Annotated in this window: 83 protein-coding genes, 1 tRNA gene and 1 pseudogene; 58 read left to right on the forward strand and 27 right to left on the reverse strand. The window is 68.6% G+C overall.

The genetic code is table 11. From position 1 onward, the window contains the following. Nucleotides 1–184 precede the first annotated feature (184 nt). From CQ045_RS18690 to CQ045_RS17155, 18 genes are all read left to right on the forward strand, one after another. A complete protein-coding gene (locus tag CQ045_RS18690; protein WP_146115265.1) occupies nt 185–1,183 on the forward strand; it encodes a hypothetical protein in 999 nt (332 codons plus the stop codon). Nucleotides 1,184–1,203: 20 nt separating this feature from the next. Further along, nucleotides 1,204–2,046, forward strand: coding sequence for a hypothetical protein (locus CQ045_RS17080; protein ID WP_258131138.1), 843 nt, complete (start codon nt 1,204–1,206; stop codon nt 2,044–2,046). Beyond that, nucleotides 2,046–3,083, forward strand: coding sequence for an HAD-IIA family hydrolase (locus tag CQ045_RS17085; RefSeq protein WP_105725933.1), 1,038 nt, complete (start codon nt 2,046–2,048; stop codon nt 3,081–3,083). Before CQ045_RS17080 ends, CQ045_RS17085 begins: the two co-directional genes overlap by 1 nt. Before the next feature lie 52 nt (nt 3,084–3,135). Further along, a complete protein-coding gene (locus CQ045_RS18905; RefSeq protein ID WP_181156626.1) occupies nt 3,136–3,312 on the forward strand; it encodes a hypothetical protein in 177 nt (58 codons plus the stop codon). Further along, nucleotides 3,309–4,106, forward strand: a complete 798-nt coding sequence (locus CQ045_RS17090) for a TlyA family RNA methyltransferase (protein WP_105725935.1) — start codon at nt 3,309–3,311, stop codon at nt 4,104–4,106. The genes CQ045_RS18905 and CQ045_RS17090 overlap by 4 nt, the downstream gene beginning before the upstream one ends. Beyond that, the gene (locus CQ045_RS17095; protein WP_105725937.1) at nt 4,103–5,023 is read left to right on the forward strand and encodes an NAD kinase; all 921 of its coding nucleotides are present in this window, start codon (nt 4,103–4,105) and stop codon (nt 5,021–5,023) included. Before CQ045_RS17090 ends, CQ045_RS17095 begins: the two co-directional genes overlap by 4 nt. Then, nucleotides 5,020–6,711 (forward strand): DNA repair protein RecN, encoded by a 1,692-nt coding sequence (gene recN, locus CQ045_RS17100; protein WP_105725939.1) that lies wholly within the window; start codon nt 5,020–5,022, stop codon nt 6,709–6,711. Before CQ045_RS17095 ends, recN begins: the two co-directional genes overlap by 4 nt. A 17-nt stretch (nt 6,712–6,728) precedes the next feature. Continuing rightward, entirely contained in the window at nt 6,729–8,438 is a 1,710-nt protein-coding gene (locus CQ045_RS17105) for a CTP synthase (protein ID WP_105725941.1), read from the forward strand. Continuing rightward, entirely contained in the window at nt 8,431–9,012 is a 582-nt protein-coding gene (locus CQ045_RS17110) for an NUDIX hydrolase (RefSeq protein ID WP_105725943.1), read from the forward strand. Before CQ045_RS17105 ends, CQ045_RS17110 begins: the two co-directional genes overlap by 8 nt. A gap of 3 nt (nt 9,013–9,015) precedes the next feature. Then, nucleotides 9,016–9,918, forward strand: a complete 903-nt coding sequence (xerD, locus tag CQ045_RS17115) for a site-specific tyrosine recombinase XerD (protein ID WP_105725945.1) — start codon at nt 9,016–9,018, stop codon at nt 9,916–9,918. Nucleotides 9,919–10,073: 155 nt separating this feature from the next. After that, complete coding sequence (locus CQ045_RS17120; RefSeq protein ID WP_181156631.1) at nt 10,074–10,907, forward strand: ParA family protein; 834 nt, start codon at nt 10,074–10,076, stop codon at nt 10,905–10,907. Then, nucleotides 10,891–11,748, forward strand: a complete 858-nt coding sequence (locus CQ045_RS17125; protein WP_105725947.1) for a ScpA family protein — start codon at nt 10,891–10,893, stop codon at nt 11,746–11,748. The genes CQ045_RS17120 and CQ045_RS17125 overlap by 17 nt, the downstream gene beginning before the upstream one ends. Further along, entirely contained in the window at nt 11,738–12,337 is a 600-nt protein-coding gene (gene scpB / locus CQ045_RS17130) for an SMC-Scp complex subunit ScpB (protein WP_105725949.1), read from the forward strand. The genes CQ045_RS17125 and scpB overlap by 11 nt, the downstream gene beginning before the upstream one ends. Beyond that, a complete protein-coding gene (locus CQ045_RS17135) occupies nt 12,334–13,140 on the forward strand; it encodes a pseudouridine synthase (protein WP_105725951.1) in 807 nt (268 codons plus the stop codon). Before scpB ends, CQ045_RS17135 begins: the two co-directional genes overlap by 4 nt. Next, nucleotides 13,137–14,273 carry a prephenate dehydrogenase gene (locus tag CQ045_RS17140; protein WP_105725953.1) on the forward strand — a complete coding sequence of 379 codons (1,137 nt, stop codon included), beginning with the start codon at nt 13,137–13,139 and terminating at the stop codon, nt 14,271–14,273. Before CQ045_RS17135 ends, CQ045_RS17140 begins: the two co-directional genes overlap by 4 nt. Further along, nucleotides 14,266–14,988, forward strand: a complete 723-nt coding sequence (gene cmk, locus CQ045_RS17145; protein ID WP_105725955.1) for a (d)CMP kinase — start codon at nt 14,266–14,268, stop codon at nt 14,986–14,988. Before CQ045_RS17140 ends, cmk begins: the two co-directional genes overlap by 8 nt. 40 nt (nt 14,989–15,028) lie before the next feature. Then, nucleotides 15,029–16,501 (forward strand): ribosome biogenesis GTPase Der, encoded by a 1,473-nt coding sequence (gene der / locus CQ045_RS17150; RefSeq protein ID WP_258131146.1) that lies wholly within the window; start codon nt 15,029–15,031, stop codon nt 16,499–16,501. 61 nt (nt 16,502–16,562) lie between these two features. Continuing rightward, complete coding sequence (locus CQ045_RS17155; RefSeq protein WP_105725959.1) at nt 16,563–17,468, forward strand: NUDIX domain-containing protein; 906 nt, start codon at nt 16,563–16,565, stop codon at nt 17,466–17,468. A 38-nt stretch (nt 17,469–17,506) separates the two neighbouring features. On the opposite strand, the gene CQ045_RS17160 is transcribed toward CQ045_RS17155, so the two are convergent. The 5 genes from CQ045_RS17160 to CQ045_RS17180 form a co-directional block, all read right to left on the reverse strand. Further along, complete coding sequence (locus CQ045_RS17160; RefSeq protein WP_105725961.1) at nt 17,507–18,946, reverse strand: HNH endonuclease signature motif containing protein; 1,440 nt, start codon at nt 18,944–18,946, stop codon at nt 17,507–17,509. Between the two features lie 52 nt (nt 18,947–18,998). Continuing rightward, the gene (locus CQ045_RS17165) at nt 18,999–19,370 is read right to left on the reverse strand and encodes an RNA-binding S4 domain-containing protein (protein WP_181156627.1); all 372 of its coding nucleotides are present in this window, start codon (nt 19,368–19,370) and stop codon (nt 18,999–19,001) included. Next, nucleotides 19,370–20,041, reverse strand: coding sequence for a lysoplasmalogenase family protein (locus tag CQ045_RS17170; RefSeq protein ID WP_105725963.1), 672 nt, complete (start codon nt 20,039–20,041; stop codon nt 19,370–19,372). Before CQ045_RS17170 ends, CQ045_RS17165 begins: the two co-directional genes overlap by 1 nt. Nucleotides 20,042–20,103: 62 nt before the next feature. Continuing rightward, nucleotides 20,104–20,559: a hypothetical protein gene (locus CQ045_RS17175; protein WP_105725965.1), complete on the reverse strand. Its 456-nt coding sequence runs from the start codon at nt 20,557–20,559 to the stop codon at nt 20,104–20,106. Nucleotides 20,560–20,593: 34 nt separating this feature from the next. Then, nucleotides 20,594–21,178, reverse strand: coding sequence for a GNAT family N-acetyltransferase (locus CQ045_RS17180; RefSeq protein WP_105725967.1), 585 nt, complete (start codon nt 21,176–21,178; stop codon nt 20,594–20,596). 106 nt (nt 21,179–21,284) lie between these two features. Here CQ045_RS17180 and CQ045_RS17185 point away from each other — a divergent pair. Then, nucleotides 21,285–21,361, forward strand: a tRNA-Pro gene (locus tag CQ045_RS17185). Here CQ045_RS17185 and CQ045_RS17190 read toward each other — a convergent pair. The 7 genes from CQ045_RS17190 to CQ045_RS17220 form a co-directional block, all read right to left on the reverse strand. Further along, nucleotides 21,324–21,656, reverse strand: a complete 333-nt coding sequence (locus tag CQ045_RS17190) for a hypothetical protein (protein WP_146115266.1) — start codon at nt 21,654–21,656, stop codon at nt 21,324–21,326. The genes CQ045_RS17185 and CQ045_RS17190 overlap by 38 nt on opposite strands. Nucleotides 21,657–21,684: 28 nt before the next feature. Next, a complete protein-coding gene (locus CQ045_RS17195; protein ID WP_105725971.1) occupies nt 21,685–22,140 on the reverse strand; it encodes a nuclear transport factor 2 family protein in 456 nt (151 codons plus the stop codon). Nucleotides 22,141–22,234: 94 nt separating this feature from the next. Then, nucleotides 22,235–22,741, reverse strand: a complete 507-nt coding sequence (locus CQ045_RS17200; protein ID WP_105725973.1) for an RNA polymerase sigma factor — start codon at nt 22,739–22,741, stop codon at nt 22,235–22,237. Next, nucleotides 22,738–23,334, reverse strand: a complete 597-nt coding sequence (locus tag CQ045_RS18695; RefSeq protein ID WP_146115267.1) for a hypothetical protein — start codon at nt 23,332–23,334, stop codon at nt 22,738–22,740. Before CQ045_RS18695 ends, CQ045_RS17200 begins: the two co-directional genes overlap by 4 nt. 245 nt (nt 23,335–23,579) lie before the next feature. Next, nucleotides 23,580–24,278, reverse strand: coding sequence for a hypothetical protein (locus CQ045_RS17210; RefSeq protein WP_105725977.1), 699 nt, complete (start codon nt 24,276–24,278; stop codon nt 23,580–23,582). A 68-nt stretch (nt 24,279–24,346) separates the two neighbouring features. Next, entirely contained in the window at nt 24,347–24,742 is a 396-nt protein-coding gene (locus CQ045_RS17215) for a RidA family protein (RefSeq protein ID WP_105725979.1), read from the reverse strand. After that, the gene (locus CQ045_RS17220; RefSeq protein WP_105725980.1) at nt 24,739–26,214 is read right to left on the reverse strand and encodes an FAD-dependent monooxygenase; all 1,476 of its coding nucleotides are present in this window, start codon (nt 26,212–26,214) and stop codon (nt 24,739–24,741) included. Before CQ045_RS17220 ends, CQ045_RS17215 begins: the two co-directional genes overlap by 4 nt. Nucleotides 26,215–26,264: 50 nt before the next feature. Between CQ045_RS17220 and CQ045_RS17225 the strand changes: the two genes are divergently transcribed. Next, nucleotides 26,265–26,885, forward strand: coding sequence for a TetR family transcriptional regulator (locus tag CQ045_RS17225; RefSeq protein ID WP_181156628.1), 621 nt, complete (start codon nt 26,265–26,267; stop codon nt 26,883–26,885). Between the two features lie 670 nt (nt 26,886–27,555). On the opposite strand, the gene CQ045_RS17230 is transcribed toward CQ045_RS17225, so the two are convergent. After that, the gene (locus tag CQ045_RS17230) at nt 27,556–28,149 is read right to left on the reverse strand and encodes a hypothetical protein (RefSeq protein ID WP_258131139.1); all 594 of its coding nucleotides are present in this window, start codon (nt 28,147–28,149) and stop codon (nt 27,556–27,558) included. Nucleotides 28,150–28,409: 260 nt separating this feature from the next. On the opposite strand from CQ045_RS17230, the gene CQ045_RS17235 reads away from it, so the two are divergent. Both CQ045_RS17235 and CQ045_RS17240 read left to right on the forward strand, forming a co-directional pair. Beyond that, nucleotides 28,410–28,853 (forward strand): DUF6389 family protein, encoded by a 444-nt coding sequence (locus CQ045_RS17235; RefSeq protein WP_105725986.1) that lies wholly within the window; start codon nt 28,410–28,412, stop codon nt 28,851–28,853. A gap of 100 nt (nt 28,854–28,953) precedes the next feature. Further along, complete coding sequence (locus tag CQ045_RS17240) at nt 28,954–29,283, forward strand: hypothetical protein (protein ID WP_219844452.1); 330 nt, start codon at nt 28,954–28,956, stop codon at nt 29,281–29,283. Between the two features lie 26 nt (nt 29,284–29,309). On the opposite strand, the gene CQ045_RS17245 is transcribed toward CQ045_RS17240, so the two are convergent. After that, complete coding sequence (locus tag CQ045_RS17245) at nt 29,310–29,843, reverse strand: hypothetical protein (RefSeq protein WP_105725989.1); 534 nt, start codon at nt 29,841–29,843, stop codon at nt 29,310–29,312. A gap of 38 nt (nt 29,844–29,881) precedes the next feature. Beyond that, nucleotides 29,882–30,718: a leucine-rich repeat domain-containing protein gene (locus CQ045_RS17250; protein ID WP_146115268.1), complete on the reverse strand. Its 837-nt coding sequence runs from the start codon at nt 30,716–30,718 to the stop codon at nt 29,882–29,884. A gap of 157 nt (nt 30,719–30,875) precedes the next feature. Here CQ045_RS17250 and CQ045_RS17255 point away from each other — a divergent pair, with 157 nt between their 5' ends. Together CQ045_RS17255 and CQ045_RS17260 are read left to right on the forward strand one after the other, a co-directional pair. Next, on the forward strand, nt 30,876–31,562 hold the full coding sequence (locus tag CQ045_RS17255) for a hypothetical protein (RefSeq protein WP_105725993.1): 687 nt from the start codon (nt 30,876–30,878) through the stop codon (nt 31,560–31,562). A gap of 200 nt (nt 31,563–31,762) precedes the next feature. Further along, on the forward strand, nt 31,763–32,137 hold the full coding sequence (locus tag CQ045_RS17260) for a hypothetical protein (RefSeq protein WP_146115269.1): 375 nt from the start codon (nt 31,763–31,765) through the stop codon (nt 32,135–32,137). Between the two features lie 21 nt (nt 32,138–32,158). Here the strand turns inward: CQ045_RS17260 and CQ045_RS17265 are convergent, their stop codons facing one another. From CQ045_RS17265 to CQ045_RS17275, 3 genes are read right to left on the reverse strand one after another with little or no spacing between them, the layout of a single operon-like run. Then, nucleotides 32,159–32,479 (reverse strand): hypothetical protein, encoded by a 321-nt coding sequence (locus CQ045_RS17265; protein ID WP_219844453.1) that lies wholly within the window; start codon nt 32,477–32,479, stop codon nt 32,159–32,161. A 9-nt stretch (nt 32,480–32,488) separates the two neighbouring features. Continuing rightward, nucleotides 32,489–33,718, reverse strand: a complete 1,230-nt coding sequence (solA, locus tag CQ045_RS17270; RefSeq protein WP_105725997.1) for an N-methyl-L-tryptophan oxidase — start codon at nt 33,716–33,718, stop codon at nt 32,489–32,491. Then, nucleotides 33,715–34,281 carry a TetR/AcrR family transcriptional regulator gene (locus CQ045_RS17275; RefSeq protein ID WP_105725999.1) on the reverse strand — a complete coding sequence of 189 codons (567 nt, stop codon included), beginning with the start codon at nt 34,279–34,281 and terminating at the stop codon, nt 33,715–33,717. Before CQ045_RS17275 ends, solA begins: the two co-directional genes overlap by 4 nt. A gap of 94 nt (nt 34,282–34,375) precedes the next feature. On the opposite strand from CQ045_RS17275, the gene CQ045_RS17280 reads away from it, so the two are divergent. Genes CQ045_RS17280 through CQ045_RS17290 form a run of 3 tightly spaced genes read left to right on the forward strand, consistent with a single transcriptional unit; the run spans nt 34,376 to nt 37,873 of the window. Next, the gene (locus tag CQ045_RS17280) at nt 34,376–35,602 is read left to right on the forward strand and encodes an amidohydrolase family protein (RefSeq protein WP_105726001.1); all 1,227 of its coding nucleotides are present in this window, start codon (nt 34,376–34,378) and stop codon (nt 35,600–35,602) included. Nucleotides 35,603–35,607: 5 nt separating this feature from the next. Then, nucleotides 35,608–36,501: an alpha/beta hydrolase gene (locus tag CQ045_RS17285; RefSeq protein WP_258131147.1), complete on the forward strand. Its 894-nt coding sequence runs from the start codon at nt 35,608–35,610 to the stop codon at nt 36,499–36,501. Further along, nucleotides 36,485–37,873, forward strand: coding sequence for an FAD-binding oxidoreductase (locus CQ045_RS17290; protein WP_105726005.1), 1,389 nt, complete (start codon nt 36,485–36,487; stop codon nt 37,871–37,873). Before CQ045_RS17285 ends, CQ045_RS17290 begins: the two co-directional genes overlap by 17 nt. Before the next feature lie 22 nt (nt 37,874–37,895). On the opposite strand, the gene CQ045_RS17295 is transcribed toward CQ045_RS17290, so the two are convergent. Further along, on the reverse strand, nt 37,896–38,924 hold the full coding sequence (locus CQ045_RS17295; RefSeq protein WP_105726007.1) for a LacI family DNA-binding transcriptional regulator: 1,029 nt from the start codon (nt 38,922–38,924) through the stop codon (nt 37,896–37,898). A 298-nt stretch (nt 38,925–39,222) separates the two neighbouring features. Here CQ045_RS17295 and CQ045_RS17300 point away from each other — a divergent pair, with 298 nt between their 5' ends. The 21 genes from CQ045_RS17300 to CQ045_RS17400 all read left to right on the forward strand — a co-directional run bounded on the left by CQ045_RS17300 (nt 39,223) and on the right by CQ045_RS17400 (nt 66,799). Further along, nucleotides 39,223–40,548, forward strand: coding sequence for an ABC transporter substrate-binding protein (locus tag CQ045_RS17300; protein ID WP_105726009.1), 1,326 nt, complete (start codon nt 39,223–39,225; stop codon nt 40,546–40,548). A gap of 85 nt (nt 40,549–40,633) precedes the next feature. Continuing rightward, nucleotides 40,634–41,563: a carbohydrate ABC transporter permease gene (locus CQ045_RS17305; protein WP_181156629.1), complete on the forward strand. Its 930-nt coding sequence runs from the start codon at nt 40,634–40,636 to the stop codon at nt 41,561–41,563. Further along, nucleotides 41,560–42,393 carry a carbohydrate ABC transporter permease gene (locus CQ045_RS17310; protein WP_105726011.1) on the forward strand — a complete coding sequence of 278 codons (834 nt, stop codon included), beginning with the start codon at nt 41,560–41,562 and terminating at the stop codon, nt 42,391–42,393. Before CQ045_RS17305 ends, CQ045_RS17310 begins: the two co-directional genes overlap by 4 nt. Next, complete coding sequence (locus CQ045_RS17315; RefSeq protein ID WP_258131141.1) at nt 42,390–43,028, forward strand: RpiB/LacA/LacB family sugar-phosphate isomerase; 639 nt, start codon at nt 42,390–42,392, stop codon at nt 43,026–43,028. The genes CQ045_RS17310 and CQ045_RS17315 overlap by 4 nt, the downstream gene beginning before the upstream one ends. A gap of 16 nt (nt 43,029–43,044) precedes the next feature. Then, complete coding sequence (locus tag CQ045_RS17320; RefSeq protein WP_105726012.1) at nt 43,045–44,457, forward strand: rhamnulokinase family protein; 1,413 nt, start codon at nt 43,045–43,047, stop codon at nt 44,455–44,457. Between the two features lie 32 nt (nt 44,458–44,489). After that, a complete protein-coding gene (locus CQ045_RS17325) occupies nt 44,490–45,290 on the forward strand; it encodes a class II aldolase/adducin family protein (RefSeq protein ID WP_105726014.1) in 801 nt (266 codons plus the stop codon). Continuing rightward, nucleotides 45,287–47,890 (forward strand): alpha-L-rhamnosidase, encoded by a 2,604-nt coding sequence (locus CQ045_RS17330; protein ID WP_105726016.1) that lies wholly within the window; start codon nt 45,287–45,289, stop codon nt 47,888–47,890. Before CQ045_RS17325 ends, CQ045_RS17330 begins: the two co-directional genes overlap by 4 nt. After that, nucleotides 47,887–50,529 carry an alpha-L-rhamnosidase gene (locus CQ045_RS17335; RefSeq protein ID WP_105726018.1) on the forward strand — a complete coding sequence of 881 codons (2,643 nt, stop codon included), beginning with the start codon at nt 47,887–47,889 and terminating at the stop codon, nt 50,527–50,529. Before CQ045_RS17330 ends, CQ045_RS17335 begins: the two co-directional genes overlap by 4 nt. After that, on the forward strand, nt 50,516–51,652 hold the full coding sequence (locus tag CQ045_RS17340) for a GDSL-type esterase/lipase family protein (RefSeq protein WP_105726020.1): 1,137 nt from the start codon (nt 50,516–50,518) through the stop codon (nt 51,650–51,652). The genes CQ045_RS17335 and CQ045_RS17340 overlap by 14 nt, the downstream gene beginning before the upstream one ends. A gap of 73 nt (nt 51,653–51,725) precedes the next feature. Continuing rightward, nucleotides 51,726–53,234, forward strand: a complete 1,509-nt coding sequence (locus CQ045_RS17345) for a glycosyl hydrolase family 28-related protein (RefSeq protein ID WP_105726022.1) — start codon at nt 51,726–51,728, stop codon at nt 53,232–53,234. Between the two features lie 5 nt (nt 53,235–53,239). Beyond that, on the forward strand, nt 53,240–55,561 hold the full coding sequence (locus CQ045_RS17350) for a discoidin domain-containing protein (protein ID WP_146115270.1): 2,322 nt from the start codon (nt 53,240–53,242) through the stop codon (nt 55,559–55,561). A gap of 150 nt (nt 55,562–55,711) precedes the next feature. Next, on the forward strand, nt 55,712–56,464 hold the full coding sequence (locus CQ045_RS17355) for a pentapeptide repeat-containing protein (protein WP_105726026.1): 753 nt from the start codon (nt 55,712–55,714) through the stop codon (nt 56,462–56,464). A gap of 175 nt (nt 56,465–56,639) precedes the next feature. Next, nucleotides 56,640–57,026, forward strand: coding sequence for a hypothetical protein (locus CQ045_RS17360; RefSeq protein WP_105726028.1), 387 nt, complete (start codon nt 56,640–56,642; stop codon nt 57,024–57,026). 91 nt (nt 57,027–57,117) lie between these two features. Next, nucleotides 57,118–58,215 (forward strand): ATP-binding protein, encoded by a 1,098-nt coding sequence (locus CQ045_RS17365; protein ID WP_105726079.1) that lies wholly within the window; start codon nt 57,118–57,120, stop codon nt 58,213–58,215. 33 nt (nt 58,216–58,248) lie between these two features. Next, nucleotides 58,249–59,280, forward strand: coding sequence for a LacI family DNA-binding transcriptional regulator (locus CQ045_RS17370; protein ID WP_105726030.1), 1,032 nt, complete (start codon nt 58,249–58,251; stop codon nt 59,278–59,280). A 72-nt stretch (nt 59,281–59,352) separates the two neighbouring features. After that, nucleotides 59,353–61,389, forward strand: a complete 2,037-nt coding sequence (locus CQ045_RS17375) for a hypothetical protein (protein ID WP_105726032.1) — start codon at nt 59,353–59,355, stop codon at nt 61,387–61,389. Further along, nucleotides 61,386–62,681: a polysaccharide pyruvyl transferase family protein gene (locus tag CQ045_RS17380; RefSeq protein WP_105726034.1), complete on the forward strand. Its 1,296-nt coding sequence runs from the start codon at nt 61,386–61,388 to the stop codon at nt 62,679–62,681. Before CQ045_RS17375 ends, CQ045_RS17380 begins: the two co-directional genes overlap by 4 nt. Nucleotides 62,682–62,737: 56 nt before the next feature. Beyond that, entirely contained in the window at nt 62,738–64,129 is a 1,392-nt protein-coding gene (locus tag CQ045_RS17385; protein WP_105726036.1) for an ABC transporter substrate-binding protein, read from the forward strand. A 78-nt stretch (nt 64,130–64,207) separates the two neighbouring features. Beyond that, nucleotides 64,208–65,131: a carbohydrate ABC transporter permease gene (locus tag CQ045_RS17390; protein ID WP_105726038.1), complete on the forward strand. Its 924-nt coding sequence runs from the start codon at nt 64,208–64,210 to the stop codon at nt 65,129–65,131. Beyond that, complete coding sequence (locus CQ045_RS17395) at nt 65,131–66,123, forward strand: carbohydrate ABC transporter permease (RefSeq protein WP_258131143.1); 993 nt, start codon at nt 65,131–65,133, stop codon at nt 66,121–66,123. The genes CQ045_RS17390 and CQ045_RS17395 overlap by 1 nt, the downstream gene beginning before the upstream one ends. A gap of 13 nt (nt 66,124–66,136) precedes the next feature. Beyond that, entirely contained in the window at nt 66,137–66,799 is a 663-nt protein-coding gene (locus CQ045_RS17400) for an SGNH/GDSL hydrolase family protein (RefSeq protein WP_105726040.1), read from the forward strand. 53 nt (nt 66,800–66,852) lie between these two features. Here CQ045_RS17400 and CQ045_RS17405 read toward each other — a convergent pair whose 3' ends face one another. After that, on the reverse strand, nt 66,853–68,586 hold the full coding sequence (locus CQ045_RS17405; RefSeq protein ID WP_374955034.1) for a 2-isopropylmalate synthase: 1,734 nt from the start codon (nt 68,584–68,586) through the stop codon (nt 66,853–66,855). Between the two features lie 265 nt (nt 68,587–68,851). Here CQ045_RS17405 and CQ045_RS17410 point away from each other — a divergent pair, with 265 nt between their 5' ends. Further along, nucleotides 68,852–69,520: a FadR/GntR family transcriptional regulator gene (locus CQ045_RS17410; protein WP_105726044.1), complete on the forward strand. Its 669-nt coding sequence runs from the start codon at nt 68,852–68,854 to the stop codon at nt 69,518–69,520. 90 nt (nt 69,521–69,610) lie between these two features. Here CQ045_RS17410 and CQ045_RS18910 read toward each other — a convergent pair whose 3' ends face one another. Together CQ045_RS18910 and helR are read right to left on the reverse strand one after the other, a co-directional pair. Then, the gene (locus CQ045_RS18910) at nt 69,611–69,778 is read right to left on the reverse strand and encodes a hypothetical protein (RefSeq protein WP_181156630.1); all 168 of its coding nucleotides are present in this window, start codon (nt 69,776–69,778) and stop codon (nt 69,611–69,613) included. A 61-nt stretch (nt 69,779–69,839) separates the two neighbouring features. Beyond that, nucleotides 69,840–71,972 (reverse strand): RNA polymerase recycling motor ATPase HelR, encoded by a 2,133-nt coding sequence (gene helR, locus CQ045_RS17415; protein WP_105726046.1) that lies wholly within the window; start codon nt 71,970–71,972, stop codon nt 69,840–69,842. Between the two features lie 164 nt (nt 71,973–72,136). Here helR and CQ045_RS17420 point away from each other — a divergent pair, with 164 nt between their 5' ends. The 3 genes from CQ045_RS17420 (at nt 72,137) to CQ045_RS17430 (ending at nt 74,022) form a co-directional block, all read left to right on the forward strand. Next, nucleotides 72,137–72,721, forward strand: coding sequence for an NADPH-dependent FMN reductase (locus tag CQ045_RS17420; protein WP_105726083.1), 585 nt, complete (start codon nt 72,137–72,139; stop codon nt 72,719–72,721). Between the two features lie 258 nt (nt 72,722–72,979). Beyond that, on the forward strand, nt 72,980–73,351 hold the full coding sequence (locus CQ045_RS17425) for a DUF2255 family protein (RefSeq protein ID WP_258131144.1): 372 nt from the start codon (nt 72,980–72,982) through the stop codon (nt 73,349–73,351). Nucleotides 73,352–73,638: 287 nt separating this feature from the next. Then, entirely contained in the window at nt 73,639–74,022 is a 384-nt protein-coding gene (locus tag CQ045_RS17430; RefSeq protein WP_105726050.1) for a hypothetical protein, read from the forward strand. A gap of 16 nt (nt 74,023–74,038) precedes the next feature. Here the strand turns inward: CQ045_RS17430 and CQ045_RS17435 are convergent, their stop codons facing one another. Genes CQ045_RS17435 through CQ045_RS17445 form a run of 3 tightly spaced genes read right to left on the reverse strand, consistent with a single transcriptional unit; the run spans nt 74,039 to nt 79,814 of the window. Then, a complete protein-coding gene (locus CQ045_RS17435) occupies nt 74,039–77,500 on the reverse strand; it encodes an error-prone DNA polymerase (protein ID WP_105726052.1) in 3,462 nt (1,153 codons plus the stop codon). Further along, complete coding sequence (locus tag CQ045_RS17440) at nt 77,500–79,038, reverse strand: DNA polymerase Y family protein (protein ID WP_105726054.1); 1,539 nt, start codon at nt 79,036–79,038, stop codon at nt 77,500–77,502. Before CQ045_RS17440 ends, CQ045_RS17435 begins: the two co-directional genes overlap by 1 nt. Further along, complete coding sequence (locus tag CQ045_RS17445) at nt 79,035–79,814, reverse strand: hypothetical protein (RefSeq protein ID WP_105726057.1); 780 nt, start codon at nt 79,812–79,814, stop codon at nt 79,035–79,037. Before CQ045_RS17445 ends, CQ045_RS17440 begins: the two co-directional genes overlap by 4 nt. 144 nt (nt 79,815–79,958) lie before the next feature. Between CQ045_RS17445 and CQ045_RS17450 the strand changes: the two genes are divergently transcribed. From CQ045_RS17450 to CQ045_RS17475, 6 genes are all read left to right on the forward strand, one after another. Then, nucleotides 79,959–80,429 carry an A24 family peptidase gene (locus CQ045_RS17450; protein WP_105726059.1) on the forward strand — a complete coding sequence of 157 codons (471 nt, stop codon included), beginning with the start codon at nt 79,959–79,961 and terminating at the stop codon, nt 80,427–80,429. A 50-nt stretch (nt 80,430–80,479) separates the two neighbouring features. Next, on the forward strand, nt 80,480–80,695 hold the full coding sequence (locus CQ045_RS17455; protein ID WP_105726061.1) for a response regulator: 216 nt from the start codon (nt 80,480–80,482) through the stop codon (nt 80,693–80,695). Then, nucleotides 80,688–81,302 carry a CYTH domain-containing protein gene (locus CQ045_RS17460; protein WP_105726063.1) on the forward strand — a complete coding sequence of 205 codons (615 nt, stop codon included), beginning with the start codon at nt 80,688–80,690 and terminating at the stop codon, nt 81,300–81,302. The genes CQ045_RS17455 and CQ045_RS17460 overlap by 8 nt, the downstream gene beginning before the upstream one ends. Before the next feature lie 63 nt (nt 81,303–81,365). Further along, nucleotides 81,366–82,526, forward strand: coding sequence for a type III polyketide synthase (locus CQ045_RS17465; RefSeq protein ID WP_105726065.1), 1,161 nt, complete (start codon nt 81,366–81,368; stop codon nt 82,524–82,526). Next, nucleotides 82,523–83,248, forward strand: coding sequence for a methyltransferase domain-containing protein (locus CQ045_RS17470; RefSeq protein WP_105726067.1), 726 nt, complete (start codon nt 82,523–82,525; stop codon nt 83,246–83,248). Before CQ045_RS17465 ends, CQ045_RS17470 begins: the two co-directional genes overlap by 4 nt. Further along, nucleotides 83,235–84,353, forward strand: a complete 1,119-nt coding sequence (locus tag CQ045_RS17475) for an NAD(P)/FAD-dependent oxidoreductase (RefSeq protein WP_105726069.1) — start codon at nt 83,235–83,237, stop codon at nt 84,351–84,353. Before CQ045_RS17470 ends, CQ045_RS17475 begins: the two co-directional genes overlap by 14 nt. A gap of 53 nt (nt 84,354–84,406) precedes the next feature. Here the strand turns inward: CQ045_RS17475 and lpdA are convergent, their stop codons facing one another. Both lpdA and CQ045_RS18915 read right to left on the reverse strand, forming a co-directional pair. Then, nucleotides 84,407–85,804, reverse strand: coding sequence for a dihydrolipoyl dehydrogenase (gene lpdA / locus CQ045_RS17480; RefSeq protein WP_105726071.1), 1,398 nt, complete (start codon nt 85,802–85,804; stop codon nt 84,407–84,409). Between the two features lie 9 nt (nt 85,805–85,813). Beyond that, nucleotides 85,814–86,047 (reverse strand): annotated as a pseudogene (locus CQ045_RS18915) (copper resistance protein CopC); the annotation flags it as partial.

Below are 86,047 nucleotides of genomic sequence, written 5' to 3' on the forward strand. Positions count from 1 at the left end.
GAAGCTAAGCCTCACAGCGCCGATGGTACTGCAGGGGGGACCCTGTGGGAGAGTAGGACACCGCCGGACTCCTTTTAGTCAAAATGGCCACCCATCGTTGGGTGGCCATTTTGCGTTTACACGAAGAGAACAGGGAGCATCATGCCGGAAGAGGAACAGCGCCGTCCGCGTCGCAACGACGACAGTGGATCGCGCGGGAACCGTCCTTCCGGCGCGCGCCCTGACCGCAGCAACCGCGATAGTGCTGCCCCGCGCCGCGAAGGCGGTGGCTACAACCGCGATGGTGGTGCTCCGCGTCGTGAGGGCGGTGGGTACAACCGCGACGGTGCTGCTCCGCGTCGTGAGGGCGGTGGCTACAACCGCGACGGTGGTGCCCCGCGTCGTGAGGGCGGTGGGTACAACCGCGACGGTGGTGCCCCGCGTCGTGAGGGCGGTGGCTACAACCGCGACTCCGCCCCGCGCCGTGATGGTGGTGCCCCGCGTCGTGAGGGTGGCGGCTACAACCGCGATGGTGGTGCCCCGCGTCGTGAGGGTGGTGGCTACAACCGCGACTCCGCTCCGCGTCGTGAGGGCGGTGGCTACAACCGTGACTCCGCTCCGCGCCGTGATGGTGGTGCTCCGCGTCGTGAAGGTGGCGGGTACAACCGTGATGGTGGTGCTCCGCGTCGTGAGGGCGGTGGGTACAACCGTGATGGTGGTGCTCCGCGTCGTGAGGGCGGTGGCTACAACCGTGACTCCGCTCCGCGCCGTGAAGGTGGTGCTCCGCGTCGTGAAGGTGGCGGTTACAACCGTGACTCCGCTCCGCGCCGTGAAGGTGGTGCTCCGCGCCGTGAAGGTGGCGGCTACAACCGTGACTCCGCTCCACGCCGTGAAGGTGCAGCTCCGCGCCGTGAGGGTGGCGGTTACAACCGCGACTCCGCCCCGCGCCGCGAAGGCGGTGCCCCGCGCCGCGAAGGCGCTGCCCCGCGTCGTGAGGGCGGTGGCTACAACCGCGACTCCGCTCCGCGCCGCGAGGGTGGGGACCGTGACCGGTCGCGCTCCTTCCCTCAGCGTGGGGGAGCGAACCGTGAGCGCCCCGCTCAGGCTGCGAACGAGCGTCCGCGGTTCGATGAGCCGCAGATTCCCGACGACGTCACCGCACGCGACCTCAACGGGGCGGCGCGCAACGAGCTCAAGACCCTGAGCAAGGAGAACGCGGAGCACGTGGCGCGTCACCTCGCCATGGCCTCGCGGCTCATCGATGAGGACCCCGCGCTCGCACATGAGCACGCGCTGGCGGCATCTCGACGGGCCGGCCGCATCGCGATCGTGCGCGAGACCCTCGGCATCACGGCATACGCCACGGAGGACTTCGCGCTCGCCCTGCGCGAGCTGCGCACCTACCGCCGCATCTCGGGCAAGGACGATCAGATCGCTCTGATGGTCGACAGCGAGCGTGGCATCGGCCGTTCTGACCGCGCCCTCGAGACCGGCCGCGCCGTCGACCGGTCCGCCCTGGAGACCCCCGTGCGTGTCGCTCTCGCGATTGCGATGTCGGGCGCCCGGCTCGACCAGGGCGATCTCGAACTCGCGCTCGGTGAACTGGAGATCCCCGAACTCGATCCTGATCGCGCGTTCGAATGGAGCCCTGCTCTCTTCGCCGCGCGCGCGGCGGTGCTCGAAGACCTCGGACGCGATGACGAGGCCGCGTTCTGGTCCCATCGTGCCGAGGTCGCCGCGCAGGCGTTGGGCGTCGACGAAGCCGGCGATGAGGAGATCTTCATCGAGGACAGCATGATCGAGGGCGAGTTCCTCGACGACGAGATCGCCGAGCCCACCGCCGAGCCCGCTGCCGAAGAAAGCACGGACGACCAGACCGGCGACGACCCGGCTGAGGACGCCGAGAACGCGGCAGACCTCGACGACTCGGAAGACGCTGCAGTGTCGGACGACGTGTCCGAAGACTCGGAGTCGGATGATCCCGCAGCCGTCGAGCCGACGGTCGAGGACGAGGTGCGCGAGCTCCTCGGTGAGGATGAGACCGACGAGTCGGAGCCGGAGGCGTAGTGGCGTTGTTCTCGCGCAAGCGCCCTTCTCGCACGCCCCTCGACGGGGTGGACACCGTTCTCGCTGATCTCGACGGCGTGGTCTACGCCGGCCCCGGTGCCCTGCCGTTCGCCGTGGACAGCCTGAACCGGGCTGCGGAGTCCGCGCGGCTCGGCTACATCACCAACAACGCGGCTCGCACCGATGCATCCGTCGCCGAGCATCTGAGCAGTCTCGGCCTCCGGGTCGAACCGTCCGACGTGGTCACGAGTCCGCAGGCGGCGATGCGGCTGATGGCGCAGATCCTTCCCGCCCCGGCGACGATCCTGGTCGTCGGAGGCGACGGACTCGTCGACGAGGTGCAGAAGGCCGGCTACACGGTCACGCGCAGTGCAGAGGATTCGCCGAGTGCGGTGGTGCAGGGGTTCGCTCCGGAGGTGGCTTGGACGGACCTCGCCGAGGCTGCGTTCGCGCTCAAGCTCCCCGAGGACGAAGGCGGCATCCCGTGGATCGCCACGAACACCGACTGGACGATCCCGCGCGAACGCGGCGTCGCTCCGGGCAACGGGACGCTGGTCTCGGCGGTGCACACGGCCATCGGCAGACTGGCGACCGTCGCCGGGAAGCCGGAGGCGCCCATCTTCGAAGAGGCGCTCGCCCGATTCGGGGCGAAGAAGGCGCTCTTCATCGGCGATCGTCTCGACACCGACATCATGGGCGCGAGCCGGGTCGGCATCGACTCGGTGCTCGTCCTCACGGGGATCGACCGGCCCAAGCACGTGCTGGCAGCGCCGGAAGGCTCGCGTCCGACATACATCCTGGGCGACCTCCGGGAACTGCACCTCCCGTATCCGGAGGTCATGGAACGTGACGGCGTGTTCCAGGTCAACGGCGCCGCCGTGCGGGTCTCGGGTGCGGATGTCGAGATCGTGTCGGAGTCCGATGCGCAGATCGATCTGCTGCGCGCAGGTGCAGCCGCGATCTGGGCGTCAGGGACTCCGGTGTTCGTGCTGCGCGTTCCGGAACGCCTCTACGACGATCCGTTCCACCGGCCCTGAGAGCCGTCGCGTGGCTTCGTCCGACGTCGAAGGGGCCGCGTACAGTAGAAGCGTGAGCGAAGAGACCGCGAGTGCGCCGACCGACGGCCTGTGGAGCCGCCTGCGCCTGATCGAGGGGCAGCCCCTCCCGGCGCGAGCCGACGCCTACTCGGCCCTGCATGACGAGCTCTCCCGGCGCCTCGAGAGCGGCGCGAAGCTCGATCAACGGGAGACCTCGGGATCCCGATGACGCGACTCGACGCTGCCCTCGCCGCTCGAGGACTCGCCCGTTCGCGCAGCCACGCGGCCACACTCATCTCCGAGGGACTCGTGAGCGTCGACGGCCGTCCGGTCGTGAAAGCATCCACCGCTGTGGGCGACGCTGCGGAGATCACGATCGCCGGCGCCGACCACTACGTCGGACGCGGGGCCCACAAGCTCATCGCGGGTCTCGACGGCTTCAGCATCCCCGTACAGGGACGACTCGTGCTCGACATGGGGGCCTCGACGGGCGGTTTCACCCAGGTGCTGCGTGAGCGCGGGGCACGAAAGGTGCTCGCGGTCGACGTCGGACACGGGCAGCTGGCTCCGTCGATCGCCGCCGATCCCGGGGTCGTGGCCGTCGAGGGCTACAACGTGCGGTACATGACGCCTGAGAACCTCGCTGCCGAGACCGGGGAGGCGGGGACCCCCGACCTCGTCGTCGGCGATCTCTCCTTCATCTCGCTCGAGCTCGTGCTGCCGGCCGTCGCCGGAGTCGCCGCCGCGGGCTCCGACATCCTGCTGCTCGTGAAGCCGCAGTTCGAGGTCGGTCGCACCGCCGTGCGAGGGGGACTGGTCACCGACCCCGCCACACGCGCAGACGCGGTGGCACGGACGGTGTGGAGCGCCTGGGACGCGGGGCTCGGAATGCTCGGCATCCTGCCCTCTCCGATTCTCGGAACTCACGGCAATGCGGAGTATCTCGTGCATCTCGCACCGGGGCGAGGCAGCAATCCGACAGAATGGCTGGACAGCATCAACCGACTGGCAGGAGGACGATGAACGAGCGCAGGATCCTGGTCGTCGCCCATGCCGGCCGCGTCGACACCGTCGAGGCCGCCCGCCGGGTCACCGACGCTCTGCGTGGTGCCGGGGCCCGTCCGGTCCTGGCCGCCGATGACCATGCCGCACTCTCTGCCGTCGATGAGTTCTTCGCCGATGTCGACGTGCTCGGGGAGTCCGCCGACCCGGCGTCCCTCGAGCTGGCGATCGTGCTCGGCGGCGACGGGACGATCCTCCGGGCCGCGGAGCTCGTGCGCGACAGCGGTGCGCCCGTGCTCGGGATCAACATGGGCCATGTCGGATTCCTTGCGGAGATCGACCGCGATGACATGGACGACGCGGTGCGGCGCGTGATCGACCGCGACTACGAGGTCGAAGAGCGACTCGCCCTCTCCGTGAGGGTGAAGGACGCGGCGGGCGCGGTCGTCTACGAGACCTGGGCGCTCAACGAGGCCACGGTCGAGAAGGCCAGCCGCGAGCGGATGATCGAGGTCGTCCTCGAGATCGACGGTCGGCCGTTGTCGAGCTTCGGCTGCGACGGCATGGTGGTGTCGACGCCCACCGGCTCGACCGCATACAACTTCTCCGCCGGAGGCCCGGTCATCTGGCCCAGCGTCGAAGCGATCGCCGTGGTGCCGCTGTCGGCGCACGCGCTGTTCGCCAAGCCCCTCGTCGTCAGCCCCGACGCGTCGGTCGCGATCGAGATGCTCGAACGCACCGACGGCTCGGGCATCCTGTGGTGCGACGGGCGCCGATCGCACGATCTGCCGCCCGGCGCGCGTGTCGTCGTGCGCCGGTCCTCCCGCCCGGTGCGACTGGCGCGTCTGCATCCCACGGCCTTCACCGACCGGCTCGTGCGCAAGTTCCAGCTTCCCGTCGAAGGATGGCGCGGCCAGGAACCGGGGAAGCAGCCATGATCGAGGAGATGCGGATGCAGGGCCTCGGCGTCATCGCCGACGCCGTGCTGCCACTCGGGCCGGGGTTCACCGCGATCACCGGCGAGACCGGTGCAGGCAAGACGATGGTGGTCACCGGGCTCGGTCTGCTGCTGGGGCAGCGGGCGGATTCGGGCGCCGTGCGCGCAGGTGCCTCACAGGCATCGGTGGCCGGCGTTTGGGTCGTTCCCGAACGCGGCGACGTCGCTCAGATCGTCGCGGACGCCGGAGGCGAGCTGGAGCCGGCCGGTGGCGGCAGCGCGGAACTCTACGTTTCGCGCACTCTGAGCGCGGAAGGCCGCAGCCGAGCGAGCGTCGGAGGTCGTGCCGCCCCTGCGGGCGTCCTCTCCTCTCTCGCGGAGGAGCTCGTCGTCGTGCACGGGCAGTCCGAGCAGCTGCGTCTGCGCTCGGCCGCCGCTCAGCGCGACGCCCTCGATCGTTTCGGCGGAGCGCCGATCGCGTCGGCCCTCGAGAAGTACGCCGGGGCCTTCGCCCGCTGGCGCACCCTCGACGCCGAGATCTCGGAGATCACCGAGAACCGCGACCGCCGCGCCGAGGAGGCCGCCCGCCTGCGGGAGGCCCTCGCGCTCATCGAGGCGACGGCGCCGGAGCCGGGGGAGGACGACGACCTGGCCGCCCGTGCCGAGCGCCTCGCGAACGCCGAGGAGCTGCGTCTCGCGGCGTCTCTCGCGCACGGAGCGCTCTCGAACGAGGAGGGCGAGCCGGACGCTTCTGCGCTCGTCGCAGAGGCACGTCGGGTGCTCGAGCGCGCCTCCGATGCGAAGCTCACCGAGATCGGCGAGAGCCTTGCGGACATCGGCTATCGGATCGCCGATGTCGCGGGCGTCCTCTCCGCCTATCTCGCCGATCTCGATGAGACCGGTCCGCACGAGCTCGCCGCAGTGGAAGAGCGCCGCGCGGCTCTGGGAACTCTCATCCGCGCCCACGGCTCGCTCGACGAGGCCCTGGCGCTCTGGCAGACCGGATCGGCCCGTCTGGCCGAGCTCGACGACGACGGAGACCGCATCGAGAGGCTGGTCGCCGAACGCGACGCCGCGCGCGCGGAACTCGACGAGCATGCGGCCGCTCTGACGGCGACGCGCACCGACGCCGCCGTACGCCTCGGCGAGGCGGTGACGGCAGAACTCCACGCACTCGCCATGCCCGATGCGCGACTCGAGGTCGCCGTCTCGGAAGGCGCCGAGACCACGCATGGCCGCGATGACGTCGCGATCCTCCTCGCCCCGCATCCCGGAGCCGAACCGCGCTCCGTCTCGAAGGGCGCCTCCGGAGGCGAGCTGTCTCGGGTCATGCTGGCGATCGAGGTCGTCATCGCCGCGACGGACCCGGTCCCCACCTTCGTCTTCGACGAGGTCGATGCCGGTATCGGCGGGGCCGCGGCCATCGAGGTCGGACGGCGACTCGCCCGACTCGCGGAGAAGTCGCAAGTCATCGCGGTGACGCATCTCGCGCAGGTCGCCGCGTTCGCCAACAATCATCTGTCGGTCGTCAAAGCCAATGACGGCGCGGTCACCGCCTCGAGTGTGCGACGTCTGGAAGGCGGGGAGCGCGAGGCGGAGATGGCCCGTCTGCTCTCGGGACTCGCCGATTCCGACGCCGCGCTGACCCACGCCCGCGAACTTCTCAGCCTCCGCGTCCCCACTGCCTGATAGGATCGAAGCCCGTGATGAACTCTTCTTCTGCGGGACCCAAGAACGACACGACCAAGCACATCTTCGTGACTGGTGGTGTCGTTTCGTCTTTGGGCAAGGGACTGACGGCAGCGAGCCTCGGCAACCTCCTCACCGCCCGCGGTCTGCGGGTCGTGATGCAGAAGCTCGACCCTTATCTGAACGTCGATCCCGGCACGATGAACCCGTTCCAGCACGGTGAGGTCTTCGTCACCGACGACGGTGCGGAGACCGACCTCGACATCGGCCACTACGAGCGCTTCCTCGACATCAACCTGTCTGAGGCGGCCAACGTCACCACCGGACAGATCTACTCGCAGGTGATCGCGCGCGAGCGCCGCGGCGAGTACCTCGGCGACACGGTGCAGGTCATCCCGCACATCACCGACGAGATCAAGCGACGCATGCGTCTGCAGGCCTCGGAGGAGCCGCGCCCCGACGTGATCATCACCGAGGTCGGCGGCACGGTCGGCGACATCGAGTCGCAGCCGTTCCTCGAGTCCGCGCGCCAACTGCGCCACGAACTCGGGCGCGACAGCGTCTTCTTCGTGCATGTCTCGCTGGTGCCGTTCATGGGCGCTTCGGGGGAGCAGAAGACCAAGCCGACGCAGCACTCCGTCGCAGCGCTTCGCCAGGTCGGCATCCAGCCCGACGCGCTGGTGCTCCGCAGCGATCGTCCGGTGAGCGCGAGCAACCGCAACAAGATCGCCCTCATGTGCGACGTCGACGTCGAAGGCGTCATCAACACCGTCGACCTTCCGAGCATCTACGACATCCCCTCGACGCTCAACGAGCAGGGTCTCGACTCCTACATCGTGCGCCGACTCGGGCTGGACCAGAAGGCAGCTGTCGACGTCGACTGGACACGCTGGAGCAAGGTGCTGCACGCGGTCCACAACCCCAAGCACGAGGTCACGATCGGGCTCGTCGGCAAGTACATCGACCTGCCTGACGCCTACCTCTCGGTGACCGAGGCTCTCAAGGCCGGTGGATTCGCGCAGGAGACCAAGGTCAATATCCGCTGGATCCCCTCGGACCTGTGCGAGACGCCCGAGGGCGCCCAGGAGCAGCTGGCAGAGCTCGACGGCATCTGCGTGCCCGGCGGCTTCGGCATCCGCGGGATCGAAGGCAAGCTGGGTGCGCTGAAGTTCGCGCGCGAGCAGGGCATCCCGACCCTGGGCCTCTGCCTCGGACTGCAGTGCATGGTCATCGAGTACGCCCGCGACGTGGCCGGTATCGCCGGAGCCTCCTCCAGCGAGTTCGACCCGGCGACGGCCGAGCCCGTCATCGCGACGATGGCGGAGCAGGTCGACATCCTCGACGGGGGCGACCTCGGCGGCACGATGCGGCTGGGGCTGTACCAGGCCGCTCTGGCGGAGGGATCCCTGGCGCGCGAGCTCTACGGCACTCCCGTGGCATCGGAGCGGCACCGTCACCGCTACGAGGTCAACAACGCCTACCGCGACCGTCTGACGGACGCCGGCCTGGTGTTCTCGGGCCTCAACCCCGAGCTCGACCTGGTGGAGTACGTCGAGCTGCCGCGCGACGTGCACCCGTACTACATCGCCACCCAGGCCCACCCGGAGCTGCGGTCTCGTCCGACGGCCCCGCACCCGCTGTTCCGCGGGCTCGTGGGTGCCGCGATCGAGCGTCACCGGGCGAGCGAGCTGTTCGATGTGAGCGATGACGTCACGGCCGATGCCTGAGCCCATCGAACCCCTCCGGGACGAGCCGTTCGAGCCGGAGGTCCTCCAGAGCGACCTCGTCTACGAGGGCAGGGTCTGGGACGTGCGCTCCGACCGCGTCCGGTACGGCGACGGTGAGATCGTCCGTCAGTACGTCGACCACACCGGCGCGGTGGCGATCGTCGCGCTCGACGGCGAGGGGCGGGTGCTTCTGATCCAGCAGTATCGGCATCCGATCCGACACCGCGACTGGGAGCTGCCGGCCGGTCTTCTCGATATCGAAGGCGAGGAGCCGCTCGAGGCCGCTCGCCGCGAGCTCGCCGAAGAGGCGGATCTGGTTGCGACCCACTGGGAGCCCCTGGTCTCGTCGTGGACGACGCCGGGTGGGAACGACGAGATCATCCACGTCTTCCTCGCCACGGGCGTCGAACCGGCGGACGCCACGCACGACCGCGAAGACGAGGAAGCGGACATCCGCGTCGAATGGGTGCCGCTGGCGGATGCCGTCAGCGCCGTGCTCGACGGACGCATGCGCAACGGCATCCTCGCCATCGGTGTCCTCGCGGCGTCGCAGAGGCTCCGCGACCGGGTCTGAGGGATGCTGCTCGAGCGCGCTCTCGACGCCTACCTGCGTCATGTCACGGTCGAGCGCGGCCTGAGTGCCCACACGATCGCGGCATACCGACGCGACCTCGAGGGATACCGGGAGTGGCTCATCGCAGCGGGCATCGCCGACACCGCGGAGGTGACCCCGGCGGTGATCGACCGCTTCATCGCCGAGCGTGCGTCCGCGGAGCCGGCTCCGGCCTCGACGAGTCTCGCCCGCCTGCAGTCCTCCGTCCGGGGGTGGCATCGGTTCCTCGCACGCGAAGGGATCGAAGCCGACGATCCGAGCGCCCGGCTCCGTCCGCCGAAAGCACCGCAGCGGCTTCCCAAGGCGCTGACCATCGATCAGGTCGAGCGACTGCTCGGCGCACCGTCGTCGGAGGAGCCCCTCGGCATCCGCGACCGCGCGCTGCTGGAGCTGCTCTACGCGACCGGCGCGCGCGTATCCGAGGCGATCGGGCTCGATGTGGACGACCTGGCTCACGGCGACGTCCTCCGGCTGCGTGGCAAGGGGTCGAAGGAGCGCATCGTGCCGGTCGGGTCCTACGCGCGTGCCGCCGTCGACGCCTACCTGACCCGCGTCCGTCCCGGACTCGCAGCGAAGGGGCGGGCGTCCGCGCGGCTGTTCCTCGGCGCACGCGGGGCTCCCCTCTCGCGGCAGAGCGCGTGGCTCGTCATCCGTGAAGCCGCCGAGCGCGCGCAGATCACGGTGGCGGTCTCGCCGCACACCCTGCGGCACTCGTTCGCGACGCACCTGCTGCAGGGCGGCGCCGACGTCCGCGTCGTGCAGGAGCTCCTGGGGCACTCCTCGGTCGCGACCACCCAGATCTACACGCACGTCTCGGTCGACGCGCTCCGCGACATCTATGCGACGTCGCATCCGCGTGCCCGCTGACATCCCGGTCTCGGGAGAGTCTCCCTGCCGCGTGCCGAGGCGGCTGAGGAACGGCCCTGCCGGTACAATCGACCAAGCACGAAGGAGCAGGAGAACCGGTGGCTGAGAAAGTGGCGAAGTCCAGGGCGAAGGCGCAGAAGGCCGACGAGACCCCCATGGGACCCACCGGCCGCCCCTATCACGGGTTCCCGATCCCCGAACCGTTGAAGTCCCACGGTCCGGCGCGCATCATCGCGCTGTGCAACCAGAAGGGCGGCGTCGGCAAGACGACGACCTCCATCAACCTGGCCGCAGCTCTCGCGGAGTACGGCCGGAAGGTGCTCGCCGTCGACTTCGACCCGCAGGGCGCTCTGTCCGCGGGGCTCGGCATCCCGACGCACGACGTGCCGACGATCTACGACCTGCTGCTGGACACCAAGCGCGATGCCCACGACGCCATCGTGCACTCGAGCGTCGAGGGCCTCGACGTGATGCCGGCGAACATCGACCTCTCCGCCGCCGAGGTGCACCTGGTCAACGAGGTCGCCCGCGAGACGATCCTCGCCCGGGTCCTGCGCCAGGTGGCGGGGGAGTACGACGTCATCCTCATCGACTGCCAGCCGTCGCTCGGCATCCTCACCGTCAACGCGCTGACCGCGGCGCACGGCGTGATCATCCCGCTCGAGTGCGAGTTCTTCGCCCTGCGCGGCGTGGCTCTGCTGATCGAGACCATCGACAAGGTCCGCGACCGGTTGAACCCGTCGATCACCATGGACGGCCTCCTCGCGACCATGTACGACCCGCGCACGCTGCACTCGCGCGAGGTCCTCGAGCGCGTCGTCGAAGCCTTCGGCGACGATGTGCTGGAGACCGTGATCGGACGCACCGTGAAGTTCCCCGATGCCTCGGTCTCAGGTGTGCCCATCACCGAGTTCGCCCCCGAGCACGCCGCCGCTCAGGCGTACCTGCGGCTGGCGCGGGAGCTGGTCGCCCGTGGCGCCGTCGCCTAGCGAAGGACCTGTCGACGCGTCGCTCGCCGAGAGCGCTGGCGATGCGGCATCCGAGGAGAGCGCCGGTTTCCGGGTCTCGCTGTCGAACTTCGACGGCCCGTTCGACCTGCTGCTGAACCTCATCTCGAAGCACGAGATGGACATCACCGAGGTGTCGCTGAGTGCGGTCACCAACGAGTTCATCGCTTACCTCGGCGAACTCGACGATGATGAAGACCTCGATCAGGCCTCTCAGTTCCTCGTCGTGGCCGCGACCCTGCTCGACATGAAGGTCGCCGGGCTCCTGCCACAGGGTGAGCTGGTGGATGCCGAAGCCGTGGCGCTGCTCGAGGCCCGCGACCTGCTGTTCGCGCGCCTGTTGCAGTACCGCGCGTTCAAGGAGGTGTCGGCCTGGTTCGCCCGCTGCCTGCAGCGCGAGGACCGCCGTCACGTCCGAGCCGTCCGGCTCGAGGAGAAGCACCGGCGCCAGACGCCCGAGCTCGTCTGGTCGCTGAGTGCTGATGACTTCGCGGCCCTCGCCCTGCTGGCGTTCGCGCCGAAGGAGATCCCGCACGTCGGCCTCGATCACCTGCACGCCCCGCTGGTCAGCATCCGCGAGCAGGCCGCGATCGTCGTGACGCTGCTGCGCGGCACCGAGTCGGTGAGCTTCCGCGAGCTCGTCGCGGGAGTGACCGAGCCGGGCATCGTCGTGGCGCGGTTCATCTCGGTGCTGGAGCTCTATCGCCACGCGGCGCTGTCGTTCGAACAACTGGAACCACTCGGCGAGCTGACGCTGCGCTGGGCCGCCGACTCCTGGTCGGATGAGACACTCGCGACCCTGGGGGCCGACTATGACCGATGACGTGACCGAGGCCGTGGACGATGCGGTCACCGAGATCCCGCTCGCGGAGCGGATCGAGGCGATCCTGTTCATCGTGGACGAGCCGATCGGTCTCGTCGCCCTCGCCGCCGCGGTGAGCTCCCCGGTCCCCGCCGTGCGGCAGACGCTGGAGGCCCTCGTCGAGGACTACGACGGCCGTGGCAAGGGGCCTCGTCGTGGCTTCGAGCTGCGGGAGGTCGGCGGCGGGTGGCGTCTGTACGTCCGCGAAGACCTCGACGCCGTGGTGGCGGAGTTCGTCGGCGGGCAGGCGCCCGCGCGGCTATCGCAGGCCGCGCTCGAGACACTGGCCGTGATCGCCTACAAGCAGCCGGTGACCCGCAGCCAGGTGGCCTCGATCCGTGCGGTGAACGTGGACTCGGTCGTCCGCACGCTCCTCGCTCGCGGTCTGATCACCGAGCTGTTCGCCGACTCCGAGACGGGCGCGATCAACTACGGCACGACCGACGCGCTCCTGCAGCACCTGGGCATCAACTCGCTCGACGAGCTGCCTCCGATCTCCCCGCTCCTCGATGACGGGGCAGACGGTTTCGACGAAGGGACCATCCGATGACCGGCTTCGACGCCTCGACAGACTCCGAGGGCGCGCCCGAGGGAGTGCGCCTGCAGAAGGTGCTCGCCGGCGCCGGGGTGGCATCGCGCCGTGTCGTGGAGCAGTACATCACGGAGGGGCGCATCCGCGTCAACGGCGTCGTGGTCTCCGAGCTCGGTCGGCGGATCGATCCGGAGCACGACCTCGTCGACGTCGACGGCACCGCCGTGCAACTCGACGTCTCGAAGCGCTACGTCATGCTCAACAAGCCCACCGGCGTGGTCAGCAGCATGAAGGACGAGAACGGCCGACCCGATCTGCGTCGTTTCACCGAGGAGTTCGAGGAGCGCCTCTACAACGTCGGCCGTCTGGATGCCGAGACGAGCGGACTGCTCATCCTCACCAACGACGGCGCGCTCGCCCACGTGCTGGCGCACCCGTCGTTCGGGGTGACCAAGGTGTACATCGCCAAGGTCGAGGGCACGGTGCTGCCCCAGACGATCTCGAAGCTCACGAAGGGCATCGAGCTCGACGACGGCCCGATCGCGGCCGACAAGGCGCGGCTGCTGGACACCTCGCGCGGGTCGAGCCTCGTCGAGCTGACCCTGCACTCGGGGCGCAACCGCATCGTGCGCCGGATGCTCGCTGCGGTCGGTCACCCGGTCACCGAACTGGTCCGTCGGCAGTTCGGCCCGCTCCACCTGGGAACCCTCCCGGCGGGGAAGACACGGGAACTGAGTAAAATCGAACTCGGCGCGCTTTTGACCCTGTCGCGCCGTGATTCCGGTGTCGCCGAGGCGCCAGGCGAGCAGGAGAACGAATGACCGATACGACGAGTGCGCCCACGGGGCGGAGAGCGGGCCTCGTCGCGCCGCGCCTCTCCGGCACCGTCCGCATCGTCGGCGCCGGGCTCCTCGGTGCGAGCATCGGCCACGCCCTTCGCGCGAAGGGTGTCGACGTCGTCCTGACCGACGCCTCGCCCGCGCAGCTGCGTCTCGCCGTCGACTACGGCGCCGGACGCCTCGCTGCGACCGATGACTCGCCCTCGCTGATCGTCGTCGCCGTCCCGCCCGACGTCACGGCCGACGTCATCCAGACCGAGCTCGAGACCTTCCCGGCAGCGGTCGTCACCGATGTCGCGAGTGTGAAGCTCGAGCCGTACCGCACGCTCCGGGCGCGCGGCGTCGACCTGACCCGCTACATCGGCTCGCACCCGCTCGCCGGTCGGGAGCGCGGTGGCGCGATCTCGGCCCGCGCCGACCTCTTCATCGGCCGACCGTGGGTCGTGTGCCGGGACGAGGAGACCAAGGCTTCCGACCTCGCCCTCGTCGAAGCTCTCGCGCTCGACGTGGGCGCGATGCCGCTCGAGATGACGCCGGAGGAGCACGACCGCTCGGTCGCGCTCACCTCGCACGTGCCCCAGGTGGTCGCGAGTCTGCTGGCCGGACGGCTGGCGGATGCCGAGGAGGGCTCTCTCCGCCTCGCGGGGCAGGGCATCCGCGACACGACCCGCATCGCGGCATCCGCTCCGGAACTCTGGGTCCAGATCCTCGGGGCGAACGCCGGCCCCGTGGTCGAGATCCTCGACGCCCTCGCCTCCGACCTCGGCGAGATCTCCGACGCGCTGCGTGAGCCCGGCGCCCCCGGGGCTCGCCGCATCGTCGCGGAGACGATCCGTCAGGGCAACGACGGCGTCGAACGGCTTCCCGGAAAGCACGGGCAGAACCAGCGCTTCGAATCGCTCGTGGTCATGATCGACGACACCGCCGGGCAGCTCGGACGCCTGTTCGGCGAGCTCGGCGAACTCGGCGTCAACGTCGAAGACCTCCGCCTTGAGCACTCACCCGGCGCCCAGTTCGGCCTGGCCGAGATCAGCGTCGACCCGGCCGCGCTGCACGGCGCGATCACGGGACTCCAGGAACGCGGCTGGCGGATTGCGGGGAACACCAATGACTGACACATCCACCCCCTCGGCCACTCCGGCACCCGCGATCGACGCGAGGAAGTTCATCGCGATCGACGGACCGGCGGGCTCCGGCAAGTCCAGCGTGTCGAAGGCCGTCGCCCGCACGCTCGGCTTCGGATACCTCGACACCGGATCCGCGTACCGCGCGCTCGCCTGGCACGTGCTCGACCGCGGTGCGGACACCGACGATTCCGATGCCGTGCGAGCCGCGGCATCAGACTTCCCGGTTCGGCTGGGGCTCGACCCCGACGACCGCACGGTGCGCGTCGGCGACGTCGAGATCACCGAAGCGATCCGTGAGCCGCGCGTGTCCGGTGCCGTGAGCGGCGTGGCCCGGGTTCCCGAAGTGCGCGCGCAGGTGAACGAGCTGTTCCGCACGCTCGTCGCCGAGTCGTCGTACCCCGCTGTCGTCGTCGAGGGCCGTGACATCACGACCGTCGTCGCTCCGGACGCCCCCGTACGGATCCTGCTCACCGCGGCCCCCGAAGTCCGGGCCGCTCGACGTGCCGGCGAACTCGCCGGTGAGAACGCGGCAGCTGTCGCCGCGGCGCTGCACAAGCGCGACGCCTCAGACAGCGCCGTCGTCGACTTCCTCAACGCCGCAGAAGGCGTCGAGGTCGTCGACTCGACGGAACTCGATTTCCCCCAGACCATCGATGCCGTACTCACGGTGATCGAACAACTCCGAGGAGCACACCGTGGCTGACGAAGAATACGAAGGCGGCCCCGACCAGCTCGCCGAGAAGATGGACCAGATCGACGAGCATCTCGCCGAGCAGCGGGCCGAGGCCCTGCGCGCCGGGCTCGCCGACTACGACCTGGACGATGAGGATGCGGCGCTGCTCGCCGGCATCACGCTCGGCGAAGACGGCATCCTGTTCAGCCCGGCGCTTCCCGTCGTGGCGATCGTCGGCCGACCGAACGTGGGCAAGTCCGCGCTCGTGAACCGCATCCTCGGACGCCGCGAAGCCGTCGTGGAAGACACCCCCGGGGTGACCCGTGACCGCGTGACGTACAAGGCCGAGTGGGCCGACCGTCGCTTCTCGCTCGTCGACACCGGCGGCTGGGAGCCCGACGCCCGCGGCATCGACCGTTCGGTCGCGATGCAGGCCGAGGTTGCCATCGACCTCGCCGACATGGTGCTGTTCGTCGTCGATGCGATGGTCGGTGCGACCTCGACCGACGAGCACGTCGTGAAGCTGCTGCGCAAGAGTGGCAAGCCGGTGTTCCTCGTCGCCAACAAGATCGATGACGCCCGCCAGGAGCCGGAGACCGCCGCGCTGTGGAGCCTCGGACTCGGTGAACCGCACCCGGTCTCCGCCATCCACGGCCGTGGGGTCGCCGACCTGCTGGACGCGGTGCTGAAGAAGCTTCCCGAGGTCTCGGCCGTCGCGAAGCAGGAGATCGGCGGACCGCGCCGCGTCGCCATCCTCGGTCGCCCGAACGTGGGCAAGTCGTCGCTGCTGAACAAGGCGGCCGGCGAGGAGCGCGTGGTCGTGAACGATCTCGCGGGCACGACCCGCGATCCGGTGGACGAGGTCGTCGAGCTCGGTGGCAAGATGTGGCGTCTGGTCGACACCGCCGGCATCCGTCGTCGCGTGCACATGGCGCAGGGGGCCGACTTCTACGCCTCGCTGCGCACGTCTGCCGCGCTGGAGAAGGCCGAAGTGGCCGTCGTCGTCCTCGACGTCTCGGAGACCATCAGCGAGCAGGACGTCCGGATCATCGACCTGGTGCTGGAGTCGGGTCGCGCGCTCGTGCTCGCGTTCAACAAGTGGGACCGTCTGAACGACGACGACCTCGAGAACGCCGACCGCCGCCGCTACCTCGAGCGCGAGATCGAGCAGGACCTGGCGCACGTGGCCTGGGCCCCGCGCGTGAACATCTCGGCGAAGACCGGACGCCACCTCGACAAGCTCGTGCCCGCGCTGGAGACGGCGCTGGAGAACTGGGACCGTCGCATCCCGACGGGCAAGTTCAACGCGTTCCTCGCGGAACTCGTGGCTGAGCACCCGCACCCGCTGCGCGGTGGCAAGCAGCCGCGCATCCTGTTCGGGACCCAGGCTTCGACGCGGCCGCCGACGTTCGTGCTCTTCACGACCGGTTTCCTCGACCCGGGGTACCGTCGCTTCATCCAGCGCCGCCTGCGCGAGCTCTACTCGTTCGAGGGCACGCCGATCGTGATCAACATGCGCGTGCGCGAGAAGCGCCAGCGCTGATCTGTTCCGGCGCGTGTCGCTCCGCCGTGCCGTGACCCGGATGCTGTGAAAGGCTGAGGGCGTGACTGTCGTACCTCCTGCTGCTGGTGAGCCGCGTCGCCCCGAGGGGCCGCGGAACCCGGGCGATGCCTGGGTCGTCGCGGAGTCGGGGGAGAAGTACTGGGGGCGTTTCGGCGCCGCCGGTCTTCTCGCCTATGACCCGGCGCGCGGCATCCTGCTGCAGCATCGGGTCTCATGGAGCCACTTCGGTGGCACGTGGGGACTGCCGGGCGGGGCGCTGCACGAGGGCGAGCGCGCGATCGTCGGCGCGATCCGTGAGGCGCAGGAAGAGGCGGGGGTGCCGGACGGGGCCGTGCGACCGCGGTTCACCAGCGTCCTCGATCTGGGTATCTGGTCGTACACGACCGTGATCGCCGACGTGCAGGTGCCGTTCGACCCGGTGATCAGCGACCCGGAGAGCGTGGCCCTGGAGTGGGTGCCGGTCGACCAGGTCGATGCGCGGCCGCTGCATCCGGGCTTCGGCGCGTCGTGGCCGGCGCTGCGCGCGCTGCTCGCGGTGCGGCCGGCGGTCGTCGTCGACGCGGCGAACGTCGTCGGGTCGGTGCCGGACGGGTGGTGGAAGGATCGCGCGGGAGCCGCCGGACGGCTGCGTTCGCGGCTCGAGGGACTCACTGTGCCCGCCGCCGACCTGGAACTCGAGGGCTCCGTGTGGTTCCCGGACGTGTCGATGGTGGTCGAGGGGCAGGCTCGCGCGATCGACACGCATCCGAGCGGGGTGGCCGTGGTGCGTGCCGAGGCTGCGGGCGATGATGCGATCGTCGCCGAAGTGGAGCGTCTGGTGGCCGCGAAGCACACCGTTGTCGCCGTGACCAGCGACCGGGGACTGCGCGAGCGGATCGAGAACGCCGGCGCCGAACGCGTGCAGTCGGCCGGATGGTTGCGCGATCTGATCGATCACGGAGCCTGACGACCCGCCGCGTTCAGACTCTCATTCGCCGAACGGCGTCAGATGAACATGACCCGTCGGGGCGGGGGATCGGTGTAGACGCTGCCGAGCGGGCTGTGCCAGGTGATGCTGCCGTCTCGTTCCTGCTGCGCCGCCCACCGATGAGGGTCCGGAATGTCGGGGTGCTTCAGAGTGTGGTGTGCACGGCAGAGATGGCCGAGGTTGTCGAGGCGCGTCTTCCCGCCCTTGGCGTGATCGTGCTGGTGATCGATCTCGCAGCGGTGCACGGGCATGCGGCAGCCGGGAAAGCGACAGTGCTGGTCTCGAGCGCGGAGGAACCGTCGCATACCCTCGGTCGGAGTATATGTATCGGTCTCGACCAGCATCCCGGCGGCGTCGAGGAACAGGCGGGTCCATCCGCTGTTCCATCCTGCGAGGGCGCGGGCGGCGTCCGGGTGCAACGGGCCATGCCCGTCGAGCTCGGCCGGCCGGTCGTCGATCCCGGCGAGTGTCGTCGCGGCGACCGTGACCTGGACGCGCCCCTGGATGTGACCGAGACCGTCACCGTGCGCAGGGCTCGGATCGCCGGCGAGGAGAAGGTCGGTGAAGAGGTCTGCCGAGACCTGCGCCCACGTGCGCGTGTCGGCGGGGATGTGCGCGGTCTCAGGGTCTGCCGCGAATGTGTCTCCGTCGACGCCGAAGATTCTCCCGTCGGCGCATGCCTCGGTGGTCGGGTCGGCGTCGAAGGCCGAGCCGTCGAGCGTGAAGCCTTCGGGATGACGAGCGTCGATATCGTCGTTCGGCTGCCAGGGCAGGATCTCGGGGGCATCCTCCTGTCGCGCTCGCACGACCTCCCGCGTCATCCGGCTCAGCCTGTCGGAGATGGCCGTCGCGATCCACTCCGGCAGCACTGCCGTGAGCAGGGCGAGGCCGTCATCGAGCGGCTTCACGGTCACGCAGCGTTCCTCGGATGCTCGCCGATGCCGTGCCACGATGCTCTCGCCGATGAGCGCGCCGGCGACCTGGCGGGCGTGCGCGCGAGTGCGGGCGGCCGTGTCCTGCTCGGCGACGACGAGGACCGCCGTCTCGAAAAGCGCCATGACACAGGCATCGACTGTCTTGTTGCGGATGGCTTCGGCCACGAGTGCGCTCGCGCGGGCGATCTCGCGGACGTGGCCGGCGCTCAGTGAACCGGCGGCGAACGCTGCACGGACGGCGGGGAGGTGGCCATGAAGCGCCTGCGCGTCGGCGAATGCGAAGTCCATCGAACCACGCGACACATGACCTGCGGCGGAGAACTCCGCGATCATGGAGCGGTGGATCGCGTCGCGGTGGAAAGAACTCGCCGACACCTCGGCATCGTGGAGGGCGATCTGCTCGATCAACAGCTCGGCGGCCTCGGCTTCGAGCGCGGCAATCCGCCGTCGCTTCTCGACCCACGCGTCGAGCACGCGGCGCCGTTCCTCGAGTTCGAGGTCGAAGTCGGTCCAGGAAGCCATACCCTCATTTTAGAACAAATCTTCGAATGAATGAGGGAGGGATGCCGGGATATCAATCCTCTGGATCGTGGTTCCGCCCGCGAAGCTTGTCGATGTCGCGGCGCTCGCGCTTGGTCGGGCGTCCCGCCCCACGATCACGGAGACCCAACGCGGCCTGCGGTTCCCGCGCCGGAGTCTTGTCCTCGTAGGCGAGCGCGGCGACCGGTGCCCCGACGCGCTTGACGAGGAGCTGGCGCACGATGAGGATCCGGTCGAATCCCGCGATGCGGATGCGCAGTTCGTCGCCCACTCTCACCTGCTGCGCGGCCTTCACCTTGTCGCCGTTGACGCGCACATGCCCTGCACGGCATGCAGTGGTCGCCGCCGACCGTGTCTTGTAGACCCGGATCGCCCAGAGCCAGCTGTCGACGCGTACGGCATCCATCAGGCGCTCCTCTTCCGGAGCGCGACCAGGGCGCCGGCGATGATGAGTCCCTGGCCGAGTGTGTAGGTGAGCATCACTGCGGGGCTGCTCCAGGCAGGAAGGGAGTCCGGCAGGAACAGGCGGAACGCGAGGATCGTGTCGCTGGCGAGGAAGAACGCTCCGCCGACCGCGACGAGGGGAGGGCAGCGGGCGGAGAAGGCCGCGGTGCCGCCCAGCACGAGTCCGTACAGTGCGACCGCGATGAGGAGTCCGCCGGTGTGCGGACCGAGGAAGGCGATCATCGCGATCCACCACGCGGCGTACGCCAGAGCCCACCACGGCAGCCTCCGTACGGCCAGGTAGCGGGCGAACAGCAGGATGTATGCCACATGCGCGATGCCGAAGAACAACAGCATCAGCGGAAGCTCGGGGGCGGTGGGGAAGAACACCCCGGCGCCGTCACCGAGCCACGAGAAGAGCAGGCCTGCCAGCAGCAGGACCAGAGTTGCGCGCGGGGTCAGCCGCCGAGCGGACAGCAGCACCGGGACGGCCAGCATCGGCATCAGCAGGAGCTTGGTGGGCCCGGCGAGCGGGCTCGCGGTCGCCAGCAGGACGACATGGAGGATCGACGCCACGACGAAGGGGAGGAACGCCCACGCGAACGACGACGAGGACCCGGCGCGACGCTGCATCTCCCCATCGTAGGGTCGCGGCGCGGATGTGCCCGAGGGCGGTATCGGCGCAGGCACGCCGGTCACGATTCGACGGTGACCTGAGCGACGCTGTCGTCGACGTCGAGGTGCACGGCGGGCCAGTAGCCCTCCGGGAAGTGCTCTCCGCAGCTGTCGATCAGGTGCAGGATGATGGTGCCGTCAGCGGCGGCCTCGATCGCCTCGATCGTGAGGTCGGATGCGGCGTCGTCGAGTTCGTGCGGTTCCGGCTCACCCGTGTTGAAGTGGGTGACGACGGCATCCGTCGCGATCCGCCGCAGGGTGTGCAGCCGCTTGACGACGTCGCGGAGCCGGGGGAGGAGCGGGGCGACCTCGTCGGATGTCGTGCCCTCGAGCATGAGCTCGAGCTCGGTGCCCTCGACGGACACCGTTCCGACGAACCAGTCGTGGGTGAGCACGGTGCCGTCCGTGAGTTCTGAGCGGGCTCGTCCGAACGTGCCGAGTTCGGGATCGTCGATGGTCGTGTTCTCGTCGCTCATGCTTTCACGCTAGCGGCTCCCGACCGCCGTGCGATCATGCCGAGAGGTCGAGCGCCACGAGCGTGCGTCCGGGCTTGAGCGCAGTCTTCTCGGTGAAGCCTGCGGCGAGGAACGTGCCGAGCGTGCCGTGGAACAGATCGTTCGTGCGCTGCTTCTCACCTCCGGTGTCGACCGGGTATCCCTCGATCAGGCGTGCGCCGGACTCTCGCGCGTAGTCGACGGCCGCGCGCAGCAGCTCGCGATTGAGTCCGGAACCGCGGTGCTCCCTTCGCACCACGAAGCATGTCACGGCCCAGACCGATGGATCATCGAATGGCTCCGTGCTCGCCGCGGCGATGATGCGGGTGCGGGGAACCCGGGCCTGACGTGTGCGGGGTCCGATACGGATCCAGCCCGCAGCCTCCCCGTCGACGTAGGCGATGATCCCGGGCGGAGGCCCCTGATCGATCTCGGAACGGAACATCTCGGTACGCTCCGGGGTGGTCGTCGCGTTCCAGTCCTTATTGCTCAAGACGGGCCAGATGCACTGACAACTCGCACCGTCGCCGCCCCCGGTGAGTGCGTGCTGGACATCATCCCAACGGGCGGTCGTCGCCGGCTCGGTCGGGATCGTCACCATGCCGCGACGCTACGCCGCGCCCCCGACACTCGCAACGGGCCGGTTCGCGGAGGTGCCCGGGATGCGGCTAAGATAGGGGAGTTGCCTGCGCGAGAGTGCAGAACAACGGGCTGTGGCGCAGCTTGGTAGCGCACTTGACTGGGGGTCAAGGGGTCGCAGGTTCAAATCCTGTCAGCCCGACCAGATAAGCCCCGGAGAACCGCAGAAACACGCGGATCTCCGGGGCTTTTTCTATGCTCGGAATCAGACGGCCGAAGCGGCCAGTCCACACCCCGTCGACATGGCGCGGAAACGCGACATCACGCGGCGCGAGTGAGTGCAGCGCTGAGGGCTCGCGGCGGCGTTCCTCGACGGCCGCGATGACCTCGGTAACGCGGCTCGGCCAGAGGTGCGAATACACGTTGAGGGTCGACGTTCTCGCCGTCGCGGCGCAGAAGAGGGGAAAGGCCGTATGAGCGATGGGCTGACGCCACTCCACGAAGGAGTGGAGCGGCAAGGAGTGTCGCTTAGCCGTTGATCGGGGCTGCAAGGGCTTCCGGCTTTCCGGAATCAGCTACCAGGCGCAACGCTCGCTCGAGGACCTGGAGATCTTCTACCGTTTCCACGGCGGAGACCTTTCCCCACCGAAGCGTCATGAACTGAAAGACCACGTTCTCGTACTGCTCTCCGCCCGGGAGCGGTCCTCTGACACGGTTGCGCACGGCGATCCGTGTTCTCCAAGGGCCGCCATTGACGAGCACCTCGAGTACTTCGAATTTCGCCCCTGGGAGCAAGTTCAGCGTGCGTTCCCACCATCGCACCATGGCTTCCTTCGTGACTCGCCGGCCACCAAGCGCGTGGTTGCCGTGGAAGACGTACTCGAAAGGGGAATCCAGCCCGTCGACCATCGCGTGATAGTTGCCGCTATTGATCTGCTCAAACGTGCTTCGCACCTTGCTTCGGACTATCGCTGCGTAAACCACTTATCTGCCTTCCCGGTTGTCTGTGCCAGAACTGGAAATCCTCTGAGTGACCCGATCTCACTGGCAGCTCCGCCGGATCTACTCGTTCTGATGTCTACTCCGCTATGAGGGACTCGGAAAGGAGCGCCACCCGCAGTTGCTCCCGGGCGCGCTGATATCTGCTTCTCGCTGTCGACGGTCGAATCCCGATGTGATTTGCGGCGTCCGCGATTGTGAAACCATCCCAGTGGACGAGTTGCACGAGTTCTCGAAGGTCCGTCGGGAGCTGCGCCACTGCGTCGAGTACTTCGAAGTGCTGATCGGCGGGGGCGGTGAACGTCTCCGTCACGTGAGTTACTGCGCGAAGACGGTTGGCTAGCCGAGAGCGCCGCCTTTCTGTTCGATTGTGGTCCAAGAGAACGTTTCTGGCGACACCGAACAACCACATCCGAGCTTGCTGCGCCTCCTCGGGAATCACACGAACCCGCCGCCATGCAACGAGCATCACCTCGGCGAGAAGATCCGGTGCGTCGTCGAGCCCGACTCTGCGTTCGAAGTAGTTCAGGATCACGGCGCCGTTCGCCTCGAGCGCCGCACGCAGCCGGGCATCGCGCTCCGTCACTGGTCGTCGCAATCTGCCTGCATATTGAGCTGGTAGGGAGCGAGGTCTCCCGTTTCCTCAAGGTGACTCTTGACGAGCTCGCTCACTGCGAGGTTGAGTGCGCTCTGATACTCGAAGTCCGCGTCGTACATGGCAGATCCCGGTCCCGCGGGTTGCAGGTCTCCGTTCTCGTCGTACATTGTTTGGCCGTCAGCACGCGCTTGCGCGATCGCTCCGTCGACATCCGCCAACGCCACGATGTCGTGGCTCGCGACGAACGCGCTCACGATGTCTGCGGGTGCCCCACTCACGCCACCAACCCGATACTCGCAGATGGCACCGCTGGGCATGGTGACCATGAACGACGCATCCGGGTCTTGCGCCCAGGGATGCCACTGCCACGTCGCGGCTGCTGCAGCAGTTGCTCCTCCTCCGACGACGAGCATCGCCGCGAGCCCAGTCGCGAGCGGGCGACTCAAACGTCGTCGTGGCCGGACCTCCAACTTCGTCTCCGAGGCCATCGTTGAGATCGCTTCAGTCAGTTCTGGAGATTGTGCCGAGACTCGAGGAGCCACTGCGGTCAAGATGTCGTCGAGTGCGTTGCGTTGAGTCATGTCGTCCTCCGGGGCTGTGTCTCGTCCTCTACTTGGTTCATGGCCAGACGAGACGAAAACGTCCTTGAGTTCCCAAGATTTCTCAGCAGTTCCACCAGGCGGGAGGCTCCGACCCGCTCTCAACAAGGGGTCGCAGGTTCAAATCCTGTCAGCCCGACCAGACACAGAAAGCCCTGATGAGATCTTATTCTCATCAGGGCTTTGTCGCGTCCGGCAGCAAGCTTTTCAGCCATCCGCGTGCGGCATCACAGTCCTGCCCGTCCGGTCGCCCAGTAGGGCTTGGTCGTGACGGCTCGGCGGTCGAGGAGTCCGTGGCCCACGAGCATCCGGCGCTGCCGCTGTAGGGAGCCGGCGTGTCCGAGGAGCAGCGCGCCGTGGATTCCGTCGAGGCGGCCGTCCGCGACAGCTTCTTCGAGCCACGCCTGTATCGCGCTTCCCGGCTCCGGGTGGGCGGGGAGGAACTGATACTGGGGCCACCTCTCCCGTAACGCAGCGACGGAACTCGGAGCGGCTTCGAGCGCCACGGTCGATGACGGAACTCCGCGAGCGTAGGCGTCGATGGTGCCGAGTGCTGATCCGTCGCCGAGGATGAGGCGTGGGGCGGGAGGAAGTCGCAGCGGTCGGTGCTTGGCGGCGACCAACGTCACGTCTTCTCCTCTGCCCAGCCGGCGTATCCAGGCAGTTCCTGGTCCGTCGGCGTCGAGAGCGACGAGGATGCAGAGCCGGTCATGCCGGGTGGCGCGGTAGGCGGTGTAGCGGCGTGCCTGGGTTGAGGTCACCATGATCTGGATCTCGTGGCCGGGTCGCCAGCCTCCTGCGGGCGGGCTCGCCCGGAACTCGATGTCGAGGAAGCCCGGCGCGGGCTCCGCGATATCGACAACGTGTGCGGAGTGGCCGCTCAGTGTCTGGGCGAGTGTGCCGACCAGTGCGGGAAATGTGGGCATGGGGTGCTCCGTCAGTCATTCGGCAGGGGTGGATTCGTGTCGGCAGTGGAGGACCGCGCGGCGCGCGGTCACGGCTCCAGGGCGACGACGAGTTCCACTTCCATGAGCGCCTCGGGTGCGAAGAGGGCGGGGACGCCGATCAGTGTGCTTGCGGGTGGTTCGCTGCGCCCGTCACGAAGCGGACCGACGACGTCGAGGAGTAGTGCGGGGGCATAGTCGACGACATAGACGGTCTCTTTCACGATGGCGTCTCGGGAGACGCCGAGTTCATCAAGCGTGACGTCGATGTTTCGTGCGATCTGCTCCGCTTGTTCCCGGTGGTTGCCGATCCCCGCCCACGTGCCATCCACCCGTTGGGAGACCTGCCCGGAGAGGAAGGCGAGCGGCCCGGTGGTCTGGACGATCTGGCTGATGAACCCGGGCGCCCCGTGAAGGGTGGCGGGGTTCGACCGGTGGACGGTCATCGGTGGCTTCCGTCTGCCGTCGGAGCGTCGCTGATTCCAGCGAGCGCGTATCCGTCCGGGCGGACGATGATCGACGCGGCCGGGGGAAGGTCGTCGGCGGGGATCCGCGCCGCCTGGACATCGGCGACCGGCGCCTTGCTGAGAACCGCGGGCATCGAGAGGGGAGGATGACCCGGCACACTCACGCGGACGAAGTGTCCGTCGGACAGTGCGCGGTGCACCGATGACCCGTCGGTCAGCGGCAGGTCGGGAATCCGTCGTCCCACCCAGGGATCCGCCTCCGCATCCGCAGCCAGCGGCTCGGGGTAGGAGACCGAGAAGCCGGACACCTCTCCGGCCATGGCGCGGTTGGCCTCCGGAACCGCGAGCAGGCCGCTGACGACATCGCGGAGGGAGGCGTTCGCGGGGGTGAAGGTGGATACGAGCTGATACTGGGCGACGGTGTTGGCGAACAGTCGTTCTCCGATGGGTCGTCTCTCGCTCTCGTACGTGTCGAGGAGGTCCTCGGGGGCGCGGCCGGTCGCGGTCAGCGCGAGCTTCCAGCCCAGGTTCATCGCATCCTGCACTCCCACGTTCAGTCCTTGACCGCCCATCGGTGCGTGGATGTGCGCGGAGTCTCCGGCCAGGAGGATCCTGCCCGCGCGGTAGGTGGAGGCCAGCCGGGTCTCGTTGGTGAAGCGGGTCAGCCAGGAAGCGTCGCGCGCGCCGAAGTCGCTGCCGGTGGTCCGTCGCAGCGACTCGCTCAGCTCCTCCAGGGTGAGGGGCTCATGCTGCGGTACATGACGGCGCGCGGTGTCCAAGACGATGACCCGCGAATGGACGCCGTCGCCGGACGGGATGATGTTCGCTCCACCGAACTCGTTCTCGCCGCCACCGAGCGGCGCGCCGGCAGGAAGGTCGAGTACGACATCACCCATCGCGATGGAGTCGGTGGCAGGCAGACCCGGGAAGTCGATACCCGCGGTTCGACGCACGAGGCTCCGCGCGCCGTCGGTGCCCACCACCCACCGCGACGAGACCGCCGTGCCGTCCTCCAGGGCAAGATCGACACGATCGCCGCGGTCTTCCACCGCCGTGACGAGCGCGCCGCGCCGTACCTCGACGCCGACCTCGAGCGCGTGCGCCTCGAGGATGGCCTCGGTGCGCGACTGCGGGATGAACAGCGTGAACGGGTACGGCGAATCGAACGGCGAGAAGTCCAGGCGCGTATCCAGGCCCGCGAAGTGCCAGGTCGGCATCGGGCGCCCGACTTCCAGGAAACGCGACGAGAGTCCGCGCAGTCCGAAGGTCTCCAGCGTGCGTCCGTGGATCGTCAATGCGCGCGACTGGGTGACCCGCTCGCGTCGTCGCTCCAGAAGCACGACGCGCGCTCCGCCGAGGCTCGCTTCGGCGGCCAACCACAAACCGACCGGACCGCCTCCCACGATGGCGATGTCGTAGCCTGAAGCCCGTTCCCTTACACCGTTAGTCATACCGGGAGTATTGCTCTAACAGTGTTAGGCTGTCAAGCGGAGGGATGCCGATGGACCGTCAAGAGATCGTCGATGCCGCGCTGGACCTGCTCGACGAAGGGGGTGAGGCGGGCGTCAGCATGCGAGCGGTCGCCACCCGTCTCGACGTCAAGGCGCCCTCTCTGTACTGGCATTTCCGCTCGAAACAGGATCTCCTCGAGGCCATGGCGGATGCGATCGTCGCCGACATGGGAGATGTCGCGGTCGGCGACGGCGATCCTTCCGAGCAGCTCTTCACGCTGTTGGCTCGGTTCCGCACGTCGTTGCTCGCCCGTCGCGACGGCGGCAGGGTCTTCGCCGGGACCTTCGCGCTCGGGCCGCACGTCCTCGACCTCAGCGAAGCGGCAGTGCCTCTGCTCCTGCGCAGCGGCGTCGACGACCCCGGTGATGCGCTGGATTCCTGGTTCAACCTGGTGCGGTTCACGGTGGGGTCCGTCATCGAACAGCAGTCCGCTGTGGATCAACCTCATCAGGTCGACCGGCGCAGCCTGTTCGAGCAGCTCAACGCCGATCGACCGACGATGCTGCGGGTAGCCTCACGCATCTTCGAGCCGGACGAAGACCGACGATACGAGCGAGGAGTGCGCCAGCTCCTGCGCGGCGCTGATTCACCTCGCGCCTCGACGGACTGAGCTCTCTTCTCGCGCGAGCAGCGCCACGCCATCCGTTCTCTGGAACCGCCGCAAGCCTCTCCCGTCAACCCCCGCTTCGCGCAAGTGACTGACTCTTCCCTCATCTCTGCATCGCGAAGGGCGCTTGTCGAGATCCCACACAGAGCGGGAGGAATCGTCGCGGGCGAGTTCGCCGTCCCCGCGGATCGCTTCTGACGGGAAGGTTCGCGAGGTGATGAGCGATGTTCGGGGCATTCGCTCGTTTTCCGGTCGGCCGGCGCGCCAGCGGAGACCCGTCACGGCTCGTCCGATTGTTCTTCACAGACGGAGGTTTCGAGCTGAGGCCGCAGCTTTCTTCGATCAGCCCGCCACCCGTCGTGCGAGACGGCTGCACTTCGCTGCCGGTCGAGGCCACGACACTTGGGACCGGCTCGCGGAGATCGCGGCTCCGACACTCGCCGTTCACGGCGCCGGCGATGCAATCACACCTCCCGCGAACGCGGCGATGATGGCGGCGGGCATTCCCGACTCGCAGGTGGTGTTGCTGCCCGATGAAGCCACGGATACTTCCTCGACCACCCCGTAGCTACGGATGTCGTCGTGAACTTCCTTCGCCGCTATCCGATCACCTCGTCGCGCTGAGGGATAAGCGCGCTCGTGACGGAAATCCGACGGCATCGCCCTGGACCGGTCAGGAGTCTCCGACCGGAGAGACGAGAAAATCACGTCGCAGGAGTGCCTTCCCATTGGGCAAAGCATGATCTGACGAGTGGTTGCACAGGAAGCCGAGGGCAACCATCGCATTCTCCAGCGCATCGACGTCGATGTCGGAGGCGATCGAGGACAACCGGTTGAACGCTGAGGCCTGCTCCGTCGAGCTGACGAAGGATTCGGCCTGGTTTCGCTGAATCACGCACGATACGACACCGATCCCACCGGCATTCGCGGCGAGGAAAGCAAGGAACTCGTCGAGGCCCACGTACTCGATGAAGAGATTCGCGATGAGCAGTCCGACTGGCTCGATCATGCTGTGGCCATCGATACAGGCCTCGGTCAGCACGAGCCGATCACCGAACTTCCTCCCAAACCGAGCGGCGCATGCCACGAGATAGTCGGCGTTGATGTCATACCCGAACACGGCGTCGATCTGTTCAGGATCGATCACGTCGAGCCCATTGCCGCCGGCTATACCAAGGATTCCCAGTCGTCGAGCGGGCGTCGAGGTCAACTGATCACGCGTTATCTCGCTGAGTAGCTGCAGCTGCCCCACCCGCGCATCACTCATGTGTCGCTCGTACACATCGAGGTCGATCTCACGCCACGGGTGTTCCGTAGCCCCTCGATCTGCAGACGGGGGAGAGGCAGAGGGCGTAGACACGTTCCCAGTCCATCACGACCGCCCTCCAGGTCGCCAGTCGCTTCCGGGTTGGTCCTGCGCTTGGCCGTCGACGTCGTCGAGCTATCCATGAGGAGGGTGGACGGTGAAGGGCGAGCTCGAGGACGTCATCGCGGAAGACCAGGAAGCACGATCGATAAACTGCCCCGGTGGGTGCCGTCGAATATCGTGATGCGCTGAGAGCCGTGCTCGACGCGATGTCGCCGTCCGTGGCCGACCGGCTCTCCACGCTCCATCGGGCAGCGACGGCTGGTGCCGACGGCGTGCTGATCGACGTGTTCCTCGATCAGGATGCCGAGGGCCCGTTCGGTGTGTGGGCGCGTTTCGAGGGCGCCGACTCGTTCACCCTCGACCGGCGACTCGGCGATTTACGGGAGCTGTTCAGCGTGATCTGGGGCGAGGAAGGCTGGGAGCCCCCGGTTCCGGCACGACCTGCCGGTTGGTCTCGAGACCAACTCGAAGATGCCATCGTCGAAGTCGTGGCCGAATGGATCGACCCGCTCCTCCCGAGGGGAGCGCCTGATCTGCGTTGGGAGGTCGGGACGCCGGACGGCGGCACAGACCCGATCCAGGTGGGGATTCACGATGACTGATCCCTCCGGAGGCGACAGCATGCCGACCGGGAGGCTCACGTTCCGCACGGTGTGGGGTGGCCCATCGCCGCAGGCGGGCTTCATCGAGGAGGTCACGCGGATGAAGCAGCACCTGCGCACGGTGGAATTCTCGTATCATCTCGACCTCTTCCTGATGGTCGGAGGCGAGATCACGCCGGTGCCCGGGCCGTCCGGGTTGCGGACACCGCGGGTGTTCCTGTCGCGACGCACTGCCACGGGAGAAATCCGCATCAGCAACGACGATGTCAGCGCCGCCGCTGCTCCGATCGCCTTCCTGCGGCAGACGATCCACAGGGCGGTCGCCGATCTCATGAGTCGCGTCGCTGCTCGTGACCCTGCCTTCGACGCGGACGCGGAGCAAGCGAAGTTCGCGTTCCTCATCGACGAAGCGGCCACTCCCGACGCGTAGGCAGCTCCTGATGCGGAGGTCGCGGGCTAGTGGCCCATCGTCGTGTCGGGGATGCTGGAAGCATCGAACAGTAGTCTGTCGACGACGCCGTTCCGTGCCGCCGGCCACGCGATGATGTCCCTCAGCAGATCATCGAACTGCGAGAACACGACGACCGCCTCTTCGAACTCCGGCTCCGTTCCGTGGACGACAGCTCCGTCGTCTCGCACTGCCAGGTACTCGTATCCGTCGCGGACGGACAGCAGGACGGGCACGTGGCGCTTCCAGAAACGTGAGATCGCGACCGCCTCTTCATCCGTTGTCGCAGCCTGGATGCTCAGCTGTTCGCACTCGTTCCACGCGAACGCATCCTCCGCGACGGTCGAGTAGTCATGGCGGGACAAGAACCACACCGTCTCGTCCGAGTTCGACAGCAGCGAGAACGAGGACACCCAGCGGACCACCGTTTCGGGTGCGGTGTGCAGCGCGGAGGGAACGCCGTCTTCCGTGGACAGCGGAGCCTCGCACGTCCAACCGGCTTCCTGCAAGCATCCGGTGGCACTTCGGAAGAGGTCCGTCATGCTCCCCAGGCTACCGAGCAGTCTCTAGAGGCAGACGGTCACGTGGTCGCGCCTGTGTTGGCCCATTCCAGTGTCGACAGCTTCGACTCGATGGTCTTCAGGCCGATGTTCCCGCATCCGACCAGGGTGAGCCGGCGCAGCAGGGGGAGGTCGTTGACGGCGGCGATGCCGGTGATCTTCTTGCAGTACTGGATGTTCAGGATCTCGAGTCGCTGGAGAGCAGCCAGCTCCGAGATGTCACCGAGAGCGGTGAGATTCTTCAGCTGCAACGACTCCAACCGGGGGAGCGCGCTGATCCCGGTGAGGCTCGTCAGCGTGCGTCCGCCGATCAACCCGAGCCGGCGAAGCCCGACCGGTTCGACGAGGCGGAAGATCTCCTCGTCCGCGGGAACGTTCAACAGGTTCAATTCCTCCAGCGGCAGTTCGAGCGCCTGCCGCACATTGTTCAGAGATCTCTGCGGGTAGAGGGAGAGAGCCCGGAGCCTGGGGAAGTGCTCGTTCTTGAAGCGGAAGGGTTCGCCGACGTAGAGGGTCTTCAGGTTCGGCACCACCACATCCGGCCAGACCAGTGTCCGATCGCTGATGTGCACCGAGAGCTCTTCCAGACTCTCGGGGAGATCGCCCTGCCGCAGATCGGTGACGATGGTGGGGAGGACCCTCCCCGGACCGATGCTGAGGACCTTCAAGCTCGTCATCGCCGTGATGATCTCCGGGAGACGGTCGATGGGCCCGTCGAGGGGAGACCACAGGTGCACATCGGTGATGCGCGACAGCTGCTCGGCGTCGTAGGGCTGGTCGTAGAACACGAGGTCCCTGTCCGGCACGTCGAACTGATCCTGGTGCGCACTGTGCAGCACCATGGTCCGCTTGCTCATGATGTCCTCATCCATTCACCGTGAGTCCGCGGGCTGTCGTCCCCGCCGCGCAACTCGGATCAACTGTGCGTGCTGTCGTCGTTCCTGCCGCGCCGGGCCGGTCCCGCAGCGCCTGCGCACGCTTCGCGCGCGTCCCGGTCGTCAGGATAATGGAGAAGTGACGTTGACTCAGGAGGTCGTGACCTACGACGGATTGCCGACCTCGGCGGGAGGTGCGCACTCGCTTCGCACCAAGAATCCACGCACGGCCTACGAGACTGTGCAGGCTTTCCTCGATGCCGCCGGCGTGACCATCGGTGCCCCGGAGATGTCCTTCCAGCTCTGGGCCGGAGGGCCGCCCGACGAAACAGATCGTGTCGAAGCGTTCGCGGCAGCGCACCTCGGTGGACCGCAGAGCCGGCAGCGCACACACACCCAGTGGCGGGTTCGTTCAGATGACGTCGATGCCGCACTCGACGCTCTGAATGGTGCGGGCTCGGGAGCGGTGACCACCCACGGGCACCCGCTGGCCTCGCTGGTCTGGAACGCCCAGGTCGCTCTGGTCGACCCCGCGACAGGATCGCCGTATGAGGGGATCGATGCCGGTGCTTTCGGTGGGTTCGCCGTGGATGGCTACGGTCGCCTCCTGGGCGCGTCCGGAGTGCGTGCCGTGTTCGGCACGACAGCCTCCTCTCTCTCGCTCTGGCTCGGGTTCCCCGCCGACGACCGGTTGCACGATGCTGCCGCTCACGTGCAGAAGCACCTGCCCTTCCGTCTGTCGGCGAAGCACTGGCGCCGGTGGCGTGCCACGAAGGATGGGCAGACCTACCGGGCGACCAAGATCACGCCACCACTGGTGTCATGAGCACGCGGTCGAAGCTTCACAGGCTCTGCGTCTTCATGACGCTCGCGGATGAAGCACAGTTCAGCGACGCAGTGCGAACGAGTCTTCCCGCGGTGAGGTTCGTCGACGCGACTCAACAACCCGAGACAGCCACCCCGACGTTTCGCTCCTCACTGAGCGAGTGCGCAGGCCCTCACGTCACCCTCGTGGACACGAGCATCATGTCCGAGAGCGTCTTCCAGCGTGACTATGTGGTGCGTCACCCGTCCGGTCAGGGGTGGGTGTACGCGATCGTCGGCGCCGGCCTCGCGAGCCTGGTGCGGTCACGTTCCGACGATGACGGTCTGCGCAACGGCGAGTTGCGGGCATCCGTGCCGGAAGGTGACAGCCGCACTGCCGAGTACATCCGCGAACTGATGCGTGTGGTGCGCACCGGCGGGAGGGGCGTGTTCGCGATCGACCCGATGACGAAGAACGTGGCGCCTCGCGCGGAGAGGAATCTCGTCGCGTGGCCGGATGCCGCATCCCATTTCGGGGCGAAGGATGCTCCGCTGCTCACCAATGGCCCGACGGCCTGGTTCACGGTCGAGCGCTGATGAGCTGACCGCGACGGAATCTCAGAAGCCGACGGCCGGCAGCGACCAATCGGCATCGGGCTCGACCATCCACTCGAACTCCTCTTCCTCGCCCTCCCGATACACGGAGTGAAACCGAGCGGTGAGGTTCTCCCCACGCCCCTGAAGGCCGTCGGCGAAGCCGGGAAGAACGGGTGGATAGATCAGCCAGAGGCCGAAGAGCCGTGCCCAGCCGGCATGTCGGATGAAAGCACGATACAACTCGGGAAACCCTGCTCCGTCCGGAAAACGGTACGAATCCAGCAGCTCCAGATCGACGTGTTCGAGAGTCGGGCGACCGTTCACCGACAACTCGTGAGGCATGAGTCGATTCTAAGAGAAGGGTCCTGGTGGTGAGGCGTCGACGGCAATCGGGTCGGGCCCACCCGGTCCCAGCCGGAAGACGGGCACGAAGTCGGGATCGACGATCGCCGGACGTCGCAGGCTGAACGCGGAGATGTCGTGCTCCGTGCGGCCGACGGTCAGCAGATCGGCGAGGATCCGCCCCATCAGGCTCGCGAACTTTCCCGCGTGGCCGGCGCCGTTGAACACTGCGACATGGGGATGGCCGGGGACGGTGTCGAGTACGAAGTCCCGGTCGGCGGGCATGTCGTACACACAGGTCTTGCTCATCAGCAGCGGACCGGCGGCGGCCGGAAGGTGGGTGCGGAGGAAGCCGTGGAGCAGCAGCGGCTCCGTGTCGTCCGGGATGAACGCTCGCTCCGACGACGAGATGAAGCGGCCGCGCATGTCCCGTGCGATCTTGATCGCCGCTTCGCCGTAGACGGGGAACCCGTAGTGCACCTCGTCGGCGTGATGGATCCAGATGGGGAACCTGTCCGGAGTGAAGTCCGCCAGGTTCGATGAGGAGAAGTATCCGACCTGCTCCTGACTCAGGGTGAGATCGAAGGAGAGCCCGAGGTCGGGCATGAGGTCGCCCAGCCACGAGCCGGCGGCGACGACGAGGTGGCCGCCGTCGAACGAGCCCTCCGGAGTCGTGACCGTGACCCCTTCAGAGGTCACCCGAACACCGGTCACGACCACTCCCGATCGGAACTCGACCCCGGCGGCCCGGGCGAGCGACACATGAGCGGACACCGACCGGCGGATGTCGAGAATGCCACCATCCGCCTGATGGATCCCGATCGTGTCGTCCGTCACTTTCCACTGCGGGTACTGGGCGCGGATGTCGTCGATCGTCAGCTCGTCGTAGCGGATGCCTGCGGCATCCATCGCCTGACGGTACCCGTCGATCTCCGCGGCACCGGGGCTCCCCGCGGCCGCGAGGTCGATCCCGCCGGTCTTCGTGTAGACCTGCAGGCCCGAGCGCTCCTCGACGTGGGCCCAGGCGGCGAACATCGCATCCGTGAGCCTGGTGTACTCCTCGCGATGGTAGGCGCGGCGGATGATGCGGGAGTGGTCACCGGAGGAGCCGAAGGCATGGCCGAGTTCGAACTGCTCGAGCACGAGAACGCGCTCGGCGCCAGCCTGTGTCAGCCAGTAGGCGGCCGCGGATCCGATGGCTCCGGCGCCGATGACGATGTGAGAGTATCCCCGGGTCATACTGTCGACTCCTTCGTGAACGATGCGATGAAACGGTCTGCGGCGGCATCCACCTCCGCCGAGGGGCTGAGCAGTCGCTGCAGCAGCAGTCCGCGCATGCCGGCGACCGCGACGAGGCTCGACTGTGCGGCATCCGTCGCCGTGAATCCGTCGCGACGGGCAGCTGCCTCGAGGAGACGCGTCAGATCGTCGAGATCGGCCACGAACTCGTCGTAGGCGCCGCGCTCATACACGGCCAGGCCGATCAGGTGGAAGAAGGCGCGGGTTCGCTCCTCCTGTGCCGTGCTGGAGTAGAAGTCCCAGATCGACCGGAACAGCTCGATGAATCCGAGACCCTCGCTCGTCGCCGCGATCATGAGATTGTCGCGGCGTCGCGCCTCGGAGAGCACGGCACTGAGCAGACCCGGCCGCGAACCGAAGTGATAGGTCAGCAGCGTGTGGTGCACACCGAGTCGCTCGGCCACCTGCCGCATCGACAGGTTCGGGCTGGGGCCGTTCTCGCCGAACTCATCGAACAGCGCCTGAAGGAGCCGCGCCCTTCCTTCGCCCACCGGTGCTCGCATGTTGCCTCCGTTGACTTCTTCACCACTGTTGAGTACGTTAGCGCACAACCAATTCACCACTGTTGAGGACGCAGTCGTTCTCGGAAGAGGCGTCATGACCGAGATCTGGTTCGCAGGCGGCATCATCGCCGATGGATCCGGAACCGAGCCGTCGCCCGCGGACCTCTGTGTGGAGGACGGCACCATCACCCGGATCGGAACGGCTCCGGCGGGAGCTGCGACCGTCGACCTCGACGGCATGCTGGTCACGCCCGGCCTGATCGACGCCCATGTGCACCTCGGACTCTCGAGCCCGATCCGCGCGCAGTTCGGCTTCCAGCTCTCGACCGCGGAGATCGCCGCCGACATCTTCACCACCGCGAGTCGCACGCTCGACGCGGGGTTCACCACGGTGCGCGACACCGGCGGCGTCGACGGGGGAGTGGTCGACGTCATCGCGACGGGCAAGGTGCGGGGCCCGCGGGTGCTGTCGTGCGGACCCGTGCAATGCCAGACCGGCGGACACGGCTACTACGGCGCCGCGTGGGAGCCGACCGAGCTGTGGGAGACGCACCACATCCCCGGCCTCACGGCCCTGTCCCTCATGTCGGGCAACGCCGACGAACTGCGGCGCAACGTCCGGGAGTCTTTCCGCCGCGGCGCGACCTTCCTCAAGCTGTGCGTCACCGGCGGTGTCGTCGGCGGCCACGACCGCCTCGACGACACCCAGTTCACGACGGCCGAGATCGCGGTCGCGGTGGAGGAGGCCGCGGCGCGCGGCACCTATGTGACCGTGCATGCGCACAACAACGCCGGCATCCGCAACGCGGTGCAGGCGGGTGTGCGCTGCGTGGAGCACGGCACGGACATCGACGAGCCGACCGCGCAGCTGATGCGGGAGCACGATGTGGCGCTCGTCCCCACCTTCGCGGTCGTCGAGCAGATCATGGACCCCGGGAGCCTCGACGTGGATCCATCGACGCGTGACCGCCTGGCCGGCGCCCGTCACCGCATGGCGACCGCGCTCGGGATCGCTCGCGAGGCGGGAGTGCGGATCGGGCTCGGATCCGACCTCCTCGGACCGGAGCAGTACCGCCGCGGTGAGGAGTTGCGACTGCGCGCCGAGCTGGAGTCGCCCATGCAGGCACTCGTCTCGGCCACCCGCGTCAACGCTGACATCCTCGGCATCGGTGACGTCGTCGGGATGCTCCGCGTGGGGATGGCCGCCGACATGGTCTCCTGGCAGCGGAACCCGCTCGACGATCCCCGCGTCTTCGCGGATCCGGACATGGCCGCCTTCGTCGTGAAGGCCGGCCGCATCATGAAGGGAGACACCCAGTGAGCGCGATGCTGAACGGCTGCTTGGCCGACACGGAGTACCTCGAGGTCACGGCACGGTCGGGACATCGCTACGGGGTCTGGGTGACGACGCCCCCGGGCTATGCGGAGTCCACCGATTCCCTGCCCCTGATCTATGTGGTGGACGGCAACTGGGCAGTCGGCTTCACCGCCCCGCTCATCGTCACGCAGGCGGACCCCTACCTCACGGTGGCCCCGTACATCCAGGTCAGCGTCGGCTACGCCGGCGAGGAGGCCGCGCAATGGGCACAGCTCCGCAATCGCGATCTCGTGCCGCCGGGGGAACCCGTCGGCGAGGAGATGCGGCGGACGCTCGCGGCCGCCCGCGATTCCGGGGCGATGACCCCCGAGCACATGGACGCGTACCTCGCGCAGCTGACCGACACCCACGCCGACGTCTTCCTCTCGTTCCTGACGGAGGAGCTTCACCCCCTCCTGCAGTCGAAGGTCCGCGTCAGCGAATCCGGTCACGGCCTCTTCGGCTACTCCTACGGTGGCCTCTTCGCGCTGTACGCGTGGCTGCGTGAGACGTCTCCGTTCGCGACTTTCGGCGCCGGCAGCCCGGGTGTCGCGGCCACGGACAGCCAGGTGTTCCCCCTGATCGCCGCGCTGCCGGAGCACGGCTCGGTGTCGTCCGCTCAGCGGCTGCACGTCACGCTGAACGAAGCCGAGCTGTTCGGGGCGATTCCGATCTATCGCGAGATCGGCCGGAACCTCCTCACCGTCCTGGAGGACCTGCATGCCCAGGGACGCTCGGGAGAGGTCTCGAAGGCGATGCTTCACGAGACCCACCTCACCGGGCTGCAGGCCTCGTTCCTGAGCTACCTGAAGACCTGCCACACGCGCTCGGAGTCCGTCCCGGGCGATGACGATCGTGAGTGAGTCCGCCCTCCTCGCCGACCTCGCCGCTGTGCTGCCCGCCGACCGTCTCACGACGGACCCGGACGTGCTCGAGGGCTACGCGCACGATGACGCCGAGTGGGCGCAGTGGTGGCTGCCGGCCTGCCTCGTGCGACCGCGCACTGCCGAAGAGGTGCAGGCCGTGGTCCGCGCATGCCTGCGCCATGACACGGCGGTCGTCGCCCGAGGAGCGGGCACCGGACTCTCCGGCGGCGCCAACGCGCTCCCCGGTTGCGTCGTGATCTCACTGGAGCGGATGGACGCCGTGCTCGAGGTGGACGAGCTCGAGCGACTCGCCGTCGTGCAGCCCGGGGTGGTCAACGACGACCTCCGCGCGCGCGTCGCCGAGAACGGCCTCTGGTATCCGCCCGATCCGGCCAGCTCGCCCTGGTCGACCATCGGCGGCAATGCCGGGACGAACGCCGGCGGGGTCTGCTGTGTGAAGTACGGCGTCACCCGCGACTACGTGCTCGGGATGCAGGTCGTGACCGGCACGGGGGACCTGGTTCGGCTGGGACGCCGCACCGCGAAAGGCGTCGCGGGATTCGACCTCACGAGTCTCCTCGTCGGCTCCGAGGGCACACTCGGCATCATCACCGAGATCACGGTGCGGCTCCGGCCGATGCGTCCGCCCGAGCAGACCATCGCAGGGTTCTTCGATTCGCTCACCGACGCGGGGAGGGCCGTGCGCGAGGTCGCAGCGGCCGGGCTCACGCCGTCGGCGCTCGAGCTGATCGACCGCAACTGCCTGCGGGCCGTCGACGACTGGAAGAACATGGGGCTCTCGGCTGACGCCGCGGTCGTCCTGCTCGGACGCGTGGACACCCCGGGCGCCGCTGGTGAGGAAGAGGCGGCGGCACTGCTGGCCGCCTTCGAGCGCGGCGGCGCCACGTGGGCCGACCGGAGCACGGACGAGGCCGAAGGGGAGGCGCTCTTCGCCGCCCGACGTCTGGCCTACCCGGCCCTCGAGCGGCTCGGGCCCGTGCTGACCGAGGACGTGTGCGTGCCGAAGGGCGCCGTCCCGGAGATGCTCGGCCGCATCGAGACCATCGGGCGTGCGAACGACGTGCTCATCGCCAACATCGCGCATGCGGGCGACGGCAACCTGCATCCGCTCCTCGTCGTCCCCGCCGGTGACGACGAGGCTCGCGTTCGCGCGGAGAAGGCGTTCGCCGAGATCATCGATGCCGCCCTCGCCCTCGGGGGCACGGTCACAGGCGAGCACGGCGTGGGCCTTCTCAAGCGCGAAGGCCTCGTGTCCGAGCTCTCTCCGGCCGTCCTCGACATGCATCGCGCGATCAAGGCCGCCCTCGACCCCGCCGGAATCCTCAACCCCGGCAAGGTCATCGGCTGACGTCGGAAGTCGGTGTGCCCGGTCAGGAGCTCGCTCGCGTGATCAGGGTGGGCGTGTAGAGCACCTGCTCGTGCACGTGCTCCTCGTTCTCCATCTCGTCGATGAGCAGCCGCGTGGCGGCTTTGCCCATCTCATACATGGGCTGACTCACGCTGGTGATGGGAACGTTCGCGTGCGAGGCGAGATCCACGTTGTCGTACCCCACGATCGCGATGTCCTCGGGGACGCGGAGGCCGTGCGCCAGCACCGTCCGTTCCACGCCGAGGGCCAGCTGGTCGTTCGCGCAGACCACGGCTGTCGGGCGGTTGCCGGCTGCGAGGATGCGTTCGGCGGCATGCGCGCCGCCGCCGACCGAGATCTCCTCGCGATACACCGCGATGTCGGCAGGGTCCAAGCCGGCCGCGGATGCCGCCGATCGGATGCCGCTCAGACGCGACTGATGCTGACGGACGTGGCTGGCGCCGCACACGAACGCCACCTGCGTGTGACCGCGAGCGAGGAGGTGCCTCATCGCCTCGGCTGCGCCGTGGTGGTCGTCGACGGCGACGGAGCAGGACTGTGTGCGGGGAGCGCGGCGGTCCAGGAACACGATGTGCGTCCCCTGGTCGCGAAGACGGCTCAGGTTGTCGGACATGCGAGCGACGGGGCTCATCAGCACCCCGCTCACGCGGTGCGCCTCGAGAGCGCCCAGCGCGCGGGTCTCCCGTTCCATCGAGTTGGCCGAGTTGAACAGCATCACGACGTAGCCGGCTTCGCTGGCGGTGTCCTCCACCCCGCGCGCCACCTCGAGGAAGAAGGGGTTCTCCAGGTCGAGCAGCACCAGGCCGATCGACCGCGACCTTCCCACGGCGAGGTCGCGCGCCGCGCCGTTGGGCACGAAGGCGAGCAGGCGCATCGCCTCCTGCACGCGCTCACGGGTATCGACCGCCACCCGATCGGGACGGTTGAGCACATTGCTCACGGTGCCGTGCGACACCCCGGCGAGGCGCGCCACATCGCGAACCGTCACACCCCGACGTTCGCGGGGTGGCCGAGCCTGCTCTGACTGCATCGAGGTCCTGTCCGGCCGGGGCCCGTTGGAGTGGCGTGCGCCGGACCTCGGAGCTGGCGCGGATCTGCGCACATCGTCTGGACCGGTTCAACGTGTTCACCGTCAGAGTACGGCAGCCCCGGGTGGTCGTCAACGTGCCCACGCGGAGAAGCGCAGCGACGGCGAAAGAGTGCGGGGTTGAAACGTATCGTCCTGACTCTTGACACGCCCGCACCCGGCAGGAGATAGTCTCTCCAACGACAAAAATGGACCGGTCAAATTGCGGGCCGATGTCGTCCAAGAGACAAGGACCAGAACAATGACGTTTGGCAACACGGCACGACGGCTCACGGCTGTGACCGTCACTGTGGGGATCTTCGCACTCGCCGGCTGCAGCGCCGCGACCCCGGGTGGCGGCGCGGGCGAGGTCGAGGGCAGCGAGATCACGATCGGCACCTTCTCGCCCCTGCTCGGCCAGTTCGAGCAGTACGCGGAGGCATACACGAAGGAGTTCCCCGACCGGAAGGTGAAGGTGATCGGAGTCAGCGAGGACTTCAGCAAGTACTCGCAGATCCTGGCCACGCAGCTCATCAGCAAGAAGCTTCCCGACATCTTCTTCAACGTGGACTTCGCGGCGAACGAGTTCGCGACCAACGGGGTCTCGCTCGACATCGCGGACCGCCTCAACGACGGCGAAGGGCTGGAAGAGGACTTCTTCCTTCCCCAGTTCCTCGGCCAGTACCGGCCGATGAAGACCCCTGACCAGATCACGGGCCTCCCCGTCAGCGCCGACTCCACGGCCCTCGTCTACAACAAGACGCTGTTCGAGGAAGCCGGAGTGGACGAGCTCCCCGACGAGACCTGGACGTGGGACGACTTCCTCCGCGTCTCCACCGAGATCCAGACCAAGTCCGGCGGGAGCATCTTCGGAACCGTGCCGCCGGGAGCGGACGGCTCGGGGATCGTCGAATGGGGTCCTGTGCTCGTCGCCCACGGTGCGAAGGTCTACGACCCGGAGACGAACGACGTCGACATCGACTCGCCGGAGGCCATCGAAGCCTGGAAGTCGATGATCGCGTTCTACGGCACGGGCTCCGGTGGCTACACGTCCACCGGCGGCGATCCGGCGTACGACTTCTCCTCGGGGAAGGTCGCGATGGGCATCACCTCCCGGGCCAACATCGCCGGCTTCCGCGAGACCCTCAAGGACTTCGACTGGGACGTCACGGAGGTCCCCTCCATCGACGGTACGCACCCATCGGGCGGAGGCTCGTACGGGCTCTCGGTCTCGAGCACGAGTGCGAACCAGGATGCGGCGTGGGCCTTCATGGAATGGTTCTACAGCACCGATGGCGGCATGGCACTGGCACAGCAGCCGGATGCCGGCGGCATCATCCCGCCCACGGTCGACGGTCTCGAGACCGGAAGCTGGCAGGACGTCGACGTCCCCGCGAACATGAGCGTCTTCGCCCAGACCGCGAAGGACGCGACCCTGCTGGTCTCCCTCCCCGGCAGCGCGGGGAGCGTCCTGACGGACGCCACCAAGCGCGCCGTCCAGGAGGTCGTGCTCAATGGGGCCAGCGTCGAAGACGCCTTCGGGAAGGCGGCGGACGAGGTCCGTGCCGCGCTCGCTGAAGCGGGGTGATCGGTCACGCGGATCGGACGGTCGTCCCGATCGTCCGATCCGCGTACCGCTGCCGATGATGCCCCCACGATCGGAGACGCACTTCGTGAACCACACCATCCGGGATGCAGGAACCCTGCGTCCCCCGACCCGACGCGCCACGGGGCGACGAGGGGATGCCCTCGCGGCCACGCTGTTCATCGCCCCGGGACTCCTCGCCTTCGTCCTCTTCGTGATCGTCCCCGCGATCGGAGGGCTCGCGCTGAGCTTCTTCGACTGGAACCTCTTCTCCGCCCCGACCTTCGTCGGCCTGAAGAACGTCACCAGGCTCTTCGGGGACCCGTACATGTGGCATTCCGCTCTCGTGTCGGTGCTGTTCGTCGTGATGGGGGTCATCCCCACGGTTCTCGGAGGCTTCGTGCTGGGAGTGATCGCCAGCGCCCAGGTGCCCGCAGCCGGCGTCATCCGCACCCTCTACTTCGCCCCCATGGTCGCCTCGAGCGCCGTGGCCGCGGTGCTGTGGTCGTCGATCTACAACCAGCGATCCGGGCTGATCAATCAGCTCCTCGCGACGGTGGGGATCGAGGGCCCCAACTGGCTGAGCGACCCCATTCTCGCCCGCCCGGCGCTCGTCGTCGTGCTGATCTGGAGTTCCCTGCCCATCGTGACCATCCTGTACATCGCGGCGATCCAGAAGATCCCGGAGGACCTCTTCGATGCGGCCGCCCTCGACGGTGCCGGACGGTGGCGGCGGCTGTGGAGCATCACCTGGCCCAGTGTGATGCCCACGACGATGGTGGTCGCCATCCTCATGCTCCTCACCTTCCTCAGCGGCACGCTCGAGTTCGCGCTGCTGATGACCGACGGCGGTCCGCTCGGGGAGACGACCTCGCTCGCCCTCTACTCCTACAAGATCGCCTTCGAGCGGAGGGACATCGGCTATGCGAGTGCGCTGGCGATGTTCCAGCTCGTGCTCATCGTCGTCGTGTTCCTCATCGGTCGCGCCGTCATGAAGGGAACGAGGTCCGTCCGATGAAGACCAAGAAGTCGGCGGTCGCCGCGCGACTGACCCTGATGCTCGTCTGCGGGCTGGTGATGGCGGCCCCGCTGCTGTTCATGATCTCCCGCTCCTTCATGACGCCGGCCGAGGTGTCCGCGTTGCCCCCGACGTTCCTCCCCGCCGGGCTGAACTGGGAGAACTACGTCCAAGCATTCGCGTACCTCAGCCCGAGGACGATCCTGAACTCGTTCATCGTCGCGATCGGGATCGTCTTGCTGCAGCTGCTGCTCGCGCTGCCGGTCGCCTTCGCGCTCGCGCTGATCCCCTTCCGCTGGTCGGGGACGATCCTGGCCATCCTCATCGTGCCGATGTTCATCCCCGGCAACCTGACACTCATCCCGACCTTCGTGGTGACGTATCAACTGGGAATGCTGGAGAGCTACGCCGGCATCATCGTCCCCATCGCCGGGCAGATCGCGTTCGCCGTCATCCTCTTCCGCCAGTTCTTCGCATCCCTGCCGGCGGGGATCGTCGAGGCCGCGCGGATCGACGGAGCCAGCTGGCCCCGCGTGTTCTGGTGGGTCACCCTCCCGCTGGCCAAGCCCATCATCGCGACGTACTGCTCGCTGACGTTCCTCACGGCCTGGAACATGTACATCTGGCCCCAGGTGGTCGCGACCGATCCCGACCTCGCGGTCATCAACGTCGCGCTCGCGCCGATCGCCGGTGCCTCGGCCTACACCTACGTGTCGCCGGCGGTGGGTCTCGCTGGCGCGACCCTCGGGATGCTCCCGGCGCTGATCGTCTTCCTGGCGATGCAGAAGTGGTACGTCCGCGGGATCGCCGCAGGAAGCGGCCTGGAATGAGCGCCGCCATCGGGCAGGAAGACGCCGGTTCCGCCGGCGATGAGATCGAAGCGGGAAAAGGAGATGCAGGAATGAAGCGCGCGGCAGACAAGCAGGTGGTGGTCGGATCCGACTTCGCCGGATTCGCACTCAAGGAGGCCGTGAAGGCGCATCTGGAGGAGCGAGGGTGGACGGTCGAGGACCTCACCCCGGTGGAGTCCGAGGCGCCGATGTACCACCGTGCGGGGTTCCTGGTGGGCAGCCGCATCGCGGAGCGGGAGTACGACAAGGCGCTCGCCTTCTGCGGCAGCGGCATGGGCATCCACATCGCGGCATCGAAGGTGCCGCATGTGCACGCCGCCGTGGCGGAGACCGTTCCTTCGGCGCGACGGGCCGCGACCGCGAACAACGCCAACCTGCTCGCGATGGGAGCCTTCTACACCGGTCCCCGCCTGGCGATGGCGATGGCCGACGCCTTCCTGGAGTCCTCTCTCGGCGACGACTACGAGGAGTGGGACGGGTTCTACGAGTACCACCTGATCGGCTATGACGAGGTCGAGGATTTCGACTACCAGGCGTACAAGGCGAACGGCTTCGAGGTCCCGCATCCCCGTTCGGCGCGTCTCGGCCCCGAACCCCGCGGCCTGGCGTACTGAGCAGCGAGGCAGCCCCATGTCCTCGACGGATCCCCCCGTGCACGTGGTCGCCGTCGACCTCGGCGCGACGAGCGGTCGTGCGATGCTCGGCCGCGTCGGACCCGAGCTCCTCGAGCTGCGCGAGGTCTGCCGCGTGCCCAACCGGCCGGCCGCGCCGGACGGCGTGTTGCGCTGGAACGTGCTCGGGCTGTGGGCGGGCATCCTCGATGGACTGGGGGCGGCGGGGCAGGCGGCGGACATCCGCTCGGTCGGCGTCGACTCGTGGGGCGTCGACTACGGGCTCCAGCGGAACGGCAGGCTGCTCTCCGGTCCCGTGCACTACCGCGATCCGCGGCACGAACGCGCGGTGGATGCGGTGCACAGCCGGATGCCGCATGCGGACCAGTACGCACGGACCGGCACGCAGTTCATGGCCATCAACACCGTCTATCAGCTCGCCGCCGATCAGGAGATGCTCGCGCTCGCGGATCTCGTGCTTCCGATCCCGTCCCTGTTCTCCGGCTGGCTCGGCGGCGAACCGGCGGCCGAGAGGACCATCGCCTCGACGACGGGCATGCTCGCTCTCGAAGGCGAGTGGGATCCCACGACGCTCGCCGCGATCCCCGTCTCTCCGGGGCTCCTGCCACCGGTGGTGCCTGCCGGGACGACCGTGGGACGCATGACGAGTCGGGTCGCGGATGCCGCGGGACTCCGCACCCGCCCTGACGTCGTCGCCGTCGCCGCGCACGACACCGCGTCCGCCGTGCTCGCCACCCCGCTCGAGGGGTCGGCGGCATTCATCTCCTGCGGCAGCTGGGGCCTGGTGGGCGTGGAGAGCCCGACGCCGGTGATCTCCGAGGAAGCCCGGCTGGCGGGGATCACCAATGAGGCCGCGGTCGGCGGGGGATACCTCGTCTACCGCAACACGATGGGGCTGTGGCTGCTGAGCGAGGCGCAGCGGAGCTGGCGGCGGGCCGGGACCGAGCTCTCGGTGGAGGAACTCGTGGCTCTGGCTTCGGCCGTGCCCGAAGGGCTCCCCACGGTGGATCTCGACGATTCGCTCTTCAGCGTCGGCGGCGACGTCGAGACGCTGATCGGCGAGTGGTGCGGCCTCCGCGGACTCCGCTCTCCGCAGGGCCCGGCCGAGGTGACGCGATGCCTGCTGGAGTCTCTGGCCAGCGCCTTCGCCGAGGCGGCGTGGACGACGGCCCGGCTGGCCTCCCGGCGGATCGAGGCGATCCACATCGTGGGCGGGGGCGCTCGCAACGACCTGCTCTGCCGGCTCCTGGCAGCCCGCTCCGGCCTGCCCGTCCTCGCCGGACCGGCCGAGGCCACTGCGATCGGCAATGTGCTGGTCCAGGCCATGAGCGCCGGCGCCATCGACGACTCGGTGCAGGAGATGCGCGCGCTCGTGCGGCGCACGCACCCCCCGACCCTCCATCTCCCGTGAACAGCTGCCGTACATCCGACCGAAGGAAATCCGTGAGCACCAGACACGCCCCCGACCTCGTCAGCGATGAGCTGCTCGATCTCACCCGACGTCTCGGCGCCCCCGAGCGCGATCTGGTGATCCTGGCGGAGGGGAACACCAGCGAACTCGTCGGCGACGAGATCGTCGTGAAGGCGTCGGGGGCGTCCATGCGGGATGCCGACCGCTCGTCGTTCGCCGCTGTCGACCTCGCCGCCCTCGCCGATCTCATCGATGATCCGTCCGGCGATCAGGAGCAGCTGACCCGTGCACTGGAGGAGGACGGACGGGGTTCGACGGTTCGAGCCTCGATCGAGACGATGGTGCATGTCGCCGTGCGGATGGTGTCGTCGGTGCGGTTCGTCGCGCACACTCATCCGACGCCGGTGCTGGCGCTGTTGGCGAGCGTGCGTTCGGAGACCGCCTTCGCGGAGCCGGTCTACTCGGACGAGCTGATGGTCCTGGGCCGCCCGCTCCATGTGCCGTACGCCGAACCGGGTCTTCCGCTCGGGAGGCTGTTCGCGCGGCGCCTGCGAGAGCACCTCGATGAATGGGGCGAGGTTCCCTCGCTGGTGCTGCTCGGCAATCACGGGATCGTCGCGATCTCGCAGTCCGTCGAGGGAGCGGACGCGATCTCGGCGATGGCCGTGAAGAGCGCGAGGGTCCGCTTGGGTGCGCTGCAGGCCGGGGGGATCCGCGGCCTGGGAGAAGACGCGACGACGCATTACTTCGCACGGTCGGATTTCGCCGACAGGCGGGCGGCGCTGTCGGCGACCGCGGAAGCAGCTCAGCTGCAGGAGGGAACGGCATCATGAGCGCCGCACTGATCGATCTGCAGGTCAGCGGACGGGCGGAGCCGCTCGCGATCCCGGACCCCCGGCCGGTGTTCTCCTGGCGCATCGAATCCACCCGTCGCGCGGTCACGCAGCTCGCCTACCGGATCGTCGTCACCAGGGAGCGCGGCTCGGATGACGGACTCTGGGACTCCGGGTGGGTGGAGAGCGCCCGAAGCCACGGCATCCCGTACGAGGGACGGACGCTGCCTTCGGGGTCGAGGTTCTCGTGGCGGGTCGCCGTGAGACTGAGCGACGGCACCTCCGCAGACTCGGAGAGCGCCTTCGAGACCGGTCCGTCAGCACTGCTGTGGGAGCGTGCGAGATGGGTCGGCAGGCATCGTCAGGTCATGACACCGCACGACCATCACCCGGCGCCGTACGTGCGCGGCGCCTTCACCGTGCGCGAGGGTGTCGTGCGCGCCAGGGCATATGTCACGGCCGGCGGTCTGTTCGACCTCTGGTGCAACGGAACCCGGATCTCCGCGGGCGATTTCGGGCCGGGGTGGACCGACTACCGGGTCCGCGTGCCCTTCCACGGCCACGACATCACCGCTGCGCTCTCACCGGGCAGGAGCGTCCTCGGCGCGATGCTCGGCGAAGGCTGGTACAGCGGATACGTCGGTCCGTTCGGCAAGCGAGCGGTCTGGGGCGAGTACCCGATCCTGCGAGCGGTCGTCATCATCGAGTACGCCGACGGCTCCGTGCAGCACGAGGTCACCGGCTCCGACTGGGAGTGCACGACGGGTCCGATCCGCATGGCCGAGCTGCTGCACGGCTATCGGCAGGACAACAGGATCTCGCTCGGCGACTGGTCGGCCGGGTTCGGCGGGTGGGACCCGGTGCAGGTCGAGGTGGGCCCGGCAGGAGATCTCGTTCCCGCACGCATCCCCGTGGCCCGCGTCGTCCGCGAGGTCCCCGCCGTCGCGATCCTGCGCAGTCCGACGGGATCGCCGATCCTGGACTTCGGGCAGAATCTGGCAGGTCGTGTGCGGCTGAGGCTGCGCGGACAGCGCGGCACCATCGTCCGGCTTCGTCACGCGGAGATCCTCGACGAGGACGGCGCCCTCTATCTCGACAACCTCCGCGGTGCGGCGGCGACGGACGAGATCGTGCTCGCGGGCGGGGGAGAGGAGCTGTTCGACCCGATCTTCACCTACCACGGCTTCCGATTCGTCGAAGTGGACGGTGCAGCGCAGGAGCTCTCGATCGCGGATGCCACGGCCGTCGCCGTATCGAGCCTCGACGGGACCTCCCTCGAGCTGCACACCGACGACGAGATGCTCGACCGCATCCAGCGCAACCTGGAGTGGGGCATGCTGAGCAACTTCATCGAAGTCCCCACGGACTGCCCCAATCGCGACGAGCGACTGGGCTGGGCGGGTGACGCGCAGATGTTCGCACCCGTGGCGATGTACAACGGCGACGTCGAGGCGTTCCTCACGAAGTGGCTCGACGACATCGCCGACGCGCAGAAGCCCAACGGCGCCTTCGCCGACATCGCGCCCGGCGCCCTGGTCGACTTCGCCGAGGAGGGAGCGGCCGGCTACGGCGATGCCGGCGTGTTCCTGCCGTGGGATCTCTACCGGCACTACGGCGATCCCGGGGTGCTGCGGCGCCACTATGCAGGCATGACCCGCTGGCTGCGGTACATCGGGACGGTCAACCCCGATCACGTCTGGCGGCATCGCCGCAACACGGACTACGGCGACTGGCTGGCGACCGTCCCCACCGACAAAGCCCTCACCGCGACGGCGTATTGGGCGTACGCGGCTCGAGTGACCGCCGCCGCCGCGCGGGTGATCGGGTTGATCGAGGAGGCCGAAGCGCACGCCGCGCTCGCGGACGCCGTGGCGGAGGCCTTCCGCGCGGAGTTCGTGAACGCCGAGGGCCGGGTCGAAGACGCCACGCAGACCGCGCTCGCCCTCGCACTCGCCTTCGACCTGCTGCGCCCGGAGGATCGCGCGCAGGCTCGCGCCGACCTCGTGGCGGACGTGGAGTCGCGGGGTCACATCACCACCGGCTTCCTGGGCATCCGGTGGATCTATCCGGTGCTCATCGACAGCGGGCGCCCCGATCTCGTGCTGAGCACGCTCCTCCGTCGGGAGGCGCCGTCGCTGGCGAACCAGGTCGTGCGGGGGATGACGACGATCGGCGAGCATTGGACCGCCTGGGACGAGGCCGGAAACCTGATCGATCCCGCCATGAACTCCTTCAACCACTTCGCACTCAGCTCGGGGTTCGACGGCGTGTACCGCGTGATCGGCGGTGTCACCTCGCTCGCCCCCGGCTTCTCCGAGCTGCGGATCGCTCCGTACGTCTCCGGAACGATCCGCGGTTCCCGCTTCGGCTTCGAGGCGCCGCCGGGACGGATCGGCTGCGAGTGGAGTCGTCAGGGCGACGAATTGCGCCTGACGGTCGACATCCCGGCGAACGTGAAAGCCGTGATCGAGATCCCGGCCGTCTCCGTGACGGTGCGGGAGGGCGAGGACGGTGTGCTCTCCACGGAGCACGCCGACGAGGCCGTGCAGGTCGTCGTCGGAAGCGGACACTACGAGTTCGAGTACGGAGGAGTGCGATGACGGTCGAGGTCTCGGAGCTGCGGGTCGGAGGGCGTGTGGAAGCGCTCGCCGTTCAGGGCGCTCCCGTGTTCAGCTGGCAGCTCGTCTCTTCCGAGCGCGGAATCGTGCAGACCGCCTACCGGATCCGAGTACATCGCGGCGACGGGTCGGACGCCCTCGTGTGGGACTCGGGCATGCGCGAGGGGGCGATGCCGCAGGACACGTCGATGCCGGAGCAGGCGCTGTCGCCGGGGCGCGCGTACACGTGGAGCGTGGAGGTGCGGCACAACGGCGCGTCCGATGAGGCAGCCTTCGGCGATTCGCGATTCGAGACATCCCCGGAGAGCGGTCTGTGGGCCGATGCTCGGTGGATCACGCTGCGTCGGGACGACCACCAGCACGACGATCACCGTCCCGTGCCCTATCTGCGCCGCCTCATCGCGCCCCGCGAGCGTGTGGTCCGTGCCCGGATGCACGCCACGGCCGGCGGGATCTACGAGCTCTGGGCCGCCGGCGAGCAGATCACGCCCGGCTCCCTCGCTCCGGGATGGACGGACTACGACACGCGCGTGGCGTTCCACACCTACGACCTGACACGACTCTTCGAGGCCGGGGAGCCGGTCCGCATCGGCGCCGTCGTCGCGGACGGATGGTACGCCGGTGGGGTCGGACCCTTCCACCGGAGGAACTTCTGGGGCAAGCGGCCCGTCTGGCGCGCGGTGCTCGTCCTGGACTATGAGGGCGGTGACAGGGAGGTCGTCGTCACGGACGAGTCCTGGGAAGCATCCTTCGGCGCGATCCAGGCCGCGGATCTCATCCAGGGCGAGGTCGTCGACGCCCGCAGGGATCTCGGCGACTGGACGACGGCCGCAGGGCATGGCTGGAAGGCCGTCGACATCGACCGGGGTCCGACGGGGAAGCTCGTGCCCTCGCCCATCGACGCCCCTCGTCCCATCGCCGAACTGCCCGCTGTGTCTCGGCACGAGAGCACCGCAGGAAGCTTCGTCTACGACTTCGGACAGAACTTCGCGGGGCACGTCCGTCTTCGTGTGCGGGGCCCCGCGGGGACGATCGTCCGGCTGCGCCATGCGGAGGTGCTCGACGACACGGGAGGCGTGTACCTCGCGAACCTCCGGGGAGCGCGCGCGGCAGACACCTTCATCCTGAGCGGCGCGGATGACGAGTTCGCCCCGTCGTTCACGTCGCACGGTTTCCGCTACGTCGAGATCACCGGTCTGCCCACCCCACCGGAACTCGATGCGGTGACCGGGGTCGCCGTGTCGTCGGCGACCGACGACACGGGAGCACTGGTGACCGACAACGCGCTGGTCAACGCGATCGTGCGGAACACGCGCTGGAGCATGCGCAGCAACTTCATGGACGTGCCGACGGACTGTCCCGCCCGCGATGAGAGGGTCGGCTGGACCGGCGACGGCCAGGTCTTCGCATCGACCGCGTGCTGGCTCGCGGACGTGCAGAACTTCCTCTCGAAATGGGTGGACGACATCCTCGACGCGGTGCCGGACTCCGGCGCCGTTCCCGACATCGCACCGGCGAAGGGCCTGCTCGGTCGGCTCACGTACACCGAGGACGGATCGTCCGGCTACGCCGAGTCGATCCTGATCATCCCGTGGGCGGTCTACGAGTACTACGGGGACACGACCCTGATCGCGCGCTCATACGAGGCGGGTGCCCGCTGGGTCTCCTATGTGCAGAGCCGCATGAACGATCTCGTCTGGCGAGCGAACCGCAACACCGACTACGGTGACTGGCTCGCTCCGGTCGAGACGCCGAAAGACCTCACGGCGACGGCGTACTTCAACCTGGCCGTGCAGCTCATGGCCAGATCGGCCAGGGTGCTCGACCGGCACGACGAGGCGCGCAGGTACGAGGAGCTCAGTGCACGCGCCGCGGCCGCGTTCCGCGCAGCGTTTGTCGCGCCCGACGGCACGATGCCCGCGGGGAGCCAGGCGGCGTACGTGCTCGCACTCTCCTTCGATCTCCTGCTGCCCGATCAGCGCGTGAGCGCCGCCGAAGCGCTGGCCGCCGACGTCGAGAGCCGTGGGCACCTGACGACGGGATTCCTTTCGATCGCCCACCTGCTGCCGACGCTGAGCGCGATAGGTCGTTCGGACCTCGCCTACCGGCTGATGCTGAACGAGGACTATCCGTCGTGGGGTCACGAGATCGCCCACGGGGCCACGACCATCTGGGAGCGGTGGGACGGCTGGAGCGAGTCCGGCTATCAGGATCCGCTGATGAACTCCTTCAACCACTACGCCTTCGGCTCGGTGACCGACTGGCTGTTCCGGGTGGTGGGCGGACTCGCGCCGGCCGCACCCGGTTTCGGACGGGTGCGCATCGCTCCGCAGCCGGGCGAAGGGGTGACGAACTCGTCAGCCGAGTTCCGATCGGTACGAGGCCTCATCACCGTGGAATGGCGGCTGACGGACGAGGCATTCGAGTGCACACTCCGTGTCCCCGCCAACGCGACCGCCGAGGTCGTCCTCCCCGCGCTCGCGATCGCGGAGCACGGCGTCGCGCTGGAGGACGCGCCCGGCGTCTCGGACGTGGTCGCATCGGAGACGGCCACGTCCTTCGTGCTCGGCTCAGGTGAGTACTCGTTCCGAGGGGAGGTGCTGACCCATGTCCACGCATGAGGAACGGGAGCAGCGATGGGTCACCGGCTGGACGGCGTCCCTCAGCGGGGCGGGAGGCGCGTTCGCCGGCCCCGACGCGACGATCAGGCAGACGATGCGGACCGTCTGGGGAGGGGATGCCGTCCGCATCCGCATCTCGAATCCCTACTCCTACGCGCCGCTGCGGGTCGATGCCGCCTCGATCGGACTCCCCGGATCCACCCTTCCGGACATCGCGGGGGAACCCGTCGCCCTGCGTTTCCGCGGTGCGTCCGGTGTGCTCGTGCACCCGGGGGACGCGGTGTGGAGCGATCCTGCCGTGCTCCCCGTGCCGACGCGCGGCGAGGTCGTGATCTCGATCCATGTGAGTGCCCCGACGGAGGTCTCCGGCCATCCGTGGGGGAACCGATTCTCCTGGACCACGATGGGCGCTGTCGGTGACCTCACCGCCCAGTCGGCGGGCGCGGCCTTCCGGCCGTGGACGACGGGGTCGGCCTGGGTGGATGCGATCGACGTGCGCACCTCGGGTGCCGGATCGATCGTCGCGGTCGGCGACTCGATCACGGACGGCGCCGGGGCGGACTTCGGCACGGACACTCGCTGGACCGATCTGCTGACGGAGCGGACGCTGGCGCTCGACGCGGCTGATCCGCGACGGCTCGGCATCGTGAACGCGGGGATCGGCGGCAACACGGTGGCCGGCTTCGGCAACAGCGAGGTCGGGCCCAACGTCGTCTCCCGGTTGGAACGCGATGCCCTGAGTCTGTCCGGGATCCGGGCCGTGATCATCGCGGCGGGTTCGAACGATCTCTATCTCGGCGGCACGGCGGACGCCCTGATCGCGGAGTGGGAGCGGATCGCGGAGCGCATCCACGTCCGCGGGATGCGCGCGCTGATCGCAACCATCGTCCCTCGGGGCGGCGGCTACGGATGGGCCGCGCCGATGGAACGCGAACGCGAGCGCGCCAACGCCTGGATCCACCGGCAATCGGTCTACGACGGCGTGATCGACTTCATTCCGGCGCTCGACGACCCGCAGGAACCGGGGAGCCTGCGCCCCGACCTGGACGCGGACGGCACGCATCCGAACTCGAAGGGATACCGCGCTATGGCGGAGGGCGTCGATCTCGACGTCCTGATCTGACTCCGGCGCCGGTTCTTCGCGCGCCGACGAGCGGTTCGATCGAGTCGCTCACTCTCACAACAAAGGAGTTGCAATGAGAAACGAAGAACGGACGACGGCGATGTCGCCGGGTATCGCTCGGCGGGCCGCACTGGGCGTCGTCGTGGGAGGTGCGGCCTCTGCGCTCGCGCTCGGCGCGGGGGGCACCGCAGCCCATGCGGCGACCACGCTGACATCGGTCGGATCCTTCGCCGCGCTCGCGGCGCTTCCGATCACCTCTCCCATGGAACCGGTCGTCGTGCTCGGCAGGGCCGCGATCGGCGATGGCGGGGAGGGGGTGTTCATCTGGGACGCGGCGGCGGCGGCGAGCAGTGCCGACGGCGGGACGCGGCTCGCGTCGACGGCATCCGCGACAGGCGTGTGGCGGCGTCAGACGGACGGCGACGACCGCATGAGCGCACGGTGGTTCGGCGTCAAAGCGGACGGCTCGGCCGACGACACCACGGCGTTCCAGAGCGCGGTCAACGCCGCCGTGCGCGCCGGTGCCGTGCTCATGGCGCCCGCAGGCACCATCCGCATCACGAGCAGCGTGACGGTGCCCGCGGTCGGGACCTCCCGACGGCTCTTCATCCAGGGGGCTGGCCAGGTCCAGACGCGCTTCCGTCTCTCCGCATCCGGTCGGTTCGACTTCGACCTCGGTGTCAGCTCGGAGTGGGACAACGGGCACCTGGTCCTGCGCGACTTCTCCGTCCTCTGCGATTCGGCGGAGACGATCACCGCGGTCACCGCGCGCTTCGCGCGAGTCAGCGGGGCCACCGCGCAGACCTCGATCATCGAGAACGTCGAGGTCGTCGGCGTCAGCGACACCACGGGGCCGAAGGTCGCGTTCCATCTGGTGGATGCGAGCGCCCTGAGGTTCCGGGGAGCCCGGATCCAGGGACGCCGCAGTGGGGGAGGATCCGATACGGTCGGCGTGCTCCTGTCCGGCGGGTCCATTCCGGTCGAGATCTACCTCTCGGAGATCAACGTGTACTTCATGAACACGGCATTCCTCGTCGACGGGACGGCGGACCGCCGCCTCGAGGGCGTGCATCTGGACAAGTGCGCGGCGGTGGCCTGCGCGTACGGAGTCACCGCGAACGCGGCCCCGACCGACCAGTCGCTGTGGATCAAGGTCTCGCAGTCTCATTTCAACTGCACGAAGGGCGGGATCTCGACGAGCAACTACGGGAACATCCTCTTCACGGGCAACCTGATCTACGGTCTTCCCGCCGGCGGCGCATCCGTCGCGTTCCTCGCCGTCAGCGTGTCCAACGGAGGCGGGTCCGGCGTGGGGCACCTCAGCATGATCGCCGACAACATCATCGAGTACGCGGGGAGCACGACGGCGGCGAAGAACGGCATCCTCATCGCCGGAGGCGCATCGGAGGACTCGATCCTCATCTCCAACAACATCCTCGCCTTCTTCGACACCGCGATCTGGTTGGCACCGACCGCCAACCGGGTCGCGATCGCCGCGACCAACATGTTCAAGAGCAACACGACGCCCACCTTGAACCAGGGCTCGAACAACGTCGTCGCCCCGGCGCTGGTGACCTGGTGAACGGGGTGAGCGGCCTCATGGGCGGCAACGGCGACAGCACTCCGGCCCGGGGCGTCGACCGGCGCACTCTGCTGCAGGGTTCTCTGGTCGCCGCGGTCCTCGGCGCGATCGGCATCCCCTCTGCCGCATCTGCCGCTTCGAGCGGGGGAGTCGCGGCTGTCGCGGATGCGGTGCGAGCAGCAGGGCTGCCCGCCGGTGCCTCGCGCGCCCTGCAGATCGGTGCGTTCTGGCCTCCGCCCTCGGCTCTCCTCACGGCCACGCAGTACGACTGGCTGCGCGATGCGCACGTCACCGTCCTGCAGAACGTCGTCGGCAACGATCTGAACTCCGTCGCCCACAACCATCAGATGCTCACCCTGGCCGGAGCTCGAGGCATGAAGGTCGTGGTCGCGGACACCAACAGCGCCGGCCTGAAGACGAACCCGGCGCTCGCCGCAACCGTCGCGAGCGAGTACGGCGGCGACCCCGCGCTCTTCGGCTTCTATGTCAAGGATGAGCCGCTCCACACGGAGTTCGGCGCGTACGCCGCCGCCTATCGAAGGTTCCTGATCGAGGCTCCGCAGTACGAGCCCCTCGTCAACCTGCTCCCGATGGTGGTGTACAACGCCGACTACGAGAACTATCTCGAGGGATGGATCGGTGCCGTCGGGGCTTCTTACGTCAAACGGCTCGCCTACGACCGATACCCCTGGCCGACGACCGGCGGGATACACGGCGACTGGTTCGAGAACGTCGAGCTCGTGCGGCATTCGGCACTGCGGCACAACCTGCCCACCGGCGCCTACCTCCAGTCGGTCGGCATCCCGGGCGGTCTGCGTAGACCCACCGAGATCGAGATGCGCTACAACGCGCATGCGTTCCTGGCGTACGGGTTCGGTGCGCTGTACTGGTTCACCTGGGCGACGCCCGAGAACCGCTCCGAGCCGTTCACGAACGCCATCATCGCCCCGGACGGCACGAAGACCGATCTGTACGCTCCCGTGCAGGCGATCGGTCGCTCGCTGACGAACCTGGGTGCCGTCACTGCGGCGGCGACCTCGCAGGCCGTCTACCATTCCGGCGTCATGGCGACGGGGACGGTGCCCGTCCCGGGGAACTCCTTCTGGCGTCCGGTGAATCCCGCGGCGAACGTGATCGTGTCCCATTTCGTGGGTGACGGCGGCCGTCGGTACGTGCTGATCGTGGATCGGACTCTGGACGCCGGATCGAAGACGCTGCAGTTCCAGACGGAGAAGAACCTCGCCTCGGTCGTCGAGGTCTCCTCGACGACCGGACTGGAAGTCTCTGCGGGGTACACCGCAGCCACCGGCGTCGTCACCGCGACCTTCCAGGCCGGCGAGGCCCGTCTCTTCGCGCTCCCCGCCGGATTCTCACGGGACTGGAACCTGGCGGCCGGCCGCTCGGTCTCCGCTTCGACCTCCGTGGAGGCGTGGAGCTTCTCGAAGGCAGGGGTCGTCGACGGCGACACGGCGACGTGCTGGTCCAGCGCCGGGAGCATCCTGACGGATCACGAAGAATGGGTGTCCGTCGATCTCGGCGGAGTCCACGTCGTGAATGCGATCCGGCTGACGCCGCGCATGGACACCCCCGGCGAGGGCTTCCCCCTCGACTTCGTCGTGGAGGTCTCGAAGAACGGGACGAGCTGGACGGGTGTCGTGAACAGAGTCGCCGCGCCCAAGCCCACGGCGGCCGTGGAGTATGGATTCGGTCGTCAGCCCGCGCGCTACGTGCGGGTGCGCGGCACGAAGCTGCGTCCGCTCACCATCGAGGAGAACCACTACCGCCTACAGCTCTCGGAGATCGAGGTCTACCACCGGGTCGCGCTGTCGCCCGGTGCGGGTCTGTTCTCGGACGATTTCTCGGGTGACCTGCGGAAATGGGTGAACGCCCGGAACTGCTCGGTGTCGGGCGGCAGGCTCACGGTCACCGCAGCGGAAGACATCCGCAATGCCAACGGCGGCCTCGATTGGCAGGACTACGCGTTCGAGGCATCGCTGAAGGTCGATCGGGCGCGGATCGGCCTGGTGTTCCGCTGCACCGATGCGGCGAACTTCTACATGTGGCAGCTGGGTGCCGACGGGGCGCTGCGTCCGCACGTCAAGATCGCCGGTGCGTGGACCCTGTTGAAGACGGTTCCCGGCGTGGTGCCGACCGGCGATCTCACCGTTCGCATCGATGCGGTCGGCTCCACCTTCACCACGCGGATCAACGGCACTGTGGTCGACGTGACGAGTCACACCACGCACGTACGAGGGAACATCGGCTTCCGCGCAGACACCGCGGTGGAAGGAGCGTCGATCGACACCGTCAGCGTCGTGGAGCTGTGACGCCTGGCACGCTCCGGCTTGCGGCACGCGCTCTGGCGACCACCCGCGGCCACCCACGCCGAAGAGGTGACGTATGTCGCGCCAGCTCGACGGGGCCGGTGCCGCGCCCGAGCCGATGGGGGCGTCTCGCGGGGTCGATACGATGAGCCGGTGAAACTGTCAGATGCCGCCGCGTTGCGTCGTCGGTGGACCGCAGATCGGCTGGTCGCGTTGCGCGAGCAGATCCAGGCGCAGTCGCGCATCGTGAAAGGTCCGCACCGTTTCGAGACCGACTGGTCGCGGACGGACGAGGGGCGACTCGACCTGCGTGGTCTGAGCGCGGGGCGAGACGGCCTGCAGTTCAGGTTCGTCACGGTGTCCGACGTCGACTTCCGCCTGGCGCGAGGCCGTCTGCTGTTCTTCGAATCCGAGCTCACCGACTGTCTGTTCGATCTCGTGTCGCTCTCGGGGCAGCCCCGATTCGACCGGAGGCTCGTGCGGTGCAGCTTCCAGGGGGCGATGATGAGACGTCTCGCAATCGGAACCCAGGTCACGGAATGCGACTTCGCCGACGCGGATCTGCGCTCGCTCCGCTCTCTGCCGAACACCCGATTCGAGCGCTGCGTCTTCGATGGAGCCGACCTCAGCGGCGCGGAGTTCGCGGACACCGCCTTCGTCGACTGCACGTTCGTGGGGACGGGCTTCTCGGCCGGCACGAGCTTCACGCGGTGCGCTTTCGTGAACAGCCCGCTCACGCTGGGCCTCACACGCCTGACGCGATCGACCTTCGACGGTGTTCTTCTGCCGGATCGGTGGGAAGGGGAGGCCCAGTCGGATGCCGCCCTCGTGGCGTACGCCCAGCGGTACGCCATCGCCGCCGCGGCGGGGGATGCGGACGACCTGCCCGGGGACCCGGCGCGCTGACGCCGAATCAGTCGTGCGGTGTGGGCTGAGACAATCGGAGAGTGACATCGGATCTTGAGGTCGTGACCTACGACGGGCTGCCCGCGTCGGCAGGTGGTGCGCACTCCCACCGGGCCTGTCCACGAAGCACTGGGGCAGGATTTCGATCGCGGCCGGGCATCCGTACTCTGGTGCCATGACGGGAACCACATCCTCCGCGCAGCGACCGGCGCAGCGATCGACACACCGCCCGCCCGCCCCGTGGGGGCTGCTGCTGATGGCCACCGTGCTGGCTGCGGGGACGGTCGCGCTCATCTGGCTCGTGGCCGTGCCGGTCGGACCCGTCGTGTGCGCCGCGGTCTCCCCGCCCACGAACAACTGCCTCCTCGAGCACCGTGAAGGCAGCGCGCTGGTGATGACCGTGATCGTCGTGGCCCTGTACGCGGTCGCGATGCTCCTGGCCGCGTTCCTCCGACGGCCGCGGGGTCTGCTCGTCGCCGCGGTGCTCCTGCTCGCCGTCGCTCCCTTCGTGTCGTACGCGGTCGTGGCCTGGGCTCCGGGTTTCGTGATCGGGATCCCGTGACGCAACGGTGCCGACTCTGGCGCCCACCTGCGCGAGCGAGGATGATGTCGATCATCGCAACGGGACCTCGGACGGAAGGCACAGCACGACGATGACGAACCTCACGATCGGGACCGCTCTCGGCGCACCCGAAGACATGGTCCAGCTCGACGCGCGACGCTTCAACCGGCACACCTTCTGGGTCGGTCAGAGCGGCAGCGGGAAGACCTACGCGCTCGGGGTGATCCTGGAGCAGCTGCTCCTGGAGACCGAGCTGCCCATGCTCATCCTGGACCCGAACGGCGATTACACCCGCTTGCGGGAGACTCGGCCTTCCGCGAGCGATGCAGATGCCGCGAGGGTCGCCGAGACCGACATCCGCGTGTTCCGCTCCGGGGCCGGAGAGGGCGAGAAGCTGCACGTGCGCTTCGTCGATCTGGTGCCCTCGTCGAAGGCGGCGGTCCTGCAGATGGATCCCATCGCCGATGCGGAGGAATACAACGCTCTGATCCACGTGGAGCGGGAGGCGGAGAGCTTCGACGCCCAGGACATGCTTCCGGATCTGCGTGCCTCAGCAGACCCCGCCCGGGTCAGACTCGCGAACCGCATGGAGAATCTGCAGGTCCTCGAGTGGGAGCTGTGGTCTCGTGGTGCGGGATCCGTCGTGGACGCGATCGACGAGCGCCCTCGGGCCACGGTGCTCGACCTGGGCGGCTTCGAGCATCGTGCGGAGCCGAAGGTCGCCGCGCTCGCCGTGCTCGAGCACCTCTGGGCGCGCCGCGAAGAGCGTCGGCCCGTGCTGATCGTCATCGATGAGGCGCACAACCTGTGCTCGCCGCATCCGGAGACGGCCGTCGAGCGCGCGCTGACCGAACAGCTCGTGCAGATCGCCGCCGAAGGCCGCAAGTTCGGGCTCTGGCTGCTGCTCTCCACACAGCGTCCGACGAAGATCCACCCGAACGTCCTGTCCCAGTGCGACAACCTCGCGCTGATGCGCGTCAACGCGCCACGCGATCTCGCCGAGCTCGCCGATGTGTTCGGCTTCGCGTCGGAGACGGCCATCCGGCGATCCGCGGAGTTCCTGCAGGGGCAGGCCCTGTTCGCCGGCGGCTTCATCTCGGCGCCGACGTTCGTGCAGATGGGGGATCGGATCACCGAGGAAGCCGGCGGTGACGTGAAGGTTCCGCTGCGCGCCGAAACGCGGACGTGATCCGCGTCGACCGGAACCGGTAACATCTGCCCGATGGCCACTGTTAAGTCGATCGCCGCCGCCGTCGGTGTCTCTCCGTCCGTCGTCTCGGCGGTTCTGAACGGCAGCCGGCACGTTCGGATGAGCGAGGCGACCAGGGCCAGGATCCTCCAGGCGGTCGAGGAGATGGGCTACACGGCGAACCTCGCCGCCCGCGCTCTCCGCACCTCCCGGACCGGTGTCCTCGCCGTCGTGGCGCCGAAATTGAGCAATCCGGTGTTCGCGCCGATGCTCGACGGCATCCACGATGCCGCGGAGGAGAACGGCTACGCGGTCATGCTCGCCGAGGCGATGCGTCTCGTCGACGGATCCCGCGCGCTGGAGCGGATCCTCGGGCAAGGCCAGGTCGACGGCACCATCCTCCGACCCAGCTCGGACGTGGACTCGGAGGGCGTGCGCTCGGTCTTCAAACGGGAAGCGCCGATCCTGGTGCTCGACGAGGTGCCGGAGGCCGACCAGCCGTGGTTGGCCATCGACGACGTCGCCGCAGGACGCGTCGCCACCGAGCACCTTCTCGACCTCGGGCATACACGCATCGGCTTCCTCGGCGGCTGGTTCGACGCACACCAGAGCTTCCGCCCACGGGAAGGGTTCCGGCATGCCGGCCGTCGCCGGCTCGAGGGGTATCAGCTCGCACTGCAGGCCGCGGGGATCGAGCCGCGACCCGAGGATGTCATCGAGTCCGACTACACGGCGCGCGCCGGTCATGAGGCCGTCGCCCGTCTGCGCGGAGTCCGGGACCGTCCGACGGCGTTCGTGGTGAACAACGCGACCACCTCGCTGGGCGTGGTCGGCGGGGCGATCGCGGCGGGTCTGCGGGTCCCGGAGGATCTGGCGGTCGTGGCGATCCACGACATCGACGTGCTCGAGGACATGAACCCGCCCATCACCGCTGTCCGGATCCCGATGTACGAGCTCGGGCATCGGGGCGTGACGATGGTCGCGCGCGCGATCGAGGGGGAGGAGATGGCCTCCGAAGTCATCACCTCGCCGGCCCCCGAACTCATCCGCCGCGGCAGCAGCTGACGCTCGCCCGAGCCCCGTCGGAGGTCTCAGCGACTCCGGAGCTTGCGTTCCTTCACCCGTCCGGCTAGGTTGATGCAACGTGACATCATCACTGTTCCGCTGATGCCGCGCGACACGATCGAAGGAGAATCCGTGCACGCCAACGACAACGCCGTCGACCCGACACGCATCCCGCTGAGCCGTCGCACGCTGCTGCGGATCAGCGCAGCCGGGCTCGCCGGACTCGTCCTCTCGACCTCGGGTCGACCCTCGCGAGCGGCCGCCGCAGCGATGGCCGGTATCGGGGACGACCTCACCCTTCCGATCCCCGACATGGTGCCGTTCGACCTCTCCACGCTCGACCGCTCGCTCTTCACCACGCACGAGCAGGGCATCGTGCAGTACCTCGTGTCGCTCGCCGACATCGCGAACAACATGGAGGACACCGACTCCGAGACCCTCGGATGGTTCCACCGCGGCTACCAGGTCTATCCGCCCGAGCCGTGGGACGCGCGCAACCAGGAGTCGGTGTACACCCTCGCCTGGTTCTACACCTACGACGCGGCATGGAACCCTTACTACCTCGACCCGGTGCTCCGCGATCACGTCTATGCGGCGATGCGCTACTACCTGAAGATCCAGGGCGCCGAGGGGTGGTGGCCCTCGGACAGCTGGACCGACAAGAACCGGGCGGCCACCGGCTTCGCGCTCGTCTACCTGGGCGAGGCAGCCGTGATGATGGAGGGCGTCGGCTGGGATGCCGCGGTGCGCGCCGAGGTGCTCGCCTCGCTCCAGCGCGGCGCCGAGTACATGCTGGACCCGTCCGTCGCGGACGTCTGGGACGTCGGCATGCGATTCAGCAATCAGATCATCGGGTCCATGACCGGGATCGCGTCGTACAAGCACCTCATGCCCGCCCACATCGAGACCGCGTATCAGGAGCGCCTCGACTTCCTCGTCGCGAACTGCCAGAGCCCGGGAACCGGCTACCTGTACGAGGACGGGGCCTTCGACGCCCACTACTCCCTGTACACCTCGCTGCGGGACCTCGCCATCGCTTTCGAGCGCACCGCCGATGACCGGTACCGGCAGATGGCGCTCACCCACCTCGACTGGTGCCGCTACAACTTCCTCTGGGAGCCCGACGGCGCCGGCTGGACGGTGAACGGCATCTCGACGCGGCAGTCGCTGCGTTCCCTCGCCGCGCTGCGCACCACCGACGGAAGCAACTACCCCGACCACCTCAACATCTTCAAGGAGTCGCACGTCGTCCGCGCGCTCAACTGGAACGCCGAGCATGCGGCCGCGCTGCAGGCGGCCTGGGCTGCGGGCACGGTGCCGGTCACGAAGCTCACCGCGGCGGGGACCGCGCCGCAGAACCTCCGGCTCACCGACGTGGAGCCGGTGTTCCCCACGCTCGTCGAGCGCGAGGCGGCCATCGCCGAGTTCCCGTACATGGGCACGGGATCATTCGTCGAGGCGCGCTCCGACGCGAAGTACAACACCCACTACGTGTTCGTGAAGCGTGCGGGGTACTACTTCGGATCGCACCACGGCACCGCACGTTCGACCCGCATCCGACGAGGTCCCTCGTTCTTCTACCGCGCCGAGACCGGCGCGTTCATCGCCACGCAGATGGCCACGGACAGCGCCTGGGCGACCATCGTCCCGGGAGGCGTCATGGACGCCAAGGCGACGATCCTCCAGAGCAGCGGCGGCTACCACGACACGAACCCCTTCTCCTACGCCTACACCGGCGCGAGCGGTCGGGTGGTGAAGACGTTCCAGTGCGGTCCGACCGACGTCCAGGTGTCCGTGAGCACCCCGCAGGACCCCTCCTTCGTCGAGCGCGTGCCGCTCGTGATCGCGGCCGGCGACGAGGTGAGCCTTCTCGTCGGCGACACCGAGGTGCCGGTCGACGGCGCGGCGCAGGCGACCGCTCGCGGGGTCCGCATCCGACGCGCCGGCGGCACGTTCGAGCTCACGACCGTCGGCGACGTCGCGATCGACGTCACGCTCACGCCCACGACGGTGGTGCTCTTCAGCGGCGCCGAGCAGCGTCGTATCACGAACCTCGACATGTCCGTCGCGGCATCCGCCCTCTCCTATAAGGTGCACGTCCTCGTATGAGTCCCACGATCCTCCTCCGCTCCTCCTGGCAGACCGTCAACATCGGCGATGTCGCTCATTCACCGGGAGCGCTCCGGGCGCTCCTCCGACATGCACCGGATGCCCGCCTGATCCTCTGGCCCATCCACCTCGACGACCGAGAGCGGGCCATGTTCGCCCGGGCATTCCCGGAGGTCGAGATCGCCGAGGGCGAGCTGCTTCCCGACGGCACTGCCACGACGGCGGAGCTCGACGCGGCGATCGCCGCGGCCGACGTGCTCGTGCACGGCTCCGCCCCGAGCCTCGTCAGGGCCGAAGACATGAGCACCTGGGCCCGGACGACGGGCAAGCCCTACGGTTTCTTCGGCGTCTCGCTCGATCCGCTGAACCCCGTGTTCACGGGAACCCTCGACGAGTTGGAGTCGATGGTGCGGTCGCTCGGCAGAGGAGTGCTCGACGAGCAGGATCTCGAGGTGCTCGACGGCGCGGCGTTCGTCTACTGCCGCGACTCGATCACCGAGCTGTTCCTGCGCACCCTCGATCTGCGCTGCCCGGTCGTCGAGTTCGGCCCGGATGCCACGTTCGCCTTCGACGTGATCGACGAGGAGGCCGCCGCCGGGATCAAGCGCGCACACGGTCTCCGAGACGGCGAGTACCTCTGCGTCGTGCCACGGGTGCGGTGGACCCCGTACTTCCAGATGCGAGGTGAGCGCCCGACTGTCCAAGATATCCGCCGCACGGCATACAACGGTCTCTGGGTCGAGCATGACCTCGGTGTGCTCGCCGCGACCATCGTCGACTACGTCCGCCGCACCGGACACCAGGTGCTCGTGGTGCCGGAGATGGCATATGCGGTCGGCCTCGCCGAAGAGCATTTCGGCGATGCGCTTCCCGCCGATGTGCGCCCGCACGTGCGCGTGCTCGGCCGCTACTGGTCCGCACCCGAGGCCCTGACCGTGTACCGCGACGCCGAGGCGGTCGTGAGCATCGAGTGCCACTCGCCGCTCATGGCGATCAGCCAGGGCACGCCGGCCGTGTACGTCCGCCAGCCGACGGATACGGTGAAGGGGCGTATGTACGACGACGTGGGCGCATCGGGCGGACCCGTGGAGATCTCCGGAGGGCCGCTGCCGGTGCTGACCGCGCTGCGCAGGATCCTGGACGATCCTGCGGATGCCAGGGCGAAGACGGCGGCCACGAGGGAACGGGCGCACCAGCGTCTGCGTGCCATGGTCGAACAGGTCGTCTCCTGCGCCGAAAGGCCCGCTGCCCTCGTCGGTGCTTCCCCCGAGAACGCCGACGCCCCCGACTGATCCGCCTCACCCACGCACGAACGACACAACGACAACCGACACACAAGGAGACAGCCATGCGAACCGCATCGAAGCGCTCGCTCGCCCCACTCGCCGCCGTGCTCACGCTGAGCATCGGCATCACCGGCTGCAGTGGAGCGGCCACCGGAGGCCCCGGCGGCGCCGAACCCACCCCCGACCTCGAGGCCGACGTCACGATCACGGTCGGCGACCTGCCCCCGACGAGCGAAGCGGAGAAGCGCGCCTTCTTCGAGAGCCAGGTCGACGCGTTCATGTCCGAGAATCCGAACATCACCGTCGAGGCGGTCGAAGACACGTGGAATCCGCAGACATTCCAGGCCCAGCTCGCGGCGGACAGCCTCCCGACAGTCCTCAGTGTCGCGTTCACGGAAGCGAACGCGCTCGCCGGCCGCGGACAGGTCGCCGAACTCGGACAGGCCATCGAGCTGGCGGGCCTCGGCGATCAGCTCAATCCCGACCTGCTCGATCTCGTCTCCGATGACGAGGGCGGGATCTACGCGGTGCCGACCTCGGCGCAGGCGCTGGGCCTCGTCTACAACCGCGACCTCTTCGTGCAGGCCGGTCTCGACCCCGACGCTCCGCCGCAGACCTGGGACGAACTGCGCGAAGCGGCGAAGCAGATCACCGAGACGACCGGAGCCGCCGGATTCGCGACGATGACCACCGAGAACCAGGGGGGATGGATGCTCGCCGCCGGGATCTACAGCTACGGCGGCACCGTCGAAGACGCGAAGGGCACCGAGGCGACCTTCAACGACGACCCGGCGACCGAGTACCTGGAGCTGCTGCAGAAGATGCGGTGGGACGACGGCTCGATGGGGAGCAACTTCCTCTACAACGCCGGGGCGCTCGTGCAGGATTTCTCAGCGGGCAAGGTCGGTATGTTCATCGGCTTCTCCGGGCTCTACCGCCCCGCCGTGATCCGCAACCAGATGCCGGCGGAGAACTTCGGCATGGCGCCGATGCCGGTCGGCGCCGACGCCGAGCCCGCGTCGCTCACCGGCGGCACGATCCAGGTCGTCAGCCCCGGGTCGACGCCGGAGGAGCGGGTGGCCGCGGTGAAGTGGATCGACTACTTCCACCTGAAGAAGTTCACCGACGAGAAGCTCGCCGTAGCCCAGGCCGAGTCGGCCGCGGCATCCGCTCAGGCGGTGACGGTCCCTGAGCGACCGGCGATCAGTCAGGAAGCGTACGACCAGTACTTCGAGTGGATCCAGCCGTACGTCAACGTGCCGCTCGACAACTTCGGCACCTACACCGCGGCGTTCGAGAAGCAGAGCCTGCTGCCCGAGCCCGCCGTGAAGGCGCAGGAGATCTACGCCGAGCTCGATGTGGTGCTCCAGAAGGTGCTCACCGAACAGGGCAGCGACGTCGGCGAGGTGCTCACCGAGGCCGAGAGCGCCGTCAATCGGCTCCTGAGTCGATGACGCAGCGGGGCCGGCTCACGCGGCCGGCCCCGGTGCTCCGCCCATGAACTCATCCACTCGCACAGAAGGGAGGCACGGATGACAGCCGTCGCCTCGACCACCTCGATCGCGACCCCGCGGCGCCGGTCATTCCGGTCCTGGGTGACCGGCGGGGGATTGACGAAGATCGCCTTCGCGCTCCCTCTGCTTTTCATCTTCGGCTACTTCTCCTGGGGTCCGATCGTCGACGGCATCGTCATGTCGGTGCAGAACACGAACCTCGTCGACGATCCCGAGTTCGTCGGCTGGAGCAACTTCGAGTACGTGCTCACCGACCCGCTCCTGCCCAAGGCGCTGGTGAACACGTTGTACTACGCGTTCCTCGCGCTGATCTTCGGGTTCCCCGTCCCCCTCCTCCTGGCGACGTTCATGGCCGAGCTCCGCGGCACGCGGCGCCTGTACAGCGTCCTGGCCTACCTGCCGGTGATCGTGCCTCCGGTCGTGTCCGTGCTGCTGTGGAAGTTCTTCTACAGTCCCGAGCCGACCGGACTCTTCAACACCGTGCTCGGCTGGATCGGAGCCGGTCCGTTCGCCTGGCTGAACTCCGCCGACATGGTGATGCCGGCGATCGTGCTCGAATCGACCTGGGCCTACTCCGGCAGCACCGTCATCATCTACCTCGCCGCGTTGACAGCGGTGCAGCGTGAGCTCTACGAGGCCGCGGAGCTCGACGGCGCCGGGATCGTCCGCCGCACCTGGCACATCACGATCCCGCAGATCCGCGGCGTGCTCCTGATCATGCTCATCCTGCAGATCATCAACACCATGCAGGTGTTCACCGAGCCGTTCATCTTCACCGGCGGCGGGCCGAACAACGCATCGACCACGCTGCTGCTCATGATCTACAACTACGCCTTCCTCGACGGGGACTTCGGTGCCGCCACGGCGCTGTCGGTGCTGCTGGCCGCCTTCCTCGGGCTGCTCTCCGCCGGGTACTTCGCCGCGACGAGGAGGCTCAACTAATGCTCAGACACACCGAGACGCCGCCGATGGCAGAGGTGCCGGGCGCGGAGACGACGAACACCGCGGCGCTCGTGCAGCCGGCGAGACCGCGGCGTCGTCGCGAACCCCATGCCTACGAGCGCGGTGCGATCTCGGACATGGATCGCAAGCGCCCCAGCGTCCGCATCTGGCTCGGACTCTGGCAGGCGCTCATCCTCATCGGGCTCCTCGTGGTCGCGCTCGGGCCACTCCTGTGGCTGTTCAAGGCATCGGTGTCGAGCAGCCAGGAGATTCTGGTCGATCCGTTCGCGATGCTCGTGAACGGCGAGTTCCAGGTCGAGAACTTCGTGCGCGCCTGGAACGAGGTGCGCATCGGCGACTATCTGCTCAACACGGCGTGGGTCGTGCTCGGTTCGTGCGTGGCCACACTCCTCACCTGCACGACCGGCGGGTACGTCCTGAGCGTGCTGCGGCCCAAGTGGGGTCCGCTGCTGTCCGGTGCGGTGCTGGCGACCCTGTTCATCCCGAACATCGTCTCGCTGGTGCCGCTGTACCTCACGGTGATCGAGATGCCCGGTACCGGATGGCGGCTGCTCGACACCTACTGGGCGGTCTGGCTTCCCAACGCGGCGAGCGCGTTCCTCGTGCTCATCGTCAAGCGCTTCTTCGATCAGATCCCGCCGGACCTGTACGAGGCGGCGCGCATCGACGGCGCGGGGCCCGTGCGGGTCTTCTTCTCGATCGTGCTGCCGTTGTCGCGGCCGATCCTCGGCGTGGTCGCACTGCTCACGATCATCTCCGCGTGGAAGGACTACCTGTGGCCGCTGCTCGTGCTGCCCAGCGTCGACAAGCAGCCGATCTCGGTGGCGCTGCCGAAGGTGGCCGACAGCATCCCGCTGAACATCCAGATGTCCGCGCTGTTCCTGGCGATCATCATCCCGATCAGCCTGTTCCTCCTGTTCCAGAAGCAGTTCCTCGAGGGCGCCGGTACCGCCGGCGCGGTCAAGGGCTAGGGAGGGGCACGGGATGAGCGCACGGATCGTCTTCATCGGAGACAGCATCACGGATGCCGAACGCACGGGCGACCTGCGCGGTCGCGGGCACGGATACGTCGATCTGCTCTTCGAGGAGTTCACCGCCCGCGGTGCCGACGTGGAGATCGTCAACCGCGGGATCGCGGGCAATCGGGTGGCGCACCTGCGGGAGCGCTGGCAGGCCGATGTGCTGGACCTTCGTCCCGATGTGCTCACGGTGTACATCGGCGTCAACGACACCCTCTGCACGTTCTTCCAGGGGACGACGACGTCTGTGGCCGACTTCGAGTGCGACCTCGACGACATCCTGGCGCGCGCGCGTGCCGCGGGCATCGGGCGGATCATCGTGATCGAGCCGTTCTTCGTGGAGGACGCGCCCTGGGCGGGGAACTGGAAGGGCGGCTCGGAGTTCGCGCGTGCGGACCTCGACCGGAAGCGTCCGGTGGTGCGCATGCTCGCGGAGCGGTACGGGGCCGACTTCCTTCCCCTCCAGGACCACGTGACGGCGGCGGTCGCCGAGCGCGGCGGCGTGATCGTCGCCCCGGACGGTGTCCACCCGTCGGGTTTCGGGCACCGGCTGATCTCGCGGCTGTGGCTGGAGGTCTTCGACGCGAAGCCCACGAGCGGGGAGCGTGAGCGGGGGCGCCGCAGCTGAAGCATGCCCCCGCTCGCCCGCGGGATCTTCGTGGACCGGGCCAGCACCCGACCTCAGCGCACGGCCTCCGGACGCACCGCGGAATCGACGCTGTTCGCGGCGGCGATCACGGCGGAGAGGCTCGCGGTGAGGACGGATCTTCCCCGGCCTGCCGACCAGGCGCCGCCGTCAGCGGTCCGGTGCTCGAGCAGGGTCAGCGCGTCGCTGGTGTTCCCCGAGCCGATGCTGGTCTGGTGCAGGCTCACGACATCGATGCCGACGCCGTGTGCGTCGAGCGCGGCCGTGAGGGCCTCCAGTGGTCCGCCGGTGGTGTGGGCACTGGTGTGCTCCTCTCCGTCGACCCGCAGCGTGATGCGGGTGTGCGATCCCGTATCGGTCTCGGCGATTCCGGTTTCAGCGGTGTCGTACCCGACGAGGGTGATGGCGGTGGTGGTGGCGGCATCGGAGGGGGAGCCGAGGTACACCCGGTCGAAGACCGCCCACAGCTCGGCTGCCGTGACCTCCGCGCCGGTCGTGTCGGTGTGCTGCTGCACGTGGCGCGCGAAGTCGATCTGCAGGCGGCGGGGCAGCTCGACGCCGTATTCGGTCTCCAGCAGATAGGCGATGCCGCCCTTGCCCGACTGCGAGTTCACCCGGATCACCGCGTCGTAGTCCCGCCCGATGTCGGCGGGATCGATCGGCAGATAGGGGACCCGCCACGCGATCTCGCCCTCCGGTCGTCCCTCCGCAACCGCACGGGTGCGGTGTTCGGCGAAACCCTTCTTGATCGCATCCTGGTGCGTGCCGCTGAAGGCGGTGTGCACCAGGTCTCCGACGTAGGGGTGGCGCGAATGCACCTCGATCCGATTGCAGTACTCGACCGTGCGGCGGATCTCGTCGATGTCGGAGAAGTCGATCATCGGGTCGACGCCCTGCGCGTGCAGATTCAGTGCGAGCGTCGCGATGTCGACGTTCCCGGTGCGCTCGCCGTTCCCGAAGATGCAGCCCTCGACGCGCTGGGCGCCGGCGAGCACGGCGAGTTCGGCGCAGGCGATCCCGGTGCCGCGGTCGTTATGCGGATGCACGGAGAGGATCACGGAATCGCGGCGAGAGAGGTTCCTGTGCATGTACTCGATCTGATCGGCGTACACGTTCGGCGTGGCCACCTCGACCGTGGCGGGCAGGTTGAGGATCACCGGACGCTCGGGGGTGGCCTGCCACAGCTCGGTCATCGCATCGCAGATGTCGAGCACGAAGTCGGGCTCGGTCAGGTTGAACACCTCGGGGGAGAACTCGAACCGCACGTTCGGCATGCCCCCGGCGAGTTCCCACACGTCGCGGCCGCCGGAGAGGATGAGCTGCTTCAGCTCGGCGGGCTCGTACCCGAGCACCATGCTGCGCCAGGTCGGGGCCGTCGCGGTGTACATGTGGATCACGACGGGATTGACGATGCCCCGGATCGACGCGACCGTGCGCTCGATCAGATCGCGCCGGGCGGGGGTGAACACGACGACCGTCACGTCTTCCGGGGCGATGTCGCTCTCGGCGATCAGCCGCACGAAGTCGTAGTCGGTCTGCGATGCCGACGGGTACCCGACCTCGATCTCCTTGTAGCCCATCGCCACCATGAGCTCGAAGAACCGGCGCTTGCGGGCGGGGTCCATCGGCTCGGCGAGCGCCTGGTTGCCGTCTCGGAGGTCGACCGGAACCCACAGCGGGGCCGACGTCAGACGGTTCGTCGGCCAGTCCCGGGTGGTCAGCGGCACCTCGACCCGGGAGTACACGTCGCGGTAGCGGTGCGAGGGCATCTGGGAATGCCGCTGGCGGTTCCATGAAGGGGCCTGATCGGGGACGATGCCGGCGGGGGTGGAGATGCGGGGGAACGATGTCATGCTCATGTCGGGGCTGCTTCCTTCTTCGCGTCGAGGCGACCGGCACAGGTTCGACTCCACGACGGGGAGCCGGTCCGGCTATGCCCCGCCGTGGCGGCGAAGAAGAAGGAGTTCGATCGAGAACACGGCTAGACTGTAGCACGACTCCTCAGACAAGTAGACGAGAACAGGGGCGGGACCGATGGCGCAGGTGAAGCGGGAACCCCTGGCTGATCAGGCGGCGGAGCTGCTGCTCGACCGGATCAGATCAGGGGAGTGGGGACTCGGCGAGAAGCTCCCCGGCGAGACCACCCTGGCGCCGCAGCTCGGTGTCGGGCGCTCGACGATCCGCGAGGCGATCCGCCAGCTCGCCGGACGCGGGGTGCTGGCCTCTCGGCAGGGTGCGGGCGTGTTCGTCACCGCGCTCGACGCCCCCGAGGACTGGGACGCCGTGCTGCGGCGGGCCGGGGTCGTCGCGGTGATCGAGGCACGCGTCGCGATCGAGACGGAAGCTGCCGCGCTCGCCGCAGCACGGCGTACTCCCGCCGATCTCCGCGCGATCCGCCGCGCGCTCTCCGAACGAGCCGAGCATCGTTCCGACATCGAGAGCCACGTCGACGCCGACACCGTCTTCCATCGGGCGATCGTCGCCGCCGCGCACAACCCGGTCCTTCTCGACCTTTTCGACAGCTTCACCCCGCGCCTGCGTGAAGCCATGATCGAGATGCTCCGCATCCGACGGGAGTTCGGTGGCGACGCCGACCACGACGCTCATGCCGAACTCGCCGGCGCGATCGCCGACCGGGATGAGCGCGCCGCCGCCGATCGCAGCCGCGCCCATCTGCTCACCCTGCGGGAAGGTCTCGCGTGATCGAGGTCCGTCAGGTCTCGGGTGCCCCGCTCTCGGACGGGGAGGTCGTGCGCCTGCGCGAGGTTCGCGACGAGGCTCGCGCCTGAGAGCTCAGTGGTTCGGGCCGAGCGGGTCGCCGCCCTCGAGCATCCATCGCTCCTCGACGTCCTGCGCCTGCCGCAGGTGCCCGCACTCCGGGCACTGCCATCCGCCCGCGACCGCGAGCATGACCACGTCATCCTCGGGGCAGTGCGGCGGAGTCTCGTTGCGGATCTCCATCCGTACAGGGTAAGACGGTCCTCGGCGGAGGAGAAGTGCGAGGACCGAACCGTCCACGGACTCACCCGAGGACCACGAGCTCCCGCGTCGCCCTGGTCATCGCCACATAGCGATCCACGGCGCCCGTGACGTCTTCGCCGAACTGCTCGGGGTGCAGCAGCACCACCAGGTCGAACTCGAGGCCCTTCGCCCCCTCGGGGGTCAGAGACCGCACGCGTGCCGTCGATGGGAGATCCGGTTTCCCGATCACGCACGCGATGCCCTCCGGATGCGTGTCGAGCCAGTTCGCCGTCACGGCAGCCAGTGATCCGGCGGCACCGAAACGCACCGGGACCCCGCTCTCGCGCACGGAGGTGGGCACGTTCGCGTCCGGGATCGCCGCGAGCACGGCGGGCGCGGCCACCGCCATCACCTCCGCGGGGGTTCGGTAGTTCACCCCGAGGTGGGAGACGCGCACGTCGTGGAGACCGATGCGGTCCAGCCTCGCCTCCCAGCTCTCGGTGAAGCCGTGCCGAGCCTGTGCGCGGTCGCCGACGATCGTGAAGCTCCGCGAGGGGCACCGTGCGATGAGCATCCGCCACTCCGCGTCCGTGAGCTCCTGCGCTTCGTCGACGACGATGTGGCCGAACGGCCCTGCCAGCTCGTCCGGGGTGGGCGGCGGCGGGGCGTCGACTCCGATCAGGACATTCCGGGCATCCTGCCCGCGGAGGATCGACATCACCTTCATCTCGCTGTCATCGTCCTCGATCAGATGGTCGACCACATGTGCCATCTGCTCCTGCGCCGAGGCGATCACGGCCTGCCGGCGATGCTCCTCGCGCACAGCCTCGGGATCGCCGAAGCGCCGACGCGCGGCGTCCAGGAACGGGACGTCGGCGATCGTCCAGGCCCGGGCCTCCTCTCGCTGGAGGAGGGCGACATCGCCGGGTGCCAGCTCCGGTGCGCACCGGAGCAGGAAATCGGGGGATGTCCACAGCCGTGCGACGACGGATGCGGGCGACAGCAACGGCCAGGCGCGCACGAACGTCCCGGTCAGCGCCTCCTCCTGACGAAGCCAGCGTCGGACGACGTGCGGCGGCACCTCCTCATCTACCACCTGGTCCGCCAGGAGCTCCAGGATCTCCTCCCAGATCTCGTCACGCGCCTCGTTGTGGGGTGCCGCCGGGTCGGCACCGGCGAACAGTTCCGCCCATTCCGCGCTGCTCATCCAGAGATCGGCCCACGGCGATTCGAGGCGCATCGCGTGCTGCGGCGGTCGTTCGCACGCGCGGGCAGCGGCGTCGAGCACGGCTCCGGGGTCCAGTGACTCTTTCAGCGACGCGACGCGGGGATCAGTCTCCTCGCCGGCGGCGACGCCCTCGGGGACGAGATCGCGCAGGGTGCACAGACGCACCGTGTCCTCGCCGAGGCTGGGCAGCACGTCCTCCACGTAACGGAGATAGTGGGCGTGAGGGCCGACCAGCAGCATGCCTCCGGCGCCCTGGGTGAGCCGCGGCTCCGCATACAGCAGGTGCGCGGCGCGATGCAGTGCGACGACCGTCTTGCCCGTCCCCGGGCCGCCGTCCACGACGAGCGCTCCGGTCGAAGGCCGGCGGATGATCGCGTCCTGATCGGCCTGGATCGTCGCGAGCACGTCGCGCATCCTCGGGGTGCGATGGGTCCCGAGGCTGGCGATGAACGCGGACTGATCGTCGAGCGACGCGGCACCGTCGAAGCCGGCATTCGTGAGAGCCTCGTCCCAGTAGTCGCTGATGCGGCCGTCGCTCCAGCGGTAGCGTCGTCGCGAGACGATACCGCGGGGGCTCTCCATGGTCGCGGCGAAGTACGGCTCGGCGGCCGGCGCCCGCCAGTCGATGAGCAGCCGCGCACCGTCGGCAGCGGCCAGCCCGATCCGGCCGATGTACACCGGGTCGCCGTGCTCCGGTGTCATCCTGCCGAGGCAGATGTCGATGCCGAATCGCTCCAGGATGCGGAGCCGGCCGGTGAGGCGGCGGATCTCGAGGTCACGGTCGACGGCACCGGCGCCGAAGTCGGCGGACTGCCGGCGCACTTCGGTCAGGCGGAAGGTCGCCTCGGTGCGCTGCGCCTCCAACGTGTCCGCGATCCTTCGCAGGTGCGCGCGATCGGAGTCGAGGAGCGCGGGCGTGGCTTTCGCGCGCAGATTCTCAGGGAGGTGGAAGGGGTCGAGGGGCATGGCTCTCCTTCTCGCTCGAGCGCATATCACGCGAGCGAGGGTCGATTCTGCCCCAGGGGTGGGGTCTTGCGGCAAGCCCCCACCTCGGCGATATCCTGGAAATGGAAGGACGCGGGGAACACGCTGAAACCAGTCGGGTGGCCGAGCTCTCTGCGGAGCAGACCATGACGCATCGCATCGGCTATCTCATCGGAAGTCTCGCGAAGGACTCGATCAACCGCGTGCTCGCGAAAGCCCTCGTGAGGGTGGCGCCGCCCAGTCTGGAGCTCGTCGAGATCCCGATCCGCGACCTCCCGCTCTACAACCGCGACGACGAGCTCGATCCCGTCGCCGCTGTGACCGAGTTCAAACGCGCGGTGGAACACGCGGAGGGGCTGCTCCTCGTCTCGCCCGAGTACAACCGGTCCATCCCCGGGGCGTTGAAGAACGCGATCGACTGGGGATCCCGGCCCTGGGGTCACAACTCGTTCGCCCGCAAGCCCACCGGCATCATCGGCGCGTCCACCGGGGCGATCGGCACTGCCGTCATGCAGTCGTCCATGCGCAGCGTGCTGAGTTTCCTCAACGCTCCGCAGTTGAACGCCCCCGAGGCGTACATCACCTTCACACCCGAGGTCTTCGGTGCGGACGGCGAGGTGAAGGACGCCGGAACCGAGGAGTTCCTGCGGCACTACATGCACGAATACGCGGCGTTCGTGGAACGCGTCCTCTCGCTCACCGCGCCGGGGCACGTCGGGGATCAGGGCTAGCCGCTCGGAAGACGGCGGACCTCGCCAGGGTGCCGCACCAGCGGGCGTGCCTCCACCCGGAGAAGCCGATGCGGATCCGTCCCGCGCTCTCCGACTTCCGCCGACCCACGCCGTTCCCCTCTGAGCGTCGTCATGCCGCCCGAGGTCAGAGGGAATACTCGTCGGTGTGCTCGGGGTTGACGCCCTCGGAGGCGTTCGACCGGGACAGCACCCATGCCTGTCCGGCGATTCGCGCAGCGACACCCAGAGGAGCAGATGATGACGTGGAACACCGAGGAGCTCGCCCGCATCTCCGAGCCGGAGATGTTCGATCTCTCCGCCCAGTTGGAGGACGGGACGACGCCGAAGACCGTGGGCATCTGGGCGGTCGCGGTGGACGGCCGCCTGTTCGTGCGCTCGTACACGGGACTGCAGGGCAAGTGGTACGCACCCGCCCTCGCCAGTCTGCGCGGGCGCGTCTCGGCGGGCGGCGTCACGAAGGACGTGCGCTTCGAGCGGGTGACGGACGACGCGACGAACTCCGCGATCGATGCCGAGTATCTCGCCAAGTACACACCGAGCCCCTACGCCCCGGAGATGGGGCAGGAGCCCGTGCGGTCGAACACGCTCGAAGTCATCCCGCTGGACTGAGAGACCCGCTTCGGTCGCGAGACCCGGCGGGAGGTATGCCCTCCCGAGCGACCCGCCCCAGACGGCGTCCTCGAGAGGGCTCACCGTCCTTCCCGGACGGTTGGGGAGGCGGCGAAGATCTCGCTGCGCTCTCGGTTGATTCCCCAGAACTCAACCTGTAGCCCCCGCTACGTGAGCAGAGTATCGCTTAATCGGCTTGTCCGCCATTTGGGGGACAAAGAAATCTCCGAATGTTATCGGACGGCACCCCCTGTTGTCATCCTGACGGCGTTCCCTAGGGTGGACCCATGGACAGATTGCTCGTACTCACCGCTCAGGTCGCCATCGCTCACGGCCACCGTGTCGAGGTGACCGAGCAGGTCGATCCGTTCACCGCGGAACCGGTGGTCCTCGCTCTCGTCGACCTCGACACGGGCGTCCGCTACCGTCGCCCGGAGGAACCGAGCGGCGACGTCGCGCGGTGGATCGGCCGGGTGCTGGAGTGCACGGTGACGATCGGCGGACCCGCGGCCCGCACCGCGCTGCTGGTCGACCCCATCGGTCCGGGGGCGACCGGTGCCAAGATCGCCCTGCGCGGCGCTGACGCCGCTGCCGATGCAGCGAAAGCCGAAGCCGACCGATGGGGAGGGGCTGACCGCCCTCCGGCGGAGGACTCCGAGCGCTTCTGGTGAGGCAGGGCTTCCGCGATCACCGGAAGTCCCTGGAACGGTGTGTGAGACCGGTGCGCAGGTCTTCGAACCCATCGGCGAGCACGTTGACGACGCCCTCTGCGGATCTCTCCAGGATGCCGCGGATGATGAGTGCCGGAGATTCCCGAGCCACGCGGCGGTATCTGTTCCAGACGCCGGCCGAGCAGACGACGTTCACCAGGCCGCTCTCGTCCTCGAGATTCACGAAGGTGATCCCGGCGGCCGTCGCGGGTCGCTGACGGTGGGTGACGAGACCCGCGACCTCGATGCGCCGGCCGGCCTCGTGGCTCTGCAGGTCGGCTGCGGTCAACACCCCCCGCGTGTGCAGCGCTTCGCGGAAGTGCGTCATCGGATGGTCGTCGGTCGAGACTCCGGTCGCCCAGAGATCGGCGGAGAGGCGTTCGTAGCTGGTCTGATCCGCGAACAGCGGAGGCTGCACGGCGACCGTCGTCCCGGGAAGGAAACGTGACCGATCGTCGGCGGCCGCCCCCGCGAGCCAGATGGCTTCTCGCCGCTCCAGGCCGAGGCAGGCGAAGGCTCCGGCGGTGGCGAGAGCCTCCACCTGCGCCGCGGTGGCATCCGTCCGGCGCACCAGATCGTGCAGATCCTGGAAGCGGCCGTTCGCCTCTCGTTCGGCGACGATCCGCTCCGCCAGCGGCAGGCCGATCCCGCGGATGCCGCTGAGACCCAGTCGGACCGCGGAGCCCCCGTCCCTGCGGTGTGCGGTGGCCTCATCCGGCGCGCTCCGATCGAAGCGGAGCGTGGGCGGCTGAGGGTCGGCGAGGCACGTGTCCCGCCCGGTCGGCTTCCGCGCGGCGCCCGCGACGAGCGGTTCCAGCGTCTCGGTGGCTCCCGAGAGATGCAGGTCGGGACGCAGGACCTCCACGCCGTGTCGACGCGCATCCGCAGTGAGGGTCGCCGCCGAGTAGAAGCCCATCGGCTGCGAGCGCAGGAGACCGGCCAGGAATGCGGCGGGGTAGTGCAGCTTCAACCAGGAACTGGCGTAGACGAGCAGGGCGAACGACAGCGAATGCGACTCGGCGAATCCGAAGTTGGAGAACGCCTGGATCTGCGCGTAGATGCGATCAGCCGCGTCGGCGTCCAGTCCTCGTCTGGTCATCCCCGCATACAGCTTGTCCTTGACCTTCTCGATCTTCTCGAGACCGCGTTTGGATCCCATGGCCCGGCGCAGCAGGTCGGCCTCGTCGGCTGTGCAGTCGCCGATGGCCGTGGCCATCTGGATGAGCTGCTCCTGGAAGATCGGGATGCCCAGCGTGCGCTTCAGGATGTCTTCCAGATCGCTGTGCGGGTAGGGGATCGTGAAGTCCACCGGCGCCTCTCCGCGAGCTGCGCGCTCCCGGTTCTCCTCGTCGACGCGATCCTTCGCCATCTTCCGCCGCACGAACGGATGCACCGCCCCGCCCTGGATGGGCCCGGGGCGGATGAGTGCGATCTGGATGGCGAGGTCGTAGAAGCATCGCGGCTGCAGCCGGGGCAGCAGACCGATCTGCGCGCGGGACTCCACCTGGAAGACGCCGATGGAGTCCGCCCGGCAGAGCATGTCGTAGACGGCGGGCTCCTCCTTGGGGATGGTCTCGAGCCTCCACTCCTCACCCGTGGTCTCCCGGACCAGGTCGAAGCAGTGCTGGAGCGCGGCGAGCATCCCGAGCCCCAGCAGGTCGAACTTCACCAGTCCCATGAAGGCCGAGTCGTCTTTGTCCCACTGGATGACAGTGCGATTCTCCATGCGGGCATGCTCCACGGGGACGACCTCGCCGACCGGACGCGCGGTGAGCACCATGCCGCCCGAGTGGATGCCGAGATGCCGAGGAGCCTTCAACAGCTCACCGGCGTAGGCGAGCACGTTCTCGGGGATGTCATGACCCTCGACGGGTTCCAGTCCCACGCCCCAGCCGTCGACCTGCCGGGACCAAGCGTCCTGCTGACCGGGCGAATGGCCCAGCGCTCTGGCCATGTCGCGGACCGCGTTCTTGGGACGGTACTGGATGACGTTCGCCACCTGGGCAGCGCGCTCCCTGCCGTACTCCCGGTACACCCACTGGATGATCTCCTCGCGACGGTCGGAGTCGAAGTCCACATCGATGTCGGGCTCCTCCGTCCGGGTGGTCGCCAGGAACCTCTCGAAGGGGAGACGGTAGAGGATCGGGTCGACGGCGGTGATCCCCAGCAGGTAGCAGACCGCGCTCGCCGCGGCCGAACCCCGCCCCTGACAGAGGATGCCGCGACGCTTCGCCTCGGTGACGATGCCGTGCACGATCAGGAAGTACCCCGGGAAGTCCTTCTCCTCGATCACGTCCAGCTCGCGCGCGATCCGGTGACGGCCGGCGTCGTCCAGGCGGGGGTACTTCGACGGCACGGCCTCCCAGACCAGGTGACGCAGCCAGGTCATCGGAGTGTGTCCCTGCGGCACCTTCTGCTGCGGCAGCGCCGGACGCGCGAGCCGCAACGGGAAGGCGGAGGCCGCCGCCAGCTCGAGCCCGTACGAGATCGCCCCCGGGTAGCGCTGGAAGCGCGCTGACATCTCGGCTCCGCTGCGCAGATGCGCGCCGCCGTGCGCGGGCAGCCAGCCGTCGAGCTCCTCCATGCTGCGCACCGCGCGGACCGCGGCCACCGCCTCGGCGAGGGACGCCTGCGCCGGCCGGGCGTAGTGCACGTTGTTCGTCGCCACCACCGGCAGCCGCATCCTCCTGGCGCGCTCGGCGAGGGCGTCGTTGCGGCGGGAGTCCTGCGGATCTCCGTGGTCGATGAGTTCGACGGCGACGTTGTCGCTCCCGAACAGGTCGACGAGGTGTCGCAGCGGTGTCGCCGCGTCTCCGTGCTCGAGCCCGCGCCGCACGGAGCCTTTGCGGCAACCGGTCAGGATCGTCCAGTGGCCGCCCGCGCGAGCGGCGAGGTCGTCGAGGTCGTACACCGGGCGTCCTTTCTCGCCGCCGCGCAGCTGTGCCGCGGTGATCGCGCCCGAGAGGCGGTGGTATCCCTCCATCCCACGGGCGAGGACCAGCAGATGCTCACCCGCGGGATCGGGGCTGCCTCGTTGCGGGGTGGGCAGGTCGAGGGAGAGCTCGGCCCCGAACACCGTCTGCAGCCCGACCTCCATGAGCTCGGCTGCCTCGGCGAAGCGCGCAGCGCCGTAGAAGCCGTCGTGGTCGGTGAGGGCGAGCGCGGTCAGACCGAGGTGCTCCGCCTCGGCGAGGAGGTCTTCCGGAGAGGAGGCGCCGTCGAGGAAGGAGTATGACGAATGGGCGTGCAGCTCCGCATAGGGCACTGCTTCCTCGGGCCGGGTGACGACGGGAGGGGTGCGCTTGCGGCGCCGACTCACCGGTCCGGGGTCGACCCTCCGGCCCCGAGGCTCGGCGCCGGGCGGCGTCGGTGGCGACTCGTCGCCGCTGAGGGTGCGCTCCAGCTCGTCCCAGGACAGCGGCGGGTTGTGCCAGCCCATCAGCGATACCTCCCCTCGGCCCACCAGCGCTCGCCGGTATGGAAGACCAGCCACGCCCGATCGTGGTCGTCGATGATCTGGAGTCGGTGTCCTCGCTTGCCCCCGCCCGGAGCCCAGCGACGCTCGTGGACGGGCCAGGGGCCGGCCCACGCCTGCACGAGGGCTCCGTCGATGCGCGCGGGGCTCTGTGAGAGCGCCCCGCGCTCGTCGATGTCGATCGAGTTCTCGTCCGCGGCGAGCAGCCCGATGGGGCGCGGAGGGAGGAACACCTCTGCGGGCAGCGGGTCGGGAAGGCTCCCCGGCCAGGGGGATGCCGGATCGCGCGGGGGGACCGTGCGCTCTCCCCAGGGGGTGAGCACCTGGCGATCGGCGAGCCAGCGGCCGCCGGCGACGGCGGCCGTGACCACCCCCTGATGGCCCAGCATGGTCTGCACCCGGGAGACGGCATGGTGCAGCCGCTCATCGGTACCGGAGCCGAAGAGGCCCGGCTGGTGATGGGCGGCATCATCGACGGCGGCAGGGACGATGCGCACCGCCACGATGCCGCCGAAGGCCCGTGCCTCGTCGACCGGATCCTTCGCGGACTGCGCGGCCAGAGCTTCCAGCTGCCAGCGCACCCGGTCGACGAGGTCGGAGGCGTCGAAGCAGGTCGGGTGCAGCCAGGAGCGCGAGAAGACGACCCCGTTGTCGTCGGTCAGGTCGATCCGCACCTCCGTGCAGACGACCGAGGCATCGCCGAGAGCGAGCATCACCGCGTCCGCTGTCTGCCGCACTGCGAAGGCCACCTGATCCGTTCCGCCCAGGGGGGATTCGAACTCGATGCTCCGCACCAGCTCGGGGTCGGGTGGTCGCGGGGTCAACGGGCGTGAATCGGCACCGGCGGCGAGCGCGTGCAGACGTGCGCCCTGCTCGCCGAAGCGATCGCGCACATCGAGCGCGGCGAGCGCGGTGAACTCGCCGAGGGTGCGCACTCCGAGCCGGACGAGGAGACCGGTGATCTGCTCGTCGCGGAGTACCTGCACGGGGTAGGGGGCGAGGAACTCCCGCGATCCGCCGGGGGGCACGACCGTGCAGGAGGAGGGTCCTCGCGCGGCGATCTCGGCCGTGAACGGGCCATCCGCGACACCGATGCGCACCTCGGGGAACCCGGCTTCCGTGAGGATGACGGAGAGCGTCCCTGCGGCCTCTGCCTCTCCGCCGTGATAGCGGGAGATGCCTCGGGCGCGGAGGATCGCGAGTCCGGGGCGCAGCAGTGTGACCCCCGGGGCGTGTTTCTCGATGAGGTGCAGCACGGGCAGGAAAGCGCGTTCGTCCCGGTCGGGGTCGTGGGGGAGCACGCGCAGCGAGGAGAGATGACCCTGCGCGACCCGGCGGCGCTGACCGGTGCGCACGCCGTGCTCTCTGGCGGAAGCCGTGCAGGCGACGATGGTGTTCGCCTGCACCAGGGCCGTGGGCGGATGCGGGGGCGGGCCGGCGAGTGCAGCCCGCATCGGCCAATCGGGGAACCACAGCACGAGGACGCGGAGCGGGGAGTTCATCCGGCCTCCGCCCACCGCAGGAGTTCCGCAGGAGCCTCTCCCGGCGCAGTGGTCTCGGCGGAGAGGCCGGGCAGTGCCGTGAGCTCGGCTCCGACGGCTTCGATGGCGCCGTGTCCTCCCGGCAGCTGCACGCGCACGCTCGACGGTCGCGGGCTGTGTCGTGTCTGCGCGGTCACCGTCACCGTGCAGTCGGAGAGCAGCCCCCAGCCGGCGCCGAGGCCGTGCCAGTGCGGATCGTGAAGACGTATCGTCCCCTCGCTCTGCGGCCATCGACCGGCGCCGGGCGACTCGGTGACCAGGAGTGTGCATCCGCGATCGCGGAGGCGCGCGCTCAGGCGGGAGACGTCAGCGTCCTTCGCTCGTGTACCGGGGGCCACGACGATCAGTGGCACGACCTCGGCCAGCGCGGAGGTCGCAGCGAGCCAGCGATCCCCGGGGGTGGGAACGAGGATCAGGCGGGCGAGGTCGATGCCGAATGCGGCGGCTGCCTCGACGCCGAGGGTCGGCATGCCGACCACCGCGCACCAGAGCCCCTTCTGCGATGCCGCACTGAGCAGCGCGAGGACGAGACTGGGGGAGGGGGAGACGGTGTAGGAGGTACCGGTCTGCAGCCCTTCCTCCGGCAGCAGTGCAGCGAAGGCAGAGTCGAGGGGGAGCAGCGCATGTTCACTGCGCCGCCGCTGCATCCTGCTGATCTCGCGGCGCAGTCGCAGCACTTCTCCCGCGCGGGAGTCGCCCGCCGGAGAGAGCGAGGCGATTGCATCGAGACCGATCACCCTGCATCCTTTCTCGAAGATATATTCTAATATACCAACCCGTGCGAATGACGATAGTTCGTACATCGGACATCGGCCAGGGGTGGCCCGGGGGTTGTCCACAGGCGGTCGGAGCGGGGTCCGCCGATCTCCTAATCTGCGGGGATGGACATCCGGCTCGCCCTCATCGCCCTCGTGCACCTCGCGCTGATCGGCATCGGGGCGTGGCTGATCGTGATCGACGCGCGCACGCATCGCCTCCCGAACCGGATCGTGCTGCCGACTCTCGTCTCCCTGATCGTGCTCGCCGCCGCTGATGCCCTGGGAACGGGAGAGAGCGGGGCATTCGTCCGCGCCCTTCTCGGCATGCTGCTGCTCGGGGGCTTCTACGCGGTGCTGCGAGTGCTCAGCCGCGCGGGGATGGGCGGCGGAGACGTGAAGCTCGCCGCGGCCATCGGGCTCGTGCTGGGATGGCACGGCTGGCAGTCGCTCGCGATCGGCGCCGCCTCGGCCTTCGTGCTGGGTGCGCTCTACGCTCTCACGCTCATCCTGCTGCGACGGGCGGACGGGGCCACGCGCATCGCGTTCGGGCCGTGGATGATCGCCGGGGCCCTCCTCGGCGTCATCCTCGGATGAATCCGCCAGCCTCGCACCGATACCTCGAGGACGGCGCTAACCTGAACCACATGGCACTCGCGCGACTTCACGGCGGCCCGCTGGACGGGCAGATCATCCCTCTCGGTGACGCGGACGACAAGCTGATCGTCCCCTACAGCGAGACGCAGGTGGTGTACAACCGCCGTGGCGGACCGCAGAACACCGGTCCGACCGACGGGCCGACCGAGGTCGACTACTGGTTCGAAGAGTCTCTCGAGGATCTCACTCTCAACGACGATGACTGAACCGTCCCGCACGGTCGAGGTCGAGCGCAAGTACGACGTCGACGTCGGGACTCCGCTGCCGCGCTGGGATGCGATCCCCGGCGTCGAGGCCGTCACCGCCGGCGAGGTCCGGGCTCTGGACGCCCGCTACTTCGACACTGCTGACGGCGAACTCGCGCGCGCCGGAGTGGCGCTGCGCCGTCGCACCGGCGGCCCCGATGAGGGGTGGCATGTCAAGGGTCCGCGGCAAGGAGACGGAAGGCTCGAGCTCGGCTGGCCGCTCGGTGAGGGCGATGCCCTTCCGGACGCCGTCGCCGCGACCGTGTCCGACTGGACCACCGCCCCGCTCGCCCCGCTCGCCCGGATCGAGAACGACCGCACCGCGTATCTGCTCACCGGCAGGAGCGGGGTCGTGGCCGAGTTCGTCGACGATCGCGTCCGGGCCACCGACCTCCGTGACGGTACACAGCGCGAATGGCGCGAGTGGGAGATGGAGCTCGGACCGGCGGCACCGACCGACGATGCAGGGCGCGCCGCCTTCTTCGACGCGGTGGAACGGGCGGTCCTGGCAGCCGGGGGTCGTGAATCGGCATCCGGTTCCAAGCTCGCGCGCGCGCTCGGCTTCTAGTCGGAGACCGCCGGCGGGCGCAACCCCTTCCCCGGGTGCGGCGTCGCATGCTTGAGTGACAGCATGAGCCGACCGCCTGTGCTTCGATCGCTGCAGACGATCGTCCCCGACACCGTCCTCGTGCAGGAGCAGGTGCGCGACGTCTTCGCGCAGCAGCCGGGTCTCGGCAGGCTGGCGCAGCGCATCGTCACGACATCGTTCAACGTCTCCGGCATCGACACCCGGCACACCGTGATCGATGAGCTCTCGCTGGACTCCGACATCGCCGATCCGGTCTTCTTCGACCGGGGTACCGGGACGCTCCTCGCCCCCGGCACGAGGGCGCGCAACGATCTCTACACCCGCGAGGCGGCGAAGCTCTTCGTCGAGGCCGCGCGTCGGGCGATCGAGGCGGATCCCGATCTCGAGCCCGCCGACGTGACGCATGTCATCACCGTCTCGTGCACCGGTTTCCACGCCCCCGGTCCGGAGTACGAGATCGTACGCGCCCTCGGGCTGTCCGACGCGGTGCAGCGCTTCCATCTCGGCTTCATGGGCTGCTACGCGTCCTTGCCCGCCCTGCGTGCGGCGAGTCAGTTCTGCGCTGCGGATGAGAACGCCGTCGTCCTGGTCGTGAGCGTCGAGCTGTGCACCCTGCATCTGCGATCGTCGGAGAACCCCGACACGATCGTCGCATCCTCCCTCTTCGCCGACGGAGCAGCAGCAGGCATCGTCACCGCGCGCGATCTCCCCTCGCCGTCGCCCGCTCTGCGTCTCGACCGCTTCCATACCGCCATCGCGCCGGAGGGCGAGAAGGACATGGCCTGGACGATCGGCGACACCGGATTCGAGATGATCCTCTCGACCTCCGTGCCCCAGATCATCGGCGAGACGATCATCGAGGCGCTTCGTCCGCTGTACGTCGCCGAGGACGATCTGGCAGAGGCCTTCGGCGGGGGCAGCGCGGGAGAGGCGGTCCAGCACTGGGCCATCCACCCCGGCGGGCGCAGCATCCTCGACAAGGTGCAGGAGCGGCTGCGGCTCAGCGACGCTCAGCTGCACCCGGCCAGGGAGGTGCTCAGGGAGAACGGCAACATGTCCAGCGCGACGGTGCTGTTCATCCTCAAGCGGATCCTGGAACAGGAGGGAGCCATCGACGGGGACAGGGTCTCCGCGATGGCCTTCGGCCCCGGGCTGACCGCGGAGAGCGCGCTGATGACCGTCGTCGCGCCGACCGCGCCATGAGTCCGGCGCTCACATCGCGGGACGTCGGCGCCCGCGAGCTGATGGACGACCCGCGCGCGGATGTCCGGATGCTGGCGCGGACCTACGGACGATTCGGGCTCGTGAACGCGCTGGTCTCCCGCCCGGGGACGCTCTACCGGCGCGACATCCGTCCACGGGCTGCGCGGAAGCGGCGGCTGCGGATCCTCGACATCGGCGCAGGCGGGGGAGACCTCTGCCGGCTGCTCGCCCGGCGGTTGCGTCACGATGGATTCGACGCGGAGATCACCGCCCTCGACGCCGATGAGCGGGCGATCCGATGGGCATCCGCGCATGATGGCGGTGCCGGCATCCGCTATCGGCGCGCCTTCACCACCGAACTGGTGGCGGCGGGGGAGACCTACGACGTCGTCTTGTCGAACCACGTGCTGCACCACCTCGACGACGCCGAGCTCCGGACCGTGCTCAGCGATTCCGTGCAGCTCGCCGGCCCCGACGGGTTGGTGTCGCACCATGACATCGCGCGGAGCCGAGCCGCTCACGTGCTGTTCGCCGCAGCCACCTGGCCGCTCGCCCGCACGCTCCTCGCCGACTCGTTCATCCGGGAGGACGGCCTCATCAGCATCCGGCGCTCGTACACGGTCGCCGAACTCGTCGCGATCGCGCCGCCCGGGTGGATGGTCCGCACGGGCGTGCCGGCTCGGCTGGAGATGCGGTGGGAGCGCGACCGTGCCCGACCATGACGTGCTGATCGTGGGTGCGGGGCCGGTTGGGCTCCTGCTGGCCTGCCTGCTCGTGCAGGACGGGGTGCGGGTGGTGGTGTGCGAGCGTCGGACGCAGGCGGACACGCGGACCAGGGCGATCGGCATCCATCGGCCGGGGTTGGACGCCCTGGACGCGGTGGGCGTCGGCGAGTACGTGCGGACGGAGGCGCTGAGACTCGAAGGCGGCGAGGTCCGCAGCCGGCGGCGGACGCTGGCGACGCTCACCTTCGCGCCCGATCGTCCGGTCCTGATCCTTCCGCAGCAACGGACGGACGCTCTGCTTCGAGCGCGTCTCCAGTCGCTCTCGGCCGACGTCCTGGTTCCCGGATGCACGGTGCGGGCGCTGCGGGAGACCGCCGACGCCGTGCAGGTCTCGGGGGAGACCGCCGACGGTGCGCAGGAGTTCACGGCGTCGACGGTGGTGGTCGCCGACGGTGTCCGCAGTCGACTCCGCCGCCGACTCGACATCGGATGGCGTCGCCGTCCGGGACGGGCCTCGTACGCGATGCTCGATGTCGTGGACGCGACCCCGGGGGAGCGCGCGGTCCTGCACTGCGAACCGGCCGGACTGGTGGAGTCCTTTCCTCTGCCCGGTGGCCGCAGACGGTGGGTGGTGCGGGAGGGAGCCGGAGGTCTGGACACCGCCGAGCGCTTCCGGGCGGCGATCGAGCAGCGAACCGGGATCGGCATCGAGCTCGACCCCGGCGCGACCCCGGCCTCCTTCGTCGCCGCGCAGCACACGGCGACGCGTCTGCACCACGGTCGGGTGGTGCTTCTCGGCGATGCCGCGCACGAGATCAGCCCGATCGGCGGACAGGGGATGAATCTCGGTTGGGTGGATGCCGCCCGTCTCGCGGACCGGCTCACCCGCACGCCGCCCGGACGGATGCCCGACCTGGCGGGGTTCGAGCGGCAGGCGCGCAGGTCGACGTCGCGGGCACAGCGTCGCTCGGCGTTCTACATGTCGATGGGTGCTCCGGCATCGACTCCGGTCGTGCGCGGCAGAGAGCTGCTGATGCGCACGCTCGGGTCAGCGCCGCTGCGCGGATGGACGGCTGGCCTGCTGACGATGGACGGCCTCTGACGCACGAAGGCTCGATCTGCCGGAGCAGATCGAGCCTTCGAGAAGAGCGGTGATCAGAAGTTGATCATGTGCCCGGCCAGGCCGTGGAAGCCCTCCTGCAGCGCCTCCGACAGCGTCGGGTGGGTGTGCACGTTGCGAGCCAGCTCGAGCGCCGTCAGGTCCCACTTCTGCGCCAGCGTCAGCTCCGGCAGGAGCTCCGAGACGTCCGGGCCGATCATGTGGGCGCCGATGAGCTCGAGGTGCTCGGCGTCGGCGATCAGCTTGACGAAGCCGACCGGCTCGCCGAGGCCGTGTGCCTTGCCGTTCGCCATGAACGGGAAGGTCGAGACCTTGATCTCGCGCCCCTCATCCTTGGCCTGCTGCTCGGTGAGACCGAACGAGGCGACCTGCGGCGAGCAGAACGTCGCGCGCGGCATCATCCGGTAGTCGCCCAGCGTCTGCGTCTCCGCGCCGCCGATCGTCTCGGCGGCGACGACGCCCTGCGCCTCGGCCACGTGGGCGAGCTGCAGCTTGGCTGTCACGTCGCCGATGGCGTAGATGCCCTCGACGTTGGTGCGCATGTGGTCGTCGATGTCGATCGCGCCGCGCTCGGTGAGCTTCACGCCGGTGGCTTCGAGGCCGAAGCCGTCGATGTTCGGGGCGAACCCGACCGACATGAGCACCTTGCCGGCCTCGATCGAGCTCTGCTGCCCGTCCTTGCCGGTGTAGGTGACGGTGACGGAGGAGCCGTTGTCGACGACCGACTCGACCTTGGTGGAGGTCAGGATGTCGACGCCGTAGTTCTTGTACTGCTTCGTGATCTCCTTCGACACGTCGGCGTCCTCGTTGGGGAGCGCGCGGTCGAGGAACTCGATGATCGTGACCTTGACGCCGTAGTTCGTCAGGACGTAGGCGAACTCCATGCCGATCGCGCCGGCGCCGACGATGACGATCGACTCGGGCAGCTCACGGGTCATGATCTGCTCTTCGTACGTCACGACGTTCTCGCTGAGCGTGACGCCCGGCAGCAGGCGGACCTTCGAGCCGGTCGCGATGATGACGTTGTCGAAGGTGACCTCTTCGGTCGTGCCGTCCGCCTTGGCGACCGAGATCGCCTTCGGGCCGGTGAAGGTGCCGCGACCGTTGTACTCGGTCACCTTGTTCTTCTTCATGAGGAAGTGGATGCCCTTGACGCGGCCCTCCGCGACCTCACGGCTGCGGTCGAAGGCCTTGCCGAAGTCGATCGTGAACTCGCCGGAGATTCCGAAGAACTCCGCCTTGTGGTTCAGGGTGTGCGCGAGCTCCGCGTTCTTCAGGAGCGCCTTGGAGGGGATGCAGCCGACGTTGAGGCAGACACCGCCCCAGTACTTCTCCTCGATGATGGCGGTGGACAGACCGAGCTGCGCGCTGCGAACCGCAGCGACGTATCCGCCAGGACCTGCACCAAGGATGACGACGTCGTAATGTGGCATGCCTTAAGCCTATCGCTCCGACGAGGGGTCGGAATCGGTCGGGGCGGTGCCTCGGCGGCGGCTCAGGATGATCCAGGTGACCACTCCCGCGACGATCAGGATGCCGACGATCGAGAGCACCCAGATCCAGGCGGAGCCGCCGTCGGCGTCGCCGGAATCGGTCACGGGCGTCGTGGTCGGCTCGGGCGCTGCGGTCTGCTCGGCGGTCGGTGCGGCGGTGGTCGGGGTGGCGGTGGGCGCCGA

It is taken from the genome of Microbacterium sp. MYb66 (assembly GCF_002979435.1).
In the GTDB taxonomy this organism is placed as follows: Bacteria; Actinomycetota; Actinomycetes; order Actinomycetales; family Microbacteriaceae; genus Microbacterium.

What these genes read in the sequence shown, in the direction of transcription:
- CQ045_RS17090 (WP_105725935.1), top strand. Translation starts at nt 3,309, where the DNA reads ATGACGCGACTCGACGCTGCCCTCGCCGCTCGAGGACTCGCCCGTTCG.
- CQ045_RS17095 (WP_105725937.1), top strand. Translation starts at nt 4,103, where the DNA reads ATGAACGAGCGCAGGATCCTGGTCGTCGCCCATGCCGGCCGCGTCGAC.
- recN (WP_105725939.1), top strand. Translation starts at nt 5,020, where the DNA reads ATGATCGAGGAGATGCGGATGCAGGGCCTCGGCGTCATCGCCGACGCC.
- CQ045_RS17105 (WP_105725941.1), top strand. Translation starts at nt 6,729, where the DNA reads ATGAACTCTTCTTCTGCGGGACCCAAGAACGACACGACCAAGCACATC.
- CQ045_RS17110 (WP_105725943.1), top strand. Translation starts at nt 8,431, where the DNA reads ATGCCTGAGCCCATCGAACCCCTCCGGGACGAGCCGTTCGAGCCGGAG.
- xerD (WP_105725945.1), top strand. Translation starts at nt 9,016, where the DNA reads ATGCTGCTCGAGCGCGCTCTCGACGCCTACCTGCGTCATGTCACGGTC.
- CQ045_RS17120 (WP_181156631.1), top strand. Translation starts at nt 10,074, where the DNA reads ATGGGACCCACCGGCCGCCCCTATCACGGGTTCCCGATCCCCGAACCG.
- scpB (WP_105725949.1), top strand. Translation starts at nt 11,738, where the DNA reads ATGACCGATGACGTGACCGAGGCCGTGGACGATGCGGTCACCGAGATC.
- CQ045_RS17135 (WP_105725951.1), top strand. Translation starts at nt 12,334, where the DNA reads ATGACCGGCTTCGACGCCTCGACAGACTCCGAGGGCGCGCCCGAGGGA.
- CQ045_RS17140 (WP_105725953.1), top strand. Translation starts at nt 13,137, where the DNA reads ATGACCGATACGACGAGTGCGCCCACGGGGCGGAGAGCGGGCCTCGTC.
- cmk (WP_105725955.1), top strand. Translation starts at nt 14,266, where the DNA reads ATGACTGACACATCCACCCCCTCGGCCACTCCGGCACCCGCGATCGAC.
- der (WP_258131146.1), top strand. Translation starts at nt 15,029, where the DNA reads ATGGACCAGATCGACGAGCATCTCGCCGAGCAGCGGGCCGAGGCCCTG.
- CQ045_RS17160 (WP_105725961.1), bottom strand. Translation starts at nt 18,946, where the DNA reads ATGGCTTCCTGGACCGACTTCGACCTCGAACTCGAGGAACGGCGCCGC.
- CQ045_RS17165 (WP_181156627.1), bottom strand. Translation starts at nt 19,370, where the DNA reads ATGGATGCCGTACGCGTCGACAGCTGGCTCTGGGCGATCCGGGTCTAC.
- CQ045_RS17170 (WP_105725963.1), bottom strand. Translation starts at nt 20,041, where the DNA reads ATGCAGCGTCGCGCCGGGTCCTCGTCGTCGTTCGCGTGGGCGTTCCTC.
- CQ045_RS17175 (WP_105725965.1), bottom strand. Translation starts at nt 20,559, where the DNA reads ATGAGCGACGAGAACACGACCATCGACGATCCCGAACTCGGCACGTTC.
- CQ045_RS17180 (WP_105725967.1), bottom strand. Translation starts at nt 21,178, where the DNA reads ATGGTGACGATCCCGACCGAGCCGGCGACGACCGCCCGTTGGGATGAT.
- CQ045_RS18695 (WP_146115267.1), bottom strand. Translation starts at nt 23,334, where the DNA reads ATGACTCAACGCAACGCACTCGACGACATCTTGACCGCAGTGGCTCCT.
- CQ045_RS17210 (WP_105725977.1), bottom strand. Translation starts at nt 24,278, where the DNA reads ATGCCCACATTTCCCGCACTGGTCGGCACACTCGCCCAGACACTGAGC.
- CQ045_RS17215 (WP_105725979.1), bottom strand. Translation starts at nt 24,742, where the DNA reads ATGACCGTCCACCGGTCGAACCCCGCCACCCTTCACGGGGCGCCCGGG.
- CQ045_RS17220 (WP_105725980.1), bottom strand. Translation starts at nt 26,214, where the DNA reads ATGACTAACGGTGTAAGGGAACGGGCTTCAGGCTACGACATCGCCATC.
- CQ045_RS17225 (WP_181156628.1), top strand. Translation starts at nt 26,265, where the DNA reads ATGGACCGTCAAGAGATCGTCGATGCCGCGCTGGACCTGCTCGACGAA.
- CQ045_RS17230 (WP_258131139.1), bottom strand. Translation starts at nt 28,149, where the DNA reads ATGAGTGATGCGCGGGTGGGGCAGCTGCAGCTACTCAGCGAGATAACG.
- CQ045_RS17240 (WP_219844452.1), top strand. Translation starts at nt 28,954, where the DNA reads ATGAAGCAGCACCTGCGCACGGTGGAATTCTCGTATCATCTCGACCTC.
- CQ045_RS17245 (WP_105725989.1), bottom strand. Translation starts at nt 29,843, where the DNA reads ATGACGGACCTCTTCCGAAGTGCCACCGGATGCTTGCAGGAAGCCGGT.
- CQ045_RS17250 (WP_146115268.1), bottom strand. Translation starts at nt 30,718, where the DNA reads ATGAGCAAGCGGACCATGGTGCTGCACAGTGCGCACCAGGATCAGTTC.
- CQ045_RS17260 (WP_146115269.1), top strand. Translation starts at nt 31,763, where the DNA reads ATGTCCGAGAGCGTCTTCCAGCGTGACTATGTGGTGCGTCACCCGTCC.
- CQ045_RS17265 (WP_219844453.1), bottom strand. Translation starts at nt 32,479, where the DNA reads ATGCCTCACGAGTTGTCGGTGAACGGTCGCCCGACTCTCGAACACGTC.
- solA (WP_105725997.1), bottom strand. Translation starts at nt 33,718, where the DNA reads ATGACCCGGGGATACTCTCACATCGTCATCGGCGCCGGAGCCATCGGA.
- CQ045_RS17275 (WP_105725999.1), bottom strand. Translation starts at nt 34,281, where the DNA reads ATGCGAGCACCGGTGGGCGAAGGAAGGGCGCGGCTCCTTCAGGCGCTG.
- CQ045_RS17280 (WP_105726001.1), top strand. Translation starts at nt 34,376, where the DNA reads ATGACCGAGATCTGGTTCGCAGGCGGCATCATCGCCGATGGATCCGGA.
- CQ045_RS17285 (WP_258131147.1), top strand. Translation starts at nt 35,608, where the DNA reads ATGCTGAACGGCTGCTTGGCCGACACGGAGTACCTCGAGGTCACGGCA.
- CQ045_RS17290 (WP_105726005.1), top strand. Translation starts at nt 36,485, where the DNA reads ATGACGATCGTGAGTGAGTCCGCCCTCCTCGCCGACCTCGCCGCTGTG.
- CQ045_RS17295 (WP_105726007.1), bottom strand. Translation starts at nt 38,924, where the DNA reads ATGCAGTCAGAGCAGGCTCGGCCACCCCGCGAACGTCGGGGTGTGACG.
- CQ045_RS17300 (WP_105726009.1), top strand. Translation starts at nt 39,223, where the DNA reads ATGACGTTTGGCAACACGGCACGACGGCTCACGGCTGTGACCGTCACT.
- CQ045_RS17310 (WP_105726011.1), top strand. Translation starts at nt 41,560, where the DNA reads ATGAAGACCAAGAAGTCGGCGGTCGCCGCGCGACTGACCCTGATGCTC.
- CQ045_RS17315 (WP_258131141.1), top strand. Translation starts at nt 42,390, where the DNA reads ATGAGCGCCGCCATCGGGCAGGAAGACGCCGGTTCCGCCGGCGATGAG.
- CQ045_RS17320 (WP_105726012.1), top strand. Translation starts at nt 43,045, where the DNA reads ATGTCCTCGACGGATCCCCCCGTGCACGTGGTCGCCGTCGACCTCGGC.
- CQ045_RS17330 (WP_105726016.1), top strand. Translation starts at nt 45,287, where the DNA reads ATGAGCGCCGCACTGATCGATCTGCAGGTCAGCGGACGGGCGGAGCCG.
- CQ045_RS17335 (WP_105726018.1), top strand. Translation starts at nt 47,887, where the DNA reads ATGACGGTCGAGGTCTCGGAGCTGCGGGTCGGAGGGCGTGTGGAAGCG.
- CQ045_RS17340 (WP_105726020.1), top strand. Translation starts at nt 50,516, where the DNA reads ATGTCCACGCATGAGGAACGGGAGCAGCGATGGGTCACCGGCTGGACG.
- CQ045_RS17345 (WP_105726022.1), top strand. Translation starts at nt 51,726, where the DNA reads ATGAGAAACGAAGAACGGACGACGGCGATGTCGCCGGGTATCGCTCGG.
- CQ045_RS17360 (WP_105726028.1), top strand. Translation starts at nt 56,640, where the DNA reads ATGACGGGAACCACATCCTCCGCGCAGCGACCGGCGCAGCGATCGACA.
- CQ045_RS17365 (WP_105726079.1), top strand. Translation starts at nt 57,118, where the DNA reads ATGACGAACCTCACGATCGGGACCGCTCTCGGCGCACCCGAAGACATG.
- CQ045_RS17370 (WP_105726030.1), top strand. Translation starts at nt 58,249, where the DNA reads ATGGCCACTGTTAAGTCGATCGCCGCCGCCGTCGGTGTCTCTCCGTCC.
- CQ045_RS17375 (WP_105726032.1), top strand. Translation starts at nt 59,353, where the DNA reads ATGCAACGTGACATCATCACTGTTCCGCTGATGCCGCGCGACACGATC.
- CQ045_RS17380 (WP_105726034.1), top strand. Translation starts at nt 61,386, where the DNA reads ATGAGTCCCACGATCCTCCTCCGCTCCTCCTGGCAGACCGTCAACATC.
- CQ045_RS17385 (WP_105726036.1), top strand. Translation starts at nt 62,738, where the DNA reads ATGCGAACCGCATCGAAGCGCTCGCTCGCCCCACTCGCCGCCGTGCTC.
- CQ045_RS17390 (WP_105726038.1), top strand. Translation starts at nt 64,208, where the DNA reads ATGACAGCCGTCGCCTCGACCACCTCGATCGCGACCCCGCGGCGCCGG.
- CQ045_RS17395 (WP_258131143.1), top strand. Translation starts at nt 65,131, where the DNA reads ATGCTCAGACACACCGAGACGCCGCCGATGGCAGAGGTGCCGGGCGCG.
- CQ045_RS17400 (WP_105726040.1), top strand. Translation starts at nt 66,137, where the DNA reads ATGAGCGCACGGATCGTCTTCATCGGAGACAGCATCACGGATGCCGAA.
- CQ045_RS17405 (WP_374955034.1), bottom strand. Translation starts at nt 68,586, where the DNA reads ATGCCCTCGCACCGCTACCGCGACGTGTACTCCCGGGTCGAGGTGCCG.
- CQ045_RS17410 (WP_105726044.1), top strand. Translation starts at nt 68,852, where the DNA reads ATGGCGCAGGTGAAGCGGGAACCCCTGGCTGATCAGGCGGCGGAGCTG.
- CQ045_RS18910 (WP_181156630.1), bottom strand. Translation starts at nt 69,778, where the DNA reads ATGGAGATCCGCAACGAGACTCCGCCGCACTGCCCCGAGGATGACGTG.
- helR (WP_105726046.1), bottom strand. Translation starts at nt 71,972, where the DNA reads ATGCCCCTCGACCCCTTCCACCTCCCTGAGAATCTGCGCGCGAAAGCC.
- CQ045_RS17420 (WP_105726083.1), top strand. Translation starts at nt 72,137, where the DNA reads ATGACGCATCGCATCGGCTATCTCATCGGAAGTCTCGCGAAGGACTCG.
- CQ045_RS17425 (WP_258131144.1), top strand. Translation starts at nt 72,980, where the DNA reads ATGACGTGGAACACCGAGGAGCTCGCCCGCATCTCCGAGCCGGAGATG.
- CQ045_RS17430 (WP_105726050.1), top strand. Translation starts at nt 73,639, where the DNA reads ATGGACAGATTGCTCGTACTCACCGCTCAGGTCGCCATCGCTCACGGC.
- CQ045_RS17435 (WP_105726052.1), bottom strand. Translation starts at nt 77,500, where the DNA reads ATGGGCTGGCACAACCCGCCGCTGTCCTGGGACGAGCTGGAGCGCACC.
- CQ045_RS17440 (WP_105726054.1), bottom strand. Translation starts at nt 79,038, where the DNA reads ATGAACTCCCCGCTCCGCGTCCTCGTGCTGTGGTTCCCCGATTGGCCG.
- CQ045_RS17450 (WP_105726059.1), top strand. Translation starts at nt 79,959, where the DNA reads ATGGACATCCGGCTCGCCCTCATCGCCCTCGTGCACCTCGCGCTGATC.
- CQ045_RS17455 (WP_105726061.1), top strand. Translation starts at nt 80,480, where the DNA reads ATGGCACTCGCGCGACTTCACGGCGGCCCGCTGGACGGGCAGATCATC.
- CQ045_RS17460 (WP_105726063.1), top strand. Translation starts at nt 80,688, where the DNA reads ATGACTGAACCGTCCCGCACGGTCGAGGTCGAGCGCAAGTACGACGTC.
- CQ045_RS17465 (WP_105726065.1), top strand. Translation starts at nt 81,366, where the DNA reads ATGAGCCGACCGCCTGTGCTTCGATCGCTGCAGACGATCGTCCCCGAC.
- CQ045_RS17470 (WP_105726067.1), top strand. Translation starts at nt 82,523, where the DNA reads ATGAGTCCGGCGCTCACATCGCGGGACGTCGGCGCCCGCGAGCTGATG.
- lpdA (WP_105726071.1), bottom strand. Translation starts at nt 85,804, where the DNA reads ATGCCACATTACGACGTCGTCATCCTTGGTGCAGGTCCTGGCGGATAC.